73 protein-coding genes, 20 pseudogenes and 1 CRISPR repeat array (1 of these 94 cut by a window edge) are annotated in these 115,343 nt (G+C 39.5%); of the genes and pseudogenes, 60 read left to right on the plus strand and 33 right to left on the minus strand.

Features of this window, described 5'->3' with window-relative positions; all coding sequences use genetic code 11:
* Positions 1-255 precede the first annotated feature (255 nt).
* The 12 genes and pseudogenes from cas3 (at position 256) to lysS (ending at position 15,430) form a co-directional block, all read left to right on the plus strand.
* Positions 256-2,544, plus strand: a complete 2,289-nt coding sequence (cas3, locus tag NYR89_RS02850) for a CRISPR-associated helicase Cas3' (protein WP_279446251.1) — start codon at positions 256-258, stop codon at positions 2,542-2,544.
* Positions 2,545-2,823: 279 nt separating this feature from the next.
* Positions 2,824-4,011, plus strand: a complete 1,188-nt coding sequence (locus NYR89_RS02855; RefSeq protein ID WP_279446252.1) for a hypothetical protein — start codon at positions 2,824-2,826, stop codon at positions 4,009-4,011.
* Between the two features lie 149 nt (positions 4,012-4,160).
* Entirely contained in the window at positions 4,161-4,838 is a 678-nt protein-coding gene (gene cas5c, locus NYR89_RS02860; protein WP_279446253.1) for a type I-C CRISPR-associated protein Cas5c, read from the plus strand.
* Positions 4,835-6,614: pseudogene (gene cas8c, locus NYR89_RS02865) on the plus strand (type I-C CRISPR-associated protein Cas8c/Csd1). Before cas5c ends, cas8c begins: the two are co-directional and overlap by 4 nt.
* Before the next feature lie 9 nt (positions 6,615-6,623).
* Positions 6,624-7,487, plus strand: coding sequence for a type I-C CRISPR-associated protein Cas7/Csd2 (gene cas7c, locus NYR89_RS02870; RefSeq protein ID WP_279446255.1), 864 nt, complete (start codon positions 6,624-6,626; stop codon positions 7,485-7,487).
* Positions 7,487-8,164, plus strand: a complete 678-nt coding sequence (gene cas4 / locus NYR89_RS02875) for a CRISPR-associated protein Cas4 (protein ID WP_279446256.1) — start codon at positions 7,487-7,489, stop codon at positions 8,162-8,164. Before cas7c ends, cas4 begins: the two co-directional genes overlap by 1 nt.
* 12 nt (positions 8,165-8,176) lie before the next feature.
* Positions 8,177-8,353 (plus strand): hypothetical protein, encoded by a 177-nt coding sequence (locus tag NYR89_RS02880; protein WP_279446257.1) that lies wholly within the window; start codon positions 8,177-8,179, stop codon positions 8,351-8,353.
* 86 nt (positions 8,354-8,439) lie between these two features.
* On the plus strand, positions 8,440-8,931 hold the full coding sequence (locus NYR89_RS02885) for a hypothetical protein (protein WP_279446258.1): 492 nt from the start codon (positions 8,440-8,442) through the stop codon (positions 8,929-8,931).
* A gap of 121 nt (positions 8,932-9,052) precedes the next feature.
* On the plus strand, positions 9,053-10,066 hold the full coding sequence (gene cas1c / locus NYR89_RS02890; protein ID WP_279446259.1) for a type I-C CRISPR-associated endonuclease Cas1c: 1,014 nt from the start codon (positions 9,053-9,055) through the stop codon (positions 10,064-10,066).
* A 66-nt stretch (positions 10,067-10,132) separates the two neighbouring features.
* Entirely contained in the window at positions 10,133-10,426 is a 294-nt protein-coding gene (gene cas2, locus NYR89_RS02895; protein ID WP_279446260.1) for a CRISPR-associated endonuclease Cas2, read from the plus strand.
* A gap of 191 nt (positions 10,427-10,617) precedes the next feature.
* Positions 10,618-12,183: a CRISPR direct-repeat array (repeat unit 32 nt; unit sequence GCGACCACCTACGCGTGGCTGTGAATTGAAAC).
* Positions 12,184-12,318: 135 nt separating this feature from the next.
* Positions 12,319-13,794, plus strand: coding sequence for a ribonuclease G (rng, locus tag NYR89_RS02900; RefSeq protein ID WP_279446261.1), 1,476 nt, complete (start codon positions 12,319-12,321; stop codon positions 13,792-13,794).
* 134 nt (positions 13,795-13,928) lie between these two features.
* Positions 13,929-15,430: pseudogene (gene lysS / locus NYR89_RS02905) on the plus strand (lysine--tRNA ligase).
* 56 nt (positions 15,431-15,486) lie between these two features.
* On the opposite strand, the pseudogene NYR89_RS02910 reads toward lysS, so the two are convergent.
* Both NYR89_RS02910 and lpcA read right to left on the minus strand, forming a co-directional pair.
* Positions 15,487-16,058: pseudogene (locus NYR89_RS02910) on the minus strand (IS3 family transposase); the annotation flags it as partial.
* 96 nt (positions 16,059-16,154) lie between these two features.
* On the minus strand, positions 16,155-16,739 hold the full coding sequence (lpcA, locus tag NYR89_RS02915) for a D-sedoheptulose 7-phosphate isomerase (protein ID WP_279446262.1): 585 nt from the start codon (positions 16,737-16,739) through the stop codon (positions 16,155-16,157).
* Between the two features lie 208 nt (positions 16,740-16,947).
* Between lpcA and NYR89_RS02920 the strand changes: the two genes are divergently transcribed.
* The 6 genes from NYR89_RS02920 to NYR89_RS02945 all read left to right on the plus strand — a co-directional run bounded on the left by NYR89_RS02920 (position 16,948) and on the right by NYR89_RS02945 (position 23,547).
* Positions 16,948-18,099 carry a sigma 54-interacting transcriptional regulator gene (locus tag NYR89_RS02920; RefSeq protein ID WP_279446628.1) on the plus strand — a complete coding sequence of 384 codons (1,152 nt, stop codon included), beginning with the start codon at positions 16,948-16,950 and terminating at the stop codon, positions 18,097-18,099.
* 8 nt (positions 18,100-18,107) lie between these two features.
* Complete coding sequence (locus NYR89_RS02925) at positions 18,108-19,805, plus strand: ABC transporter substrate-binding protein (protein ID WP_279446263.1); 1,698 nt, start codon at positions 18,108-18,110, stop codon at positions 19,803-19,805.
* On the plus strand, positions 19,805-20,767 hold the full coding sequence (locus NYR89_RS02930; protein WP_279446264.1) for an ABC transporter permease: 963 nt from the start codon (positions 19,805-19,807) through the stop codon (positions 20,765-20,767). The genes NYR89_RS02925 and NYR89_RS02930 overlap by 1 nt, the downstream gene beginning before the upstream one ends.
* The gene (locus NYR89_RS02935) at positions 20,757-21,644 is read left to right on the plus strand and encodes an ABC transporter permease subunit (RefSeq protein WP_279446265.1); all 888 of its coding nucleotides are present in this window, start codon (positions 20,757-20,759) and stop codon (positions 21,642-21,644) included. The genes NYR89_RS02930 and NYR89_RS02935 overlap by 11 nt, the downstream gene beginning before the upstream one ends.
* Positions 21,645-21,657: 13 nt before the next feature.
* A complete protein-coding gene (locus NYR89_RS02940) occupies positions 21,658-22,695 on the plus strand; it encodes a peptide ABC transporter ATP-binding protein (RefSeq protein ID WP_279446266.1) in 1,038 nt (345 codons plus the stop codon).
* Between the two features lie 84 nt (positions 22,696-22,779).
* Entirely contained in the window at positions 22,780-23,547 is a 768-nt protein-coding gene (locus tag NYR89_RS02945) for an MmcQ/YjbR family DNA-binding protein (RefSeq protein WP_279446268.1), read from the plus strand.
* A 56-nt stretch (positions 23,548-23,603) separates the two neighbouring features.
* On the opposite strand, the gene NYR89_RS02950 is transcribed toward NYR89_RS02945, so the two are convergent.
* Positions 23,604-24,578: an NAD(P)H-dependent flavin oxidoreductase gene (locus tag NYR89_RS02950; protein ID WP_279446269.1), complete on the minus strand. Its 975-nt coding sequence runs from the start codon at positions 24,576-24,578 to the stop codon at positions 23,604-23,606.
* 105 nt (positions 24,579-24,683) lie between these two features.
* Here NYR89_RS02950 and NYR89_RS02955 point away from each other — a divergent pair, with 105 nt between their 5' ends.
* Positions 24,684-25,571 (plus strand): LysR family transcriptional regulator, encoded by an 888-nt coding sequence (locus NYR89_RS02955; RefSeq protein WP_279446270.1) that lies wholly within the window; start codon positions 24,684-24,686, stop codon positions 25,569-25,571.
* Between the two features lie 295 nt (positions 25,572-25,866).
* On the plus strand, positions 25,867-27,162 hold the full coding sequence (locus NYR89_RS02960; RefSeq protein WP_279446271.1) for an ATP-binding protein: 1,296 nt from the start codon (positions 25,867-25,869) through the stop codon (positions 27,160-27,162).
* A gap of 40 nt (positions 27,163-27,202) precedes the next feature.
* On the opposite strand, the gene NYR89_RS02965 is transcribed toward NYR89_RS02960, so the two are convergent.
* Together NYR89_RS02965 and NYR89_RS02970 are read right to left on the minus strand one after the other, a co-directional pair.
* Positions 27,203-28,177 carry an adenine-specific methyltransferase EcoRI family protein gene (locus tag NYR89_RS02965; protein WP_279446272.1) on the minus strand — a complete coding sequence of 325 codons (975 nt, stop codon included), beginning with the start codon at positions 28,175-28,177 and terminating at the stop codon, positions 27,203-27,205.
* 3 nt (positions 28,178-28,180) lie between these two features.
* Positions 28,181-28,957, minus strand: a complete 777-nt coding sequence (locus NYR89_RS02970) for an EcoRI family type II restriction endonuclease (protein ID WP_341536367.1) — start codon at positions 28,955-28,957, stop codon at positions 28,181-28,183.
* A gap of 318 nt (positions 28,958-29,275) precedes the next feature.
* Here NYR89_RS02970 and NYR89_RS02975 point away from each other — a divergent pair, with 318 nt between their 5' ends.
* A complete protein-coding gene (locus NYR89_RS02975; RefSeq protein WP_279446273.1) occupies positions 29,276-30,094 on the plus strand; it encodes a GIY-YIG nuclease family protein in 819 nt (272 codons plus the stop codon).
* Positions 30,095-30,124: 30 nt separating this feature from the next.
* On the opposite strand, the gene NYR89_RS02980 is transcribed toward NYR89_RS02975, so the two are convergent.
* The gene (locus NYR89_RS02980) at positions 30,125-31,021 is read right to left on the minus strand and encodes a LysR family transcriptional regulator (protein WP_279446274.1); all 897 of its coding nucleotides are present in this window, start codon (positions 31,019-31,021) and stop codon (positions 30,125-30,127) included.
* Between the two features lie 110 nt (positions 31,022-31,131).
* Between NYR89_RS02980 and NYR89_RS02985 the strand changes: the two are divergent.
* The 4 genes and pseudogenes from NYR89_RS02985 to NYR89_RS03000 all read left to right on the plus strand — a co-directional run bounded on the left by NYR89_RS02985 (position 31,132) and on the right by NYR89_RS03000 (position 35,087).
* Positions 31,132-32,271, plus strand: a pseudogene (locus tag NYR89_RS02985) (alpha/beta hydrolase).
* 64 nt (positions 32,272-32,335) lie between these two features.
* Entirely contained in the window at positions 32,336-33,502 is a 1,167-nt protein-coding gene (locus NYR89_RS02990) for an MFS transporter (protein WP_279446275.1), read from the plus strand.
* 76 nt (positions 33,503-33,578) lie between these two features.
* The gene (locus NYR89_RS02995) at positions 33,579-34,007 is read left to right on the plus strand and encodes a cyclophilin-like fold protein (RefSeq protein ID WP_279446276.1); all 429 of its coding nucleotides are present in this window, start codon (positions 33,579-33,581) and stop codon (positions 34,005-34,007) included.
* Between the two features lie 45 nt (positions 34,008-34,052).
* Complete coding sequence (locus tag NYR89_RS03000) at positions 34,053-35,087, plus strand: alpha/beta hydrolase (RefSeq protein WP_279446277.1); 1,035 nt, start codon at positions 34,053-34,055, stop codon at positions 35,085-35,087.
* A 97-nt stretch (positions 35,088-35,184) separates the two neighbouring features.
* On the opposite strand, the gene ilvN is transcribed toward NYR89_RS03000, so the two are convergent.
* From ilvN to NYR89_RS03025, 5 genes and pseudogenes are all read right to left on the minus strand, one after another.
* On the minus strand, positions 35,185-35,676 hold the full coding sequence (ilvN, locus tag NYR89_RS03005) for an acetolactate synthase small subunit (protein ID WP_279446278.1): 492 nt from the start codon (positions 35,674-35,676) through the stop codon (positions 35,185-35,187).
* Positions 35,669-37,391 (minus strand): annotated as a pseudogene (locus NYR89_RS03010) (acetolactate synthase 3 large subunit). The gene ilvN and the pseudogene NYR89_RS03010 overlap by 8 nt, the downstream one beginning before the upstream one ends.
* Positions 37,392-37,705: 314 nt before the next feature.
* Positions 37,706-38,422, minus strand: a complete 717-nt coding sequence (can, locus tag NYR89_RS03015; protein ID WP_279446279.1) for a carbonate dehydratase — start codon at positions 38,420-38,422, stop codon at positions 37,706-37,708.
* A 131-nt stretch (positions 38,423-38,553) separates the two neighbouring features.
* Positions 38,554-38,760 carry a cold shock domain-containing protein CspD gene (cspD, locus tag NYR89_RS03020; RefSeq protein WP_279446280.1) on the minus strand — a complete coding sequence of 69 codons (207 nt, stop codon included), beginning with the start codon at positions 38,758-38,760 and terminating at the stop codon, positions 38,554-38,556.
* A 112-nt stretch (positions 38,761-38,872) separates the two neighbouring features.
* Positions 38,873-39,445: a YceB family lipoprotein gene (locus NYR89_RS03025; RefSeq protein ID WP_279446281.1), complete on the minus strand. Its 573-nt coding sequence runs from the start codon at positions 39,443-39,445 to the stop codon at positions 38,873-38,875.
* Positions 39,446-39,557: 112 nt separating this feature from the next.
* Here NYR89_RS03025 and NYR89_RS03030 point away from each other — a divergent pair, with 112 nt between their 5' ends.
* The 4 genes from NYR89_RS03030 (at position 39,558) to NYR89_RS03045 (ending at position 41,745) form a co-directional block, all read left to right on the plus strand.
* Positions 39,558-39,692: a hypothetical protein gene (locus tag NYR89_RS03030; RefSeq protein WP_279446282.1), complete on the plus strand. Its 135-nt coding sequence runs from the start codon at positions 39,558-39,560 to the stop codon at positions 39,690-39,692.
* Between the two features lie 72 nt (positions 39,693-39,764).
* Positions 39,765-40,913 carry a tRNA guanosine(34) transglycosylase Tgt gene (tgt, locus tag NYR89_RS03035; protein ID WP_279446283.1) on the plus strand — a complete coding sequence of 383 codons (1,149 nt, stop codon included), beginning with the start codon at positions 39,765-39,767 and terminating at the stop codon, positions 40,911-40,913.
* 70 nt (positions 40,914-40,983) lie between these two features.
* Positions 40,984-41,499 carry a hemerythrin domain-containing protein gene (locus NYR89_RS03040; RefSeq protein ID WP_279446284.1) on the plus strand — a complete coding sequence of 172 codons (516 nt, stop codon included), beginning with the start codon at positions 40,984-40,986 and terminating at the stop codon, positions 41,497-41,499.
* An 18-nt stretch (positions 41,500-41,517) separates the two neighbouring features.
* The gene (locus tag NYR89_RS03045) at positions 41,518-41,745 is read left to right on the plus strand and encodes a sulfurtransferase TusA family protein (RefSeq protein WP_279446285.1); all 228 of its coding nucleotides are present in this window, start codon (positions 41,518-41,520) and stop codon (positions 41,743-41,745) included.
* Positions 41,746-41,806: 61 nt separating this feature from the next.
* Here the strand turns inward: NYR89_RS03045 and NYR89_RS03050 are convergent, their stop codons facing one another.
* Positions 41,807-43,360, minus strand: coding sequence for a phosphoethanolamine transferase (locus NYR89_RS03050; protein ID WP_279446287.1), 1,554 nt, complete (start codon positions 43,358-43,360; stop codon positions 41,807-41,809).
* Positions 43,361-43,468: 108 nt separating this feature from the next.
* On the opposite strand from NYR89_RS03050, the gene pyrH reads away from it, so the two are divergent.
* Together pyrH and frr are read left to right on the plus strand one after the other, a co-directional pair.
* Positions 43,469-44,182, plus strand: coding sequence for a UMP kinase (gene pyrH, locus NYR89_RS03055; protein WP_279446288.1), 714 nt, complete (start codon positions 43,469-43,471; stop codon positions 44,180-44,182).
* A gap of 187 nt (positions 44,183-44,369) precedes the next feature.
* Complete coding sequence (gene frr / locus NYR89_RS03060; RefSeq protein ID WP_279446289.1) at positions 44,370-44,927, plus strand: ribosome recycling factor; 558 nt, start codon at positions 44,370-44,372, stop codon at positions 44,925-44,927.
* Positions 44,928-45,004: 77 nt separating this feature from the next.
* On the opposite strand, the gene pdxR is transcribed toward frr, so the two are convergent.
* Positions 45,005-46,393 (minus strand): MocR-like pyridoxine biosynthesis transcription factor PdxR, encoded by a 1,389-nt coding sequence (pdxR, locus tag NYR89_RS03065; protein WP_279446290.1) that lies wholly within the window; start codon positions 46,391-46,393, stop codon positions 45,005-45,007.
* A 99-nt stretch (positions 46,394-46,492) separates the two neighbouring features.
* Here pdxR and pdxS point away from each other — a divergent pair.
* A pseudogene (pdxS, locus tag NYR89_RS03070) lies at positions 46,493-47,381 on the plus strand (pyridoxal 5'-phosphate synthase lyase subunit PdxS).
* Complete coding sequence (pdxT, locus tag NYR89_RS03075) at positions 47,381-47,992, plus strand: pyridoxal 5'-phosphate synthase glutaminase subunit PdxT (RefSeq protein ID WP_279446291.1); 612 nt, start codon at positions 47,381-47,383, stop codon at positions 47,990-47,992. Before pdxS ends, pdxT begins: the two are co-directional and overlap by 1 nt.
* Before the next feature lie 31 nt (positions 47,993-48,023).
* On the opposite strand, the gene tadA is transcribed toward pdxT, so the two are convergent.
* The 4 genes and pseudogenes from tadA to pnp form a co-directional block, all read right to left on the minus strand.
* A complete protein-coding gene (gene tadA / locus NYR89_RS03080; protein ID WP_279446292.1) occupies positions 48,024-48,548 on the minus strand; it encodes a tRNA adenosine(34) deaminase TadA in 525 nt (174 codons plus the stop codon).
* Positions 48,549-48,631: 83 nt separating this feature from the next.
* Entirely contained in the window at positions 48,632-50,476 is a 1,845-nt protein-coding gene (locus tag NYR89_RS03085) for a DEAD/DEAH box helicase (RefSeq protein ID WP_279446293.1), read from the minus strand.
* Positions 50,477-50,691: 215 nt separating this feature from the next.
* Positions 50,692-51,633, minus strand: coding sequence for a lipoprotein NlpI (nlpI, locus tag NYR89_RS03090; RefSeq protein ID WP_341536365.1), 942 nt, complete (start codon positions 51,631-51,633; stop codon positions 50,692-50,694).
* Positions 51,634-51,690: 57 nt separating this feature from the next.
* Positions 51,691-53,843: pseudogene (pnp, locus tag NYR89_RS03095) on the minus strand (polyribonucleotide nucleotidyltransferase).
* 300 nt (positions 53,844-54,143) lie between these two features.
* Between pnp and parC the strand changes: the two are divergent.
* The 5 genes and pseudogenes from parC to NYR89_RS03120 all read left to right on the plus strand — a co-directional run bounded on the left by parC (position 54,144) and on the right by NYR89_RS03120 (position 64,416).
* Positions 54,144-56,389, plus strand: a pseudogene (gene parC / locus NYR89_RS03100) (DNA topoisomerase IV subunit A).
* A 138-nt stretch (positions 56,390-56,527) separates the two neighbouring features.
* A complete protein-coding gene (gene mukF, locus NYR89_RS03105) occupies positions 56,528-57,859 on the plus strand; it encodes a chromosome partition protein MukF (RefSeq protein WP_279446294.1) in 1,332 nt (443 codons plus the stop codon).
* Between the two features lie 79 nt (positions 57,860-57,938).
* Positions 57,939-58,652: a chromosome partition protein MukE gene (gene mukE, locus NYR89_RS03110; protein ID WP_279446295.1), complete on the plus strand. Its 714-nt coding sequence runs from the start codon at positions 57,939-57,941 to the stop codon at positions 58,650-58,652.
* 20 nt (positions 58,653-58,672) lie between these two features.
* Positions 58,673-63,165, plus strand: a pseudogene (mukB, locus tag NYR89_RS03115) (chromosome partition protein MukB).
* Between the two features lie 75 nt (positions 63,166-63,240).
* A complete protein-coding gene (locus NYR89_RS03120; RefSeq protein ID WP_279446296.1) occupies positions 63,241-64,416 on the plus strand; it encodes a sugar transporter in 1,176 nt (391 codons plus the stop codon).
* A gap of 53 nt (positions 64,417-64,469) precedes the next feature.
* Here NYR89_RS03120 and acnB read toward each other — a convergent pair.
* Positions 64,470-67,077: pseudogene (gene acnB, locus NYR89_RS03125) on the minus strand (bifunctional aconitate hydratase 2/2-methylisocitrate dehydratase).
* 128 nt (positions 67,078-67,205) lie between these two features.
* Between acnB and NYR89_RS03130 the strand changes: the two are divergent.
* The 3 genes and pseudogenes from NYR89_RS03130 to NYR89_RS03140 all read left to right on the plus strand — a co-directional run bounded on the left by NYR89_RS03130 (position 67,206) and on the right by NYR89_RS03140 (position 70,727).
* The gene (locus tag NYR89_RS03130; protein WP_279446297.1) at positions 67,206-67,949 is read left to right on the plus strand and encodes a GntR family transcriptional regulator; all 744 of its coding nucleotides are present in this window, start codon (positions 67,206-67,208) and stop codon (positions 67,947-67,949) included.
* Between the two features lie 166 nt (positions 67,950-68,115).
* Positions 68,116-69,579: pseudogene (locus NYR89_RS03135) on the plus strand (DASS family sodium-coupled anion symporter).
* A gap of 80 nt (positions 69,580-69,659) precedes the next feature.
* On the plus strand, positions 69,660-70,727 hold the full coding sequence (locus tag NYR89_RS03140) for a 4-oxalomesaconate tautomerase (protein WP_279446298.1): 1,068 nt from the start codon (positions 69,660-69,662) through the stop codon (positions 70,725-70,727).
* A gap of 116 nt (positions 70,728-70,843) precedes the next feature.
* Here the strand turns inward: NYR89_RS03140 and NYR89_RS03145 are convergent.
* Positions 70,844-72,584: pseudogene (locus NYR89_RS03145) on the minus strand (DUF3413 domain-containing protein).
* A 2-nt stretch (positions 72,585-72,586) separates the two neighbouring features.
* A complete protein-coding gene (locus tag NYR89_RS03150) occupies positions 72,587-72,808 on the minus strand; it encodes a YejL family protein (protein ID WP_279446299.1) in 222 nt (73 codons plus the stop codon).
* Between the two features lie 204 nt (positions 72,809-73,012).
* On the opposite strand from NYR89_RS03150, the gene NYR89_RS03155 reads away from it, so the two are divergent.
* The 4 genes and pseudogenes from NYR89_RS03155 (at position 73,013) to glmU (ending at position 79,492) form a co-directional block, all read left to right on the plus strand.
* Positions 73,013-73,591 carry a TetR/AcrR family transcriptional regulator gene (locus NYR89_RS03155; protein ID WP_279446301.1) on the plus strand — a complete coding sequence of 193 codons (579 nt, stop codon included), beginning with the start codon at positions 73,013-73,015 and terminating at the stop codon, positions 73,589-73,591.
* Positions 73,592-73,627: 36 nt separating this feature from the next.
* On the plus strand, positions 73,628-74,833 hold the full coding sequence (locus NYR89_RS03160) for an efflux RND transporter periplasmic adaptor subunit (RefSeq protein WP_279446302.1): 1,206 nt from the start codon (positions 73,628-73,630) through the stop codon (positions 74,831-74,833).
* Between the two features lie 12 nt (positions 74,834-74,845).
* Positions 74,846-77,949 (plus strand): annotated as a pseudogene (locus tag NYR89_RS03165) (efflux RND transporter permease subunit).
* 178 nt (positions 77,950-78,127) lie between these two features.
* Positions 78,128-79,492 carry a bifunctional UDP-N-acetylglucosamine diphosphorylase/glucosamine-1-phosphate N-acetyltransferase GlmU gene (gene glmU, locus NYR89_RS03170; protein WP_279446303.1) on the plus strand — a complete coding sequence of 455 codons (1,365 nt, stop codon included), beginning with the start codon at positions 78,128-78,130 and terminating at the stop codon, positions 79,490-79,492.
* 119 nt (positions 79,493-79,611) lie between these two features.
* On the opposite strand, the gene NYR89_RS03175 is transcribed toward glmU, so the two are convergent.
* Both NYR89_RS03175 and NYR89_RS03180 read right to left on the minus strand, forming a co-directional pair.
* On the minus strand, positions 79,612-79,926 hold the full coding sequence (locus NYR89_RS03175; RefSeq protein ID WP_279446304.1) for a CHY zinc finger protein: 315 nt from the start codon (positions 79,924-79,926) through the stop codon (positions 79,612-79,614).
* Positions 79,927-79,929: 3 nt separating this feature from the next.
* Positions 79,930-80,550, minus strand: a complete 621-nt coding sequence (locus NYR89_RS03180) for a DUF1919 domain-containing protein (protein WP_279446632.1) — start codon at positions 80,548-80,550, stop codon at positions 79,930-79,932.
* A gap of 296 nt (positions 80,551-80,846) precedes the next feature.
* Between NYR89_RS03180 and NYR89_RS03185 the strand changes: the two genes are divergently transcribed.
* Positions 80,847-82,505: a phospho-sugar mutase gene (locus NYR89_RS03185; protein ID WP_279446305.1), complete on the plus strand. Its 1,659-nt coding sequence runs from the start codon at positions 80,847-80,849 to the stop codon at positions 82,503-82,505.
* Between the two features lie 84 nt (positions 82,506-82,589).
* Here NYR89_RS03185 and NYR89_RS03190 read toward each other — a convergent pair whose 3' ends face one another.
* The 5 genes from NYR89_RS03190 to yjgA all read right to left on the minus strand — a co-directional run bounded on the left by NYR89_RS03190 (position 82,590) and on the right by yjgA (position 85,334).
* On the minus strand, positions 82,590-83,018 hold the full coding sequence (locus NYR89_RS03190; protein WP_279446306.1) for a hypothetical protein: 429 nt from the start codon (positions 83,016-83,018) through the stop codon (positions 82,590-82,592).
* 20 nt (positions 83,019-83,038) lie between these two features.
* On the minus strand, positions 83,039-83,752 hold the full coding sequence (locus tag NYR89_RS03195) for a DUF554 domain-containing protein (RefSeq protein WP_279446307.1): 714 nt from the start codon (positions 83,750-83,752) through the stop codon (positions 83,039-83,041).
* Between the two features lie 2 nt (positions 83,753-83,754).
* Positions 83,755-84,327 (minus strand): UbiX family flavin prenyltransferase, encoded by a 573-nt coding sequence (locus NYR89_RS03200; protein WP_279446308.1) that lies wholly within the window; start codon positions 84,325-84,327, stop codon positions 83,755-83,757.
* A 61-nt stretch (positions 84,328-84,388) separates the two neighbouring features.
* The gene (locus NYR89_RS03205) at positions 84,389-84,760 is read right to left on the minus strand and encodes a SirB2 family protein (RefSeq protein WP_039196726.1); all 372 of its coding nucleotides are present in this window, start codon (positions 84,758-84,760) and stop codon (positions 84,389-84,391) included.
* Positions 84,761-84,806: 46 nt separating this feature from the next.
* Positions 84,807-85,334: a ribosome biogenesis factor YjgA gene (gene yjgA / locus NYR89_RS03210; RefSeq protein ID WP_279446310.1), complete on the minus strand. Its 528-nt coding sequence runs from the start codon at positions 85,332-85,334 to the stop codon at positions 84,807-84,809.
* Positions 85,335-85,437: 103 nt separating this feature from the next.
* Here yjgA and pmbA point away from each other — a divergent pair.
* Positions 85,438-86,786, plus strand: a pseudogene (gene pmbA / locus NYR89_RS03215) (metalloprotease PmbA).
* Between the two features lie 256 nt (positions 86,787-87,042).
* Here the strand turns inward: pmbA and NYR89_RS03220 are convergent.
* The 3 genes and pseudogenes from NYR89_RS03220 to NYR89_RS03230 all read right to left on the minus strand — a co-directional run bounded on the left by NYR89_RS03220 (position 87,043) and on the right by NYR89_RS03230 (position 89,560).
* Positions 87,043-87,834, minus strand: a pseudogene (locus NYR89_RS03220) (enoyl-ACP reductase FabI).
* A 206-nt stretch (positions 87,835-88,040) separates the two neighbouring features.
* A pseudogene (cmoA, locus tag NYR89_RS03225) lies at positions 88,041-88,767 on the minus strand (carboxy-S-adenosyl-L-methionine synthase CmoA).
* 7 nt (positions 88,768-88,774) lie between these two features.
* Positions 88,775-89,560: an alpha/beta fold hydrolase gene (locus tag NYR89_RS03230; protein WP_279446311.1), complete on the minus strand. Its 786-nt coding sequence runs from the start codon at positions 89,558-89,560 to the stop codon at positions 88,775-88,777.
* A gap of 121 nt (positions 89,561-89,681) precedes the next feature.
* On the opposite strand from NYR89_RS03230, the gene seqA reads away from it, so the two are divergent.
* The 9 genes and pseudogenes from seqA to mepA all read left to right on the plus strand — a co-directional run bounded on the left by seqA (position 89,682) and on the right by mepA (position 104,971).
* On the plus strand, positions 89,682-90,242 hold the full coding sequence (gene seqA, locus NYR89_RS03235; protein WP_279446312.1) for a replication initiation negative regulator SeqA: 561 nt from the start codon (positions 89,682-89,684) through the stop codon (positions 90,240-90,242).
* A gap of 9 nt (positions 90,243-90,251) precedes the next feature.
* Positions 90,252-91,667: an o-succinylbenzoate--CoA ligase gene (gene menE, locus NYR89_RS03240; RefSeq protein ID WP_279446313.1), complete on the plus strand. Its 1,416-nt coding sequence runs from the start codon at positions 90,252-90,254 to the stop codon at positions 91,665-91,667.
* Complete coding sequence (gene mscK / locus NYR89_RS03245) at positions 91,660-95,010, plus strand: mechanosensitive channel MscK (protein ID WP_279446314.1); 3,351 nt, start codon at positions 91,660-91,662, stop codon at positions 95,008-95,010. Before menE ends, mscK (NYR89_RS03245) begins: the two co-directional genes overlap by 8 nt.
* Before the next feature lie 17 nt (positions 95,011-95,027).
* The gene (gene mscK / locus NYR89_RS03250) at positions 95,028-98,336 is read left to right on the plus strand and encodes a mechanosensitive channel MscK (protein ID WP_279446316.1); all 3,309 of its coding nucleotides are present in this window, start codon (positions 95,028-95,030) and stop codon (positions 98,334-98,336) included.
* A gap of 12 nt (positions 98,337-98,348) precedes the next feature.
* Positions 98,349-99,431, plus strand: coding sequence for a chorismate synthase (gene aroC, locus NYR89_RS03255; protein WP_279446317.1), 1,083 nt, complete (start codon positions 98,349-98,351; stop codon positions 99,429-99,431).
* A gap of 167 nt (positions 99,432-99,598) precedes the next feature.
* Positions 99,599-100,829, plus strand: a pseudogene (locus NYR89_RS03260) (ShlB/FhaC/HecB family hemolysin secretion/activation protein); the annotation flags it as partial.
* A gap of 220 nt (positions 100,830-101,049) precedes the next feature.
* Positions 101,050-101,523 carry a VENN motif pre-toxin domain-containing protein gene (locus NYR89_RS03265; protein WP_279446318.1) on the plus strand — a complete coding sequence of 158 codons (474 nt, stop codon included), beginning with the start codon at positions 101,050-101,052 and terminating at the stop codon, positions 101,521-101,523.
* A gap of 317 nt (positions 101,524-101,840) precedes the next feature.
* Positions 101,841-103,445 carry a DUF4153 domain-containing protein gene (locus tag NYR89_RS03270; protein WP_341536368.1) on the plus strand — a complete coding sequence of 535 codons (1,605 nt, stop codon included), beginning with the start codon at positions 101,841-101,843 and terminating at the stop codon, positions 103,443-103,445.
* Between the two features lie 695 nt (positions 103,446-104,140).
* Positions 104,141-104,971, plus strand: a complete 831-nt coding sequence (gene mepA, locus NYR89_RS03275) for a penicillin-insensitive murein endopeptidase (protein WP_279446321.1) — start codon at positions 104,141-104,143, stop codon at positions 104,969-104,971.
* A gap of 45 nt (positions 104,972-105,016) precedes the next feature.
* On the opposite strand, the gene NYR89_RS03280 is transcribed toward mepA, so the two are convergent.
* The 3 genes and pseudogenes from NYR89_RS03280 to guaB form a co-directional block, all read right to left on the minus strand.
* The gene (locus NYR89_RS03280; protein WP_279446322.1) at positions 105,017-106,462 is read right to left on the minus strand and encodes an alkaline phosphatase; all 1,446 of its coding nucleotides are present in this window, start codon (positions 106,460-106,462) and stop codon (positions 105,017-105,019) included.
* A gap of 168 nt (positions 106,463-106,630) precedes the next feature.
* Positions 106,631-108,204, minus strand: a pseudogene (gene guaA / locus NYR89_RS10920) (glutamine-hydrolyzing GMP synthase).
* Between the two features lie 167 nt (positions 108,205-108,371).
* Complete coding sequence (gene guaB / locus NYR89_RS03300) at positions 108,372-109,835, minus strand: IMP dehydrogenase (RefSeq protein ID WP_279446325.1); 1,464 nt, start codon at positions 109,833-109,835, stop codon at positions 108,372-108,374.
* A gap of 262 nt (positions 109,836-110,097) precedes the next feature.
* Between guaB and rlmE the strand changes: the two are divergent.
* The 4 genes and pseudogenes from rlmE to NYR89_RS03320 all read left to right on the plus strand — a co-directional run.
* Positions 110,098-110,722 (plus strand): annotated as a pseudogene (gene rlmE / locus NYR89_RS03305) (23S rRNA (uridine(2552)-2'-O)-methyltransferase RlmE).
* Positions 110,723-110,826: 104 nt separating this feature from the next.
* Positions 110,827-112,752: an ATP-dependent zinc metalloprotease FtsH gene (gene ftsH, locus NYR89_RS03310; RefSeq protein WP_279446634.1), complete on the plus strand. Its 1,926-nt coding sequence runs from the start codon at positions 110,827-110,829 to the stop codon at positions 112,750-112,752.
* Positions 112,753-112,975: 223 nt separating this feature from the next.
* Positions 112,976-114,190 (plus strand): aromatic amino acid transport family protein, encoded by a 1,215-nt coding sequence (locus NYR89_RS03315; protein WP_279446326.1) that lies wholly within the window; start codon positions 112,976-112,978, stop codon positions 114,188-114,190.
* Between the two features lie 214 nt (positions 114,191-114,404).
* Positions 114,405-115,343, plus strand: a pseudogene (locus NYR89_RS03320) (aromatic amino acid transport family protein) (it continues 280 nt past the right edge of the window).

Consider the following 115,343-nt stretch of genomic DNA (forward strand, 5'->3'; position numbering starts at 1 on the left):
CTTTGACTTGTCGTAAAAAATCGCAACATTCTAGCAAAAATCCCCACAGATAAGTAAATTTTTTGTGAAATTTCTGCATAAAGACCAGTATTCATAACTCGGAAACAGTGATTACAAGCGGTCGAATTTTCTTTGAATTTTGCAAGTAAAATTTATGTTTGATTTAAGCTAAGAAAATATAATCTAGGATGTATACAAGTAAACTGGTTGGAAGTAGTATTACTTATATTAGGAAAGAAATATTGAAGGTATAAAATGGAAGACTATACTGTTCACCCTTTTTACGCCCATTCGGGGTTACTTGAGGATTATTCAGATTGGCAAACCTTACTCAGTCACGCCAATAATGTCGGGCTACTTGTCGCTGAATTTGTCGCACCGTTCGCTTCACAAGAAATTGCTCGCCGCACGGGGCTATTGCACGATTTGGGCAAATATAGTGCACGCTATCAAAAGCGTTTACATGGCGGAGAGCGGGTAAATCATTCCACTGCTGGTGCCAAAATTGCAGTGGAGCGTTGGGGACCTTTGGGCAAAATGATGGCGTTTTGTATTGCCGGTCACCATGCAGGTTTGGCTAATGGTTCTGGAGAAGGGAAAAATCGTTCTACACTCACACAACGTCTGCAAGAACAATTTGGTCATGGTCATAAAGATCTTCCGTTGCTTGATCCTATTTGGCGCGAAGAACTTAATTTGCCGGACAAATTGTCTCCTCCTCCTTTGAAATCCTCTAAATACGATCCCTTCTTTTCTTACGCCTTTTTTATTCGAATGCTTTATTCTTGCCTTGTGGATGCCGACTTTCTTGATACGGAAGCCTTTTATGCTAATCTCGAAAAAAGACCGCTTGAACGAGGAAATTACCCAAATTTAACCACACTTCATCAGCAATTTAATCAATTTATTGCACAGTTTAGAGAGCAGATAGCCTCTCAAACGCCTAATACACAGGAAGCACAACGCAAAGCGGAAGTAAACCGCTTGCGGAGCGAAATTCTGGATTATGCAGTTACCCAAGCAAAACAAGAAACAGGCTTGTTTTCTTTAACTGTGCCGACTGGTGGTGGTAAAACTTTTACCTCTATGGCATTCGCCCTTGAACACGCCAAACAGCACGGTTTACGCCGTATTATCTATGTTATTCCATTTACCAGCATTATTGAGCAAAATGTTGCGGAATTTCGTAAAGCTTTTGGCGAATTGGGAACAGAAGCGGTATTGGAACATCACAGCACTTTTGATCACGATAACCTGTCTGATAAATCAAGCCGAGATAAGCTGAAACGAGCATCGGAAAATTGGGATGCACCGATTGTCGTCACCACAGCAGTGCAATTCTTTGAAAGTTTATTTGCCGACCGATCTTCACGCTGTCGCAAGTTGCATAACATCGCCGGTAGCGTGATTATTTTGGATGAGGCCCAAATGCTACCGCTGAATTTATTACGTCCAATTATGGCGGCGATTGATGAATTGGCTCGCAATTATCAATGCTCTGTTGTGTTATGTACCGCTACACAACCGGCAATTCACCAAGCAAATGGTTTCTATAAAGGGTTTGAGAATGTGCGAGAAATTGCACCAAATCCAACCGCACTTTTTGAAAAGTTAAAACGTACTACGGTAAAGCATATCGGTATTCAAACAGATGCGGAGCCGCAAACCAAACTCGCAGATAACCCACAAATGCTGATAATCGTTAATAACCGCCGCCATGCCCGAGCCTTGTATGATTCAACGAAACATTTAGATGGGACTTATCATCTCACTACATTAATGTGCGCTAAACATCGCTCACAAGCGCTGGCTGAAATTCGTCTTCGTTTAAAACAAAATCTACCTTGCAGAGTGATTGCGACTTCTTTAATTGAGGCTGGTGTCGATGTGGATTTTCCACTGGTTATGCGAGCGGAGGCAGGACTAGATTCAGTGGCTCAAGCGGCGGGGCGTTGCAACCGAGAGGGAAAACGCTTGGCGGAGGAAAGTAATGTTTGGGTTTTCCAACCTGAAGAACAATGGAAAGCACCACTAGAGTTAGGCTTACTTTCTGCCTGTATGCGTTCAACGGTTTATGCTCACGCAGAAGATCTACTTACTCCACAAGCAATCAATCATTATTTCCAAGCGGTGTATGATGCTAAGGGAGAAGAACTGGATAAAAAAGGGATTTTAGATGCTTGCTATAAAGCAGGGCAAAGCCTTAATTTCCCATTCCAAAAAATAGCAGATGATTTCCAAATGATCACAAGCCACTTAATTCCGGTGATTATCCCTTTCGACCAAGAAGCCGAAAACCTTATTGACCGTTTACGCTATGCGGATCAAGTAGGTGGTATTTTAAGAAAACTCCAACCTTACACTGTGCAAGTGCCAGAGAAAGCATTAGCCGAACTTTATCAGGCAGGCAGAGTTGAAGCGATTAATGAAACCAACTTCGGCAAACAGTTTTACTGCTTAATTGGAATGGATTTGTATGATGAAGTAGCGGGGTTAAGTTGGGAGAATGTGGAGTTTTTGAAAGCTGAGAATAGCATATTCTGAAAGTTACAATAATAGAACTTAAATTTCATACTAAATTGAAATTAAACATTGCAAAGCATAAAAAGCCTTGATAAGTTATAGGCTACTTATATTTTATATCCAAATTACAATAACAGCTTTTAAATTGAGGTATCCTATGACAAATAAAATTACTGTTCTAGTTACAGGTGCAGGTGTTGATAAGACATCAGGAATCAATTTCCCATTAGCCGCAGAGCTCTTACCTGCAATTAGTTACTATCTTAATAATACAGAGGAGGGGCGCGTATAGATGCTCTGTTGCGTGATAAAATTAGCGGGCTAAGATTTCGCTTTGATCGTCTAATTAACAGTGCTATTACAGATATAACCCAAAGAGATCCTATACAACTTCGAGGAGTTATTCAGCGTATTCAAGAGACGATTGTTAAGCTTCCTGATGATGAAGAAATGCGTATTCAAAAAAAGCAAGGTGAGCTTATTGTTAGACTTTTTGATCAATTACAAAAAATTGCTTCTGCAAATGTTATAGATGATAAGACACGTGAATTAATAGATGAAGTTTTTGGAGAGAATGCAAAGGATTTTGATTTGGATGATTCTATCGTTGATATTCGAAGCCTTAATGTCTCAGATACATTCAAATCTATTTTACGTTATACCTTGCGACAAGGCCTAGACTCTACTCCAAACCGTATAGCTAGTATTCTTGTAGGTGATCTCCTTGATATAGAAAAGCTTTTGATAGAAAAATTTCTTGGATTTTATAACAATAAACTTCCTGATATTAAAAATTATATCTATATTGCTTGGTGTTTTTGGGCATTTTTGCTTTATAAAGATAAAGGGGTTAGAGCTACTCAAGAAAATATCCCTTTTTATGAAAATATACCGAAAAATTGGAAAGGAATTACCCTGAACTATACTTCATTTTTAGAATATTATCTCGGTGAGAAAAATACTATCTATTTTCATGGGGGGCTTTCTACCTATGTGCGAATGGATAATCGTGAGCTTTTGACATTTGATGATTTTGAAAGCAAGTCTCCATTAGAGCTTTTAGAATCACATATTTGTGATAATTGGTCATTTGATGAAGATGATCCTGCTAATTCTTGTTGTTTAATTCCATCACTAGTTCCACCATTACGATTAAAACCTATTCTTTCTAAAAAATATATTGACCTTTGGTTTCAGAGTGGTCAATGGCTAAAAGATGCTGATCATATTATTATCATTGGTTATTCACTTAACACTGCAGATGAACATTTTAATGATTTACTAAGAGCACTGAGTGGAAAGAAAATTACAGTAATTGGTCCGAATGTTTTGAGTGAGGCGTATATGAAACGAATAGAATCTGTTTGGGGAATTAGCCCACAGCAGTTTACTCACAAAAAATCACAAAATAAAAAATCAGCTCAGTGTAGAGAAATAACTCTAATTGAAGCTTATGCAAATGATATAAACCTAAGTGAATTATCCTGAATTTATATAAAGTGAGCAGTTTATATAACTGCCAGTGCTAGTAATTAAAGCTCTGTGTATTGAAACAATTTAGTATGAAAATACTGTAAAAATTCGCCCACTCGTAAAATAAAGAGTGGGCGTGTATTAAATAACTAAAGGGAGCATATATGCCAAACAAAATCAAACTCCATATTTGGGGTGATTATGCTTGTTTTTCCCGTCCTGAAATGAAGGTGGAGCGGGTGTCTTATGATGTGATTACGCCGTCTGCGGCACGGGGGATTTTGGCGGCGGTGCATTGGAAGCCGGCAATTCGCTGGGTGATTGATAAAATTTATGTCTTAAAACCGATTCAGTTTGAGTCAGTTCGCCGTAATGAGTTGGGCAGTAAAATTTCCGCTAGTAAAATCAGTGGGGCGATGAAGCGTAAAACAGCGGCGGATTTATATACCGTGATTGAGGATGACCGCCAACAGCGTCTTGCCACTGTGCTGAAAAATGTCGGTTATGTGATCGAAGCTCACGCTGTGTTAACCAAAATGGCAGGCGAAGCAGAAACTGTTACCAAGCATATTGAAATGTTTAAACGCCGTGCGAAAAAGGGGCAATGTTTCCAACAGCCTTGTATGGGCGTGCGTGAATTTGCCGCAAATTTTGCCTTAATTGATGATGACGATCCGTTGCCTGAATGTTTTTTGGCAGAAAATGAGCGAGATCGTGATTTAGGTTGGATGTTGCACGATATTGATTTTGAACACGGTAATCAGCCTCGCTTTTTCCGTGCAGAAATGAAAAATAGTGTAATTGATGTGCCACCATTTTATGCCGAGGAGGTCAAATCATGATTCTCTCCGCTTTAACCCGCTATTATTACCGTCTTGCAAACACAAGAAGATCGTTCAACAGGCGAAGCCAAAGTACCTTCCTATGGTTTTAGTGAAGAAAAAATCGGTTGGGTACTAGAATTGGATTCAAAGGGAAATTTGGTCAATGTCATTCCCAATTTAACCGCTGACAAGAAACCGAAATTGATGAGAGTGCCTCGCCCTGAAAAACGCACATCAGGCATTAAACCTAATTTTTTATGGGATAAAACTGCTTATGTGCTAGGCGTGGAAAGCAATCAAGACAAAGCCACCGCCAAAGATCAGCCCATCAAATTCGCCGAGAAAACCTTTGAGGCATTTAAACAGTACCATTTAGATTTGCTTGCGGATTCTAGCGATGAAGGCTTAGTGGCGATAAAAAATTTCTTGCAACAATGGCAACCTGCACACTTTGCTGAATCAATCTGCCCAACCGAAATGCTTGACGCAAATGTCGTGTTCAAATTAGTCGGCACAAGCAGTTATATTCATCAGCGAGAAGTCGCACAAACTCTTTGGACAAGTTTGTTGATAAATCAAAGTGATAATGCTGAAAAAGGTTTATGCTTAATTTCAGGCAAATTATCGCCAATTCAACAAACTCATCCTCTTATTAAAGGAGTATTTGGTGGGCAAAGTTCTGGTGGTTCAATTATTTCTTTTAATAACAAATCTTTCACCTCATTTGGCAAGGAAAAAGGCAGTAATGCCCCTGTTTCTGAGCAAGTCGCCTTTGCTTACACCACTGCTTTAAATTATTTACTACGTACAGAGGATCATCGTTTAACGATTGGTGATGCCAGTACTGTCTTTTGGGCGGAAGCAGACAATAATGCACAAGCCGAAGCCGCCGAAGGCTTTTTCTCCGCCTTAATGACTCCACCTGATGATGAGCAGGAAAACGATAAAATCTTTAAAAAATTGCAAGAAGTTAGCAAAGGACGACCGCTTGCAGAAATTTCCCCCGAATTATCTGAAAATACCCGTTTTTATGTGTTGGGGCTTGCCCCGAATGCGGCTCGCATTTCGGTGCGTTTTTGGCTAGATACTACCTTTGGGCAACTGGCGAAAAATCTCAGCGAACATTGGCAAGATCTTGCTCTTGATCCTTGCCCATGGAAAACCCCGCCTTCAATTTGGAGACTGTTATTACAAACCGCTTCATTAGGCAAAAGTGAGAATATTTCTCCTGTCTTGGCGGGTGAAATGGCTCGGGCGGTTATTAGCGGTCGTTTATATCCAATGAGTTTGCTTTCTCAGTTGGTCACTCGAATCCGAGCAGATGGCGATATTAACGGCTTGCGAGTAGCGTTAATGAAAGCGGTTTTACAACGAAAATTTAGAAAAGGTCTTATTAAACAAGGAGTTCCTATGAGCTTGAATAAAGAAAGCGATAACTACGCTTACTTGCTTGGCAGGTTATTTGCGGTATTAGAAAGAATCCAAACCCAAGCGTTAGGCGAATTAAATGCTGGCATTGCCGACCGCTATTATGGTTCTGCGTCTGCCGTGCCGTTTTCGGTATTCCCTCGCTTATTAAGCGGTGCAAAACATCATTTATCTCGCTTGAGAAAAGATAAGAGCGGTATGGCGGTCAATCTGGATAAGGATTTAGGCGAGATTATTGCCAACTTGCCAGAAAATTTCCCTCGCCATTTAAGTATTGATGAGCAAGGACGTTTTGCGATTGGCTATTACCACCAAAAACAAAGTTATTTTGCAAAAAAAGAAACCACTGAATCTATTGAGAACTAAGGAAACACTATGTCTATTCAAAATCGCTATGAATTTGTCTTTTTCTTTGATGTAACCAACGGCAACCCAAACGGTGACCCTGACGCGGGTAATATGCCACGCCTTGATCCAGATAGTAGTAAAGGCTTAGTAACCGATGTTTGTCTAAAACGCAAAATTCGTAATTTTATTGAAATGAGTTATGAAAACGAGGCGGGTTACGAAATCTATGTTAAAGAAAAAAGTGTTCTGAACTTACAAAACAAACGTGCTTATGAAGCATTAGGGATTGAATCGGAAGCGAAAAAATTACCAAAAGATGAAGCTAAAGCCCGAGAAATTACCGCTTGGATGTGTAAAAACTTCTTTGATATTCGCACCTTTGGGGCGGTAATGACTACCGAAGTAAACAGCGGACAGGTGCGAGGCCCTGTACAACTAGCATTTGCCCAGTCTATCGATCCGATTATTCCGCTAGAAGTGTCGATTACTCGAATGGCAGTAACCAACGAAAAAGATCTTGAAAAAGAACGCACTATGGGGCGTAAATATATTGTACCTTATGCACTTTATCGTGTTCACGGCTTTATCTCAGCTAAACTCGCTGAAAAAACGGGCTTTTCTGATGAAGACGTACAAAAACTTTGGCAAGCATTACAACTTATGTTTGAACACGATCGTTCCGCGACTCGTGGCGAAATGGCGGCTCGCAAACTGATCGTATTTAAACACGACAGCGAATTAGGTAATCAACCTGCTCATAAACTGTTTGAAACGGTAAAAGTTGAACGTATCAATGGTGAAAAAGACACACCAGCGAAAGGCTATGATGACTACCGTATCACCGTGCAAGCTGAAGGTTTAAACGGCGTAACCGTTGAAGAATTATTGTAATGGGCGATTTGCAACATTCTGCCGAAATATCACCGCTTGTTCCGACCGCACTTGGCGATGACAAGCGGTTGATTTCACTTTCTGCGTTGCAACATTACGCTTTTTGTCCTCGTCAATGTGCGTTGATTCACAACGAACAAGCGTGGGCGGAGAATTTTCTTACCGCACAAGGCAAGGCATTGCACGAGCGAGTGGATTCAAGCGAGCCAGAAGTTCGCAAAGGGATTCGCTTTGAGCGAACAGTTCACGTCGCGACAGAAAAATTAGGCATAAGTGGCATTTTGGATTTGGTCGAGCGAGATCTGAAAACAGGCGAGCTAAAACCCGTGGAATATAAGCGTGGCAAGCCCAAACTTGAACCGATTGATGAAATCCAACTTTGTGCCCAAGCCTTATGTTTGGAAGAAATGACCGAGCAAACCATTAACGAGGGAGCATTGTGGTATATGCAACCCCGCCACCGTTTGCCGATCATTTTTTCCACCGAACTACGCACCAAAACGCTCGCCACCATTGCCGAAGTGCGGTCACTTTTAAACAGCGGAACAACCCCGCTCCCCGAATACAGCAAACGCCGCAAAGCCTGCTCGCTCATCGACCTCTGCCAACCACAGTTGTTGGAAAAGGATAGATCTAAGGGGTATGTGGTAGGGTTGTTTGCGAATAATGAAATTTAATGGAGTTAAAAGATGAAGTTATTACCAATAGTAAATGTATTTGAAAAATCGTATGAATTTTGGGAATACAGAGATGCTACTCAAGAGGAAAGATTGAAAAATTATCAGGAATATGGATTTTTTAATATGCACGTTCCTGATAATTTGGTAAGGATAATTTCAAATGCATATGACGCACTGTCCACATAGCTTTGACTCGGACAGATAACGCTTTAGAAAGGCATATTGATAATGCATTAGATGTAAATGAGAGTTTTCATGCTTGGAGGAAATTTATGCCTAGTAAAACTCCTGCTCAGTTAACTAATTATCAGAGAAGACACATTTTAGATAATAGTGTTTCACAAGTAATAAATGAAATAGGATGTGTTTTAACTGAAGGCCAGTTTTTGTTTCATGGCGGTAGTTGGTGGGGAAATAATGAAATTGGATCTGAATGTATAACAACACGACCATTCTCCACATCGTTTAGCCCGCAAATTGCTTTGCTTAATGCAGAGTGGACTGGTAAGGCTTATGACGCAGGAATAATTGATTTGCTGGTGTTAAAGGTAGTTCAGCCATACACTAAAGTTTTTTCTTATAAGATAAAAGGAACAGATAAAGGACATGAGAAAGAAGTTTTGTTTGCTAGTGGGGCAAAATTGCGATTAGTTAAAACAGAACTGATCAGATCTGACTATAAAGTTTATAAAGCTATTCCCAATAGCATAGAGTGTATTGATAAGGAAGTTTGTTTTAATGTGAGGTTGGTAGAAATATCTTAGCATACATAGACTATCTGCTTTTTATTTTTATCCTAGAACATCTGAAAGTACGATTTTTAGACGGACTAACAACAAGCCGTTCTAAAACAAAACTGCGGTCAAATCCAAAGGAATTTTCCAAATGCGCAAACTCCAAAACACTCTCTACATCACCACCCAAGGTAGCTATTTGCATAAAGAGCGAGAAACCTTGGTGGTGGAGCAAGATCGGAAGAAAGTGGTACAGTTGCCGATTCATTCCATTGGGCATATTTTTTGTTTTGGGAATGTTTTGGTGTCGCCGTTTTTAATGGGATTTTGCGGTGAAAATAACGTAAATTTGGCATTTTTTACCGAAAATGGGCGTTATCTTGGGCGGTTACAAGGGCGACAAAGTGGTAATGTATTGTTACGCCGAGCCCAGTATAAAAAGTCGGAGACCAACCCTGTTCCTGTGGCTCGCAACATCATTGCGGCCAAAATTCAAGCATCTAAGCGGGTGTTACAACGGCAAATTCGTAATCACGGCGAAAATGCTGACCTTCAATCGGCAATTACCGCATTAAATTACAGCCTGCAACAGTTGAAAACTGCGGATAATTTGGATTTGATTCGAGGTATTGAGGGTGATGCGACTTCCCGTTATTTTGGAGTGTTTTCTCATCTTCTTAAAGAAAATAGTGGTTTCCACTTTGACGGACGTAATCGCCGCCCACCTCGTGACGGTGTGAATGCGTTGCTTTCATTTCTTTATAGCATTGTAGGGAAAGATATTAGCGGGGCATTGCAAGGCGTTGGGCTTGATCCGCAGATTGGCTTTCTGCACGCAGATCGGCCGGGGCGAGATAGCTTAGCTCAAGATATTTTGGAGGAATTTCGTGCGTGGTGGGTGGATAGAATGGTGCTGTCGCTGATCAATCGAGGGCAGATTAAGCCTGATGATTTTATAACAGAGGCTAGCGGTGCGGTAACACTCAAGCCTGAAGCAAGAAAATTACTATTTCAAACGTTGCAAGCGAAAAAACAAGAAAAAATCATCCACCCATTTTTAGAGGAAGAAGTAGAAATCGGTTTGTTACCTTATATCCAAGCGATGTTATTGGCTCGTCATTTGCGAGGCGATTTGGCAGAATATCCACCATTTTTAATACGTTAAAATCTGCAAAAATTTGTTGAAATCTGACCGCTTGTTTCTGTTTTATTTATTGAGGAATTGGCAACTATGCTGATGTTGATTACCTACGACATTTCATTTGATGACCCAGAAGGGCAGGTTCGCCTACGCCGTATTGCTAAGCATTGTTTGGATTATGGTGTACGGGCTCAGTATTCTGTGTTTGAGTGTGATGTTACACCCGACCAGTGGGTCGCACTCAAAAATAAATTATTGGCAACTTACAACCCTGATTGTGATAGTTTGCGTTTTTACCATTTAGGCAGTAAATGGCGTAATAAGGTCGAACATCACGGTGCAAAACCTGCAGTGGATATTTTTAAAGATACGTTAATTTTATAGATCGCTAACCGGTAGTTCTCATGAAAATGCTAGGAGGTTAGCGAATCTACATTGTTCTTTAATAATCAAGGAATTAGAAAAAATAAGGTACAGTATATTGGCGATATGCTATACTTTTTCCCACTCTCTACAAAGCGTTAGCGAATAAAGGGCTAAAAAGCCTGATGTTTCAATGCGTTATCTTGTAGGGAGCGACCACCTACGCGTGGCTGTGAATTGAAACATTATTGAAAAGTTACGCTACGCGACTGATGCTAGCGACCACCTACGCGTGGCTGTGAATTGAAACGAATTGAGAAAAATGCAAGACTTTAACTACAACACGCGACCACCTACGCGTGGCTGTGAATTGAAACAAGAGTAGATGCTAGTGGTTTATCTCAAAAAGTTGCGACCACCTACGCGTGGCTGTGAATTGAAACTCGTTTACCGTCCGCAGGTTCGGCTGATAATCAGGCGACCACCTACGCGTGGCTGTGAATTGAAACACGATGAAGTCATCACTTGTTGTGATGAAGATATGCGACCACCTACGCGTGGCTGTGAATTGAAACAAGATCGTCCAATAAGGCTAGGCGACCTGTGATGGCGACCACCTACGCGTGGCTGTGAATTGAAACAAATTGAGAAAAATGCAAGACTTTAACTACAACAGCGACCACCTACGCGTGGCTGTGAATTGAAACAACTAAATATAATTAAATCCCCCACTCATTGAAGCGACCACCTACGCGTGGCTGTGAATTGAAACAATGATGACACACGAGAAGAAACAGGTGCGAACGCTGGCGACCACCTACGCGTGGCTGTGAATTGAAACACTCGTTGAAAGTCGTGCGGTCGCCCACATATTCGCGACCACCTACGCGTGGCTGTGAATTGAAACAACATTACCAATTTTGCCTAGAGATGAAAAAAAGCGACCACCTACGCGTGGCTGTGAATTGAAACCAGTATATCGAGCTTCAAGGAAAAGCGTTCTACAAGCGACCACCTACGCGTGGCTGTGAATTGAAACTTCTTAGTGCAACAAAAAAAGAACCGTGAATTTTTGGCGACCACCTACGCGTGGCTGTGAATTGAAACAAGTAAAACTTTTTGATTTGCCAAACGAGCTTCCGGCGACCACCTACGCGTGGCTGTGAATTGAAACATTGCAGGTCAAGCTACTGTTGTGTTAACCGGTGCGCGACCACCTACGCGTGGCTGTGAATTGAAACGCTAGCTACAAGGCAGTTGTAGATCTATTAGTAGAAGCGACCACCTACGCGTGGCTGTGAATTGAAACAACAACAGGGGGCGAAACAGCCCCTTAAATTAGGGGCGACCACCTACGCGTGGCTGTGAATTGAAACATCGTTATGAATTTGAGCGTGAAGTAAATTATTTGCGACCACCTACGCGTGGCTGTGAATTGAAACAAAAGAAACAGCGAAAATTAATGGTAAATATGATTTGCGACCACCTACGCGTGGCTGTGAATTGAAACAATTACGTCATACGGCAAGTGCATTAAGCCCTCTTGCGACCACCTACGCGTGGCTGTGAATTGAAACCACGCCTCGAATAACAAAGACCTCTTCGTCATACTTGCGACCACCTACGCGTGGCTGTGAATTGAAACAAGTAGCATTGTGGGTTACGGGCTATGAAACTTGGGGCGACCACCTACGCGTGGCTGTGAATTGAAACCTGAATAAGAGAGCGTCTCAATACTTTCCGTTGGCGACCACCTACGCGTGGCTGTTTTTTAATAATCAGTATTGCTGATTTTGTAATCGGTAACCTTTTGTCGCTAAAATTCTCCACTTATTTGATCTCGATTTTTGTTTTCTTAGTTCGTCAATGTTAAACTTTAGTGAATATTATTTAACGACTTAGAGAAAGAGAAAATGAGCGGTGCAGAATTATTAGTAAATGTCACACCGAGTGAAACTCGGGTGGCGTTAGTTGAGAATGGATTATTAAAAGAGCTTCATATTGAGCGTGAGGCGAAGCGAGGGATTGTCGGTAATATTTATAAAGGGCGTGTGACACGAGTGTTGCCGGGAATGCAGTCGGCATTTGTCGATATCGGTTTGGAAAAAGCGGCATTTTTGCACGCTTCCGATATTGTTTCGCACACGGAATGTGTCGATGAAAACGAGAAGAAACAGTTTGTTGTAAAAGATATTGCAGAACTGGTACGTGAAGGGCAGGATATTATCGTACAAGTAGTAAAAGATCCAATTAGTACCAAAGGTGCACGTTTAACCACCGATATTACTTTGCCTTCTCGCTATTTGGTATTTATGCCGGAAAATAGCCATGTGGGCGTTTCGCAACGTATCGAAAGTGAGGAAGAACGTAATCGCTTAAAGGCATTGGTTGAGCCTTACTGTGATGAACTCGGCGGCTTTATTGTACGCACGGCGGCGGAAGAAGTTTCGGAAGAAAGTTTGCAACAAGATACGATTTTCTTAAAACGTTTGTGGCGTAAAATTTTAGAACGCAAGGCAAAATATCCGGTTAAATCAATGTTATATGGCGAACTGGCTTTAGCACAGCGTGTTTTACGTGATTTTGTCGGCACGCATATCAGTTCGATTCGCATTGACTCGAAAATGACCTATGAACAGGTTAAAGAGTTTTTAGCCGAGTTTATGCCGGAATTGACTGAAAACGTGAGTTTATATAGCGGTAGCCAAACGTTATTTGATGCTTACGGTGTGGAAGAAGCGATTCAAAAAGCGTTGGATAAACGAGTGGATTTAAAATCGGGCGGTTATTTAATTATCGAACAGACAGAAGCGATGACCACGATTGATATTAATACCGGTGCGTTTGTCGGTCATCGTAATTTAGCGCATACGATTTTTAATACTAATATTGAAGCAACACAAGCGATTGCACATCAGTTACAACTGCGTAATTTAGGTGGCATTATCATTATTGATTTTATTGATATGCAAGAAGAAGAGCATCGTGAGCGTGTGTTGCAGTCATTACAAGAAGCGTTGAAAGGCGACCGAGTGAAGACCAATGTGAACGGCTTTACCCAACTTGGCTTAGTCGAAATGACCCGTAAACGTACTCGTGAAAGTTTAGAGCGAGTGCTTTGTCGCGATTGTCCAGCGTGTAAAGGGCGAGGCACAATTAAAACGGTTGAAACCGTGTGTTATGAAATTCTGCGTGAGATTGTGCGTGTTCATCACCTGTTTAAAACCGAAAAAGTGCGAGTCTATGCCTCAAAAGATGTGGCGGAATATTTAATTAACGAAGAAACACACGCTTCGATTGCTGAATTAGAAGCCTTTATCGGTAAAACCATCGAAATCAAATTAGAACCTTACTATCATCAAGATCAATTTGATGTTGTTGTTATGTAATGGGTAAGCGGTCGAATTCTACGAAAGTTTTGTCACTTTTTGCGAAAATCCGACCGCTTGCTTCCTACCCAAAATCTGCAAAATCGCTTATAATTACTTTTATTTCTCGAATTTATCAAGCAAAAGGTTAAAAAATGTCTGAAGTTGAACATCAAGAATTAGATCTTAACGGTGAAATGTTAGCTCGCCGTGAGAAATTAGCAAAATTACGTGAACAAGGAAATCCGTTCCCAAATACTTTCCGTCGTGATGCTTACGCAGAAAAATTACACGCACAATACGATGAAGTAGAAGGCGAAGCGCTAAAAGAACAAGATATTCAAGTAAAAGTTGCCGGCCGTATTATGCTTAAACGTGTAATGGGTAAAGCGTCTTTCTTTACCATTCAAGATGTAAGCGGTCAAATCCAGCTTTATGTTGCACGTGATAACCTTGCTGAAGGTGTGTATGCGGATAAAGTAAGCATGTGGGATTTAGGTGATATCGTTGGTGTTGCTGGTACGCTTTTCAAAACGAAAACAGGCGAATTAACCGTTCGTTGTTCAGAAGTGGAATTATTAACTAAATCACTTCGTCCGTTACCAAACAAAGTACAAGGTTTAACCGACCAAGAAACACGTTATCGTCAACGTTATTTAGATTTAATTTCTAACGAAGAATCTCGCCGTACATTTATGATTCGTTCAAAAGTGGTTTCAGGCATTCGTCAATTCTTCTTAGAGAAAGACTTTATTGAAGTTGAAACACCAATGTTACAAGTGATTCCGGGTGGTGCGGCAGAAAAACCGTTTATTACTCACCACAATGCGTTAGACGTGGATATGTATTTACGTATTGCGCCTGAGCTTTACTTAAAACGTTTAGTGGTTGGTGGTTTTGAGCGTGTATTCGAATTAAACCGTAACTTCCGTAACGAAGGTGTTTCAGTGCGTCATAACCCTGAATTCACCATGATCGAATACTATCAAGCGTATGCGGATTACCACGATTTAATGGATAACACCGAAGAATTATTACGTAAATTAGCGATTGATATTCTCGGCACAACGACAGTTCCTTACGGTGAGTACGTGTTCGATTTCGGTAAACCGTTTGAACGTATCACGATGCACGATGCAATCGTGAAATACGGTAACGGCATTACACGTGAAGATTTAGATAGCTTTGAAAAATCAGTGGAAATTGCGAAAGGTTTAGGCATTGAAATCCAAAAATCTTGGGGCTTAGGCTCAGTAGTAAATGCGATTTTTGAAGAAGTTGCGGAACATCAATTAATTCAACCAACTTTCTTAATGGCACATCCGGCAGAAATTTCACCGCTTGCACGCCGTAATGATGAGAACCCTGAAGTAACTGATCGTTTCGAATTATTTATCGGTGGTCGTGAAATCGGTAACGGTTTCTCAGAATTAAATGATGCGGAAGACCAAGCTGAACGCTTTGATGCTCAGGTTGCGCAAAAGATGCGGGCGATGATGAAGCAATGTTTAAAGACGAAGATTTCGTTGTTGCGTTAGAACACGGTTTACCACCGACAGCCGGCGAAGGTTTAGGCATCGACCGTTTAGCAATGATTTTTGCAAATGCACCGTCAATTCGTGATGTGATCTTATTCCCTGCAATGCGTCAGAAATAAGTTAAATTGAGACGAAGAAAGCACACTTTTGATCTGACCCCCAAAAGTTAGACGGTTTAATTTAAGGACTGAGTTCTGTATTGTACAGGGCTGAGTCCTTTTAATTTCACTTGAATACGTTCATTGTTGTAATAATGAATGTACGCATGAATCACTTTCTCAAGCTGTTCGAACGTCTCAAATCGCTTACCAAAGTAACATTCCGTTTTCAATCGTCCAAAGAAACTTTCCATTGCCCCATTATCCAAGCAATTCCCTTTTCTCGACATACTTTGTCTAATATGATGTTTTCTCAGCATTACTTGATAGCCTGCCATCTGATATTGCCAGCCTTGGTCGGAATGTAAAATCGGTTTAGCGTCCTGAGGCAGTTTTGCGACCGCTTGCTTTAGCATCCGCATCACTTGCTCAAAATTCGGACTTCTTGATAAATCATGGGCAATAATTTCACCATTAAACAAGTCCTTAAGCGATATTTCTTCTGCTTAATCACTGCATTTTTATCGATTTTAAGCGGTAAGTGATAAAAGAAAGTACTGCGTTTTAAGCCAGTCAAAGGGAGGAGAATTTCTAAGGGGAAATCCACTCGCAACGTTTTTACGATGGTCGCTTTTGCCACATTTTTTGTTTGTTATATTTGGTCATAAAAAATCTGCACCTTAATCTGTTGGTTGTTTAGTCCAACTTTTGGGGTGCAGATCACGAATGCCCTTTAATTTTTTAATTAGTTTTGTTTTGCCATTTCAAATTCAATTAACATCATTAAAATATGAATAACCTTAATATGAATTTCTTGAGTACGGTCTGCATAACGGAAGTGTGGTACACGAATTTCAACATCAGCTAATCCTGCCATTTGACCCCCGTCTTTGCCGGTCATTGCAATGACTTTCATCCCTTTTTCTTTAGCGACTTTAATGGCATTCAGTACATTTTTAGAATTACCGGAAGTTGATAAACCGAATAATACATCGCCTTTTTGTCCTACGGCTTCAAGATAACGTGAGAACACATATTCATAACCAAAATCGTTACTGACACAGCTCAAATGGCTAACATCTGAAATAGCAATTGCAGGATAGCCCGGGCGGTTTTCACGGTAACGTCCGGTTAATTCTTCAGCAAAGTGCATTGCATCACAATGTGAACCGCCGTTACCGCACGAAAGCACCTTTCCGCCTTGTTTAAAACTATTGGAAATCAGTAATGTTGCTTCTTGGATTAATTGGATATTTTTCTCGTCGGACATAAATTTATCTAATACATCGGCGACTTCTTGAAGTTCAGCCTTAATTTGTTCTAAGTACATACAAGATCCTTTAATTCATTGTAAAAATAACGTATTCCGACCGCTTACTGCTTGCGGAAGTTCGCCAAAGTTTAGGGGATTGTGAGCGTAAAGTAAACTATGAAAAGTGGAATTTTTATAGAATACTTGTAAACAAAAGTTTCCAAAATGATTTTTTCAGAGTATGATTAAATGACTATTTTTCTACACAAATTGAGGTAAAAATATGATGAAGTTACGGATTGAATGTTCAGACAAACTTACCGTTGCAGAGAAGTGCCTACACCTTTTGGCAATGCAAAAACAATCTATTCTTCAAATTGAATTTACCGAATTTGGTGTACATATCGAATTTTCTTCACTGACAGCAGAGCTACAGACGCAAATATTAGCTCAAATTAGACCGCTTGAAGGCGTATTACAGGCAGAATTTATGGAAGCTGAATATCATGGGTTTGAGAATATGATTGCACAAAGCCCAAAAATGCAGGCTGTCATTGAGCAAGCAAAGAAATTTGCAATGCTTAAAGCACCACTATTGATTCAAGGAGAAACCGGTACGGGGAAAGATGTATTTGCTAAGGCTTGTCATGAATTAAGCTCACGTAGAGCTCATAAATTTATTGCAGTAAATTGTGCCGGTTTGCCTGCCGATGAAGCGGAAACAGAGATGTTCGGTCATCGAGGCAATGGTAAAGAAAACATCGGTTTTTTTGAATATGCTAATGGCGGTACGGTCTTATTAGATTCTATTGCTGAATTATCACTTGAGATGCAGGCAAAATTATTACGTTTTTTAAATGACGGATGTTTTCGTCGTGTGGGTGAAGATCAAGAAATTCAAGTGGATGTCAGAGTGATTTGTACGTCGCAAAAACCATTAAATCTTTTAGTAGAAGAAGGTAAAGTTAGAGAAGATCTCTATCATCGACTTAATGTGTTAACGTTAGATTTACCGCCGTTGCGAGATCGCCAAGAGGATTTGCCGTTATTAGCGGATCACTTTATTGCTCAAATCAGCCAACAGCTTGGTATAAGTAAATTAGAGTATGATAATGATTTTGTTACAGCACTACAGAGCTATCGTTGGCCGGGTAATTTGCGAGAATTATATAATGCTATTTATCGTGCCTGTACGCTTTCACACAGTTATCGTCTAGCGGTAAAAGATCTCAATTTACCGCATCAGCAACATAAAGTTGATACATTACCAGTGTTAGATGAAGGGGCTACATTAGAAGAATTAGTTAATAATTTTGAGGTCGCATTATTACGTAAATTCTATGCAGAATTTCCAAGTACCCGAAAATTAGCTCAACGTTTAGGCATTTCTCATACCGCAGTTGCGAATAAATTACGTGCATACGGCATCGGTAAATAAGGATAACAATGTTTTCATTTATTCAGCAAGCGGTTAAATTTTCCCTATTTCTTGCAAGTTTCGGCATAAATATGACCGCTTATGCCGCACCTAGTATCCCCAAAGAACTACTAGATAACAGTTTAATTTACTGTACGAGTGTTTCCGGATTCAGTTTTAATCCGCAAAAAGCGGATGTGGGAACGAATATGAACGTGGTTACGGAGCAAATTTACGATAAATTATTTGAATTTGATGCAAAAACCAACTCGCTCAAGCCTGCATTAGTAGAAAAATATAGTGTTAGTAATGACGGTAAAACGATTACTTTGTATTTACGTCATAAAGTATCTTTTCATACAACCGCATGGTTTACGCCAACACGTCCGTTTAATGCGGAAGATGTTGTGTTTTCACTTAATCGTATGATTGGAAATGTCGAGGAATTACCCGCTTTAGATTTTAGCGAAGATGCAAATAAAGCACTTTTCCAGCAAAATCAATATTATGCTTATCAATTTAAAGCGAATTTAGCACATTATCCTTATTTCGAAAGTGTGGCATTAAAAAATAAAATTGAAAAAATTTCTGCATTAAATGATTATACCGTCCAAATCCATTTAGTTTCGCCAGACAGTTCTATTTTGGCTCATTTAGCCAGTCAATATGCGGTGATTTTATCGAAAGAATACGCCTTACAATTAAATGCGGATGAAAATTTAGCTCAGTTAGATTTATTGCCGATCGGAACCGGGGTATATCAATTAAACGATTATGTACAAAACGAATATGTTCGCTTAAAACCACATCCGAAATATTGGGGTAAAAAAGCACAAATTGAAAACGTTGTGGTGGATGTGTCCAGTAACGATACGGGGAGAATGGCAAAATATTTGAATCACGAATGTGATGTTGTTGCTTTTCCTGAGCCGAGCCAAAGAAGTATTATTCATCCGAGTGAAGTAATTGAAAGTTCAGGGGCTAATTTAGCTTTTCTCGCGTTCAATATGAATAAACCGCAGATGCAAGATCTTGCATTTCGTCATCGCATTGCTCGTGCGATTAACCGCCAACGGATTGCCAAAGCATTATTTTACGGTTCAGCAGATGTTGCAGACAATGTTTTACCGACTGTATTGTTTACACGACCGAATCTGCGTAGTTATCCTTATGAAATAGCGGTTGAAAATGGCAGACAAATTACAAAAACAGACCGTTTGAAGTTTTGGGTACTTGATGAAAAAAGGGTCTATAATTTACATCCGTTGAAAATGGCAGAGTTGATCCGTATCGATTTGGAAAAAATTGGCATTGAAGTGGATATTAGAACGGTCAGTCGGAATGATGTAGTACAAATGACGGAAAAAGGTCAAGCAGATTATGATTTGATTTTAACCGGTTGGTTGGCGAATAATCTTGACCCGAATGCATTTTTATCGCCAATCTTATCTTGCCGTTCCCGTTATGAAGTAACGAATTTAGCTAATTGGTGTAACCAAGAATTTGATCATTGGTTAGAATTAGCAAAATTAGCCGAACAACCTTATACAAAAATAATGATATATAAGTTGTTACAAAACTTATTGGAACAAGAATTGCCGATTTTACCATTAGTTAATGCTAATCGAGTGCTACTAGCTCATTCCAAAATTGAAAATGTCCAAGTTAGCCCGTTTGGTCAAGTTCGTTTATCAGAACTGAAATTAAAACATAAAGAGAAAAAATAATGTTATTCGCTTTTATTCGCAAATTATTGTTGATGGTCATTACACTATTTGCCTTAACATTGATTAGCTATAACATTTTGTTGCGTGATGCTTTAAATCGTTTTGTTGATTTAAAAGGCGTAGATGCCTATTTAAGTTATGTGCAAGGGCTTATGCAAGGGGATTTTGGTATTAGTTATACCAATGGTGAGCCGTTAGCTAATCAAATCTTGAACGTTTTTCCTGCAACGATTTCTTTATGTTTAGCCGCATTGTTACTTTCCCTGATTATCGGTTTGCCATTAGGTTTTATTTCGGCAACATTTCGAGAGAATATGTTGGGTAAAACATTAGCAATTCTTGGTTCATTCAGTTTAGCAATCCCTGTATTTTGGCTGGCAATTGTTGTTTTGTATTATGCTTCTGTAAGTGGTTGGGCCATTTCTGCCGTTGGAGAATTACATCCTATTTATGAAATTTCTTCAGTGACTGGCTTCCGTTTATTAGATATTTTTTTAGCAGATTCTCCATATAAATTAAAAATGATGCAGAGTGTATTACATCATTTAGTATTGCCAACGTTGATCCTTTCTGTACCGGCAACACTTGAAGTCATTCGATTTACTCGTCAACGGGCGGAATATGTTATGACACAAAATTACATTCGAGTTGCACAAACGAGAGGTTGGAGTCCTTATAAAATTTGGACGCGTCATATTTTACATAATACGTTACCTGCATTATTGCCTATGATTGCACGCAACCTTACCTTAATCTTTGCCTTTTCAATGTTGGTCGAAAATGTATTTAACTGGGGGGGAATCGGTTTGTGGCTGATTAATGCGTTATCTGTGCAGGACTATAACGCTATTTCTGCTGGTGTAGTAGCTATCGGTTTATTTGTTTTGCTCATTGATTTATTTGTCAGTTTAATCACAACATTGTTAGATCCGTATCAGAAAAAGGATTGGTATGTTAAGTAGAGAAGAACCGGAACAATTCAGAGAATCCGATTATGTTAAACAATTTTTCCGCCAGTTACGTCAAGATAAAGTAACGCTAGCTAGTTTATACCTATTTATACTTTTATTATTATTAGTGTTTTTAGGTGATGTTATTGCACCTTATCAAGCTGACACACAATTTATTGGCAAAGAGTTAATGCCTCCTTCTTGGGATGATAAAGGACAAATTGGTTTTTTCTTTGGTACGGATGACTTAGGACGAGATATTTTAAGTCGGATACTGTCTGGTTTTTATTATACGGTCGGTTCAGCTCTATGTATTAGTATAGCAATAGCTGTTATCGGAAGTATTATAGGTATCATAGCTGGCACGAGTCGAAAATCTTTTTCATTTTTAGGACATCTATTTGATACATTTTTATTTATCCCGATTTTAATTATTGCCATTATCATTGCGACTTTAATGGAAGCGAGTTTGATCAATGCCATGTTGGCGATATTTCTCGCAATGTTACCGCATTTTATTCATAAAATTTACCAAGCAACCCAACAGGAATTAAAACGAGAATATGTTGTGACATTAAGGTTAGATGGTGCATCACGCTGGGATCTCATTAAAGAAGTTGTTTTACCAAATCTTGCTCCTGTGGCGACCAAAGAATTGGCTCATATTTTTATTATTGCCGTATTGGATATTAATGCCTTAAGTTTTATTGAATTAGGTGCTAAAAGTCCAACCCCAGAATGGGGAACAATGATAAAAGATTCCGTTGAATTAATTTATATCGCTCCATGGACTGTGATTTTACCGGGAATGGCAACGATTTTTGTGATTCTGTTGAGCAGTATGTTAGGCAACGGTATTAGCCGAGTATTAGAAAAATATCGTTATTAAGATGGAATAAGTTATGGCTCTATTAGATATTCGCCATTTGAGTATTGAAATTGATACGCCGAATGGCAGAATTAAAATGGTAGATAATATTGATTTGACCCTCGATGAGGGGGAAATTTGTGGACTTGTCGGCGAATCCGGTTCAGGAAAGAGTTTGATTGCTAAAGTAATTTGCGGTTTGACTAAAGATGAATGGATTATTACCGCAGATCGTTTTCGTTTTAATGATATTGAATTACTTAAGTTATCGCCTGCTCAACGAAGAAAATTAGTCGGCGAACAAATCTCGATGATTTTCCAAAATCCGCTTTCTAGCCTAGATCCCAGTAAAACGATTGGTAAGCGACTTATGCAAACGATTAATTTTAAAGGGAAATGGTGGCAATGGTTCGGCTGGAAAAGGAAAAAAGCGATTGAGCTATTACATCGTGTAGGGATTCGTGATCATAAAACAATGATGCAAAGTTATCCTTTTGATATTACCGAAGGCGAAGCACAAAAAGTCATTATTGCTATGGCGGTTGCTAATCAACCTCGCTTACTGGTCGCAGATGAACCGACTTACACATTAGAAGCAACAACGCAATTACAGATTTATCGTTTGTTATCGAGTATGAATAAAAACTTGGGGACATCTATCTTATTAGTCGCAAATGATATTCGCAGTATTCATAAATGGGTGGATTCGTTTAATGTATTGTATTGTGGGCAAACGGTAGAAATTGCGAGTAAAGAAACCATTATGGAGGAGCCTTTCCATCCCTACACTTCGGTTTTATTAAATAGTATTCCCGATTTCTCACAGCCATTAGCCTTTAAAAGTCGTTTAAATACCTTAAAAGGATCGGTACCAATGTTACAAAATATGCCGATTGGTTGTCGTTTAGGGCCTCGTTGCCCATTTGCACAGAAAAAATGCGTACAAAAACCGCCTTTGCGTAAATTTAAACAGCACGAATTTGCTTGTCATTATCCGATTAACTTTAGAGAGAAAAACTTCCTTAAACGTGCCGATTTTGAACCGGTTGTAGTTACGGATAAATCGGAATAATTTGCTCAGGTGGTCATATTTTTTCGTTTTTTTGCAAATATCGGAGAAAATAGACCGCTAATTGATGATAGAGGGGGCAGAAAAGTGAAGCATAAAATCATAGATCTTCGAGAAGATCTTTTATTATATGTATTGCAACAATATGGCACGGAACCTGAATATTTATGGAAATCTTATCCGGATTATGCCATTTTAAGGCAGGTGGATAATCGCAAATGGTATGCAGTTTTGATGCAAGTACCATATGCGACACTAGGGCTTTCAGGAAATGGCAAAGTGAGTGTAATGAATGTGAAATGTTCTCCGGAAATGATTAGCTTGTTTCAACCACAAAAAGGCTTTTTACCCGCTTATCATATGAATAAAACCCATTGGATAACGATTTTGCTTGATGGGAGCGTAGATAAAGAAACCGTTGTATTCCTACTTAACCAAAGTTTTGATCTTACTGCCACTCGCTTACGTAAACAAAAATTAGGTTTAACAAGTCATACGGAATGGATTGTACCGGCAAATCCTAAATATTATGACGTAGAAAGTGAGTTGAAAGAAGGTAAGGAAATTCTGTGGAAGCAAAGCAATAATATTGCGGTTGGTGATATTGTTTATCTTTATGTTACAGAACCGACTGCGGAGATTCGTTATCAATGCGAAGCATTAGAAGTAAATATACCTTATCAAACAAAATACGCAGATTTACGTATAGATAAAGTGATGCGAATAAAATGTTTAAAAGAATTTGATAAAAAATTGCTTTCCCGAGAAAAACTTCGAGAGTTTGGTGTAACAGCCGTGAGAGGTCCCCGAAAAATGCCATTGGCATTGAGTGAAGAAGTTAAATTGATGCGTTAATATGTAGAAAAACCTAGCCGAGAAGCTAGGTTTTTTGTTATTAGATGTCAGTTCATTTACACAAAATCCTGCATCAAATCTTCCACCACGTCTTTGACAGAACGGATCGATTTAATATAAGTAATACCGTTACCTACCGAAATATAACCTTTCTCAAAATCGCCAAGTAACATACCTTGACGCATTCCGTAGCCACCTGTTTGCGCTTCGGCGAGTTCATCTCGCGTTGCACCGTCTTCATCCATTTTCACCAATTTATGTGCTAATTGAGTGGGTAGCGAGCGGTAATACGCTGGTTGGGTTCGGAATAATAATAAATCTTGAGCTGTGCTATCGACAACGAGTTGCTTAACGCTTTCATGCATACGATTTTCTTCGGTTACTAACAACACAGAACCGACAAATACGCCTTCTGCACCGAGTGCAAAACTTGCTCGTACGCCTCGTACATCAGCAATACCACCAGCCGCCATCACAGGAATACTTACCGCATCGACCATTTGAGGCACGATAGAGAAGGTTCCGATCACTTGACTTGGCACTGTACCACCTTCATCAAAACCAGTTGCTACCAAAATATCCGCCCCGATTTCTTCCGCATAGCGTGCGTTTTCTACTGTCGGCGTATGCGGACGGAAAATGGTTTTTGTGCCTGCCGCTTTAAATTTTTTCATCATCGGCTTGTAATCATAGCCATCAATACCGTTGATTAACGCCACCGGCACTTGTTCTTCAATTAATAAATCCACTAACAAATCAATGGTGCTGAAATCATACGACAAAATCACCGGTGCACCGAACGGCTTATCGGTTAATGCTTTGGTTTTACGGATTTCTTCACGGAAAGTGCGGAGCAAATCTTCCGTCGTTTTCGGTGCTTTCTGCAAGCCGGCATTCGGGCCTAAGATCCCTAAACCTCCGGCATTGCTTACAGCGGCAACAAATTTTGCGTCCGTCAGCCAGCTCATCGGGCCTTGCACAAGGGGAAATTTAATACCTAAGATGTCAGTAATACGGTTACAAGCGGTCATTTTTTTATCCTTTTTTGCAAATTGAATAGTAACTATTATATTTTTTCAAATTTGGTTTTGAAGATGTTAAACTAAGAATAAGATTTTCAAAAATGAGAAGATAAAATGGATTTAAACAATCTAAGACTGTTTGTGGCCGTTTATCAAGCAGAGAGTTTTTCTAAAGCGGCGGAACAACTTGCAATACCGGTTGCGACGGTTAGTCGCCGTATTGCAGAATTTGAAAAATCGCTTTCCACCCAACTTTTCGACCGCTACAAAACTGGGGTGAAACCGACCGCACTTGGTTTGCAATTGTATGAAAAGGTTTATTTGAGCTTAGACAATTTAACGCAAGCAACACAAGATTTTATTGGTGAACAGCAGGAGTTGAGCGGTTATCTGCGTATTTCCACCGTTTCCGCCTGTGAGCCGATTTGGGCGGCAATTGCTGAATTTCAGGCGGAATATCCGCAGGTGAAAGTGCATTGTCAGGCGACCGATCGCGTATTGGATTTGGTGGAAGACGGCATTGATATCGCGTTTCGAATGGGGGATTTACATACGGAAAACGTAATTGCTCGCAAAATGATGGATTTAAACGCTGTGCTGGCGGCTCATCCTGATTTTCTTGCTCGACACGGCACGCCGAAAACACCGCAAGATTTGACCGCACTACCATTTGCTTGCTGGGCAAGAACAGGGCAGAAAAGCGTAACATTACAACTGGGCGAACAAGCGGTCAAAATTGAACCGATTTTTACCTCTAATGACGTGTATGCCATCGCCCACCAAGCCAAAAATGCGCATGCCATCTGCCAATTACCGGACTATATGGCTCAAGAACTCACCGAGAAATTCGGCTTAGTCGAACTGATGTCCGACTATCCGACACCAATTTATCCTATCCATGCTATCTATCCAGCCCACCGCCACCCCTCAGCAATCATGAAAACCTTTTTGGGGTTTTGTGAGAAGTTTTTAACAGAAAGAGAGAAATGCTGTAAAGATTAACTATTTCACGTTTACGGGAAACAGATAACAGAAGGATTGTTCCAGAATCCATAGGAAGAGGGGAGAGATATTCTCCTTTCTATATGTACTTGCTCTTTCAAAAGCAAATGGCAAACGTAAATTTCTGATTTATCTGGTGCATTAGATTTTTAATATTTTCAATTTTTCCTTTGAAAAAGTGTGATCAAGTAACATTTTTTCATTGGAAAAAATGTGTTTTTATTGCGAATTTTCCTTTGAAAAAATGTTGAATTGTCCTTAGAATAGTTTCCAAAGAATAGAAAATGAGCAAATTATGCAAAGAAAAATAATTCAATCCTTAGAAAAATGGAAACAGAAACCTAACCGCAAGCCTTTAATTATTCAAGGGGCAAGACAAGTGGGTAAAACGTGGGCGATGAAGCGTTTTGGTAAGCAATCTTTTGAAAAGGTGGCGTACATTAACTTCGATAATAATCCACGAATGAAAACGCTATTTTCGGGAGATTATGATATTAACCGCTTGATTCTTGGTTTAAAAATTGAAAGTGGTGTAGATATTCAAGCTGAAAATACACTGATTATTTTTGATGAAGTACAAGAAGTACCACAGGCACTCTCTTCGCTCAAATATTTTTATGAAAATGCACCGCAATTTTATATTGTAGCGGCAGGATCATTACTTGGTGTGTCATTGCATCATCAGATTTCTTTTCCTGTGGGCAAAGTGGATTTTCTACCGCTTTACCCGATGGATTTTCACGAGTTTTTGATCGCACTTGGCAAGCAAGATTTAGTGCAGTTACTGGAACTCAAAGATTGGTCGCTTATTTCTGCGATGAAAACAAGTTATATTGATTTGCTACGCCAATATTATTTTGTGGGTGGAATGCCTGAAGCCGTGAAAGTCTTTGTAGAAACACAAAACTTTGATGAAGTCCGCCAAGTGCAACGTAATTTATTGATGGCGTACGAACAGGATTTTTCTAAGCATATTCGAGATGGACAGACAGTACAAAAAGTGCGGTCAATTTGGGCTTCAATTCCTGAACAACTTGCCAAAGAAAACAAAAAGTTCATCTACTCACACCTGCAAAAAGGGGCGAGAAGTAAAGATTACGAAATCGCATTGCAATGGCTGAAAGACAGCGGTTTAGCGCATTCCGTGCCACGTGTGAAAAAGCCTCATTTACCACTTTCTGCCTATCAAGACGGCGCATTTAAACTTTATGCATTGGATGTGGGATTGCTTGCCGCTCAAAGCCATTTAGATGTTAGCGTTCTGCTTGAAGGTAGCCGTATTTTTACCGAATTTAAAGGCGCTTTAACCGAGCAATATGTGCTACAACAGCTTATTGCTACCCAAGAAAATCCTGTGTTCTACTGGGCAACCGAAAAAGGCACAGCGGAAGTAGATTTTGTCTTACAACGCAAACAAGCCGTGATTCCGATTGAAGTGAAAGCGGAAGAAAATCTCAAAGCTAAAAGTTTAAAAGTATATGTGGAACAGTTCCAACCTGAACAAGCAGTTAGGTTTTCAATAGCGGATTTTAGGGAACAGGATTGGCTGGTGAATGTGCCGTTGTATGGGGTTACTATTCGATTTAAATAGAAAAATACCATCTGAAATTTAGATTTCAGACGGCATTGTTTTATCTTGGATTTTTATGTTTAATCAAAATTCTAAAATAGGGTGTCTTACCATTAATAGATAAATCCTTACCATCATCACCTTTTCTAAATTTAATAATCTCAAATTGCTCAGGATTAAATTTATGTAAAAAAGTAATAGGAACTCCTATTGCACCCTCATAATCTATCGGAATATCTTTGGTTTTATTAACATTTATTCCATTGTAATTGTCATATCTAGGATAATATGATTCATTTCCAATATACGTTTTCGTAAGCGGTATATCTTCATGGCGTTTTTCATTATCTAAATTCGTTAACCAAAGACAATTGTTAGGAGACACTATTCTATTACCCAAGTGATCAATTTTTGTTTCGGTACCATATAATGCATAATGTTCAGGAACTAAAAAACCTGAAATCCCACGCCCCAAATTAATACCTAACCAAGCACTATTATTTTGAATTAAATCGAAAATTTCTTTATAAGTAATAGCATTTATATTACCAATAATAAGGAATTGTTTATTATATTTTACTAATTGAGCAACAAATTCTCTAAATAATGAAAATGGTGGGTTTGTTACCACAATATCTGATTGTTTAAGTAATTCAATGCTTTCTGTACTTCTAAAATCACCATCTCCTTTGAAAAAATGAACATCATCTAAAGTTGGAGTTAATGATTCTTTACCTGTATATTCATAATAAAAAGCTTGCTTATTTTTTTCATCATCTATAAAAAGGTCATTACTTACTGGTTTATAACATGCTGTTATTACTTTTTTTATTCCTAATGTTTCAAAATTAGTTGCAAAATAAGTATAAAATTGACTAAGGGTTACATCATCACAATTACAGAAAATTGTTTTTCCTTTAAAGTGCTTAGTGTAATGTTGTAATTCTCTTTCAATATCAGATAGTTGAGTATAAAACTCGTCATTCTTATTTAATTTTGCTTTTCTTAATAAAGAATGTTGTACTTCTCTAGCCATAATTTAATTATTTTTAGTAAGTTGATTAAATAAATCGCTACCCAATACTTTTAATGATGTACGAGCAGTATCAAGCATGACTGAAAACATATTATCTATATCCCAATGTTGGCCATTGCCCTGTGTATAAATAGAAGTCGCTTGTAACATTATTGTTTTATCATTATGTTTAATAAATCTATTCTGACACAGATTGGTGTTGATCGGCATTCCATAATTAGCGGCAGTTAGCCTATCTAATCTATTTAGCATTCCTGAATTATATTCTAGAACAACTATTCTGCCATCTGGTCTTGTTATTGAAAGTGTTTCAGTTAGAAAATTAGACCCTTCTAAGAATAAAACATAAGGAAAATGTGATTCTCGCAACATAAAATTAGCAATTTCCGCAATGTTTTTATGAGAACGCTCAATAGCATTACCTGTCGCCATTAAATCCTGATCACTATTTTTTCCAACTAATTTTCCTTGCTTAATGTTTTCAATATCCTTACCTTGATGCTTGGCTTCGGAAACTAAGATTACTCTCCATTCACCATTATCATCTAATACTTCAATAATACCGCCATCAGGCTTAATGCTAGAATTTGAAACGAAGAGTGTTTGTCCTAATTCGCTATCAAGCTTTTTCAAAGACTGATTAATTTCTTCTTTACTAACACTGGTACGATAACGAAAAGATAGCTTTGGAAACTCTGTCTTAAGATAAACTTGAACCTGTTTGGAAACATTAGAAACAACATTATCGTGAGATTTAGCTTCCTCTCCAAAAATACCAATAACACCTTTAGCATCTTTATGCTTGCGATGTTAAACGAGTTGATTGATTTTTCTTTGCCATTAGCAATTCCTACCTTATATTTACATATATCATTACTTATTATAACAGATTTATCTACGATCATTACTTTAATGAAGCAATTAAAAACGCCGTCTGAAACTTTCCAGACAGCATACTTTCTTAAAACCTCACCAAAATCTTCCCAATTTGCTGATTGCTAAGCCGCCAAATATAAATTTTTTCGCTTATGCGAGTTTTTCTTGGAATAGTTAGGCTAATATAACTGATATAAACTTTATAAGATAAAAGGAAGATTTATGGTTACCCATACCGTTATTATTAGTGATCGAGCAAAAGACAATATCACGGTTTATACAAAAGAACCTGTGTTTTTAGCGATTGCGGATCGTGAAGATTTAAAAGCATTAAAACATTTAGAAGAAGCGAATAGAGCAGGAATTTATATTTTATTAGGTGAGAATCAGCGTTATGTTGGGCAGGCGAGCGGAAAAATTTATGATCGCCTAATTACGCATAATGACAATAAAGAGTGGTGGAGTAAGATTATTTTCTTTGGGCGTGAAGATGGGCATTTAGATAAATCACAAACTGATTATCTTGAGAAGAAATTAATTGAGGCTTTTCAGAAAACCGATTTAACGTTAGATAATGCTACTTCGGGTAATACGTCTTTTATTGAAAAAACAAGTAAGATCAAGGCAGATAATGTTTGGAATATCGCTCAAGAAATCTTAGATGAAGTTGCGCATATTAATATATTTGAAAGCTATGCGACAGAGGAAGAAGAAAACCAAATTGCTCAGATCTATATTGAACTGGATAAACATAAAATCTCAGGCAAAAGTTACCGAGACAATCAGAAAAATTTCTTTTTATTTTTATTGAAACAGCCTAAATATCGTTCTTTAGTGGAAGATTTTTGTTTAAATGGAAAGCCAACAGCTTCCTATTGTATTGGAAGCGAACCGAGTCTTAGACCAAATGGGATGAAATATACTACTCAGCTTGAAGAGGATATTTATCTTTATTCACATTTATCTACCAAAGAACGCCGACGAGCGATTCAAAATTTTACAGACGCAACAGGTTTAAAAGTGGTGTTTCATTGGGATTAAAAAAAGTCTGAGGAATATCCTCAGACTTTTTTATGGCTTCGTAAACATTTTTCGGCAAATGTCTGTGAGTAAATCAAATACTTTTAGCACGCGTGCTGGGGTTATGGTTTGATAAGGGCGATAGAGATAGAGTCGCCAGTGGTCAATGGAAATATCAGGGAAAAGCTGGACTAATTGACCATTTGCCAGATAAGGCTTTGCCATAAAATCGCTAATCAGTCCAGCACATTGCCCCATTAAAATAGCTTGTAAGGCACTGTAATTGTCTACGGAATAAAAGGCAATATTGCGAGGTACAAGCGTAATTTTTTCGTTGAGCGGTAAATTCCACGAACGCCCCGTACTAGCGTTGATAGGTTGGTAAATCGGGAAATGGCGTTGAAAATCGTCAAAATCTTTAGGGGTCCCATACTTGGCGAGTAATTCGGGAGAGCAGACTAACATATCGCCCACTGTTGCAATTTTACGTACGATAAAATTAGGATCAGGCTCTAATCCAATACGTAGACCAATATCAATACGGTCTTCAATCATATCCAGCTTACCCATATCTTCTCGCCAATCAATAATAATGCCGGGGTAGGGTAAAAGTGCGGTCAATAACTCACGAATTATGACATCGTTTTCCCGCCACGCAGGCACAGTGATTCGCACAATTCCTTGCATTTCATCCGCTTGTTCTTTGCCCATTTTCAATAAGGCTTCGCTATCGGTAAGTAGTCGCTGTGCTTTAGGGAGAAATTTTTCGCCAAAGCTGGTTAGCTTGACATTACGCGTGCTACGTTTAAATAGCGGTTCTCCCAATTCAGCTTCCAGTTCATTGATAACACGGGTCACGACCGATGGGGAAATATTCAAGCGATTGGCGGTTTCTCTGAAATTTAAGGTTTCAGCGACAAGGCAAAAATGTTTGAGTTTAGTGAGCATATTGTTCTCTTTTTAAGAATATTTTGTTCTTATTTTATTGATATTTTTCTCACAATTCCAGCTCTATAATATGCTCATCAAAACGAAACGTATATTTAAAAGGAAACACAATGAAATTCAAACTCAAAACCTTAACTTCAGCATTGGTTTTAGGTACATCATTCTTAGGAGCATCAGCAATGGCAAGCATTACCCCAAAACGCAACGGCAGTTGAAGTACCTGCACAACACATTCAATTAACCCAAGAATGGGATAAAACTTTCCCGAAATCAGACAAAGTAGAACATCGCAAAGTGACCTTCAAAAACCGTTACGGCATTACCTTGGTCGGTGATTTATATGTGCCAAAAGGTGCAACAGGCAAATTAGCGGCGATTGCGGTAAGCGGTCCGTTTGGAGCTGTGAAAGAGCAATCATCGGGCTTATACGCACAACATATGGCGGAACGTGGTTTTGTCACACTGGCGTTTGACGGTTCATATACAGGCGAAAGCTCAGGTTTGCCACGCAACACCGCTTCGCCTGAAATTAACACTGACGACTTTATTTCTGCCGTAGATTTTTTAGGCTCGTTAGATAATGTGGATCGTGAAAAAATCGGGATTTTAGGTATTTGCGGTTGGGGTGGTTTTGCTTTGAATGCGCTGTGAGCGACCCTCGCATTAAAGCGGTTGCCGTCAGTACAATGTATGATATGACACGAGTGATGGCAGAAGGTTATGCAATCAAGATGGATCCTGCGCCGAAAGGACAATATGAACGTGTGCCAGCGATGACAACGGAAGTACGTTATAAAATGAAACAAGATTTAGCCAATGCACGTTGGGAAGTCGCTGTCAATGGTTATGCGTTAAATGGCAAAGCAGAAGACCACCTAATACCGCAAGATAAAATCACTGCTGAAACGCCGAGATTTGTGCGTGAATATTCAAACTATTATAAAACGCCACGTGGCTTCCACCCACGCAGTGTAAACTCAACCGCAGGTTGGAACACTGCGATGGCGACATCATTTGTCAATATGCCGATTTTACAACGTGCAAATGAGCTAAAAGCCCCTGCTTTAGTGGTTCATGGTGAAATCGCTCACTCACGTTACTTTGGTGAAGATGCGTTTAAATCCTTGGGTAGCAAAGATAAAGAATTAGTCATCGTGCCAAACGCAACCCACACCGATTTATACGACGATGTGGCGAACAAAATCCCCTACGATAAATTTGAAGCGTTTTTTAAAGCGAACTTGAAATAATCTTAAAAAAGGACAGGAGATGGAAGTTTCCTGTCTTTTGTCTTCAATAAACGAGAGAAAACGGATGCAAAACAATAAATTCCTGATTGCCATTCTTGCCTTAGGGGTTTTTGGTATTTTAAATACGGAAATGGGGATCGTCGGCATTATTCCGATTATTGCCGAACATTTCCAAATCAGTGTGCCGGATGCGGGTTGGCTGGTCAGCCTGTTTGCCCTTGTGGTCGCCTTTTCCGCTCCTGTTACACCGATATTGTTTTCTAAAATGAACCGTAAAAGTGTGATGGTTTTAGCCTTGTGTGTGTTTGTGGTAAGCAATGTGATTGCCGCTGTTTCCGACAGCTATAGCGTACAACTGATTGCCCGTGCCGTACCTGCCTTTTTCCACCCAGTGTATGTGACTATCGCTTTCACGGCGGCATTGTCAGTGCCGAAAGAGGAGTCCCCGAAAGCTGTGGCAAAAGTCTTTGTGGGGGTATCGGCTGGTATGGTGCTTGGCGTGCCGATCACGAGTTTTATTGCCGATAATCTGAATTATCAGGTCGCGATGATTTTCTTTGGTGTCGTTAATTTAATTGTGCTACTGGCAACTATTAAATTTGTGCCATCTATGCCTGTACGTGAAACGCTCAGTTATGGCGAACAGCTTAGCGTCTTAAGAAAGCCTGTTTTGTGGTTTTCCATTGGTGCAGGGATTTTAATGAATGCGGTTTTGTTCGGTTTTTACAGTTATCTTTCCGATTATCTGCAATCTGTTACGCAAATTTCATTTAAAATCATCAGTTTGTTACTCTTTGTTTATGGTATGGCAAATATTATCGGCAACGTGTTGGCAGGTAAATTCTTGGCAAAATCGCCATTCACGACCTTGCAAACTATGCCGCTCATTCTGTTGGCTTTATACAGTTTATTGTTTGCGACCGGAGAAACGCTTTGGGCAGTAACGGGCATTTTGTTATTGCTCGGTATTTCGGTTGGACTCGCCAACAACGGTATTCAATATATGGTCAGCACTGCCGCCCCCGAGGCACCTGAATTTGCCAATGGTTTATTTTTGACCGTCGCTAATCTCGGCACAACACTCGGCACCTTTGTGTGTGGCTTATTTATTTCAGGCTGGGGGCCGAGAGCTTCCGTATTGGGGGCAATATTATTCGTTATATTAGGCTTTATAGGTATTCTCTTTCGTAACCGAGTGTATCGGAACACTGCTAAAATTACCGTATTGTAATCATCACAAGCGGCTAAATTTTTCTTGCTTTTTGCAAAAGTAGGATAAAATTCAACCGCATAGATTTGGAAAAAATATGAAAAAAACACTCTTATTTTTAACCGCACTTTTCACCACAATGAACGTTTTAGGACAGCCTATGCAGATCGAAATTCAACTTGCAAATTCTCAGGAAAAAATTACCGCTTCCCTTGCTGATAACCAAACGGCACGTGATTTTTATGCCCAATTACCGCTTACCATGAAACTGGAAGATTATGCCAGTAGCGAAAAAATCGGTAGTGATATTCCCAAAAGCCTTGCCATCGCAGACAGCCCGAAAGGTTATGCAGGCAAGCAAGGCGATTTAACCTACTATGCACCGTGGGGTAATCTTGCGATTTTCTATACTGATTCCCACGTCGGCTACGCTAACGGCTTGGTTTATTTCGGCAAGCTGACTTCAGGACTGGATGTATTGCGTAAGATTGATGGCGAGGTGGTCACGATAAAAAAAGTGGAATAGACTAAATAATCTTATTTTATTTCACAATTTCACAGGAGAAATTTAATGAAACTCAAACACTTAGTCGCGACTTTTACGTTGGCGTTATCATTTACCGTAACGGCTACCGAACAGCATCGCACTGTGCATTTACTTGCTCCTGAATATCAGGATTTAAGCACTCTTTCCGCAGTCAAAATCGATCCGCAAATGATGCGAAGCAAAGAAGGTTTGGCACAAATTAACGCAATCTTTTTGAAAAATGCCAATGAAGATAAAGTTCAGCCCGATGCCAAATTCACCGCCCCAGCACAAGGCAATCAGCCTGCAGTGGATTTATATGTTTATCGCCCCGACAACGGCAAAAATGCTAAACTGCCAGTAGTCTATTTTATTCACGGTGGCGGTTATTTAATCGGCAATGCCCGTCAAAACAATGCCTCTTTATTTGAACTGGCGAATTTGAATAATGTGGCGGTAGTAAGCGTAGAATACCGTTTAGCCACGCAAGCTGTGTTCCCTGCGGATATTAATGACGTTTATCACGGCTTGGCTTATGTGCTGAATAATGCAGATAAATTTAATATTGATCCAAGTAAAGCGATCATAATGGGTGAAAGTGCCGGTGGTGGTTTAGCGGCTCGTTTAGGTTTGAAAGTACGGGATCAAGGCGAGTTCAAACTCAAAGGACAGGTATTGATTTACCCGATGTTAGATTATCGCACTGGTTCGGAAAGTTCCTTATATCACAGCCCGAATACCGGTGAATTTGTTTGGACAGCTGAGTTCAACCGTATTGGTTGGCAAACCTTAAAAGGTACGCAAAAGATCAGTGAACAACAGTCGCCATATTATTCTGCCGCCACTGCTAAAAATTTGGCAGGTTTACCACATACTTATATGATGGTCGGCGATATGGATTTATTTGTGAATGAAGATCTCGATTATGCGAATCGTCTTGTACAAGCTGGCGTAAAAACCGATTTGCAAGTGATTTCTGGTGTATATCACGCATTTGAATTGTTCAATCCAGCTAGCCCACAAACTAAGGCTTATAAAGCTGGACGAACCGAAGCGATTAGCAGAATGTTGAGAGAGTAATATGCCGAAAAATTTGAAATTTACTCTATCGGGCAAATTGATCTTGATTGGTATTATAATAAAAAGGCGAACGGATTGTTCGCCTAAATAGGGTGAATTATAAACAGTTTTTATCGCCACGAGAGAGGCTGATTACTCCAGAGCGGACGATTTCCACAATAGTGGTTTCTTGTTTGACCGCTTCAATAAACGCATTGAGTTTTTCGCTCGTACCGGATAACTGAACCGTATACAGTTTTGGCGTAATATCGACAATCTGTCCACGGAAAATATCAACCATACGCTTTAACTCGTCACGAGTTGAACCGGTTGCTCTTACTTTGAGTAATAGCACTTCACGTTCAATATGCTCGGTCGGACTTAGATTCGATACTTTAAAAACATCAATCAATTTATGTAACTGTTTTTCGATTTGTTCTAAAACGTTTTCATCGCCCTTTGCTACAATCGTCATACGTGAAAGCGTTGCATCGTCAGTCGGAGCAACGGTTAAACTTTCGATATTGAAACCACGTTGGGAGAAAAGACCAACCACACGAGATAATGCACCCGATTCATTTTCGAGTAATACTGATAATGTTCTACGCATCTGTTCTCTCCGTTTTACTTAACATCATTTCATTCATTGCACCGCCACGAATTTGCATTGGATAGACGTGTTCGGTTTCATCTACTTTTACATCAACAAAGACTAATTTGTTCTTAATAGCAAATGCTTGTGTAAGTTTTTCTTCTAATTCACTTGGGTGATCAATCGTGATACCGATATGGCCGTAAGCCTCAGCTAATTTAGCAAAGTCAGGTAGTGAATTCATATATACCTGAGAATGGCGACCGGAATAGATGAGATCCTGCCATTGTTTTACCATCCCTAAGAAACGGTTGTTTAAGCTAACGATTACGATTGGCGTGTCATATTGCTTCACGGTAGATAGTTCTTGAATATTCATTTGAATCGAGCCGTCACCGGTAACGCATACTACCGTTGCTTCCGGATGAGCGAATTTTACGCCAATAGGCGCTGGCAAGCCGTATCCCATTGTTCCTGCACCGCCTGAATTGATCCAACGACGAGGTTTTTCAAACGGGTAGTGGAGAGCGGCAAACATTTGATGCTGACCAACATCTGAAGCAACATAGGCATCACCTTTAGTAATTTTATGAATGAGTTGAATAACTTGTCGCGGTTTAATTACTTCTTTGCTTGCTTCAAATTTTAAACATTGACGAGCTTTCCATTCATCAATCTGTTTCCACCAAGCGGTTAAATCCGCCTGACTTTTTGCAAGATTTTCTTCTTCTAATAAACTGAGAAACTCGTCTAATACATTGCTAGCACTACCTACAATTGGAATATATGCCGGTACAGTTTTTGAGATAGACGCTGGATCGATATCAACGTGAATTACTTTTGCATTCGGGCAATATTTCGCGAGATTATTGGTGGTACGGTCATCAAAACGCACACCGATACCGAGAATAAGGTCACTTTCGTGCATTGCATTATTCGCTTCATAAGTGCCGTGCATACCGAGCATACCTAAGAATTGTTTATTTGAAGCTGGGAAGCCACCTAAGCCCATTAATGAGCTAGTTACTGGTAGATTTAACTTGATAGCGAAATCAGTCAGTTGTGTTGCACATTCAGCAGAAATTATACCGCCACCGATATATAACACCGGTTTTTTCGCCACTAATAACGCTTTTAATGCTTTTTTAATTTGACCTTTATGACCTTGTACGGTCGGGTTATATGAGCGTAATGAAACCTCTTTCGGGTATTCATAGGTAAATTTATTTGCCGGATTAACCATATCTTTTGGAATATCAATTAATACCGGACCCGGTACCAGTTGACGCAATATAAAAGGCTTTTTTGATCGTTGAGGGAATGTCTTCCGGATTTTTGATCATGAAGCTGTGCTTAACAACCGGGCGAGAAATACCCAGCATATCGCATTCTTGGAACGCATCCGTACCGATTAAAGCGGAAGGTACCTGACCGGTTAAGATAACAAGTGGAACAGAGTCTGCGTAAGCGGTAGCAATACCGGTAATTGCATTGGTTGCTCCGGGGCCGGAAGTGACTAACACACAACCGACTTTACCGGTTGAGCGAGCGTAACCATCTGCCATATGTACCGCGACTTGCTCATGGCGTACAAGCACGTGATTGATATTATCAAGCGTATGAATTGCATCATAAATATCTAATACCGAGCCACCCGGATAGCCGAAAACGTATTCTACGCCTTCATCTTTCAAGGATTGAACAACCATTTCTGCACCAGAAAGTTTTTTCATTGAATCCTCCAACGATTTGAATGAATATTGTGTTTACTTTATATGTGCAGTTGATTCTGCTAAAAAATAAAATATTTGTCTAGTACGAAAAAATAGTTGTGGTAATGTTTTTGTGATATTAAATGCTGTTTATTTTATTAAAATGGATTTTTATAAAATGAAATGAGCTATTTTTCTGTTTTAAAATATTTTTGACCAAATTTTATAAATTAAGAAGCATTTAATCTTTTTTGTGAAAAAAAGTAAAATACATGGAAATAGGTAGGAATAAGGGCAGAATAGTGTGAGGTTTATCACACTATTTTTACATAGCATTAATCAATATTAGCAGTATCTTTGGAAAATGGTGTTTCAGGCGATTTATTTGCGATCAGGTCTTCCACTTCGGTTGCGAGTTTAGCAATGGCCTTTCGGTAAGTAATTTCTAACGTTTCGGTACTGGTTGCAATTACACCTTGATCAATTAAGAAACCGTCATTCACGTCATAAACCCAACCGTGAATAGAGAGCTTTTTGCCTCGTTTCCATGCGGCTGTCACAATAGAGCTACGTCCTAAGTTATAAACCTGTTCTGCAACATTTAAACGAGTCAGCATATTGGCACGCTGTTCAGAAGGGAGATTGCCCAGTAAATAACTATGTTTAAACCAAAGATCACGAATATGTAATAACCAGTTACTGATAAGACCATTATCTTCTACTGTTCCTATCGCGACCTGAATACCACCACAGTTAGTATGTCCACAGATAATAATATGTTCTATCTCTAATACATCTACTGCATATTGCACGACAGAAAGACAATTTAGATCAGTATGAATAACTAAATTTGCTACATTTCGATGAACAAACAGTTCTCCGGGACCTAGTCCGGTTAATTTTTCAGCAGGTACACGGCTGTCTGAACAACCAATCCACAAATAAGTCGGTTTCTGATGCTCAGCAAGTTGTTTAAAGTAATCCGATTGCTCGTCTTTCATACGTGTTGCCCAAGCATGATTGTTGGCAAACAATCTTTCTATCTGTTTCATCTATCTAACCTTGTTAAAATTTTGTTAATAAAATTGGTTGTATTCTAGCATAAAATAGAAAAGCGGTCGAATTTGCTAATATTTTCACAAATTCGACCGCTTAAATAACTTTATCTATGAATAGCTATAAATTATTCAACTAACGAAATTTTCGTTGCTGATGCACCGCGTTCTCCGTTAACAAGTTCAAATTGTACTTTTTGTCCGACTTTGAGGGAACGATAACCCTCACTTTGAATTTCAGAAAAATGGGCAAAAATATCGCCTTCAACAGCTTCACAGGTAATAAAACCGAAACCTTTTACATTATTGAACCATTTCACGGTGCCAATTTCCATAATCATCACTCTCCTACATAGTAACTATTTATATTACATGATGGATTTTAGTCATAAATAGAATAAGAACAATCGGAAATATTTAAAAATTGGAGCAAGATCACAAAATTTTTTAGAAAACGGAAGTTTCTAAACGCAGTTCGCCTTTTTCTACCACAATGGCTTTACCAAATTTTTTTACTAATGCTTCTTTCGCTTTATTCTCATCTAAAGTATAGACTGGGGTATGGTTGAGCAGATTAGTTAAACCATCCATTAAAACGGGTAAGAACACCTGTAATTCATCTTGATATTTAGCTGGTGTTGCAGTGTAACTTAATAAACGAATGTCTTTCAGATATAACGTACCTTTTTCTGCATCATAATAGGGCATTGTATCCATATTAAGTGCAATTCTAGCATCATATTTTTTGCCTTTTGCTTGCAATATACCTTCAATTACGCCGGAAACTGCGACTTTTTTCTTATCAGTTTGCCCAATTTCAGTAGAGAGATTATAGAGGTGATAATCTAGCTGAAATAGACCTGGAATACCGACTTTATCTTTTAATGGAATTTTTTCTGCTAAACGTGTTTCAAGATATTGGTTAATTTCTTGTTGGCTAATACTAAATGCGTGTACGTTAGTAATAAGTGAGCAGAGTAGGATTGCACCACTGATAAGAAATCTAAACACAGTTTTCATAATATCCTCATATTATTAGCTTATTCTAGTTTTATGGCTCTAAAAAGAGTAGAATACTCTCCTTTTAATTTTATTCGGGACTATATCAATTCCGTTTAACGAAGGAAACAAAATGATTAAAAAATTTATCATTTGCCTCGGTGTTTTGGCTCTTGCCGGTTGTACTTTTGGCGGTAGTGCAAGTGTTGGCGGTGGCTCAAATGGTGTAGGTGCGGGATTTGGCTTAGGGACCGGAATCCGCTTTTAATTTGCAGAAAATAAGTGAAATTTGATCGCTTATTGATGTGTTTATAGACTGTTTATCTATAAGGAATTTTGAATGAAGTATGAATTAAAAATAACCAGTGGTAATGCTCGTCGTGGTCGTTTGACATTTTCTCGTCCGAAAGGCGAATATGTGGTTGAAACACCGGCATTTATGCCAGTCGGTACATACGGTACGGTAAAAGGAATGACACCGGAAGAAGTAGCGGCAACCGGTGCGCAAATTTTATTAGGCAATACTTTCCATCTATGGTTACGTCCGGGGCAAGAAGTAATGAAATCACACGGTGATTTGCACGATTTTATGCAATGGCACGGTCCGATTTTAACTGACTCAGGCGGTTTCCAAGTATTTAGCTTAGGCAAATTACGTAAAATCAAAGAAGAGGGCGTAACCTTCCAAAACCCGATTAGCGGTGAGAAAATTTTCCTTTCGCCGGAAAAATCGATGGAAATTCAATACGATCTCGGCTCGGATATCGTGATGATCTTTGATGAATGTACGCCATATCCGGCTACTTTTGATTATGCAAAAAACTCAATGGAAATGTCATTGCGTTGGGCAAAACGTAGTCGTGATCGTTTCGATGAATTACAAAATCCACGTGCGTTATTTGGTATCGTACAAGGCGGTACCTACGAAGAACTGCGTAAGATTTCGGTTGAAGGCTTAGTTAATATCGGCTTTGACGGTTATGCGGTTGGTGGTTTAGCGGTAGGCGAACCAAAAGAAGAAATGCACCGTATCCTTGAATTTACCACGCCGTTATTACCGCAAGATAAACCCCGTTACTTAATGGGCGTGGGTAAACCAGAAGATTTGGTTGAAGGTGTACGTCGCGGTATTGATATGTTCGACTGCGTAATGCCGACACGTAACGCACGTAACGGGCATTTATTTGTGAGTAATGGTATTGTGAAAATTCGTAATGCGAAATACAAAACCGATACCACACCATTAGATCCGGAATGTGATTGCTACACTTGCAAAAATTATACAAAAGCGTATTTATATCACTTAGATAAATGCGGTGAGATTTTAGGCGCACGTTTAAATACGATCCATAATTTACGCTATTATCAACGCTTAATGGCACAGATTCGCCAAGCGATTGAAGAAGATCGTTTTGATGATTTTGTGGTGGAATTTTATGCCAAAATTGGCAAAGACGTTCCACCATTACAATCAGAAGTGAATAAGTAATTTAATTTTATCATGGCACAAGTACAGGCTTGTGCCTTTTTCTAATCATTTATTGCATAGAGAGGTTTTTATGCAACAACTTGAACCACAACAATTCGCCAGTTGGGCAGAGCCAATTGATATGTTGTACGCTTGCCACAGTAAGGTAAAACGTTTTTGTAAACAGTTACAAATATTGCCTGACTATCTGGCTAAAAATGGCGTTAACCAAGCGGTTAAAAATGATGTGCAACAAATTCTTAATTACTTTAACCTTTCCGCTCCGTTACACCATGAAGATGAAGAATGTGATTTCTTTCCTGCATTAATTCAAGTTCAGCCTCAGGCTCAGGCGGATATAGACGAATTAGAAAGCCAACACGAAGTGCTACACCAAAATTGGGCATTACTTGCCGAACAATTAGAAGCATTAGTGGCGGGCGAACGTAATGACATAGATCCGGAACTGATTGCACGCTTTGTGGCGGGATATGATGTACACATTGCGATTGAAGAACCGTTGTTTGAGCTTGGTCGAAAACATCTGGCACAATCAGAATTGGACAGTATGGGGAAAATTATGGCGAATCGCCGTAAAGCCGCATAAGTATGATTGATAGACATAATGCCTAAAAGTTATCAATTAGATTTACGTCAATACCGCTGTCCGCTACCGCTATTGATGACAAAAAAAGCATTGAATCAATTAGCACTAAACGAACAGCTGGTTCTATTGCTTGATTTGACGAGCAGTGTACAAGATTTTGAATTGTTCTGTGAGGAATGTGGTTATGATTTGGTCGTAGATGATCTGCATAGCCAATATCATTCGCTAACTATTCTCAAAAAGTAAGCGGTCAAATTTGTCGATACTTTTGTAAAAGTTATCTCAAAAATGGCCGCTTATTTATGACTTATTTCATCGGAATCACAATTGCCGGATCGGCTTTTGCTGGAATCTTTTCAATTACTTGCTTCAAGCCGTAATCATCTTTGTCGCTTTGATTACTAAATAAATCCGCTTGCGGATTAAGTTTTTCATTAGTAATGCCTATCCATTTTCCAATGCCGTCCGTAAAGTTTAAACCGGATTTAAACACTTTATAAACATGGCGTTCGGTATCATCGCTTGAAATTTTAAATAACGGCACGTCAAAGTGTAGTTTGCCTTGTGCGGTATTTAAAATATGAATCCCTTTTTCGTCTTCACTATGAATTAAACCATGATCCGAAAAATAAACCATGGAAAAACTTCTGCCGGTTTTCGCTTTATTTTGGTTTAACTCGTTATACAATTTTTCCAGTAATTCATCGGTTTTCTTCATCGAAGAAAGATAACAGTTCACGTTATGATATTTTTGTGCAATTTTGGTATCGTCAAAGATTTTCGGGTAATCGGTTAGGCGATCACAGGTAATCGGATGTGAGCCATATAAGTGTACCGCAATAAAACGCTTACCTTGTGCCGCTTGTGAAATGATCTGGCTGAATTTCGGCAGTAATGCGAAGTCACTGATATTTTGGCTAAATGAATCGCCTGACTTGAGGAAGATCTTCTCATCGCTTTTGTTTGCCAATGAAGAAATCGGCGTATCAAAACGCCCTAAATAGCCTTGGTTGGAAATCCAGTAAGTTTTAATGCCGGCAGATTTCACCAATTCAACTAAATTTAAGCGGTAATTACCTTCCCAAGTTTGTGTATTCGGTTTAGTGAGTAGCAATTTAAGTGAAGCGATAGTATTTGTCCCACCAGCAGTAAATCCGTCAATTAGCGTACCTTTTGCCTTACTCATAAACGGTGTATTTTCAACCGGATAGCCGTAAGCGTGATGATAATCTTTACGGGCACTTTCACCGATAACTAACACGTAATCATCATATTTTGAATCGCTAGAAAGTATGGATCTGCCCCATTCGGAAGGAATGGCAGTACTGTTATTTAGCGCTTCTAATTCCTGTTTCACCTTCATACTTTCACTAAAAAATTCGTGAAAGAATTTGAAGGGTGCAAGGCTAAATAGTGAAACCACTAATGAGCTAATAATAAATGCACGATTGTTCAAGAAATTAATCTGATGCTGTTTGGTAATTTTTCTGAAAAAAATGACCGCAAGTAAGATTCCGATAGCAATCAAATAATTGCTAATCGGTAACTGAGTGAGAAATTCTCGTCCTTCTAATAAATCGGTTGCAAATAAGGAAGCAATATACTGATAAGACGGCGCACCGAAAGATAAGCCGATTGGCGTATATAGCATATAGCCGATAGTAATCGGTAATAAGAGGGCATAGTACGAGAGCTTAGAACTACCAAGTGCGATAATTAGAATCACGGCGCATAGTATTTCAATAAGATTAGGTGTAGGGAAGAAACCGGAACCTTTTAACATAAAGTAGCCGGCAAAGGTCGCTAGGCACAGCGAAATAAAAGTATAAATGACTTGTTGTTTTGTTAATTTATGTGTCATTGGAGATTCCAAACGTAATTATAAGAATGACTATTTCTTGTTTAAATAGGATAGTCTATAATAGCGTAATTTTGTTTTTAGTCCATACAGCATTAAGAGGCAATTAAAATGAGCAATCCTATCTATAAACGTATTTTATTAAAATTAAGTGGCGAAGCATTACAAGGTGATGAAGGCTTCGGTATTGATCCGTCAATTTTGGATCGTATGGCATTAGAAATTAAAGAATTAATTGAAATGGGTGTAGAAGTTGGTGTTGTACTTGGTGGTGGTAACTTGTTCCGTGGTGCAAAATTAGCGAAAGCGGGTATGAACCGTGTTGTGGGCGACCATATGGGTATGCTTGCAACGGTAATGAACGGTTTAGCAATGCGTGATGCGTTACACCGTGCGGATGTAAATGCAAAACTTATGTCAGCATTCCAATTAAACGGGATTTGCGATACGTATAACTGGTCTGAAGCGATCAAAATGTTACGTGAAAAACGTGTGGTGATTTTCTCTGCCGGTACAGGTAGCCCGTTCTTTACCACAGATTCAGCAGCGTGTTTACGTGGTATCGAAATTGAAGCGGATGTAGTATTAAAAGCAACGAAAGTTGACGGTGTATACGATAAAGATCCAGCTAAATTTGCTGATGCGAAACTTTATAACCAATTAAGCTATGCGGAAGTTATCGACCAAGAGTTGCAAGTAATGGATTTAGCCGCATTTACATTGGCTCGTGACCACGGTATGCCGATTCGTGTATTTAATATGGTTAAACCGGGTGCATTAAAACAAGTAGTCACCGGTACAACTGAAGGTACGCTGATTTCTTAATCATGTTTTAATCATGGTAAGCGGTCTGTTTTCTTTAAGGATTTACAAATTAAAGAAAACAGGCCGTTTTTTTATTGTTTTTTAATTAATGAGTAAGACGATAAATTTAAGGTTAGGACTATGAAAATGAAAGGGATTTAGGTAGAATTGACTAGTTTATTGACTCAAATATTGAAAGGAACAACAAATGATCAACGAAATTAAAAAAGATACGCAAGATCGTATGGAGAAGAGCTTAGAAGCGTTAAAAAGCCATATTTCTAAAATTCGTACCGGTCGTGCGCAACCAAGCCTTTTAGACGGTATCCAAGTAGAATATTACGGTTCTGCGACACCACTCCGTCAAGTAGCTAACGTGGTTGCGGAAGATGCACGTACATTAGCGGTAAACGTGTTTGACCGTTCTTTAATTAGTGCAGTAGAAAAAGCAATTTTAACCTCTGATTTAGGTTTAAACCCTTCATCAGCCGGTGCAACAATCCGTGTTCCACTTCCACCATTAACAGAAGAACGTCGTCGTGATTTAATTAAAATCGTAAAAGGCGAAGGCGAACAAGGTAAAATTGCAATCCGTAACGTACGTCGTGATGCAAATGACCAAATCAAAGCGTTATTAAAAGACAAAGAAATCAGTGAAGACGAAGAGCGTAAAGCACAAGATGAAATCCAAAAAATCACTGATGGCTATGTGAAAAAAGTCGATGAAGTATTAGCGGCAAAAGAAAAAGAATTATTAGATTTCTAATCTTTGTTGAATGAAGCAAAAGGCACGTGTTGACGTGCCTTTATTTTTGCAAAAAAATCGTCAAATTTGACCGCTTGTTAGCGAGCAATATCCCAACAATGCAACAACTTATCCAATCCTTTCCGAAGCTGTTCTTCCGACAAATGCCCGAAACCTAAACTAAATAATCTGCGTTGCTGGTGATGAATCGGATAAACCTTAATTTTTTGTGCTTTTGCCAGTTCAACTAATTGATCTAATGATTTTGTTTCATCTAATAATTCGATCAGCAAATAGAAGCCGGAATGTTCGCCATAATATTTAACTTGTTTGGTATAAGGTGAGAGTAGTTCACACAATAATTCCATTTTGTGCCGGTAGATTTTTCTCATTCGATTAATATGTTTTTCAAATTCTCCGGATTGAATAAATTTGGCTAAACGTTGCTGTTCTAAGCGAGAAACCGAGGCGTTAAAAAATGCACAATATTGTTGATATTCTCTCAATAAATTGTGAGGTAACACTAAAAACGTAATTCGCGACGAGGGCATCAATAGCTTAGAAAATGATCCTAAATAGATCACTTTATCTTGTCGGTCTAAACTTTGTAACGAGGGAATCGGTTTGCCGGTGTAACGGAATTCACTATCGTAGTCATCCTCAATAATATAACGTCCGTCTTGTGTCGCCGCCCATTCGAGTAATTGCTGGCGTTGTCCAATCGTTAAAATATGACCAAACGGATATAAATGCGAAGGAGTCAGATATGCCACGTTAATTTGGTTTTGTTCCAAAAAAGGAATATCTAGCTGATAATTTTCCGAGCTGAACGGCATTTTAAAAATTGGCTTTTGATAGAGATTCAATAATTTTTCTACCGTAGGATAACCGTAAGATTCCATCGCCCAATTCATAGTAGGGTTGAGCTGTTGAAATAATAAAATCAATTGCTGTAAGCGACTTTCTACGCCCGCCCCGATCACGATTTGCTCCGGCTCGCAGTTTACCCCGCGTGAAGCCAATAAATATTGAGAGATTTGCTGACGTAAATTGAGATCGCCTTGCTTGTCACCCATATTTAAAAAATCTTTATTTGCCCAATTCGCACATTTTTTCCAACGGTTAAACGGAAAAGATTGGCTATCGATTTTATTTGGGTTGAAATCGATCTCATAGTCGGTAGAAGCGGTCGAATTGACAAAATTTTTTACGACATTAACACTCGGATAAGCCAATTCCGCCTGAAAGCAGACAAAAAAACCGTCGCGAGGTTTGGATTCAATATAACCTTCCGCTAACAATTGTGCATAGGCACTTTCCACCGTGTTTTGACTAATTTGCAAATGTTCGCAGAGGTGACGTTTAGATGGCAATTTATCGCCAAGTTGCAATTCTTGGCTATAAATAGACCGCTTGATTTGCTGATAAAGTTGTAAATAGAGCGGTGTACTATGCTGTTTATTGAGTAGATAGCTTAATTTTTTCACTTCTGACCTCATTAATATTTGTTAAATTGATGCTTTTAATCATATCTGTTTGAAATAAAAATAGCCATCGTTTTTCATATCAATCAGAAGGAAATTAATATGACTAAAATTGTAGGTTCGAATCTGGTTAAACGCGGAATGGCACAAATGCAAAAAGGCGGAGTCATTATGGATGTAGTGAATGCGGAACAAGCTCGTATCGCAGAAGCCGCCGGTGCGGTTGCCGTGATGGCATTAGAGCGAGTGCCTTCCGATATTCGTGCGAGCAGGCGGCGTAGCAAGAATGGCAAATCCGACGATTGTGCATGAAGTGATGGAAGCGGTATCCATTCCGGTCATGGCAAAAGCACGTATTGGGCATATTGTTGAAGCGAGAGTGCTGGAAGCAATAGGTGTAGATTATATCGACGAAAGTGAGGTATTAACGCCGGCAGATGAAGAGTTTCACTTGTTAAAAAGTGACTATACAGTGCCTTTCGTGTGTGGTTGCCGAGATTTAGGCGAAGCACTACGCCGTATTGGAGAAGGCGCTTCGATGTTGCGTACTAAAGGCGAACCGGGAACGGGCAATGTAGTGGAAGCGGTACGTCATTTGCGTAAGGTTAATTCTCAATTGCGTAAAGTGATCAATATGAATCATGATGAACTGATGACTGAAGCGAGCCTATTAGGTGCACCGTTTGAATTATTGCTACAAATCAAAACATTAGGCAAATTACCGGTGGTGAATTTTGCGGCAGGCGGAATTGCTACACCGGCAGATGCCGCTTTGATGATGGAACTCGGTGCAGACGGCGTATTTGTCGGATCAGGTATTTTTAAATCCGAAAATCCGGAAAAGTTTGCCAAAGCGATTGTAGAAGCTACCACTCATTATCAAGATTATGATTTAATTGCACGTCTTTCAGCAGATTTAGGTGAGCCGATGAAAGGCCTAGAGATCAGCAAACTAGCAACACAAGATCGTATGCAAGAGCGTGGTTGGTAATGAAAGATTATACGAAATATACTGTAGGCGTTTTAGCGTTGCAGGGGGCGGTTACTGAGCATATCGCCCAAATTCAAGCCTTAGGTGCAAAAGCGATTGCAGTAAAAACGTTAGTCGAATTGCAGCAAGTTGATGCACTTGTATTGCCCGGTGGTGAAAGCACCGCCATTGGACGATTACTTCATTCAAGCGGTTTATTTCAGGCACTGCAATCATTTGATAAGCCGATCTTAGGCACTTGTGCCGGATTAATTTTATTAGCCAATAAGCTTGAAGGCGGTGAGCAACCTCATTTGGCGAAAATGGATATTCAAGTGCAACGTAATGCTTTCGGTAGACAGATTAATAGCTTCCAAACAGAGTTAAAGGTAAAAGGACTTGCCGAACCGTTTCCGGTGGTGTTTATTCGTGCACCTTATATCAGCACTATTGGAAATGAGGTAGAGGTATTGGCGGTATGGCAAGGAAATGTTGTATTTGCCAAGCAAGGTAATTTACTGGCGTGTGCATTTCATCCGGAGCTAACCACAGATAATAGAATTATGGAATTATTGTTGCAAAGAGATATAAATGCCATATTATTTAGGGACGCCAATGGCGTCCTTATTTAAGTTGCTTAATATTTGTAAAACATGCAGAAAATTAGACCGCTTGTTTCTGTTGCTTTTGTTCTTGACGACGACGTTGAAAGAATCGGCTGATTTTTTGGTCGCAATCGTCCGCAAGTACGCCACCTCTGATTTCGAGAAAATGATTCATCTTGTAATCTTCAAACAGGTGAAATCTGGAACCGATAGCACCGGTTTTATAATCGCTTGCACCAAACACTAAACGATGTAGACGACTATGTAAAATTGCTCCGGCACACATGGTACAAGGCTCTAACGTGACATAAAGCGTACAGTCTAATAAACGATAGTTATTTTGGTTTTTACCGGCTTGGCGAATCGCAAGCATTTCTGCGTGTGCTGTCGGGTCAGCAAGTTGAATGACTTGATTCCAGCCCTTGCCGATAATCTTACCTGCTTGATTGACCAGTACCGCACCAACTGGAATTTCACCGATTGCTTCCGCTTGATCAGCTAATTCTAAGGCATATCGCATAAAATGGATGTCTTGCTCTGAAAGTGTAAGCGAACATAGTGTTGTTTGGGGTTTGATAAACATAGTTGCAAAAAAATAGAAAAATTTAACCGCTTAATTAGATAGCAAAATGCCCCAAAATTGGGGCATTTAGTTAATAATGTGAATTAGTCACGGCGAGTGCGACCTTTATCATTAAAGCGTTTTTCTTTAAAACCGCCTTTTTTACGGTCGTTAAAACCACCTTCACGACGGTCAGAATGACCACCACGATCTCCACGACGGTCATTTCTATCGTTACGACCACCACCACGACGCTCTTCAAACGGTTGGCTGTTGACACCGCCTGCAGGGCCTAATAAAGACATTTGCATTTGTTTATTTAGCACACGTGCTTTTTGAGCAAAGTGTTGCACGATGTGGTTCGGCATACCTTGCGGTAACTCAATGGTAGAGTAAGTATCGTGTAATTTAATGTGACCGATGTAACGACTACTAATATCGCCTTCGTTAGCAATAGCACCGACGATATGACGCACTTCCACACCATCTTCACGACCTAATTCGATGCGATATAAATCCATTGCAACACCGCTATTTTCACGATGTTCACGACCACCACGACGTTCTTCACGTCCACTACGGTGATCATCTCGATCTCTGCGACCACGTTCACCGCGTCTTGCACGAACTTCCGGATCAGGCGGAAGAATTAATTTTTGTTTCTCTTGAAGCATCATCATCATTGCCGCCAATTCTTCGTGGTCTTGGTCTGCGGTGAATAAATCTTCAAGTAATTCACGATATTTTTCTAAATCGTGATGTTCTAATTGTTTAGAAACACGTGCTTTAAATTTCTCACGACGTTTTTCCATTAAAATTTCGTGATTTGGAATTGCCACTTCATCGATCGGTTTTTTCATTAAATGTTCGATATTACGCAGTAAACGGCGTTCACGCGGTTCTACGAATAATAACGCACGACCAGAACGACCAGCACGACCAGTACGACCGATGCGATGTACATAAGATTCCGCATCTAATGGAATATCAAAGTTTACGACAAGGCTGATACGTTCAATATCGATACCACGAGTCGCTACGTCGGTTGCTACTAAGATATCTAAACGACCTGATTTTAATTTATCTAACGTTTGCTCACGCGCTTGCTGAGTCATATCACCGTTTAATGTTGCTGTACGATAACCGTTACGTTCACATAATTCGGTAATATCAATCGTGCCGGTTTTGGTACGAGTAAAGATGATTGTCGCATCAAATTCTTCTACTTCTAAGAAACGTAATAACGCATCATTTTTACGGAAGCCATTTACTAACCAGTAACTTTGAGTGATATCCGGTGCAGAACGTTGAGTCGCTTGGATTTTCACTTCTTGCGGATCTTTCATAAAGCGACGAGTAATACGGCGAATTGGTTCTGGCATCGTTGCAGAGAAGAGAGCAGTTTGGTGATTTTCCGGTAATTCAGCCATCACGGTTTCAACATCATCAATAAAGCCCATACGTAACATTTCGTCTGCTTCGTCTAATACGATGGCTTGTAATGCAGATAAATCTAATGTGCCACGACGAATATGGTCAAGAATACGGCCTGGTGTACCCACAACCACTTGTGAGCCTTGTTTTAAAGCACGCAATTGAATGTCGTAACGTTGACCACCGTAAACGGTTACCACATTAATCCCTTTCATATTTTTCGTAAATTGTTCGCAGGCATCAGCAACTTGGATTGCTAATTCACGAGTAGGTGCCATCACTAACATTTGTGGATGACGTTTAGATGGATCGATTTGTGCTAATAAAGGTAAAGCGAATGCGACTGTTTTGCCGCTACCGGTTTGTGCCATACCGAGTACATCACGACCCGCCAATAAATGCGGAATGGTTTCTTGCTGAATTGGTGATGGGGTCACGAATCCCATATCGTTTACAGCGTTAAGAATAGATTGAGGAAGACCAAGGTCTGCGAAAGTTAAAGAATGAGTTGTCATAAAAAACCATAAAATAGTAATAGATGATAACAGTTATGAATAAGAAACTTTATAAGTATTTATTCATTGCTATCATCAATGTCATAAAAATTGTTGAGTATTTAGGCAAGAAAAAAGAAGTAAAGAAGCAATATCAAATGCTTTTAACAATTTGTCCCAGAGTATAAGCGGTCTGATTTGTATAAACTTTACAAAATAAGACCGCTTTATTCGTCCTAATTATTCCCAACAACGGGATCATCTTGAACTGCTACATTACTACCACCACGTAGCTGTGAGAGTTCAAATAGGGCAAAACGATACTCAACAAAGTTAAACACTTGATTTGCAAGAGAAAGACGGAAAAGGCTGATTGCTTCATCCGTTTTATTTAATTTGAGCTTTTGTTTTGCTAAATAGAAATATGTTTCGGTTAAAATTTCTGCGTAAGAAGCTGTATTTGGTTGTGCTTCTTTTTCTATTCTATCACGAAGTTGGCTAAGAGTTAACTCCCCTAAGAAATAATGTACCACATTTGTTCCCCAAAAATCCGGAGAAAGTGATTTAGCTCGAGCAATTAAATTTGCTTTTGCTTCATTGGGCTTAAGTTCTAACTCGTTAAAGTATAACCATAATGTACGATATGGATCTTGTTTTTCTGCTTCGTAGAAATGTAATAGATCTCGCTCCGCTTCAGAATAACGTCCGCTATAATAAAAGGCTAATCCACGATTGAGATAGGTATAATTATAATTCGGATCTAATTCCAATACCGCATTAAAGGCATCAATTGCACTATCGTAATCATCTTCCAGTAATAGATATAGCCCCATATAGTTATATGCGACAACCATTTTCTGATTTAATCCGATAGCTTGAGTAAAATCATAGCGAGCAAGTGACCATAACCCTAAACTGTCGTAAAGTACGCCTCGTTCAAAGTGAAGATCGGCACGCTCATTAGGCGTTAATTTTGCTTCTTGTAGAACTTGCGTTAAACGAACAACCATCACTTCTTGTTCAAAGCGTAATTGAGGGTTTAACTCGGCTAATGCTAAACGATTGGTTGAAATCATTTCTGAGGCATTGCGACTGATACAACCAGTTAACAACAATAAAGCCAATAAGTTAAGCATTAAGAAGCGAAGATGAAACACTTTAAAAATCAGTGAAAACATTAGGTAAATAACCTTTGAGAAATATATCTGCCCTTATAAAAGGGCAGATTTTAATGATTAAATCTCAGTTTGTTGCTCTGATACCATTTCCGCTGTTTCTGTCACTTCAGCAGATGTAGACTGTGTGTCGTTATTGATGTCTTTCATCGTTAAACGAATACGGTTTTGACGATCGATTTCAACCACTTTCACAGTGACTTCTTGACCTACGCTTAAGTAATCTGCAACACGTTCAACACGCTCATTGGTAATTTGTGAAATATGAACTAAGCCTTCTTTACCACCTAAGATAGATACAAATGCACCGAAATCAACTACACGAGTCACTTTACCTTTGTAAATCGCATTTACTTCAACCTCTGCCACGATATCTTCGATACGTGCCATAACAGTTTTCGCCGCATTGTTATCGGTTGCGGCAATTTTTACCGTACCGTCATCATCAATATCAATAGAAGTACCGGTTTCTTCCGTTAAAGCACGGATTACCGCACCGCCTTTACCGATAACATCTTTGATTTTCTTCGGATCAATTTTCATCGTATGAATACGAGGTGCAAAGTCAGAAATATCAGAACGAGGTGCAGGAATTGCTTGTTCCATCACGCTTAAAATGTGCATACGTGCACCTTTTGCTTGATTTAATGCGATTTGCATAATTTCAGGTGTAATACCTTCGATTTTAATGTCCATTTGAAGTGCAGTTACACCTTCACGTGTACCGGCTACTTTAAAGTCCATATCACCTAAATGGTCTTCATCACCTAAAATATCTGAAAGTACCACGAATTTTTCTTCTTCTTTTACTAAGCCCATTGCGATACCCGCAACTGCCGCTTTAATTGGTACACCTGCGTCCATTAACGCTAAAGATGCACCACAGACTGAAGCCATTGAAGAAGAACCGTTTGATTCTGTGATTTCAGATACGACACGTACTACATATGGAAACTCTTCCGCAGTTGGCATTACCGCTAATACACCACGTTTTGCTAAACGACCATGACCGATCTCACGACGTTTTGGTGAACCGATACGACCTGTTTCACCTACAGAATACGGAGGGAAGTTATAGTGGAATAAGAAGCGGTCTGATTTCTCACCGGTTAATTCATCGATAATTTGTGCATCACGCTCAGTACCTAAAGTTGCCACCGCTAACGCTTGTGTTTCACCACGGGTAAAGATAGCGGAACCGTGAGTGCGAGGTAACACGCCTGTGCAAATATCTAAGGCACGGATGGTATCTACAGTACGACCGTCAATACGTGGTTCGCCTGCAATAATTCGACCTCGTACGATTGAACTTTCTAATGCGGTAATAATATCGATAATTGCACCTTCTGATACTGTTTCGTCTTGTGCAGTTAATTGTGCGATAACATCCGCTTTAATTGCATCGATTTGTTCATAACGAGCTTGTTTTTCAGTAATACGATACGCATCGCCGATACGAGCTTCCGCTAATGCTTTAACTTGGTTGATTAATGCAGTATTTGGCTCTGGAGCAACCCAATCCCAACGTGGTTTGCCTGCTTCTTTTACAAACGCTTTAATATTTTCAATCACAACTTGTTGTTGCTGATGACCGAAGACAACCAGCGCTAACATTTGTTCTTCAGACAGAATATCTGCTTCAGATTCTACCATTAATACGGCTTTATCCGTACCAGCTACGACAAGGTCTAAACGGCTGATTTTTTGTTCTGATGTGGTTGGGTTTAATACGAATTGATCATTGATAAAGCCAACACGTCTTTGCACCGATAGGGCCATTAAATGGTACGCCTGATAATGAAAGTGCTTGCAGATGCACCAATCATTGCCACTAAATCCGGGCTGATTTGAGGGTTAACAGACACTACGGTTGCAATCACTTGAATTTCGTTAAAGAAACCTTCTGGGAAAAGTGGACGCACAGGACGGTCGATTAAACGAGCGATTAATGTTTCGCCTTCAGAAGGGCGACCTTCACGTTTGAAAAAACCGCCCGGAATACGACCGGTCGCATAAGTACGTTCTTGGTAATCAACGGTTAAAGGGAAGAAATCTTGACCTTCTTTCACGTCTTTTTTTGCTACAACGGTAACGAATACGGTTGTATCGTCCATACTTGCCATTACGGTCGCTGTTGCTTGGCGCGCGATTGCACCTGTTTCTAAGGTTACGGTATGTTGACCGTATTTAAATTGCTTAACAATTGGATTCATTTTGAAATTCCTATTTTTATTTATTTTATATCTATTTTTTGTTTTATTTCTTTAAATTGCGACTAGCAAAAACTCTCTTTGCAAGGGATTAAATCCATACTTAAAAAATTTTTGATAGCCGCCTCTCTAAAAGCAAGAAACAAAACGCACCTATTATATAGGAAAATTTATATAAAATCGCTGATTATTTTAGTATCCGCATAAATTTTCCGAAATCGACCGGTTTGACTTTTTAAAGGTGGACAGATATCCATAAATCATAGAAAATAAGCGGTCTTTTTTACTAAATTTTTTGCAAAAATGAGTACAGAAATCAATTACGAAGGCGTGGAACAAATGCCGATTAAGCGCTTTACTGAAGACGCTTACCTCAACTATTCAATGTACGTTATTATGGACCGTGCATTGCCGTTTATCGGTGATGGTTTAAAACCCGTACAACGCCGTATTATTTATGCGATGTCCGAATTAGGCTTAAATGCCTCGGCAAAATATAAAAAATCTGCGCGTACGGTCGGGGACGTATTAGGTAAATTCCATCCGCATGGTGACAGTGCTTGTTATGAAGCAATGGTGTTAATGGCTCAGCCGTTCTCTTATCGCTATCCGCTCATTGACGGGCAAGGAAATTGGGGGGCCCCTGACGATCCGAAATCTTTCGGCGCAATGCGTTATACCGAATCAAAACTGTCGAAAATGGCAGAGGTATTATTGGGCGAATTAGGACAAGGTACGGTTGATTATCAGCCGAATTTTGACGGCTCGCTTGAAGAGCCGAAATATTTACCGGCACGCTTACCGCATATTTTGCTGAACGGTACGATGGGGATTGCGGTCGGTATGGCAACCGATATTCCGCCGCACAATATCAATGAGTTAGCCGAAGCAAGTGTGATGTTATTGGAAAATCCGAAAGCAAGTCTTGCCGAGTTAATGACGGTGGTACAAGGCCCGGATTATCCGACCGAAGCGGAAATTATTACGCCTAAAGCTGATATAGCCAAAATGTATGAGCAAGGTAAAGGCTCAATCAAAATGCGTGCGGTATGGAAAAAAGAAGACGGGGAAATTGTGATTTCGGCATTACCTCATCAAGCCTCGCCTTCAAAAGTGATTGAACAAATCGCAACGCAAATGCGGAATAAAAAATTACCGATGGTGGATGATATTCGAGATGAATCGGATCACGAAAACCCAATTCGTATCGTGATTGTGCCTCGTTCAAACCGTATTGATTTCGATGCGTTAATGGATCATTTATTTGCCACAACTGATCTCGAGAAAAGCTATCGAGTCAATATGAATATGATTGGGCTGGACGGCAAACCGGCAGTAAAAAATCTGCAAACGATTTTAACCGAATGGTTGATGTTTCGCCGTACGACTGTAACGCGCCGTTTAAGTTACCGTTTAGATAAAATTTTAAACCGCTTGCATATTTTAGACGGTTTGATGATTGCTTTCCTCAATATTGATGAAGTAATCGAAATTATCCGCAATGAAGATGAACCGAAAACAGCATTAATGGCTCGTTTTAGTTTGAGCGAAGTACAAGCCGAAGCAATTTTAAATTTACGTTTACGTCATTTGGCAAAACTGGAAGAACATGAATTGCAGGCGGAAAAATCACAGCTTGAAAAAGAGCGTGATGAATTACAATTAACGCTTGGTTCGGAACGCCGTTTAAATACGTTGATCAAAAAAGAAATTCAGGCGGATGCAAAAGCGTTCGCCAGCCCACGCACTCACCACTTGTTGAACGAGCCGAAGCAAAAGCGATTTCTGAAAGCGATTTAACCCCGACTGAAGATGTGACGGTGATTCTATCGGAAAAAGGCTGGGTACGCTGTGCAAAAGGGCATGATATTGACGTACAAGGCTTAAGTTATCGTGCCGGTGATGGTTATCTTGCCCATGCACATGGCAGAAGTAATCAGCCAGTTGTGTTCCTTGATAGCACGGGGCGAGCTTACGCATTGGATCCGACTTCGCTACCATCGGCGCGTTCTCAAGGCGAACCGCTTACTGGTAAGATTACTTTGCCGGAAGGGGCAACTGTTCAGCAAGTATTAATGGCGAACCCAGAAACTAAAGTCCTGATGGCATCGGATTCCGGTTACGGTTTTATTTGTAGCTTTGAAGATTTGGTTTCTCGTAATAAAGCCGGTAAAGCGGTCATTTCTTTAACCGAAAATGCCAAGGTGTTACCACCGCAATTAATAGAGAATGACGCTGAACTTTCGCTTGTTGCAACGAGTAGCGTCGGACGAATGTTAGTATTCCCGATCACCGAATTGCCACAGCTTTCGAAAGGTAAAGGGAATAAGATTATCAATATTTCCGCACAGGCGGCAAAAGAAGGTAATGAATTACTTGCCCGTTTATTACTGGTTAAACCGACACAATCGTTAGTGTTTGTTTCCGGCAAACGCAAAATCACCCTTAAACCGAGTGATATTGATAATTATCGTGGTGAACGTGCAAGAAAAGGTTCTCAACTTGTAAGAGGCCTCAGCGCGACTTCGACAGTGGAAATTGTAGACTAATTATTTCCTCATCAGACAAGCGGTCAAATTTCGTAAAAACTTTGCGTAATTTGACCGCTTCTTTTTTGATTTCATTCCTATTTGATTCACATTCCTGTACAATAAAAGCCATTTTTCATCAACAAACGACAAATCTGTATGCAAAACGAATTGGCACAGACAATCCCAGAACTGATCAACTGGACGAAAGAGCGAGAATTTTCACTTTCGTTATCTTCTGATCGCCTTGCCTTTCTCTTGGCGATTTCCATTTATAATAACGAACAAACGGACGGAGAACTTTTAGAAAGCGATCTTGTTGATCTTTTCCGTTATGTTTCGGAAGCATTCGACCAATCGGAAGCCACCCTTACACAACGTGCCAATAATGCGATTAACGATTTAGTTAAACAACGTTTTCTTAACCGTTTCTCCAGCGAATTTACCGAAGGTTTAGCCATTTATCGTATCACTCCGTTAGGTGTCGGCGTGGCGGATTATTACGTGCGCCAGCGAGAGTTTTCCACCTTACGTTTATCCATTCAGCTTTCGATTGTAGCGGACGAGATTCAGCGTGCTTCATCGGCGGCGGAAGAGGGCGGTGATGAGCGTTTTTGGCGTAATAACGTGTTTGCACCGCTTAAATATTCGGTCGCGGAAATTTTCGACAGTATCGATCTTTCTCAGCGTATGATGGATGAAAATCAACATCAAATTCGTGAGCGAATTGCCGAGCTATTAAGTCAAAATTGGCATGAAGCGATTCTTAGTTGTGAACAGTTACTGGATGAAACCTCGGGTAATTTGCGTGAGTTACAAGACACGCTTAATGCGGCAGGTGACAAGTTACAGGCGCAATTACTGCGTATTCAAAGTCGCTTGATTGGGCGTGATGATTTGGATTTTGTCGATCAACTGATTGTTAATCTACAAAACAAATTAGACCGTATCATTAGTTGGGGGCAACAAGCGATTGACCTTTGGATCGGTTATGATCGCCACGTTCATAAATTTATTCGTACGGCGATTGATATGGATAAAAACCGTGTGTTTGGTCAGCGTTTACGCCAATCTATTCAAGATTATTTCAATGCACCTTGGTTACTTTATACTGCGAAAGCAGAATCACTATTAGATCTACGTGATGATGAAACGATGCTGAATGAGGCGGAAGCGGTCGGTGAGTTGCCGAGCGAATTGGAATACGAGTCGCTTTCAGATGTTCAAGAACAGATTATCAGTGTAATGCAAGCGCATTTAGCACCATTTAGGGCAGAAGACAAACCAATCGATCTCGGTGCGGTATTACGTGAGCAACTGGCACTTTATCCGCAATCTCGCCATTTTGATGTCGCACGAATTATTGTCGATCAAGCGGTAAAACTCGGTATGGCAAGTCTAGATAGCCAAGCGGTTTATCCGGAGTGGCAAGCAATTAATGATAAGGGTGCGGAAGTTCAGGCGAACGTGATCGACCAATATAATAAATAGTAGGGTGGACGTTTTCTCCACCATTGGAAAAATAAAAAATTTGATGGTAGGCAAAATGCCTACCCTACGAGAGTAAAATATGACAGAGCAAATTCAAGACATTATTTCCCCAAAATTGGCAGAAGCAATTGCTAATCCGATTTTTCCTGAACTAGACAGCCAACTTCGCACCGGTCGTCACATTAATACGGAACAGTTGGACGAACACGCATTCTTAATGGACTTCCAAGCCGAGTTAGAAAGTTTTTATCGCCGTTATCACGTGGAATTAATTCGTGCGCCGGAAGGCTTTTTCTACTTACGTCCGAAAGCATCGACCTTGATTGCACGTTCGGCAATGTCGGAAATGGAAATGTTAGTGGGTAAAGTGCTTTGCTATCTTTACCTCAGTCCGGAGCGTTTGGCACAACAAGGTATTTTCAGCCAAGACGATGTATATGAAGAGCTGATGAATCTCGCTGATGAAAGCAAATTACTTAAGGCAGTGAACCCTCGTTCGACCGGTTCTGACTTAGATAAAGCAAAATTAGCTGAGAAAGTTGCTGGTGCGTTACGCCGTTTGGCACGTATCGGTATCATTACCCGTATCGGAGAGCAAAACAGCAAAAAATTTGTCATCTCGGAATCAGTGTTCCGTTTCGGTGCGGATGTCCGAGTGGGCGATGATCCGCGAGAAGCGCAATTACGCTTAATTCGTGATGGTGAAGCAACAACGCCGGCAATCTTGGCGGAACAAGCGGTCGAATTTGCAGAAAATTCTGCAACTGACGAATTAGAAGATGAAACAGAATAACGGTTAACGAGATAAAGCAAATGACAGATACAAACGAATTATTTGAAGATCAAACCACTGCGTTGCAAAATTCTGCACCAATCGCACCGCTTGCAAATCCTCAACATACAGTGAGCCGTGGTAAATTCCGTTCGCTTACGTTAATTAACTGGAACGGTTTTTTTGCGCGCACCTTCGATTTAGACGAGTTGGTGACCACGCTTTCGGGCGGTAATGGTGCGGGTAAATCCACCACAATGGCGGGTTTTGTAACTGCTTTGATCCCCGATCTTACCCTATTAAACTTCCGTAATACGACAGAAGCCGGTTCAACCTCAAGCTCTCGTGATAAAGGTTTATACGGGAAATTAAAAGCTGGTGTGTGTTATGCGGTGTTAGAGTCGTTGAACTCTCGTGGACAACGTGTAATTACGGGTGTGCGTTTACAACAAGTAGCAGGGCGTGACAAAAAAGTCGATATTCGCTCGTTCTCGTTACAAAACGTGCCGATGAGTGATTCAATTATTAGTGTACTGACTGAACAAGTTGGCGAAAAAGCACGCGTGTTACCGTTAGCGGATCTAAAAGATAAATTTGATGGTTCGGAAGTGGTATTTAAACAATATCACTCGATTACTGATTACCATAGCTTTATGTTCGATTTAGGCGTGATTCCTAAACGTTTACGTTCTTCGGCGGATCGCGACAAATTCTATAAATTAATCGAAGCGTCACTTTACGGTGGTATTTCAAGCGTGATCACCAAATCATTGCGTGATTACTTACTACCAGAAAATACCGGCGTTCGCCAAGCATTCCAAGATATGGAATCGGCATTACGTGAAAACCGTATGACGTTAGAAGCGATTAAGGTTACGCAATCTGATCGTGATATGTTTAAACACTTGATCACCGAATCGACTAACTACGTTTCTGCCGACTATATGCGTCATGCAAATGAGCGTCGTGGCAACGTACAAATTGCACTAGAACAACGCCGTGCGTGGTATGAATCGAAATCGAAGCTTGAATTAGAACAGCAACGCTTAATCGAATTTAGCCGTGAAGTAGCGGATATTTCAGAAAACGAAAGTGGCTTAGAAGCGGAATACAATTCAGCGAACGATCACTTAAATTTAGTGATGAATGCGCTTCGTCACCAAGAAAAAATCGAACGTTATCAAGATGAAGTCGCGGAACTCAATGAAAAGTTAGAAGAGCAACAAATTGCGTTGGAAGAAATCTCCGAACAAGTGGAAACTGCACAAGCAAGAGCGGATGATGCTGACGATCAAGTGGAAGAATTACGCTCACAAATGGCGGATTATCAGCAAGCGTTGGATGCGCAGCAAACACGTGCGTTGCAATATCAACAGGCGATTGCCGCATTAGAAAAAGCAAAACAACTTTGTGGCTTACCGCATTTAGATCTCCATAATGTAGAAGATTATCATGCTGAGTTTGCCGCACAAGCGGACGATTTAACTGATCAAGTTTTTGAACTGGAACAGCGTTTATCCGTTTCAGATATGGCGAAAACACAGTTCGAAAAAGCTTATGAATTGGTTTGCAAAATTTCCGGTGAAATTGACCGCTCTGAAGCGTGGAATGAAGCGAGAAGTTTGCTAACAGCGTTTACCGATCAAAAAATGCAGGCTACACAAGCGGTCGCTTTGCGTCAAAAACTTGCAGATTTGGAACAGCGCTTACACCAGCAACAAAATGCGGAACGTCTATTAGCTGAATTTAATCAAAAAGCACAAACGCAATTTGAGACAGCGGAAGAATTAGAAGGCTACTTCGAACAGCAACAAGCTCGCCTTGAAGATGTGGAAGCGGAATTAGCGGAATTTGTTGAAGTGCGTTCGACTCAGCGTCAGCAACGTGAGCAAACTTAATCAGCAATATAACCAACTAGCGAAAACCGCACCGGCATGGCATACGGCGCAATCCGCATTAGCACGTTTAGAAGAGCAATGTGGTGAAAAATTTGAAGCCAGCCAGTCAGTAATGCAGTTTATGCAAAATATGCTGACTAAAGAGCGTGAAGCAACCTTAGCTCGTGATGAATTGGCTCGCAGAGAAGCAGAGTTAGACGCACAGATTACTCGTTTAAGTCAGCCGGACGGTTCGGACGATGTTCGCTTAAATCAATTGGCGGAACGTTTTGGCGGCGTGTTGCTTTCTGAATTATATGATGATGTCTCGATTGATGATGCACCGTATTTCTCTGCACTTTACGGTGAAGCTCGTCATGCAATCGTGGTACGTGATTTAGAAAGCGTTAAAGCACAGTTAGAAAAATTAGACGATTGCCCAACCGATCTTTATTTGATCGAAGGTGACCCGTCAGCCTTTGATGATGCGGTATTTACCGCAGAAGAATTAGCCGAAGGTGTGGTGGTCAAAGTATCTGATCGCCAATGGCGTTATTCTAAGTTCCCGGAAGTGCCGTTATTCGGTCGTGCGCGACGCGAGAAACATTTAGAAACGTTAAAAGCGGAACGTGATGAAGTTAGCGAACAACATGCGGAACGTGCATTTGACGTACAAAAATGTCAGCGTTTACATCAGCATTTAAGTCAGTTTGTCGGTACGCATTTAAATTTAGCCTTCCAGCCGAATCCGGAAGAGCAAATGCAAGAAATTGCGGCGGAACGTACTGAAATCGAACGTGAACTTAACCAAGCCGCAGGCAACGAACAGCAATTGCGTACTCAATTAGATTCAGCAAAAGCGAAATTGCAAATGTTGAATAAAATTCTACCGCTTGTCAGCTTGTTAGAAGATGAAACGCTCGCTGATCGTGCCGAAGAATGTCGTGCACAGTTAGATGAAGCGGAAGAAGATGAACAGTTTGTTCGCCAATTCGGTAATTACTTAACTCAATTAGAACCGATTGTCGCGAGCTTGAAGAGCGATCCGGCGAAGTTTGAGCAGTTGGAGCAAGATTACCAACAAGCTAAAGCGGAGCAAAAACAAGTTCAACAAAAAGTTTTTGCACTGTCTGATGTGATTCAACGTCGTGTGCATTTTAGCTATGAAGAAGCGATCGGTTCGGAAGGATCTGCATTAACCGAACAATTACGAGCTCGTTTAGAGAGAGCACAACGTGAACGTGAGCAAGCTCGTGATCAATTACGTCAAGCACAAGCGCAATTTACTCAATACAACCAAGTTTTAACCGGTTTACGCAGTTCGTGTGATGCGAAAACACAGATGTTGCAAGAGCTGATTCGTGAAATTGATGACTTAGGTGTACGTGGTGATATCGGTGCGGAAGAGCGTGCAAGAGCCCGCCGTGACGAATTACAACAACGTTTAAGCCAACAGCGTTCTCGTAAAGGTTATTTAGATAAACAATTAGGTACGATTGAAGCGGAAATTGATAATTTAACTCGTACGCTACGTAAAGCGGAACGTGATTACCACACACAACGTGAATTAGTGGTACAAGCGAAAGTCAGTTGGTGCTTGGTACTTAAACTTTCGCGTAACAGCGATGTGGAAAAACGTCTGAATCGTCGTGAGTTAGCTTATCAATCGGCGGAAGAATTACGTTCGATTTCCGATAAAGCGTTAGGTGCTTTACGTACCGCTGTGGCGGATAACGAATATCTCCGTGACAGCCTACGAGCTTCGGAAGATAGCCGTAAGCCGGAAAATAAAGTAGCGTTCTTTATTGCGGTTTATCAGCACTTACGTGAGCGTATTCGTCAGGATATTATCAAAACCGATGATCCGATTGATGCGATTGAACAAATGGAAATCGAGTTATCTCGTTTAACCAACGAATTAACCAGCCGTGAGAAAAAATTAGCAATCAGTGCGGAATCTGTGGCAAATATCTTACGTAAAACGATTCAACGTGAGCAAAACCGTATCTTGCGGCTTAACCAAGGGTTACAAAATATTGCCTTCGGTCAGGTGAAAGGCGTTCGCTTAGTCGTGAATATTCGTGATACGCACGCAATCCTACTGAACGCATTGAGCAATGGTAGAGAAGAGCATAAAGACTTATTCGACAGCCAAAAACTCAGTTTCTCAGAAGCGTTGGCAATGTTGTATAAACGTGTGAATCCGCATATTGAAATGGGGCAACGTACGCCACAAACGATTGGTGAAGAGTTATTGGATTACCGTAACTATTTAGATCTTGAAGTAGAAACCTTCCGTGGCGCAGACGGTTGGATGCGTGCGGAAAGTAGTGCACTTTCAACCGGTGAGGCGATCGGTACCGGTATGTCAATCCTGTTAATGGTGGTACAAAGCTGGGAAGAAGAGTCTCGCCGTATGCGTGCGAAAGATATTTTACCTAGCCGCTTATTATTCCTTGATGAAGTAGGCACGTTTGGATGCAACTTCAATCAATACCTTGTTTGAATTGTGCGAACGTTTAGATATGCAGTTATTGATTGCCGCACCGGAAAATATCAGCCCGGAACGTGGTACGACTTATAAATTGGTGCGTAAAATTACCAATAACCAAGAGTATGTACATGTGGTCGGATTGAAAGGGTTTGGGCAACACTAAAGCGTAAATTTACAAGCGGTCAGAAATTGCAAAAAAATTGCAAAATCTGACCGCTTAATTTTTTAGGAAGATAAAATGATAACAAGAAAAGAACAGCGCAGACTTTCATTTTTACGGGTATTTGCATTTTCACTGTCCGCATTTATTTTTAATACCACGGAATTTATTCCAGTAGCCTTACTTTCGGACATCGCGGCGAGTTTTAGTATGGAAACGGCAACAACCGGCTTAATGATCACTGCTTATGCATGGGTGGTGTTTCTTGCTTCTTTACCTTTTATCTTGCTTACCGCAAAAGTAGAACGAAAGCGTTTGTTGCTTGTGTTGTTTGCGGTATTTATTGTGTGTCATGCGATTTCTTATTTCGCCACCAGCTTTGCTATGTTGTTGGTGTCTCGAATTGGGATCGCACTTACTCACGCTATTTTCTGGTCAATAACTGCTTCGCTAGTGATTCGAGTTGCACCGAAAGATAAGAAACAACAGGCACTAGGGCTATTAGCGTTAGGTAGCTCATTGGCGATGATTCTCGGCTTGCCGTTAGGGCGAATGATTGGACAAGCATTCGGTTGGCGTGAAACTTTTGCTCTGATTGGTATTATCGCTTTAGGCATTATGTTAGTAATGTGGAAGTTATTACCGCATTTACCAAGTAAAAACTCGGGCTCATTAGCCAGTTTGCCGATTTTAATCAAGCGTCCGATGTTAATCGGTATCTATTTGCTCACGGTAGTCGTGATCTCTGGGCATTTTACCGGCTATAGTTATATCGAACCATTTATGGTGAAGATCAGCCAAACGAGTGAGCAAACCGGTACGGCAATTTTATTAGTGTTCGGCTTAGCCGGTGTGGTGGCAAGTTTCTTATTCGGGCGTTTGTATCCGAAAGCACCGAAGAAATTTATTATCGTGAATATGGCACTCATTATGCTAATGCAACTCTGTTTATTACCATTTAGCGATCATCTTGTAGCGATGTTCGGTATCGTGTTTATTTGGGGAATTGGCATTACTGCGATGAGTATCGCATTGCAAATGCAAGTGTTGGATCTCGCACCGGATGCGACCGATGTAGCAACGGCAATTTATTCAGGTATTTATAATGTTGGGATTGGTGGCGGAGCATTAATCGGTAGTCAAGTGATTCAGCATATCGGCTTACCTTATATCGGATTAATTGGTAGCGGATTAGCAGGGATTGCGATCTTGTGGTTTGTATTTATTTCGCTACGCTATCGAGTGATCAAATAATCGTTTAGAAGGCAAATAAAAAGTGGGCTAATCGCCCACTTTTTTGTTTTCGCTTAGAGAGCGGTTTGGAAAATTACACTTTCCGCTTTTTGTACATAATTTGGTAGCTGATCAAAATTGAGGTAACGATAAACTTCATTGTGTTGTTCATCGAGCGTTGCAACTGCTTCCAAATATTCTTGCGGTGATGGTAAACGCCCTAAAATCGGCGCGACAGACGCAAGTTCTGCGGAAGCGAGATAGACGTTTGCACCTTGTCCTAAACGGTTAGGGAAGTTACGAGTTGAGGTTGAAACCACTGAAGAGTTTGGACGTACACGAGCTTGGTTACCCATACAGAGCGAACAACCTGGCATTTCGGTGCGTGCGCCGGAACGTCCGTAGATATTGTAGTAACCTTCTTCGGATAAGCGAGCCGCATCCATTTTGGTTGGCGGTGCAAGCCATAAACGTGTATTGATTTCACCATTCACTTGGCTGAGTAATTTACCCGCGACACGGAAGTGCCCAATATTGGTCATACAAGAACCGATAAACACTTCATCAATTTTATTGCCTTGTACTTCAGATAATAAACGTGCATCATCAGGATCATTCGGTACACATAAAATCGGCTCTTTGATCTCATCTAAGTTGATCTCGATAATTTCAGCATATTCTGCATCACTATCCGCTTCTAGCATTTCCGGGTTTGCGAGCCATGTTTCCATTGCTTTAATACGATTTTCAAGTGCTTGTGCATCTTTATAGCCGTCAGCAATCATTGTTTTCAGTAATACTACGTTTGAACGTAAATATTCTTCAATTGATGCTTGACTTAACTTAATTGTACAAGCGTACGCCGAACGCTCTGCAGTCGCATCGGAAAGTTCAAATGCTTGTTCTGCGGTGAGGTGTTCTAATCCTTCAATCTCAAGGATTCTGCCGGAGAAAACATTTTTCTTATTCGCTTTTTCTACGGTGAGTAAGCCTTTTTGGATAGCGTAATAAGGAATCGCATGAACTAAATCGCGTAAGGTAATGCCTTTCTGTATCGTACCAGTAAAGCGAACTAACACGGATTCCGGCATATCAAGTGGCATCATACCTGTCGTCGCAGACAAACGCCACTAAACCGGAACCAGCAGGGAAAGAGATCCCGATCGGGAAACGGGTATGCGAGTCACCGCCGGTACCAACCGTAAACGGCATTAACATACGGTTTAACCAAGAGTGAATAACACCGTCCCCCGGACGTAATGCAACGCCTCCACGGCTGGTAATAAATTCCGGTAATGTTTGATGCGTTACCACATCACTTGGTTTCGGATATGGTGCGGTATGGCAGAAAGATTGCATCACAAGTGGGGCGGAGAATTTTAAGCACGCAAGATCTTTCAATTCATCACGTGTCATTGTGCCGGTGGTATCTTGCGAGCCAACAGAGGTCATTGCCGGTTCACAATATTGTCCTGCACGGACTCCTTTTACACCACAAGCTTTACCTACCATTTTTTGTGCTAATGTATAACCTTTACCGGAGTCAGCAACTTCAGCAAGTTTAGCAAATACATCACTTTCGGGTAAGCCAAGTTCTGCTCGTGCTTTAGTGGTTAAGCTACGACCAATAATTAATGGGATTCGACCGCCTGCACGCACTTCATCTAGTAACACATTCGTTTTATATGAGAAGGTAGTAATGACTTCCTCTGAATTATGTTTGCATACTTTGCCTGTGTATGGATAAAGATCAATGACATCACCCATATTCAGTTTAGTCACATCTAATTCAATCGGTAATGCACCGGAGTCTTCTGCCGTATTAAAGAAAATCGGTGCAATTTTGCCACCAAACACAAAGCCGCCGGTGCGTTTATTCGGGATATATGGAATATCAGTACCCATATGCCATAATACAGAGTTTGTCGCCGATTTACGTGATGAACCAGTACCAACCACATCGCCGACATACACTAATGGGAAACCTTTTTCTTTTAACGTTGCTAATTGTTTTAATGGGCCAACAACACCTTCTTGATCAGGCTCAATACCTTCACGTTTCATTTTTAACATTGCATTGGCATGCAATGGAATATCGGAACGACACCAAGCCTCTTGTGCCGGAGAAAGATCATCGGTATTAGTTTCGCCTAATACTTTGAACACGGTTAGTGTGATTTTTTCTGCAAGAGGTGGGCGAGAAGTAAACCATTCGGCATTTGCCCAAGATTGGATAACTTGTTTAGCGTAAGCATTGCCTTGTTGTGCTTTAGTAGCGATATCTTTGAAACTATCAAAAATGAGGAGTGTATGAGAGAGGGCTTGTCTTGCAAGCGGTGCTAATTTCGTGTTTTCTAGCAAATCAATCAAAGGGGCTACATTATAACCACCGCTCATTGTGCCAAGTAATTTTACTGCATATTCAGGAGAAATTAATGGGCTAAGTATGCTACCATTAGCAACTTTTGTAAGAAATTCGGCTTTAACTTTTGCTGCATCATCTACGCCGGCAGGTACTCGATTCTCAAATAATTCAATTAATTCTTGCTCTTTACCGCTAATTGGTGCTTTGAGTAGCTCAATTAATTGTGCAGTTTGTTCGACATCTAATGGTTTTGGTACAATACCTAGCGTAGCCCGTTCTGCAACATGTTGATAATATGTTTGAAGAAAGTTAGACATAGTCATCACTCCATTTATAAAGAATAAAAAAATAAGAATTGCTTTTAATGATATAGTCATATATATGAATTATAGGTTTAAATTAATACCTTTTAAGAGGTAAGTCAATATATTTTTAAGGATGAATAATGATACAAAACAAAAATATCTATTATATAGATGCGGATAAAATTCCTCGCTATATGCAGATTAAGTATGATTTACAGCAATATTTAGCTCAGCATCAATGGCAGTTTGATGTGCCAATTCCGAGTGAACAGGAATTGGCGACTAAGTATGACGCTTCCGTTGGGACTATCCGTAAAGCGGTGGAGTGTTTAGTTGAGGAAGGCGTATTGATTAAGCATCAGGGAAAAGGGACATTCTTGAAACACCCTGCGTTTGTTGAATCTTCGATTGTACGTTTTTATCTACGTAATGCCAAAGAGGGTAAACCGGAAACCCCAATCGGGGAAGTTAAATGTGTTAAATTGGTGAAAGCAAGCCCTAAAATTAATGAATTACTGGGGGAACCACTAGACAAAGAACTGATTTATATTGAACGTATTCGCTCAGTGGATAATAAAGTGATTGTGAGTGATAAGATTTGGTTATCGCAAGAAAGATTTAGTGATTTACTCACAGTGAAATTAGACCAATTTGAGAACTTGCTTTACCCCTATTACTTTAAAAAATGTGGACAACTGGTTGTTTCGGCGAAAGAACAAATGTCAATTTTACTAAATCACAGCGATACTTATTTGACAGATGGTCAAGAAAAAGTAGTAATTAAGGTATGTAGGTCAGCAAAAGGATTAGATGGGCGTATTATTGAATATCGAGAGTCTTATGGTCTAGCGGAAGATTTCTATTACGAAACAATTATTACCTAACCATTAAATATTTTTCGTGAGAAAGGCAACTTTTTTAAGTTGCCTTTCTTTTTTTATGATTTATATCAAATTTCCACTAATTAAGGTTATAAAATACTTGAGCATAAAAATACAACTAGTTATATATATGAGTATATGAATTTGTACTTATAATGAGGTATTTCTTATGAACCTGAAAAAACTTCTGAACTATGCAATTATTCTTGCATGTCCAATAGCTACTTATATTTTTCCTACACCTGACGGTTTATCGGTGCTTGGCTGGCACATTTTAGGTGTTTATATCGGTACTATTCTTGCTCTCATTCTCAAACCTTTCCCTGCTCCCCCTCTTCTGTTAGTCGCCGTTGCGATTTCCGCCATTATCATTGGTAATACACCAGCTGAAGTTTTAGCTGATGGTACTAAAATCGCAGTAAAACAAGGTGCGGTATTAGACGGTTATAAATCAGGTACAACTTGGCTGGTATTTGCGGCATTCTCCATGAGTGCGGCATTTGTACAAACCGGTTTAGGTCGTCGAATCGCTTATAAAATGATTGGTGCATTCGGTAGTACAACATTACGTTTGGGCTATGTAAATGCCATGTTAGATTTATTAATTTCGCCGGCAATGCCATCAACGACGGCACGTGGTGGCGGTATTCTTGCTCCAATTATGCAATCTATCGCGGTTTCTTTAGGTTCAGAACCTGAAACTTCACCTCGCAAGGCCGGACATTATTTGTTGCTTAATACTTATATGGTGGTTAAAACTACAGGTTTTATTTTCTTAACGGCAATGGCACCAAATGCGGTTGCACTTGAGTTAATGCGTCCGATTTTAAATATTGATGTTAGCTGGACGCAATGGTTTATAGCCGCATCTGTTCCTGGTTTACTAACGTTATTACTTTTACCTTTTGTCACTTATGTACTTTACAAACCAGAGCTTAAAAATGTTGATAACAAAACAATCGCTCGTGAAGGTTTAGAAGCAATGGGACCAATGACAGTAAAAGAAAAAGTCTTAGCTGGCGTATTTATCAGTGCAGTTTTAGGCTGGGTATTCTCCAAACAATTAAACTTATCTGAATTTACTGTAGCGATTGCGGCAATGGCGGCGATTGTAATTAGTTCAGTGTTGTCTTGGGATGATGTACTTAAAAACAAAGGCGGTTGGACAACGTTAACTTGGTACGGCGGTTTATTAGGTATTGCGGCGGTACTTACCAAGCTAAATTCTTTGTTTGGTTATCAGTCGCAATGAGTAATTTAGTACCGGCTGATTTAGGTAGTCCAATGTTTATTACGATCTTACTTCTTATACTAAGTGTATTAGTCCGTTATGTATTTGCATCAGGTGCTTGCTTATGTAGCTTCAATGGTACCTGTGTTCTGTGCGGTAGGTATGGCGGCGGGAGCTGATCCGGTATTTTTAGCATTCGGCTTATTATTTTCTAATAGCTATGGCAGTATGGTAACTCACTATGCGTCAGCACCTGCCGCAGTTATTTACGGTTTGGGCTATCACGATGTGAAATCATTCTGGATTGCCGGAGGGGTATGTGCATTAGTGACATTACTTATCCAAGTAACAGTCGGTTTCGGTTGGTGGTCAATGCTCCAAAGTATGGGGATTTTGGGTTAGTAAAATAATTCAAAAATTTGACCGCTTCTTCTTTGTAGCTAGCGGTCAAATTTCATAACTTTTTTACAAAGGTGGATAAAATGAAAAAAGTTCCTTGTATGATTATTCGTGGTGGTACATCAAAAGGTGTGTATTTCTTAAAAGATGATTTACCGGAAGATATCGCTGAACGTGATAAATTCTTAATGGCAATTATGGGATCGGGTGATCCGACCCAAATCAACGGTTTAGGCGGTGCGACAAGTGTCACCAGTAAAGTAGCGATCGTTTCAAAATCTGAAAAAGAAGGGGTTGATTTAGATTACTTATTTGCTCAAGTTGGTATTGGACAAAAAGTGGTGGATACGGCACCTTCGTGCGGTAATATTTTATCCGGTATCATTTGTTTTGCGAGTGAAAAAGGCTTAATTGAATTACAAGATGGCATCACGAGCGTAGTAGTAAATAACGTTAATACCAACAGTATTATCGAAGTTTCCGCCGAGTCGCCAAATAAACAATTGAAATATACGGGTAATGCGGAAGTATCCGGTGTACCGGGAACAGGTTCGCCGGTGAATTTGAATTTTAGCCAAATTGAAGGGGCAAAAACCGGTAAAGTTTTCCCGACCGGTAATAAACAAGATAATATCAACGGCTATAATGTGACTTGTATTGATGTAGCGATGCCGATGGTATTGTTTAATGCGCAAGATCTTGGCTTAACCGGTAAAGAAACCAAGGCAGAATTAGATGAAAACCGTGCGTTATTCGAGATTATTGAGCCTATTCGCCGTAAAGCAGGTGAGATGATGGGATTAGGTGATGTATCTGAAAAAGTGATTCCCAAAATGGGGATTTTATCAACGCCGGCCGGCAAAGGTAATATTACCTCTCGCTACTTCGTGCCGGACAAATGCCATGCAAGCCATGCGGTAACTGGTTCAATTTGTGTTTCTGCGGCGTGTAATATTGAAGGTACGGTAGCCTATCCGCTTTATAAAGATACCGGCAGTGTCGTAACGATTGAGCATCCGTCTGGTTTTATCAGCGTTGATATGATTTGTGAGAATGTAGATGGTGATTACAAATTTACTCGCGCAGCGTTAGTACGTACTGCTAAACCGTTAATGATGGGTGAAGTGTATTACGATGAAACAGCAGAATAGTGCGTTAAGTTTTTATATACTTAAAACATAAATGCTATAGATAAAACAAGCGGTCAAATTTAGCAAAAAATTTGTAAGAAATTCGCTAAATTGGACCGCTTGTTTTGATCTCATTTTTATTTTTCCACAAATTGATTACTCTGTTTAATCATCTGTAGAAATAAAGCGAGTGGCGGACGTTCGCTTTTAATTTTTTCACCTTGTGCGTCAAAATTTTCAAAATGGCCTTGTTTATCAATATGATATTGTTCGCCGTCAGGCATAATTGCAATATCCCATTTATGATTCGATGCTAATAACCATAACCGTTTGTTTTGGCTAGAAAGATCAATCCCTTGAGCATAGTCGCTAATAGGATTTTTTACGCCGAAGAATTGGTGCAATAACGTCGGCAAGAGATCTACGTGGCTAGACAAGAGGTCATATCGTTGGCTTTCGCCTTGCCAATACATCATCATTGGCACTTGAATATGCTGTTTAGCAAAACTATTTTCCGTTTGTTTATCCGATGTAAGTGCTTGGTCGGCAGTGATAATCACTAGCGTATTCGCTAACAAAGCATTATTTTCGAGTTGTGTCCAAATTTCTTTAACTTGCCAATCAAATAGCTTAGTCTGTTGAGCATAATCATTCGCACTTGGCATCGTTAAATCTAAATAGCTAAAAAACGGTTGATTTAAGGTACGCTGTGTCAGCCATTGTTTCCATTGTGCGATAGCCTCTAAATTATTTTTTGATTCAGGTAATAAAATACCGGCAAATGCACCTTGATGATAAATAGGTTCGGCAAAGCCATTATGTGAAAATAATCCTAATTGATAATCTGCATTTCTAAACGCCAACAACAGCGGCGATGTTTCTTTGTTCCCTAATACGGAATCTAAATATTTGCCACTTAAACTATAAAATATCCCTAAAACACCACTAGATGCTGAATCTCCACTTGAATAGTGCTTGCATAAAACGATGTGATTTTTGACTGATAGTAGTCAATGTCGGCATATTTTCAGGCAAGATTGCCTCATTACTTAAGCCGGATAAATTGATCATTAAAATATTCGTTTCAGGTTTTTTACTGAATACTAACGGATGTTTTGGATAATTGAGATAAAAGCTGTCCAAACGTCCATTTTCTTCAATTTCTTGCTGTAATTCGGCACGATCAATCAGTCCATGCTTTTGTAAGAAGGTACGAGCAGTCATTGGATGCGATAATGGATAGTTTGCCTTTTGTGCGGTAATCGGACGATATAACGTCATATCCGCCCAAGCGTAAATTAAATGTGTCGCGGTAAAACAGCTTAAGAAAAAATAAGCAACATATTTCCCCCATTTTTGGCGGTTAAAACTACGTAACTTTTGCCAACACCAACGTGAATAGAGCATTTCTGCTAATAAAATAAGTGGCATCGGTACAAAGAGCAGTTGCCATTGTCGGGTTAGTTCTGCCTGATCAGGATTCACCAGTAGATCCCAAACCAGTGGTGATAGGTGTAGATAAAATTGTTTAAAAACTTCTGTATCGAGTAATAGAACCGTCTGTCCGATAGTTGCTAAGATCACGGAAGAACCACGAAATACACGGTCATTTTTAATCAGAAAACTGAGAGGAAAAAGTAATAATAAATAGACGGCAAAAACAATAAAACTGAAATGCCCGAATAAACTGGTAAAAAAGTAGAGTTTACCGGATAGCGTATTCGGCCAATCTGCATTAAAGGCGTATCGGGAGGCGACCAATAACGCCAAGACTACATTAAAAAGTGCAAACCAGTGTCCCCAAGTAATACGTTGTGATGTTTCTTCACGATATTGGAGAGAGTTTGACGGTAGCAGTTGGCGTAATTGATTTAACATTGTTATTTGGTTTTTAGTGAATTTTTAAGTGCGTTTGAAAAAACCTCGGCTAAGGCAAGACGTTGTGTTTCGGTTTGCACATTTTCCAATAAGATATTGGTAACCATATTACCTAACGCCATAAGAGAAAGATCGACCGGTGCTTTATGTTTTTCAAGTGTTGCAATTAAATCGCTTGATAAGGCATCGAATTGTTTACTTTGATATTTTGATTGAGTAGCCATAGAAAAATTTAAGTGAAAAAATTTCATAAATATTAGCATACTTTTATTGGAAAGAGAGTAATAAGCGGTTCTATTTTTTAATAAATTCACAAAATTAATCGCTACTGATACGAACTTAGTTATTCTATGGTGTTTTTCCTTTGCTTATTAATGTGAAAAAATATAAAATGAACACTTGTTCATTTTGCTAGCCAAGGGAGATTTATGTCTAAAAAAGTGAAATCACACGATATGGCTGATCATATCTTGTCTGCGACGGAATTACTTCTTGCAAAAGAAGGGTTACAAAATTTATCAATGCGAAACATTGCTAAACAAGCAGGTATTGCGACCGGTACGCTTTATCTTTATTTTAAAACGAAAGATGAATTGCTTGATTATTTGGCAGAACAATTACATGAACGATATTATCGTTATGTGAATATTGATTTTGATCCTAAAGTCCCGTTATTTGAGCAATATCGCCAAATATGGCTCAATAAGAGGCATTTTTTGGAAGATAATCCGATGATGGCGGCAAACTTATACCAATATCAAGCAATGTTAGGTTTTAACAATATCGTAAACAGGATTATGAACGACCCAGAATTTATTTGGAATCGATTTGTAGCGGAAGGCAAAGCACAAAAGATAATTGTGGATTTACCTAATGATTTACTTTATTGCATGAGCATTGGTGTGGTTGCCGATATTGCTTATTTAGAGCAAGTGAAGCAAGAAAGCATATCAAAAGAATTTTTTGAGGAAAGCATTTTACGAACTTGGAAGGCAATTACCTTCTAAAATATTTTATTTACCTTCTTTATTTATGGAGAAATTATGACGACAGAAAACCAAAAGCCGGGGAAAGGCAGAAAGTTTTTAATTGCAATAACGCTGATTATTGTACTGGTTGCCTTTGTTGGTGTTGCCGGTATGCAGAAGTTTATTGCAGGGAAAAAAGCTGAAGCAAATGCAAATATGCCTGAAACGGTTAGTGAAATTACGGCTATGCAGGTGTCGACAAAAGAATGGACACCAAGTCTTTCGGCAGTAGGTTATATCCGACCTAATCAAGGTGCGATGTTAAGTGCAGAAGCATCAGGTACAGTGACTCGTGTTTATGTCCGTTCTGGTCAACGAGTAAATCGAGGCGATCTTTTAGTTGAATTTGATAGTGCAGTGGAAGAAGCAAATTTACGTGCAACGCAAGCACAATTACCAAATGCTAAAGCAAATTACGATCGTTATCGTAACCTCGTTGCATCAAACAGTGCTTCTAAAGCGGAATTGGATAATGCACAATCAACTTACAATCAATTACTTGCCAGCATTGAATCGTTAAAGGCTTCTATCGGTCGTCGTAAAGTCTATGCACCATTTAGCGGTATTGCCGGTATCGTAAATGTAAATGTCGGACAATATATTTCTACTGGTACTGAAATCGTCCGTGTTGAAGATCAAAGTTCAATGAAAGTGCGTTTTACATTGCCACAAACGGATGTGGAAAAAATTACTATCGGTCAAAAAGTCACAGCAGTAATTGATGCGTTACCGGGACAAACATTCCCTGCGAGTATTGCGGCGATTGATCCTGCGGTCGATCGTCAAACAGGTTTAATTAATGTTGAAGCAGTGATTACTGAAAATCAAAATAAATTATTATCGGGAATGTTTGCTCGTTTAAACGTAGCATTACCAACTGAAAAAGATCAAATTGTCGTACCACAAATTGCAGTAACCTACACAATGTATGGTGAAACGCTTTATGTGTTACAACCACTTTCTGATGCAGATAAACAGTTAGTTGCGAAAATGGCGGAAAAAAATCCGAAATTAGATGCAAATAAAATGTATCGTGTAAAACAGGTTGAAGTAAAAACATTAGACCGTAGTGGCATTTATGCACAATTGGCTAAAGGTGTGAAAGCCGGTGATTTAATTGTAACGGGCGGTTTCCAACGTTTAAGTAATAATGCACTTGTGATTATTTCTGAACAAGAAGCGGTAGGTGTAACGCAACCTGCTAAAGAAAGTAGACTTTAATTGAGGTAATCAATGAAATTTACTGATATTTTTATTAAACGTCCGGTACTTGCAGTTTGTATTAGTTTGTTGATTACTATTTTAGGTCTGCAATCTATTAACAAACTTCAGGTACGTGAATATCCTGAAATGACAATCTCCATTGTAACGGTGAAAGTTAACTATTCAGGTGCGGATGCAAGTTTGATGCAAGCACTTGTTACCTCGCAAATAGAGGAAGCGGTAGCACAAGCGGATAATATTGACTATGTAACCTCATCAAGTAGTCCGAGTACATCGACAACGACAATTAAGATGAAGTTAAATACGAATCCACAAATGGCGTTGGCGGATATTTCAGCAAAAGTAAATGCGATTCGTGCTAACTTACCAAGTGGGATTGATGATCCGTCTATCAGCGTTTCTTCAGGTTCGAATGACGCGTTAATGTATATTCGTTTTGTGTCGGATGAGCTTTCTACGCCACAAATTACTGACTATATTAACCGTGTCGTGAAACCGCAATTCTTTACGGTAAACGGGGTTTCAAGCGTAGATATTTTTGGTGCGGCGAACTTTGGTTTACGTATTTGGTTAGACCCTGACAAAATGGCGGGGAATAACCTTTCTGGTGCTGACTGTACTAGCGGCTTTAAGTGCGAATAACTTAAATACGGCGGCAGGTAATGCGAACGGTTATTATACGGTTTATAAAAACAAAGTAGAGTCCAGTACGCCATCGGTTGAAGAGTTAGAAAACGTAACGATTTCAACCACGTCTGACGGTCGTATTATTAAACTGAAAGATATTGCCAAAGTTGAATTAGATAAATATCAAGATTCTTCACGTGTTGTGGCGGACGGTAAGGAAGCGGTCGTTTTAGCGGTAAGTGCTTGCAACGACAGCAAACTCGCTAACAGTAGCAAAAGATATTTATCCAGTATTTGATATTATTACTAAGAACTTACCGTCCTCAATGAACGGTCAAATTCTTTATGATAAAACGATTGCAATTAATAGTTCGATCAATGAAGTAATTAAGACTATCGGTGAAGCGACCGTGATCGTATTAGTCGTAATTATCCTTTTCTTAGGGTCATTACGTGCAATGATCGTGCCGATCATTACGATCCCGATTTCATTAATCGGGGTGTTATTCTTCTTACAAATGTTCGGTTTCTCTATCAACTTATTGACCTTGCTGGCATTAGTATTGGCAATCGGTCTTGTGGTGGACGATGCGATTGTTGTATTGGAAAACGTTGAACGTCATGTAAAAGAAGGCAAATCGCCGTTTGATGCGGCAATTATCGGGACTCGAGAAATTGCATTGCCGGTAATCTCTATGACAATTACCTTGGCGGCAGTATATTCGCCAATGGCATTAATGGAAGGTGTGACAGGCTCTTTATTTAAAGAGTTTGCTTTAACGCTTGCCGGTGCGGTATTTATTTCGGGGATTGCGGCGTTAACCTTATCACCAATGATGTCGAGCCGAGTATTAAAAGAACATAATGAGGAACACGAAGGTCGTTTTGCAAAATGTATTAATGCGATGCTGGATAAAATGACTAGTTGTTACACCAATATGTTAAGAGGGGTAATGGCAGTTCGTTGGTTAGTGGTCATTTTTGCGATCAGTATTTTTGCAGTATTACCAACTTTATTAACTTCTCTTTCAAGTGAAGTCGCACCGACCGAAGACCGTGGTTTCGTGGTGGGTATCGGTAATGGTCCGTCAAATACTAACTTAGATTATACGCAAGAAGCTACTGCTAAATTTAACGATGAAGTGAGTAAAATTCCGGAAGTTGCGTCCATGATGACGGTATCCGGTTTTAATGGGGCAAACAGTGCGTTATCGATTATTTCACTAAAAGATTGGAATGAGCGTGAACGTGAACGTGCTCCGATTGCGGCAGATGTGTCTAAGATTGCAAAAAGCGTTGTGGGTATGGATATCAATGCGATTTCATTCCCTGAGATTTCAACGGGTGAAAATGGTTTACCGTTCTCATTGGTGATCACCACAGCAGATAACTATGCGAAGTTAGCGGATGTGGCGACGGATTTCTTGAAAAAAGCACAAGCATCAGGTCAATTCTTCTTCTCAAGTTTAGACTTAAAATTCGATACGGTTACCATGAAATGGAAGTTTGACCGTGAGAAAATGGGGACTTATGGCGTAACAATGCAACAAGTAAGTAATACATTAGGCGCTTATTTGTCAGGTGCAATTATTACTCGCGTGGACATTGATTCCCGTGCGTATCCAATTGTATCGCAGGCTGTTCGTCAAGACCGCTTAAATCCGCAAGATTTAGTTAATTACTATGTTACTACGGCAAATGGTAAAGCTGTTCCGTTAAGTTCGTTTGTATCGCTAGAATTATCAACTGAACCGTCAGCGTTACCACGTATGAACCAGTTAAACTCTGCAACGATTGCTGGCGTAGTTTCTAGTTCAATCGGTGATGCGGTAAATTGGGCAAAAGCGGAATTAGATCGTAGCTTACCGAAAGGTTATCAGTATGACTTTAAATCGGAAGCTCGTCAGTATGTACAAGAAGGGAATGCAATGGCAATGACTTTCGCTTTAGCGGTTGTGATTATCTACTTGGTACTTGCGATTCAATTTGAATCTTGGCGTGATCCGATGGTAATTCTGGTGTCTGTACCATTAGCACTAAGTGGTGCATTGGTTGTGATGAATGTACTCGGTATTGCAGGAAAAGCCGGTGCAACCTTAAATATCTATTCACAGGTAGGTCTAGTTACTTTAGTTGGTTTAATTACCAAACACGGTATCTTAATGTGTGAAGTAGCAAAAGAAGAGCAGTTAAATAACGGATTATCCCGTTTTGAAGCGATTGTTCACTCTGCAACGATTCGTTTACGTCCGATTATGATGACAACAGCGGCAATGGTTGCAGGTTTGATCCCGTTACTCTTTGCAATGGGGGCTGGTGCGATTGCTCGTTTTAGTATGGGTATGGTAATTGTTGCCGGTTTAAGTATTGGTACGTTATTTACCTTATTCGTATTACCAGTTATTTATACCTTCTTAGGCCAAGAGCATAAGCCACTTCGTGAATTTGACGAAGAGAAATATGCGAAAACTGATATTGAAGCATAATATAAATCGCAAAATATAAAGATAGCCTCTTAGTGTTTTAGCTAAGGGGCTATTTTTTTATATATCCTAAATTTATGCGAGCAAATTGCCAGGAATGAGAAAATTTACTCTATTTCCTATTCATTTTCTATTACAATAAGATTGTATTTTATTAGTTAATTAAGTAAGGAATTAAATAATGACAAAATTAAGCGTAGTAATTCTAGCGGCAGGTAAAGGAACTAGAATGTACTCTGATTTACCTAAGGTACTTCATACCGTAGCAGGTAAACCGATGGTAAAACACGTGATCGATACGGCAAAACAAATCGACGCACAACAAATTCATTTAATTTACGGTCACGGTGGCGAATTATTACAACAACGTTTAAAAGATGAACCGGTAAATTGGGTGTTACAAGCAGAGCAATTAGGTACTGGTCACGCAATGCAACAAGCGGCGCCTTTCTTTGCTGATGATGAGAATATCTTAATGCTTTACGGTGATGCACCGTTAATCACTAAAGAAACATTAGAGCGTTTAATTGAGGCAAAACCGGAAAACGGTATTGCATTATTGACCGTAGAATTAGAAAATCCGACCGGTTATGGACGTATTATTCGTGAAAATGGCTCAGTGGTTGCGATCGTAGAGCAAAAAGATGCGAATGCGGAGCAATTAAAAATCCGTGAAGTGAATACGGGTGTTATGGTCGCAAGCGGTGCAAGTTTCAAAAAATGGCTAGGTAATTTAAATAACAACAATGCACAAGGCGAATACTATATTACTGATGTGATCGCAATGGCAAACCAAGACGGCTATAAAGTTCAAGCGGTACAAGCAAGTGAATTTATGGAAGTGGAAGGGGCGAATAACCGTTTACAACTTGCGGCATTAGAGCGTTTCTACCAAAAAACACAAGCGGAAAAACTCTTATTAGCCGGTGTGCGTTTAATTGATCCGGCACGTTTTGATATTCGTGGCGACTTAACGCACGGTAAAGATGTTGAAATTGATGTAAACGTCATTATCGAAGGTGAAGTAAAACTGGGTCATCGTGTTCGTATCGGTGCAGGTTGTGTACTTAAAAACTGTGAAATTGGTGATGATGTAGAAATCAAACCATATTCTGTGCTTGAAGATGCAGTAGTGGGTAAAGCGGCACAAATCGGTCCGTTCTCTCGTTTACGTCCAGGGGCAAATCTTGCGGAAGAAACTCACGTTGGTAACTTCGTTGAGATTAAAAATGCTCAGGTAGGTAAAGGTTCAAAAGTAAACCATTTAACCTATGTCGGTGATGCGGAAGTAGGTAGCAATTGTAACATCGGTGCGGGTGTCATCACTTGTAACTACGATGGTGCAAACAAATTCAAAACGGTTATCGGCAACAATGTGTTTGTTGGCTCAGATAGCCAATTAGTTGCTCCGGTTACGATTGCCGATGGTGCAACTATTGGTGCGGGCGCAACTATTACTAAAGATGTGGCGGAAAACGAGTTAGTGATTAGTCGTGTACCACAACGCCATATTCAAGGCTGGCAACGCCCAACTAAGAAAAAATAGTTCTTAGTTACTCATATACATATGTAACAAGCGGTTGGATTTGCAAAATTTTCTGCAAATTCGACCGCTTGTTTTTTGTTTATATCCGTACTATTTTGAGTATTCTCTAGGATTTAGGCTTATACTTCAAAATAGATCGAATAATGCTTCTGACAGTTGCTATTGAATTGTGCTTGGCAATAGGGGCAATGTGTAACCTGCATATATTGCTGAATGGTCAAAGTTTGTTGGCAATGACCACATAAAATTGCTTGCTTATCAAATTCAGTTGCTTGCCAACGTTCAATAGCGTGTGTTTCACAGGCTTGATGGCATTGATAACACGGGTAAAACTTATCACAACATTTGAACTTAATGGCGATAATATCCAGCACGGAATGATAATGTTGACAGCGTGTCTGATTATCTACCGTTAAGCCGTAAACCTTAAACATAAACTAGATCCCTTTCCCATTAAACCAATTCACATAATTGAACTGATCATAGTATTTTTGACCGTTCCAACCGGAAAACTCAAATAAATCACCGACTTGTGTTTGATTTTCAAAGCCTTTGATATAAAACGCAGATTTTAACTCTGAATAGGGTTTATGGGTAAAGACTACTTTATTTTCAAACGGCAAGCGGTCAAATTCTTGCAAATCTTGGTAAGTACAACCGTCACGGTCGGTCATCATCACAAACAGGTTATCTAAATTGATGCGTTTGGTTCGCTCAACCCATTTACTGGTCGCTTCTTGTTCGGAATGATAGTGCATAAAATGAATAGTAAGATCCTCTAATTTACCCACTGGATAGGGCTTATCTGATGCCGTAAAGCTCAGCTCCGCTTGCATATAGTATGGCATATTCTTGAGATATTTCAGAAAGTCACTCGGTGAGAGATAGAGATTGACGAACGGTGAACGAAATTGTTCGTTTAAATCGTGGAGGATAAATGCCCCATTACAGTTAATCGATAATACTGACATGGTATGATTCTGTAATTGTTGGCGATTTTGGCTATTAATCGTATTACGTAGAAATTTATTTAATGCTTTTTTTACGAGTTTTAACATCATAAGTTCTCAGATTAGCAAAGGAGTATGGAATATTTTATAAGAAATTTAATTTCTAACAAATACGACATTTAAATGAGGATTAAATTCTGATTTAATTTTATGATTGTATAAAATATGATTCGCTTGAAAAAGGCTTATTTTTCATTTAGATAGCTCGCAACCGTTTGCTTGAGCGTTATTTGAGAAACAGATCACAAACTTACGAAAAAGATGAAAGAAATCATTTTTATTTATGTTATTTTCAGCTAGGCTATATATGTTTTTATTGGTTATTTTTAGTTTAAGGAATTGCTATGAGTACAATTTTTACTATCGCACAAAACTGGTTGGCACAAGATCCAGATCAAGAAACTCGTGCTGAACTAACTCAACTTATTGAAGCGGCACAAGCAAATGATGAAAAAGCATTAGCAGAGTTAACGGCACGTTTTGACGGACGTTTACAATTCGGTACGGCAGGTTTACGTGGTCGCCTACAAGCCGGTTCGATGGGGATGAACCGTGTATTAGTAGCACAAGTCGCTGGCGGTTTAGCGGATTACTTGAAAGGCTATGATAAAGAACCTTCAATCGTAATTGGTTATGACGGCCGTAAAAATTCAGATGTGTTTGCACGTGATACGGCAGAAATTATGGCAGGTGCAGGTATTAAAGCATATTTGTTACCACGTAAGTTACCTACGCCGGTGCTTGCGTATGCTATTCAATATTTTGATACGACAGCAGGTGTAATGGTAACTGCAAGCCATAACCCACCGGAAGATAACGGTTATAAGGTGTATTTAGGTAAAGCAAACGGCGGTGGTCAAATTGTGTCACCGGCAGATAAAGATATTGCGGCGTTAATTGATAAAGTTGCGGCAGGTAATATTGCAGATTTACCACGTAGCCAAGATTTCACCGTATTAGACGATGAAATTGTGAATGCGTATATTGCAAAAACCGCCGCATTAGCCAAAGAGCCAGCAAGAGAGATTAACTATGTTTATACCGCAATGCACGGTGTCGGTTATGAAGTGTTAAGCAAAACGTTGGAAAAAGCCGGTTTACCGCAACCGCATTTAGTTACAGAACAAATTCAACCGGACGGTTCTTTCCCAACCGTGAATTTCCCAAATCCGGAAGAAAAAGGTGCATTAGATTTAGCAATTAAATTAGCGAAAGAGAAAAATGCAGAATTTATTATTGCAAACGACCCTGATGCAGACCGTTTAGCAGTCGCAATGCCGGATGTACAAGGTAATTGGAAAGGCTTACACGGTAACGTTGTAGGTCGCTTATTAGGTTGGTATTTAGCTAAACAGTATCACGCACAAGGTAAACAAGGCGTATTAGCTTGTTCATTAGTGTCTTCACCAGCATTGGCTGAAATTGCGAAAAAATACGGTTTACAATCAGAAGAAACCTTAACTGGCTTTAAATATATCGGTAAAGTAGATGGCTTATTATTCGGTTTTGAAGAAGCGTTAGGTTACCTAGTTGATCCGGATAAAGTGCGTGATAAAGACGGTATTTCAGCGACCGTTGTGTTCTTAGACTTTATCCGTAACTTAAAAGCACAGGGCAAAACGTTACAGGATGTAATCAATGATTTCAACAATGAATTTGGGGCTTATGTAAGCGGTCAAATTTCAATTCGTGTTAGCGATTTATCTGAAATCGGTAAATTAATGACAGCATTACGTAACAATCCACCAAGTGAAATCGGTGGTTTCAGCGTAGCTCAATTAATTGACCATACGAAAACAGATCGTCAAAGTGACATTCTTGTATTCGTATTAGAAAACGGCGACCGTTTAATTACTCGTCCGTCAGGTACAGAACCGAAAATTAAGTTCTACTTAGATGCAAAAGGTAAAGATGCGGCAGATGCAGATAAAGTATTAAGCCAATTTGATGCAAGCGTACGTGAATTATTACGCCAAGAACAATACGGCAAACAAGATTGCTAATCGTCTAAAATAAGCTAAAAATCAGCACCTCAATGTTAGTTAAACGCTAATATTGAGGTGTTTTTTGTATTACGGAAAGTACGATTATTTTTCCCAAATTGTTTTCTGAGCAAACAAAACTTTATTAGAAGTATGTTTGATCATCTCAAAGCGGAGTACCCATACATCACTAGGCTTTAATCTGGCAATCGGATGACGCTGATAATAAATATGTAATGCCTTTTCCTTTTCTAGCTCGTTTTCTAAGCAATAGGCTTTTGCGGAAAACTGAATACCCTCAATATCACTTAACGTTTCGGTTTGCGTACTGATTGTACCGACAATATGGGGATTTTGTTGCATAAGTCGCGAATGACGAGTTTTCTTACTGGAGAGAATAATCAGTTGATTATTCGCAATATCAAACGCATAGAAGCAATTTGCCACCCAGAAATCTTCATGAGTATGGGTAGCAAAGCTGACAATATGATGTGATTGAATAAAATCAATAATATGTGACGGGATAGCAGACATAGTGTTACTCAATATGCAATTTAGGCAATAAACCTTTCCCAAAGATACGAGAATGGCATCACAAAAATGAGTGCTGGTAGCATGTTGGCAACAGCAAAATGTTTGATACCGCAGATACGTAAGCCGGTTGCAAGCATAATAAAGCCGCCGGCAGTTGAGAAGTCTGCTAACATATTGGGGGTAGTAAGCGGCATAATTAAGCTAGCCAATAGAGCTAAACTGACTTGTACTAGGATCAGCGGTACAGCAATGCTAGAAACGGCATAGCCTAAAGTCGCGGCAAAAATGCCGGCGGTAAAGAAGTCTAAAATTGCTTTAATAAATAATACGGATGGATCACCGGTCATCCCTTCTTTCATCGATCCAAATACGCCCATACCGCTAGCACAGAATAAGATTAAAATTGCGACAAATTGGTTTAAAAATTCTTGATGAGAAACACCAGAGGGTGGGAAAATTTTATCTACAGTATGACGCATTCTACCGGCAAGATTACCAATGCCTTTCTCCAAATAGATTAACTCGCCAATAATCGTGCCGACAATTAACGCTAATACCACGGCAGACATATTTTTTGCACCGATAATCAGCATAATTCCCAAACCCATTGAGCAAAGACCAAATAACGGTGGCAAATTACTTTTTACGCGTTCCGGCAATTTTGCACCTAAAAATGCACCAATAAACCCTCCGATTAATACGGCAGCACCATTGACATAAGGACCGACAAGCATTTTTACTCCTGATTATTTACTTCGCCCCAGCGAGGCATTGGAAAATCAAAATCAAATAGATCCAACGCTTTGGAAACACTATGCGTGACCATTTCATCTATCGTTGTTGGATTTTGATAAAATGCAGGTACGGGCGGAAAAATAATGCCGCCCATTTCTGTGACACGACGCATATTATCAATATGAGCTAAGTTAAACGGCGTTTCTCGTACCATTAGCACCAATTTACGGCGTTCTTTTAATACGACATCTGCCGCTCGAGTTAAAAGATTATCGCTAAAGCCAAGCGCAATCGCTGAAAGTGTACGAATAGAACAGGGTGCGACCAACATCCCAAGCGTTTTAAAAGATCCGCTGGCAATGCTTGCACCGACATTATGAATAGAGTGTACTTGTGAAGCTAAATCCAACAGCTGTTCTCGCTCAATCTTCGTTTCTAAAGAACGGGTCATTTCCGCCCCTTTAGTGAGGACTAAATGGGTTTCCACATCAAGCGATTTAAGTAATTCAAGTGCTTTATAGCCGTATTGAAAGCCACTTGCACCACTAATACCAATAATAATTCGTTGTTTCATAAGTAACTAAAAAAGCGGTCGAATTTTGCAAAAAAATTGCAAATTTTGACCGCTTATAAGATTAGCGCAAGGTCGCTACCAGCATGGTTAACATAAAACTTATCACGGCTAAGATAAAGTTCTTAAGCGAGAACGGTTGGGATTTTTTAAATGCTTTCGCACTGAATACGATATAAAGCACTAAAAACGCAATCTTAGGGATAAGCCACTGCATTTCATTTAGGGCATAGATACCGTTTGAAAGCAAAATCACGAGTAGAATGATGCCTGAAACAAGTAATAGCGTATCAATGAGGTGCGGAGCAATACGTAAAATTTTATATTGACGCCAGTCCACCATTTTTGACGCGAGTACGCCACGTGTCAGTAACAAGATCAAGCTGATATAGGCAAAGCCTACATGGGCTAACACTAATTGAGGAAAAAATTCCATAATCACTCCTAGATTAAATAAAAAAATAAGCGGTCAAAATTACCAATTATTCTGCAATTTCAGTTTTTAAATATTGGAAAATCTCACGATAGTTTTTAGCCGGTTTATTCGCTTCACGCTCTTTTTGTGCACCACGAATCAAGTTACGTAAATGCTGGCGATCTAATTGCGGATATTCATCCAGTAAATGATTTAAAGAGGCATCACCCATATTAACCAGCTGATCACGCACCAATTCTAATTTATGCAATAATGCTTGTTGCTGGTTGTGGCGATTTTTCACTTTATCCAATGCGTCTTGAATCGGCTCTGGGTCACGATTACGCAATAATTTACCGATAAACTGAATTTGACGGCGAGCTTCAAGTTTAAAACCTTGTGCTTGACGAATCGCGTCTTTTAAATCGTCATCAAGTGGAATTTTTTCGAGATTTTGTGGGGTTAATTCAATTAATTCTGCACCGAGTTTTTTTAAATGTTCTGAATCTCGTTTAATTTCACTTTTACTTACCCAGATGATTTCTTCTTCCTCATCTGTCCAATCAATTTCATTTTTGCTACGTTTTTTAGCCATTGTTATTCCTTCAATCGTAAAAATTGCCGTATTCTAACAGAAATTTAAGGTAGAATATACGCATCGTACTTCTAATTTCAGTTATCAATTTAAGTTAAAAATTATGTCACTAATAACAAAACAAGATCTTCAAAAACAAGAACAGGAACTTCGCCAAGCGGTGGAGTTTGCCCTTAATTTTGCAAAAAAAGCCGGTGCGGAAGCGGAAGTTGGCGTAACAAAAGTTGCTGGGCTTTCGGTTTCAACCCGTTTAGAGCAAACGGAAAATATTGAATTTAATAATGATGGTTCGCTTGGGATTTCGGTATATGTCGGCAAGCGTAAAGGTAATGCGTCAACCTCAGATTTACAACCGCAATCGATTCAACGTGCGGTCGAATCTGCACTGGCGATTGCCAAATATACCTCGGAAGATGAATGTGCCGGTTTAGCTGATAAAGAGATGATGGCATTTGATGTACCGGATTTAGAACTTTATCATCAAGCGGATATATCGGTAGAGCAAGCGGTTGAATTAGCCTTAGAAGCGGAACATCACGCGTTAAATGCAGATGAGAAAATCGTAAATAGTGAAGGGGCAACCTTTAATTCTCATAGCGGTGTACGTGTGTATGGTAATACACACGGTATGCTACAAAGCTATCTATCAAGCCGTTATTCGCTTTCTTGTAGTGTGATTTCTGCTTACGAAGATCAATTAGAGCGTGATTATGAATACACGATTTCACGTGAATTTGACAAATTACAATCGCCGGAATGGGTCGGTCGTCAGGCGCGTTTAAAGCGGCGGATCGCTTAAATCCACAAAAGATCAAAACCTGTGAAGTACCGGTGATTTTCTATAACGATGTGGCAACCGGTTTAATTGGACATTTAGCCGGTGCAATCAGCGGTGGGGCTTTATACCGTAAATCAAGTTTCTTGCTAGATAAGTTAGACACACAAGTTTTACCAAACTGGTTTGAAATTTCCGAACGCCCGCATTTATTGCGTCAATTAGCTTCATCTGCTTTTGATAGTGAAGGTGTGATTACCCAAGATAGAGAAATTATTACTGACGGCGTATTGCAAACGTATCTGATGACCAGCTATTCAGCACGTAAAATGGGCTTAAAAACGACAGGACACGCAGGTGGTATTCATAACTGGTTAGTTAAACCAAACCGAACAGGTGGTTTAGACACGCTGTTAAAAGAGATGGGAACCGGTTTATTAGTGACTGAATTTTTAGGTTCGGCAATTAATGCAGTGACCGGCGAGTATTCACGCGGTGCGACAGGTTTTTGGGTCGAAAACGGTGAGATTCAGTATCCTGTAGCGGAGATTACCATTGCTGGTCAGTTACAAGAAATGTATAAAAATCTGGTTGCGGTGGCTGACGATATTGAATATCGTTCAAATATTCAGACCGGCTCAATTTTATTGGATAAGATGAAAATTTCCGGTGAGTAAAAATTTATCTAATTGAGAGTGATTCTTATTGACATTAATTTGTGTGTTACTTAAAATGAACCACGTTACATTTTAGGGTAATGTAATGTTGCTAAAGAACTTTATCGTCATCTTAGGTAATTTAGCAATTAGGGTAAAAGTAAATTCGTTAGGTTATATAGCCGGTCTGAGAAGATCGGCTATTTTTTAGAGAATATACATGGAATATAAAAAAACGGACGCTATATCTGCGTCCCTTTTTTATAGATAGCGTGAATTATTCTTCGCCTAATTCACCCATTGCGGTAATGCTGAAACCTGCATCAACGTGTAATACTTCACCGGTTACACCTGAAGCTAAGTCTGAACATAAGAATGCTTTGCTGAGTTACCTACATCATCAATTGTTACGGTACGGCGTAACGTCGCAGTTTTCTCGAATGCAGAAAGCATTTTTTTGAAGTTTTTGATACCTGATCTTGCAAGTGTACGGATTGGACCTGCTGAGATTGCATTGACACGGATACCGTCTTTACCTAAATCCGCCGCCATAACACGTGTTGCCGCTTCTAATGATGCTTTTGCTAAACACATTACGTTGTAGTTAGGAATCGCACGTTCCGCACCTAGGTAGCTTAAGGTTAAAAGTGCTCGCATTTTCGTTTAAGTATGGACGCGCCGCTTGTGCCATTGCGACGAAGCTGTATGCACTAATATCGTGTGCGATACGGTAGCCTTCACGGGTTCTTGCGTTTACATAGTCACCGTCTAATTGATCGCCCGGTGCGAATGCGATTGCGTGTACGAAACCGTCAAATTTTTCCCATTTTTTGCTTAATTCGGTAAAGCAGTTTTGGATTGATTCGTCTGTTGCTACATCTAATGGTAATACGATGTCTGAACCAAATTCTTTTGCAAACTCTTCAACACGCGGTTGTAATTTATCATTTAAATAAGTGAATGCGAGTTCTGCACCCTGTGCTTTCATTGCTTTTGCAATGCCGTATGCGATAGAACGGTTACTTGCAAGACCCGTTACTAAAATGCGTTTACCTGTTAAAAAGCTCATGCTGGATTCCTTTTGAACATTATTGAAGCGTGGATTACGCTTACTTCATATAAAATAAAGGGCGTATGCGATACGCCCCTACGAGATTTTGCAAATTATACCGAAAAAACGACCGCTTACGCAAATTTCCCTAAGTGATCAGGCTTGGCAAGCGGTCTGATCCGAGCAGTTTCTTGTAAAAATTTTCACAAATTTGACCGCTTCACTTATTTTATTGCCACCATTGAACCGAAGTTGAAACATTGAAACCAAAGTTCGATTTGTGAAAAACCGGCTTGTTTTAAGCGATCTTTATGGGTTTCAATACTGTCGGTTAACATCACGTTTTCAAGAGCGGTACGTTTTTGGCTGACTTCAAGTTCGCTGTAACCGTTGGCACGTTTAAAGGTGTGATGTAGGTCAATGAGTAATTCATTCATGGTTTCATTGGCAAAAGTAAATTTTTCAGATAACACTAAAATCCCGTTGGGGTTTAAGCCTTGATAAATTTTAGTCAGCAATTCAAGACGATCCGCACGCGGTAAGAATTGCAAGGTGAAGTTTAGTACCACCATCGAAGCGTTTTTGATCTCAATATGGCGAATATCGTCACAAAGGATCTCCACAGGTACATCAGAGTGATAAGCATTGATATGCGAGCGGCAGCTGTTCCACCATTGGTTGCGAATTATCCACGCCGATAATTTTCACTTGATTGGTTTGCAGATTACGGCGAATCGATAAAATCCCCGCACCACGGGAACAACCTAAATCATAAACTTGTGATCCTTCGGTCACGAAACGTTGAGCTAACATACCAATTGCCGTAATAATATTCGAATAGCCCGGTACAGAACGTTGGATCATATCGGGAAACACTTCGGCAACTGATTCATCAAAGGTAAAATCACCAAGTTTTTCAATTGGTGCGGAAAAAATCGTATCTTTACTCATAATCTTATTATTCCTTGTCTAAAAATTTTTGAATGGCACGAGCAACTGTTTCCGGTTTTTCGGCGTGTACCCAATGTTGTGCATTGGCAACGACAAATGATTTTGCTTGTGGAAATTGCTTCAGAATCGTGTCGGTATCTTTTGCTTGAATATAATCGGAGGCACCGCCTTTAATAAATAAAGTCGGTTTATCGAAAAGGACTTCGTGCCAGCCCATCAAATTTTCATAGTTGGCTTTAATTGCCGTTAAATTAAAGCGGAAATAATCCGGTTTTTGCGGATCGAACGCTTTTAACATAAATTGTTGTTCGCCTTCGTCCTTCACATATTGTGCCAATACAGTTTTTGCTTGTTGGCGTGTTGCAGGTTGAGCCGCTTTCACAGCAAATAAACCAGCAAAATTATTGTCATGACGGTGGGTTGGATTGGCGGTCGGTGCAATATCAATCACGACTAATTTATCGATCAGAGCAGGTGCGATATCGGCCAAAGTCATTGCAGTTTTGCCGCCCATTGAATGACCGATCACAATATTGTTCTCTAAACCTAAATGCTGTAACAATACTTGTAGGTCTTGTGCCATTAAGCGGTAATTCATTTCATCGGCATGAAAAGATTGACCATGATTGCGTAAATCCACACGTAAGATATTAAATTGCTCGCTAAACTGACGGGCGATAATGCCGAGATTATTCATATCACCGAATAAGCCGTGTAAAAAAACCATGGTTTGTGCATTGGCATTTTCGGTCGCTGGCTGGAATTGATAATTAAGATAAGTATTTTCTGTCATAAGTTGTTATTTTTTATTCAGTTATTTAATGAAGATCCTATAAAAAGATCTTGAATCTGTATTATAATGCCTAGAATTTTTTTCTAACAAGCAAATCAAAGTAAAAAAACAAGAGGATAGGATGAAAACGATTGAAATCGATGATGAATTATATCATTACATTGCAAGTAGAACCCAAGCAATTGGCGAAAGTGCGTCAGATATTTTACGTCGTCTGTTGCGTTTACCTTCATCGCCACAACCTTTTGTGTTGGTGCAACAAAACACGATTGATGAATTGAAAGAATTGGCACAAACAAAGGCAAAAGTTAAGAAAGAAGATTTAACCGTAAACACCGTACATAAACTGGAAAAAACGCTAAAATCAGATTCATTTATTAATGAAAGTAAAAATGTTATGCGTTTTTTAATGTTGCTTTCTGTTTTACATCAGGCTGATTCCAAGGGATTTGCTCAAGCCACTGAAATTGTTACCGGTACGGAGCGTACTTATTTTGCAACCAGTGAAGCGGCATTATTAAGTCACGGAAGTAGTGTAAAAGCAAAACAAATTCCTGACTCGCCGTTTTGGGTCGTCACGAATAATAATACGGCACGTAAAGGTCTGATTCTGACCGCGGTGATGGAATCCATGTCATTACCTAAACACCTTATTGAACGTGTTCGTGCTTTATTCGCTTAATTGACTACTATGACAGACTTTTCCCTTTTTCCAATCGTTTATTGGGCGAAACATTCTCAAACGCGTCAAGCTATTATATGGGAAAAGGGAAATACAGCTTATTTTCCTTTTCTCTCTCACTCTCTCACTTGGGGCGAACTACATCAGTTAGTCGCCCAAACAGCACAATTATTAATTTCACTTGATACAAAATCAGATGGCATAATAGCTTACTCAGGTTCTCATCGTTTAATCGGTTTGTTGTACTATTGTGCAACTATTGCAATGGGAAAACGGATTTTAATGTTGAATCCTGCACTCAGCGATAGTCAACGCCAAACTATTCTGGCAACTTATCAAATTGAGATTTTGATTACCGATCAGCATTTTGTAAATTTTCAACAAAATCAGACCGCTTATCCGCTCTCAAATTGGGATATGACTTGTCCGGCAACGTTCACCTTAACTTCCGGTTCGTCCGGTATACCGAAAGCGGTAGTGCATTCCGCACAAAATCATTTAGAAAATGCGGAAGGCGTATGTGAATTAATGCAATTTAGTCAAACTGATTCTTGGTTACTCAGTTTGCCGTTATTTCATGTGTCCGGTCAGGGAATCGTATGGCGATGGTTGCTCCAAGGTGCAACGTTAGTCATTAATGAACAGAAAGATCAATTATTTAGGTGTTTGGATCAAGTTTCACACGCTTCGTTAGTGCCAACCCAATTACAGCGTTATCTACAAAATAAAACCGAGAAAATCACTAAGACTAAAAAATTTTTATTAGGCGGTACGGCGATTCCTAAAGCATTAGTCGCACAGGCACAACAGCAAGGCATTATTTGTTACTCCGGTTATGGGATGACGGAAATGGCATCAACCATTTGTGCCGTAGAAAATGAATTGGATAATGTTGGTTATCCGCTAAAAGGGCGAGAAGTTAAAATAGTTCACGATGAAATTTGGGTTCAAGGGAGTGGACTCGCACTCGGTTATTTGCAAAATAATGGTGAAATTCGACCGCTAGTAAATGCTGAAGGCTGGCTTCCAACCAAAGATCGTGGCGAATGGAACGCCGCTGGTAAATTAGTCGTGAAAGGTCGGTTGGATAATATGTTTATTTCCGGCGGAGAAAATATTCAGCCGGAGGATGTTGAAAAGGTTATCTATCAATCTGGATTAGTGAATCAAGTATTTGTTTTACCGGTAGAAGATCAAGAATTTGGGCAAAGACCGGTTGCAATCATACAGTTTACCCAACAGGATTTTGTAAAAAATTGTGAAAAGTTAACCGCTTGGCTTAGCGATAAGCTCGAAAAATTTAAACAACCTATCGCTTATTATCCGTTAGAGTTGGTTCAGCCTCCGCAACAGGGCGGAATAAAAATTTCACGTGTACAACTGAAAAACGCATTAATGCAATTATTAGGAAAAAATCATGCTTAAACATCTGCTTAGTCCCTTATTCTTCAGCTTAACACTAATGTTAAGTAGCCATACTATTTGGGCGGTGGAATTACCAACGGAAAAAACGATCCAAACCCAAATTGATGAAGCAAAAAAACTCGAACAGAATGATACAACGAAGACACTTATTCAGCACCTTGAGAATACGCAAGCCTTACTGATGCAAATTAGTAAGCAAAAAGCGGATAATGCTGAGTTAGAAAAAACCATTCAAAGTTCTCAGCATGATCTGAAAGTGAGCCAAGCAAATGTAGAGAAACTTAAAAGTAGTGAGATAAGTGTTCCTTCATTAGATGTACTGGTAAAACGCTCTATGAGTGACTTACAGAAGGATCTTGCAACAGTACAAGCAGGAAATGAAACGATTCAGCAAGATTTGACTGCAATTAATGCTAAGTTAGTCACGCAAAGCTCGGCACCGGATAAAGCTCAAACCACGTTGACGGCAAATGCGACTCGTAAGCAAGAAATTAATACGCTTTTAGGTAATGCTAATATTTCCGATGCAGAAAAAACTAAATTAGAAACGGAATTAGCATTACTGGATTTACAAAATGACTATAACCAATCTTTACTGCATGGTAGTGATGATTTAACAGCACTCTATAATAGTCAATTAGAAGAGAAAAAATTAGCACAGCAAAATTTACAGACTGAGCTGAGCAACTTACAAAATGCAATTAATACGAAATTAGTTGAAGAGTCAAAAAATAAAGTTGCCCAAGCAAGACAATCCCAGCAAAAAAATTCAAATGTAGATACGAATCCGTTGATTGTAAAACAATTAGATCTAAACACGCGTATTAGTGAGGAATTGTTGAAACAAACAACAGAACTTACACAATTATCCCAAGATAATTTGCGGATTAAAGGCGTATTAGATAATTTGCAACAAACGCAACGTAATATTGAAGAACAGATCAGTTCTTTACAAGGTACATTGGTACTTTCTCGTATTATTAATAAGCAAAGACAATCATTACCGCAAGATCAGATGGTAAAAGGTCTGTCTAAGCAAATTGCAGATTTACGGGTAAAAGTCTTTGATATTACTGAATTTAAAGACAGTATTTCTGATCCGAATACGTATATCGCAAAATTGGAAAAAGATGAGAAAACCAGTTTTACAGAGAAGGAAAAACAGCAGTTAACCAATATTGTTACCGAACGTTCTAAAATCTTAGCGGAGATGATTAAGTTATTGAATAATCAACTTAATTTATCCATTAATATCGAGTTAAATCAACAACAGGTTCAGACTATTAGCGATACGCTACAGAAAAAATTAGAACAACAAAGTTTCTGGGTAAAAAGTAATAGCTCGATAGATGAAGATTGGTTTAAGAATTTTCTGCCGTTAGCTGGTTTTCAGTTAAGCAATTTAGCCAAAAAATTCGATTTCTCAAATTGGAAAGATAATATCGTGCCGGCAAGTATTTTAGAGATTTTGCTCGCACTCGGTATTTTCATTATTTCTCGCCAGAAAGAAAAAATTAAACAACGCTTAACTAAAATTAATAATAGTATGAAGACCGTTGCAACGGATAGTCAATGGAATACGCCGTTTGCAATTTTTTGGACATTAGTTTTGTGTTTACCAAGCACCTTTACTTTCTTAATGGTTTTCATCTTGGTGACTTATATTTGTTTCCAAGATCCGACGGAAGTCTGGCCTTGGGGATTAAAAATGTCCGGATATTGGCTTTATTTTGCGTTTATGGTCGCAATGTTGCGTCCGAACGGTATTGGTTACCGCCACTTTAATATGCCACAAAAAAGTAATGCGGTTTTCCATGGGATTTTAAAGCGTTCAGTATGGGTAATCGGTTTAATGCTGAATACCGCAGTATTTAGTAATGTAACGGAAATGGGGATTGCTTATGATGTGATAGGGCAAGTCTTTACGATCGTAGTGTTGATCAGTATTATTTTTATTGTCGCACCGGGATTTAGACAGGCAATTTCAACCTATCAAAATGTAACAAATAAAGATGCAGAAAGTCCTCGCAACTTCTTACTGAATATCGCTCGTTTAGTGTTATTACTTGCTCCGATTGCGTTAGTGACACTGATCGCATTAGGTTATTACTATACTTCTTTAATTATTATTGAACATTTAGTATCAACTTATTTTGCTGTTATCACTTGGATTATTTTACGTAATGTCTTTTATCGCACATTTAATATCGCTTCCCGACGTTTAGCCTTCCGCCGCTTACAAGAAAAACGCGAACAGGCATTAGCTAAGGTAACGCACTCTGAGCAAGTTGCGACTCAATCGGAAGACGATATTCCGTTTGATTTGCGTGATGATACTTTGGCGGTTAGTGAGATTAAAGATCAGATGTTAAAACTGATTGACCTTTCGCTTTGGGCAGTATTATTCGCTCTGTTATATTGGGTATGGTCAGATTTAATCACAGTTGCTTATTATCTGAATGGTGTAACGCTTTGGCAACAAGCGACCGAAACTGCACAGGGTGTCGTGATGGAATCCATCACCTTGCTGAATTTATTGGTTGCATTCGGGATTATCTTTGTTACGTATGTGTTAATTCGTAACTTAAGTGGTTTATTAGAAGCATTAGTGTTTTCTAATTTAAAACTCTCTCAAGGCACACCATATACGGTGACAACATTATTGACTTATTTGTTAGTCGTATTAGGAGCAACTTTTGCTTTTGCGACCTTGGGAATGTCTTGGTCTAAATTACAGTGGTTATTTACTGCATTATCGGTCGGTTTAGGCTTTGGTATGCAGGAGATTTTTGCGAACTTTGTTTCCGGTATCATTATCTTATTTGAACGTCCGGTACGTATTGGCGATATGATTACTATCGGCACGTTTAATGGTACAGTTTCAAAAATTCGTATTCGTGCGACTACATTAATTGATAATGATAAGAAAGAAGTAATTGTGCCGAATAAAGCCTTTATTACTGAGCGAATCGTTAACTGGGCATTGACATCTTCAATGACTCGCTTAGTGGTGAGTGTTGGTGTTGCTTACGGTTCGGATCTTGAATTAGTAAAACGCCTCTTACTACAAGCGGCAGAAGAGAATACCAGCGTATTGAAAGATCCGGCTCCGGTCGTATATTTTCTGACCTTTGGTGCGAGTACGTTAGATCATGAATTACGTGTACACGTAGGGCAGATTTTAGACAGAACACGAACGATTGATGAGTTAAATAGACGTATTAATCAATTGTTCACCGAACATAATATAGAAATAGCCTTTAACCAGTTAGATGTCTTTATTAAAAATCAGGCAACTAATGAAGAGGTTAAATGGTCAACGGAAAAGTTTAACGAAAAATAAGGATAATAGGTTTGCCTATGATGTTAAAAAAAGCGTGGCAGTTAATATTATTTTTTGCATTCTTCTCGAATATCGGTTGGGCGGAAACCTCACAGGAACAAGTAGTCGGAGAAAGTGTACGTAATCAAATCAGTGCATTTAAATCCGGTACGCTTGATAGTGGCAGTAATATTGATTCGCAAACGCCTAGCCTAACATTGCAATTTATCGAGCAAACGCAAAAACAGAAAAACGATATCGAAGCATTGGAGCGTCAGCTTCAATTGCTTCCTCAAGCATTATCTGAGATTGAAAGCCATATCAAAGATTATAAAGAGGCAACCGATTCGCTTAAGCATAGTGAATTTAATGCGTTTTCTTTGGATGAATTAGCTCAAAAACAAACTGAATTTCAGACTCAGCTACAATCCGTACAGGTCACATTAAGTGAATTGGACAGTAAAGTTGCTAATAACCGTAATGTACTGGTTAATCACCAAAAAATTACCGATCAAAATGTGGACCGAGTACAAGAGATCTCTCGTCTGAAATCGAATAATCAACTCAGCCAAGCGATGCTGGAGAGATTGAATGCTGAGCTTGATTATATTGATGCGAATAATAAATTTAATGCATTATTAGTGAGTAGTGCAGAAAAACTAATTGAGCTAGATGAAAGCAAGAGAAGTGAAGCGACGGCTAAACAACAGCTATTACAAAAGCAACTGGCAGTCTTGCAGGAAGTCTTAAATGCAAAGCGTTTGAAACTGTCTGAGCAAAAAGCACAACAGGTTGAGAACCAGCAAGTTACGAATGAGATTCAAAATTTCTTAATTCAAGATGAGTTGGAGCATAATCGTGAATTAAGTCAATTTTTAGTGCAACAAACACAATCTTTAAATACGCTCTCGCAAGATGATCTACGAACTAAAAATGTGTTGGAAGGCTTAACGCAAGCACAGCGTAATATTGAAGAACAGATCAGTGTTCTGCAAGGTACGCTTGTGCTTTCTAAAGTCATTAATCAGCAGATGCAAGCATTGCCAACCGCAAAATTAAATAAAGATCTGGCAACCTCTATTGCTAATGTGCGTGTGCATATTTTTGAATATTCTCAACAACGTGATCAGCTATATACACTGGATGAGTATGTCAAAAATCTTACCCACTCTTTGGAAGAACCGCTTACTCAGGAAGAAAATCAAGCATTAAATAAATTATTGAAAGAGCGTCAAAAACTGTTAGACGATATTATTAAATCGCTTAATAGTCAGCTCAATGTATCGATTAATATTGAAAATAATCAGAAACAAATTGATGCTATCAGTAGCACGTTACAACGCCAACTACAGCAACAAAGTTTTTGGGTTAATAGTAATAATCCAATGGGCTTTGATTGGGTTAAAGCATTTCCAAAACTGGCGTTTTCTGAAATCGCAGAATTAACGAAATATGTCAGTTTTAGTAATGTCAGCAAAAATCTTCTACCGACTGCATTATTTACCGGTTTCTTTTTATTGATTTCCTTATTATTAAATTGGAAAAAACAAGCGATAAAAGACCGCTTGTCTAAGATTGCAAGCCAAGTAAATACTTTAAAGAATGATAGCCATTGGTATTCGCCGGAAGCGATGTTTTGGACGCTATTATTAGCCTTACCAAGTACATTAATGTTTTTTACCGCCTATAACTTAGTCGCATTCTTATTCTTTAATAACCCGATTGCCGCGTGGCAATGGGGGGTAAAATTAACGATCTACTGGTGGTTTTTTGCTACGGTACTTTCTTTGTTACGTCCGAACGGTCTGGCTTATCGTCACTTTGGCATGCCACAGGAAAGTAATCGGATTTTCCAGCGTATTATTAAACAATCGATCTGGATTATCGGCTTGCTCTTAATTTCGTCAATCCCATCACAGATTGAAACTATCGGTTATCCGAATGATGTTATCGGACAAGTGATGTCGATTGTTGCACTTGCTTTATGTCTTTTGGTAGTACGTCCGTTATTGGATCGAGGCATTACTGAATATCAGAATGCGAAAACTGAAGACGGCACAATTCGCAATGTCAGTTTATTTAAGTTATTGCGTTTAGTGCTGATTGTTGTACCAATCTCATTAATTGTATTAATTATATTCGGCTATTACTATACGGCGATTTATTTGATTACCCATTTATTGAATAGCTACTTTGTGATTCTTATCTGGGTATTTGGTCGTTATTTTGCTTATCGAGCGGTGACGATTTCGGCTCGCCGTTTAGCCTATCGCCGTTTGCAGGAAAAACGCCAGAAAATTCGGGAACAAGCTACGGATCATTCGCATAAAGAGGATCATAAGAAAGAAGAGGAATCGATAAAACTTTCTGTCGTTAACCAACAAATTTTCCGTATTACAGATTTAATCGGCTGGGTGGTGTTATTTGGCTTACTTTATGTCGTGTGGTCCGATTTAATCAGTATTGCTTATTACTTGGACGGTGTGATTTTATTTGAGAGTAATGACGGCGAGAAGGTTGAAGCGATTACCTTATTGAATCTGATGAGAGCCTTTTTATATGTGGTCGTGACCTATGCTTTGGTCAAAAATATTGCCGGTATTTTAGAGGTTGTTCTCTTTTCACGTATAAAATTCTCGAAAGGGACACCGCAAACGCTGATTACAATGTTTATTTATATCATTGTGGTAATCGGCGGAGTATCTGCCTTTTCTGCATTGGGGATTTCTTGGACGAAAATTCAATGGATTTTCACTGCATTATCTGTGGGTCTAGGTTTCGGGGTACGTGAAATTTTCGGCAGTGTGGTTTCCGGATCGATATTATTATTTGAACGCCCAATTCGTGTTGGGGACAAAGTAACGGTCGGACAGCATACCGGTTTTATTACTAAAATCCGTTTACGTTCAACGACATTACTTAATTCGGATAATATGGAAGTGGTATTACCGAACCAAGCATTTGTCACCGATCGTTTTATTAACTGGACATTAAATAATACGATTACCCGTTTGCAGTTCTTTTTGAATGTACACTTAGACGACAATCTGCAAAAAGCAAGGGAATTGATCTTGCAAGCAATTGCAGAAGCCCCTAAAGTAGTAGCGGAGCCGAAACCGGCAATCAATATTTTACGGTTTCATGATAATGCACTAGAGCATGAAATTGAAGTGTTTGTCGGCGAATTAGGCGATCGTTCGGAAACATTAACTTTCTTACATTATCGGATTACCGAATTATTAAAACAACATCACATTCGATTCGCTTTCAAACAGTTAGATGTCAATATGCATACAGCAATAGAAGCACAACAAGCGGTCAAATTGAGTGAAAATTTAGCAAAATAAGAAGGAAGCATTATGGCAGGCAACAGCATTGGACAATTATTTAAAGTAACCACATTCGGCGAATCGCACGGTATTGCATTAGGCTGTATCGTGGATGGCGTTCCACCGAATATGGAACTGTCGGAGGCGGATATTCAGCCCGACCTAGATCGCCGTAAACCGGGGACTTCACGTTATACCACACCTCGTAGAGAAGATGATGAAGTCCAAATTCTGTCCGGTGTATTTGAAGGTAAAACAACCGGTACTAGCATTGGTTTAATCATTAAAAACGGTGATCAACGCTCAAAAGATTACGGTGATATTGCGGATAAATTCCGTCCGGGACATGCGGATTATACCTATCAACAAAAATACGGCATTCGTGATTATCGTGGCGGTGGACGTTCTTCAGCACGTGAAACGGCAATGCGTGTTGCGACCGGTGCGATTGCAAAAAAATATTTACGAGAGCAATTCGGCATTGAAGTGCGAGGTTATTTATCCCAAATTGGAAATGTAAAAATCAATCCGGAAAGCGTGGCGGATATCAGTAAAATCGACTGGCAACAAGTGGCAAGTAATCCGTTTTTCTGCCCAGATCCGGTTGCTGTAGAAGGTTTTGATGCGTTAATTCGTGAATTGAAAAAAGAGGGTGATTCTATCGGGGCAAAATTGACTGTTGTGGCAGAAAATGTACCAGTCGGATTAGGTGAACCGGTGTTTGATCGTTTAGATGCGGATCTCGCTCATGCACTGATGTCAATTAATGCAGTAAAAGCGGTTGAAATTGGTGACGGTTTTGCAGTCGTAGAGCGGCGAGGTAGCGAGCATCGAGATGAAATGACACCGCAAGGCTTCTTATCAAATCATGCTGGTGGCATTTTAGGTGGAATTAGTTCCGGTCAACCGATTATTGCCCATATTGCCTTAAAACCAACATCTAGCATTATGGTGCCGGGACGTTCGGTAAATTTGAATAATGAACCGGTAGAATTAGTCACGAAAGGACGCCATGATCCTTGTGTTGGTATCCGTGCGGTGCCGATTGCTGAGGCAATGACCGCAATTATTTTGTTGGATCATTTACTAAGATTTAAGGCGCAATGCCGTTAAGTCGGGTTAATATACATCAATCCCCTTGAACATAAGTTCTAGGGGTTTTTTATCTATGAGATTTGCAAAAGAGGATAACATTATATAAACTGAAATAAATAACATACCCTTTATTTTATTATGATAAAAAATTACAGAACGTTTACTTTGGCATAATTTCGTTTGGTATTTCTCTTTCTATTCGTGCAGAAAGTGTAGATCCGATGTTGTTGAAACTGGATGCAACACAACAACAAAGGCAACAACAATATCAACAATCCAAAGATAAATCATTACGGACACAAGCAGAGGTAAGGTTGGATACTTCCACCCATCAAGTTATTTCTTTACCTCATAACGAATCCCCTTGCTACCCCATTCACCAAATTTCATTAACCGATTACAGTTCAACTTCCTCAACAAGCCAATTTCAATGGGCGTTAGATAAAGCCGCACAGGATTTAAAACTCACTTTGCCACATTGTTTTGGAGGCGAAGGTTTAGGCATTTTAATGAAACAGGTGCAAAATAATATTATTGAACAAGGTTATGTAACGACCTGAGTGGTGACGGAAGAGCAAAATTTGCGTGGCGGTAAGTTAAATTTAACCGTCATTTTGGGGAAAGTGCGTAATACGATTGTGGCGGATAGCGGTGTTGTGCCTCGTTTTACCAAATTACACGCATTAACCGCCTTTACCTTTGAAAAAGGCGATTTGCTCAATGTTCGTGATATTGAGCAGTCTTTAGAAAATTTAAAACGTGTGCCAACGGCAGAAGCGAATATTGAGATTTTACCGAGTGAAGATGAATTAGCTTTAGTGGGCCAGTGATTTAAAAATTAGCTATGCACAAGCATTTCCTTTTCGCTTAAACCTTGGTTTAGATGATGCTGGTTCGACTTCAACCGGCAAATTTCAAGCCAATGGAACACTATCTTTTGATAACATTTTTTCCGCAAACGACCTTTTCTATACTTCCTTCACACATAGTTTAAATACACATAATGATGACGAGGGAAAACAAGCCAGCAAAAGCTTTACTTTCTATTATTCTATTCCTTTCGGTTATTGGACATTATCTGCTTCGCAGAGCTATAACCGCTATCACCAAGAAGTCTTTGGGGCATTTGATAATAATTACATTTACTCAGGCAAAAGTAATACCACTAAAGCCACCCTTTCTTATTTACTTTATCGAGATAGTAAACGTAAGACATCGGTATCAGGCAGTTTTTGGTCTCGTCAATCACAAAACTATATTGATGGTGCGGAAGTTGATGTTCAAAAACGTCGTATGGCAGGTTGGGAAGCCGGCATTTCACATAAAGAATACCTAGGCTATGCGACTTTAGAATTATCAGGAGGTTATAAGCGAGGGACGGGTGCAAGAGGGGCATTATCCGCACCGGAAGAGCTTTAGAATGAAGGGACTTCACGTCCGCAAATTAGTGTTTTTCGTGAGTTTTATTTAACAGGTAAAGTAGAATCTATGGTTTAATTTAAAAAATAATTTACCTTCGTGAAATATGATTTCGATAGAGTATCTAAATGTTCAAGAAGAGGATACTTTTGCAGTAGATTTGTAAAAGAATAACCTTACAAGTGGTCAAATTTCGCCGAAATTTGACCGCTTGTTTTTGTATTGGCTTTGGACACTCGCAGGAGTCGAGTGCCGGCGTGGTGCAGTAGATAGCTATTCCGAACGGAAGCAGAAAGCGGCATCAGGTGTGGCAGGCGAAGCGAGTACAATGTTATTATCGGAAGTGGTTTTTAACAAAGAAGCAAGCCAATTAAGTGAAGAAGAGCGAGAGTTACTGAGTGTTGCAGGTCAATTATCGGGTGCTTTAGTTGGTAATGGAGTGGGCGGTAATACGGCAGGAACATTACAAGGGATAGAAACGGCAAAAAGGGCGGTGGAGAATAACTATCTCTCAGCTCAAGAAGCGGCAAGAAAATTAGAATTAGAGGATAAACTACATCGAGGGGTTATTACATCAGAAGAAATTACGGAACTTAGTGAAATTAAGAATAAGGATAGAGAAAGCGATTTAGCTTTAATTTCAGCTTGCGAAGGAAATTCGCTTTCTTGGAAGTCTAATAAAAGTAAATAATCCATATACGTATGTATGTTAAGTGGTTAAATTTCCAAAAAAATCGCACGCTAAAATAAGGAAATCTTGAATTACTAAAATGATCAAGAAATTGGAATTGGCAAATTTCTTATCAAATTCCGACCGATCTTTCTTTAAAAAGCCCTCGCATGCGACCTTTAATTAATATAATCTAGTAATTATTTTTAATTTTAAAGGTAAATTTATGACACTTTCACAACGCTTTCATCGTTTGGCTCAACAAACAAAAACGGCGATTTCGCAAAGACCCACTTGAAATCCTGCTAATTACCCTATTCGCTTTTCCGTTTTGGTGGATAGATCTTTCTTATCATCATTTTGCCTATTGGCTTTTTGCTTCGGTTTTCTTTGTGGTGATTTATCTCACTCGCTCAACACGTTGGTATAAATTTTCGTGGCTCGTGCCTGTGTTAGGTTGCGTGGCATTATGGGCGGTGAATGATAATGCAAAGTTTTACTTTGAAAGCCCTAAATATTGGGCATTGCTGTGGATCACGGCGATTATGCTTTGTAGCGTGCCGTTTCAGCGTGAAAATCAGCCTTATATGTTTCACAAATTCAGCACGGCGTTTAATATTATCGTCGCTGAACTCACGGGCTGTTTGATTCTTGGTATTTTATTTGCCGTAATGCTAAGTGTTAAAATTCTTTTTGGCATCGCATTTTCAGAGAATTTTTATCTACGTAGTTCGTTCTTTGTTCATTTCTTTTTTGTTCCGCTCTTTTTCTTAGTTTTTCAGCAACGTCAAACCGAGAAAATGACGCTGAACCGCTGGCTTGATATTTTGCTTAATTTTATCGCAATACCTGCGTTGATGATTTTTACCGCATTACTTTATGCGTATGTCGGGAAGATTTTGCTGGCGACCGATTTACCAAAAGGAATGGTCTCAAACATTGTATTGCCTTATTTAATCGCAGGTTTAGCAATTTATTGCCTACGTGTAATTAGTGCCAAACCTCGTTGGAATGGCTTTTTCCGTTTTTATCCTTATTTAGCCATTGTACCATTTGTATTGCTTTATCTGGCGATTGAACGCCGTATTTCAGATTACGGCTGGACAGAACATCGAATTTATTTAGTGGCGATGGCTACCGCACTTTTGCTCTGTTATGCCACATTATTTGTGCAAAAAACACGCCAATATCGTTATTCTGCGATCATTGTAATTGCGGCGGTTTTCTCTATGACTTACATTCTCAACCCGCAAGAGATAGAGTTTAATAGCCAAATCAAACGGTTTGAAATGTTAGCGGAGAAATTGGACTTATTTGATGAAAATCGACAAATTAAACAGATTGATTTTGATAAACTTACTCATATTGATGGGGAAAAGGCTGAGCAATATCAGGCATTATCGGATATTACGTGGTATTTATTGTACGGTAATAAGGAAGATATTAAAAAACTGGAAGCGAAGTATGGTCAGAATATTTCAAACCTTAGTGGGTTTGATGGAAAGATGTCTGAAATAAAAATAATCAAAGATAACGCCTTGAATGAAATGCTATTTAATCTAGAACAAGAACACATCGACTGGGATATTTCAGACTATAAACGGTTAATTCGTTGGGAATCTGGTTTTGTGAATACGGAATACGAAACAACGCCATATCAATCTACAAGATATTGTTTGACCATCGAACAAAATGGAGAAGAAGAATCTTTTGGTTGTTTAGATTTAGATGAAGTTGTTCGCACAGTGTTTAAAAAACATGGTCTTGATGTAAAGACAAAACAATCTTATGAAACATTAAAAAAACTGAATAATGATTTTCTCACGATTGAAGATAAAGCCAAAGAGCAAGTAGTGCAATTTGATTCATTTCACATAACATTTCACAAAACGGAAGGCTATATTTTTAGTTATTTACGTAGTGCAACATTATTAATAAAATAGCCACTAATGGTGCTCGTTTCCTGACGAGTGTCAATTCTTATCTGTTGTAAACTGTTAATTATGTTGAGTATTTTATAAATTTTAGCGGTAAATCAAGCACTTGTTTTGGCACGAGTGAAACACTCGTGCTATCGGGGGGAAAGTAATATTTATCCTAAAGAAAAATAATAAGAAAAAGATATGAAAATAGTGATGAAATTTCATTACTCGTAATCTTACGATATGATAGAAGAGTAAAATTAAATTCATCTGTAAACGGTCAAATATCCCTAAATTTTTTTGCAATCTGCAAGAATTTAGCGAAATTTGACCGTTTGTTTTTGTGTCGGTTTGGCACTCTAGATAGGAGTAGAGTAGCATATTGGAGAATACCCAAGTACCTGAATTTCCTCGGAATATTTCCATTCTCTCTTTACTTTTTAAGCACAACGGATTGTATCTGTTGAAGTATGTTATTAGTTAAAAATAAATGATTTAAATTAGATAGGCTTTTAGAGTAAACTAAATAGTAATGAGGGAAACCTCACGGTTATTTTCCAAGAAAACCGAAGACAGTTAAATAGCGAATTAATCACCATATCAAGGTCGTTGAATTCCTTAATGGCTATTAATTTGTTGATTTTAAATAAATGTTTTGGGATTTGTTTTGTGAAAATAAGAAGACTTACTCTTTTTTATCCGTTTAGAAAGCATTTATGAAAAAATTTAAAACTATTTTGTTATCAGGTTTCCTTAGTTTAGCTACTTCAACTCAAGCAACACTTTGGGAACAAATTCGTACCCCTGTTACCGGGCAAGCACAGCCTATCGGTGGTTATAGTAACGGTTGCATTATCGGTGCGCGACCATTAGCTTTAAAAGGCGAAGGTTATCAAGTGATTCGTTCTGCACGTAATCGTTTTTACGGCCATCCCGATTTATTATCCTTTTTACAACGTTTAGCTCAAAATACGAAAAATGCGGGTTTACCGCCAATTTTAATTGGTGATATGGGAATGCCGGCAGGCGGTCGTTTTTCTTCTGGTCACGCCAGTCATCAAACTGGCTTAGATGCGGATATTTGGTTTAAATTCGGTCCAATGGACGAAGAAACCGCAAAAAATCCGGCAGGTTTGGCGACATTAATGGTGAATCGAGATGCCCAAGTGGTTGATGAACGAGTATGGACACCACAGCATGCTACAATGGTAAAATTAGCCGCACAAGATGTTCGTGTAGATAGAATTTTCGTGAATCCGGCGATTAAAGTGAAATTATGTAATACCGCTGGTTCAGATAGAAATTGGTTACGTAAAGTACGTCCTTGGTACGGACACGATTCGCATATGCACGTTCGTTTAAGTTGTCCGCAAAATGCACCAAATTGTGAAAACCAAGCCCCGATCCCAGCAGGTGATGGTTGTGGTTCGGAGCTTTATTCATGGTTTGAACCGGCTCCGGCAGGATCAACTGCATCAAAACCGAAAGTATTACCAATGCCCCCGGTTCAATGCCAGATGATTCTATCGTCACAAGGGCTTAATTAATAAAAAAACGCACCTGTAATTAGGTGCGTTTTTCTAGGTTAATGATTATTCTGCTTTAATCGCAAATGCTTTGAGCATAGTGCGGAAAATATCTGTGTTATCAACATAGAATTGGCTTTCCGGTGTGGCTTTATAGTAAGTGCCTAAGTTGGTCTCTGGTTTTGCGATTTCAAGGAAATGTTTTGCTCCAAAACCTTTCGCAAATATGGGTACTAATTCTCTGGTATGGTTGTCCGAATACCAACGAACAAGCGGTAGTGTGCCTGCACCTTGGTTAACGATTTCTGAATAGAATTTGTCGTTAGAGTCAGGACCTTGCAAGAAGCCGTTGCCATGATCAGTCGTTACAATGAGTAATGTTTCATCCCATGAACTATTCTTTTCAACCCAGTTTACTGTTGCTTCGACTGCAAGGTTAAAATCAATTTGTTCTTCGACTAAACGAGGTAAATTATTAGCGTGAGTCGCCCAATCCACCGCACCGCCTTCAACCATTAAGAAAAAGCCTTTATCATTCTTACTGACCACGTTTAATGCACCTAACGTCATTGTGGCTAAATCTGGTTGGTTCTCAAGCCGATTACCTGCCGTTACACCATCTCGATTAAATTGTAAGGTCGCATTATTCGGAGCAGTACCAAGTATTTTTTGTTTACCGTGAAAATCTAATTTACCTTCAGCCAGTGCAATAAAATCTGCTTTACTATCAATTAGCTTATAATCGGTTTTCCCTGCAACTAAGTTTTCCCACGTTTCTTTACCACCAACAAAACGGAAATCTTTTTCATTTTTTGGCTGAGTAGCTTTACCGTTTTTGTCAAAATACGGATGACCACTTCCCATAATAACGGATGCACGTCCGGATTTTACCGCTTCTTGAGCAATTTCAGCATAATTATTACGGCTTATATTATGTGATAAAAAACCTGCCGGCGTAGCATGACTCCATTGTACGCTACTAATTACCCCTAAAGAACGACCAGATTCCACCACATATTCACCAATATTTTTGATACGAGTGTCATTATTCGACCAGTTAATTGCATTGTTATAGGTTTTTTGACCGCTAGCTAAGGCTGTTGCAGCAATGGCACTATCAGTAAAATCAGTTTGAGCATATTCATATCCGCTGAAATAGCTAGGATAGCTTGTAAGATTGCCTTTGTGCTGATAATTAGATTTATCTTTATTCCAAAGATTTTTAGGATCAAATTTAATTGAGTTTTCAAGTGAATTGGTTGGTTTATTCGAGGTATTAAGCGGATAGGTTGAAGCAAATAATTTTACATCAAATTTATCATAAACTTCTTTACTCAATGCTCCGTGACGGAAATAGCTTGCGGCTTTCCAAGTATTAATACCAGCACCATCACTAATTAATAGGATAACATTTTTAGCTTTAGGACTTTCAGTTGCGGTTGACTTTGCGATAGCCGTTTGATGAATAGTTGCACCTACACATAAGAATAATGCAATTTTTGATAATTTCATAATTACTCCTTAGATTGACTATTTAGTCGAGGTGTATTTTATGGATTAATTATGACATTTATATGACAGTAAGCTAAAGTTTTAGATAGATGGTAAGTAAAAGCCCTGTAATCACAGGGCTTTGAGCTATTCTTGAAATGAATTGTAATCAACCGAAAAGCGGGTTTCTTATTCCCACTCAATCGTTGCAGGCGGTTTGCCTGAAACGTCATATACCACGCGGGAAATGCCGTTTACTTCATTGATAATACGGTTTGAGATTTTACCGAGTAAATCGTATGGTAAATGCGCCCAATGTGCGGTCATAAAGTCGATGGTTTCAACTGCACGGAGTGAAACAACCCAGTCGTATTTACGACCGTCACCCATCACGCCCACTGATTTCACCGGAAGGAATACGGTGAACGCTTGGCTTACTTTGTAATACCAATCCGCTTTATAAAGTTCCTCGATAAAGATTGCATCCGCTTTACGCAGTAAATCGCAGTATTCTTTCTTGATTTCACCTAATACACGCACACCTAAGCCTGGGCCTGGGAATGGGTGGCGATTAAGCATTTCTGCCGGTAAACCAAGGGCTAAACCGATTTTACGCACTTCATCTTTAAATAATTCACGTAACGGCTCAACTAAACCGAGTTTCATATAATCTGGTAAGCCACCTACGTTGTGGTGAGATTTAATTACGTGTGCTTTACCAGTTTTGCTTGTCTGCTGATTCGATCACGTCAGGGTAGATAGTACCTTGTGCTAACCATTTTACTGAGGTCAGCTTTTTAGATTCATCATCGAATACATCGACAAACACTTTACCGATGGTTTTACGTTTTGCTTCTGGCTCATCAATACCTTTTAACGCATCTAAGAAACGGTCTTCGGCATTTACTCGAATGATGTTTAAACCGAATTTATCGCCAAACATTTCCATCACTTGATCGCCTTCATTTAAACGAAGTAAACCGTTATCCACAAATACGCAGTGTAAGTTTTTGCCGATAGCACGGTGTAATAGCAATGCAGTAACTGATGAATCTACACCGCCTGATAAGCCTAAAATTACTTCGTCGTCGCCTACTTGCTCTTTAATACGAGCGACAGCATCTTCGATAATATTTTCTGCTGTCCATTTACATTCGCAACCACAAATGCCTACTACGAAGTTAGTTAATAGCTCTAAACCGCTTTTCGTGTGAGTTACTTCCGGGTGGAATTGTACACCGTAGAAACGGCGGCTTTCGTCCGACATTGCTCGCAATCGGGCAAGTTGGTGTGACACCAATGATTTGGAAACCTTGTGGTAAACGAGTTACTTTATCACCGTGGCTCATCCAAACGTCTAATTTCGGCTCAGAAGCGGTCAAATTATCGTTTAATTTTGCAAATAACGCATCAGTTGCTTGTAAATCAACGGAAGCATAGCCGAATTCACGATGATCAGAAGTTTCAGTTAAACCGCCTAATTGCATCGCCATGGTTTGCATACCATAGCAAATACCTAATACCGGTACGCCTGCATTGAATACATATTCCGGTGCACGAGGGCTGTTTTCTTCGGTGGTACTTTCAGGACCACCTGAAAGAATAATCCCGGTCGGGTTAAATTCACGGATTTGTTCTTCGGTAACGTCCCACGCCCAAAGCTCGCAGTAAACCCCAATCTCACGCACACGACGTGCGATTAATTGCGTATATTGTGAACCGAAGTCCAAAATTAAAATTTTATGATTGTGAATGTTGTTCATTTAAGTTCTCTTTTTTATAAAAACCTAGGGCGATTCGCCCTAGGTTACGCATAGTTGAGCTACTCTGTAGCTCTTGTTTATTTGTAATGCCCAGCTCCAGCGGAGCTGAATTATGCATAACCCACGGCATAAGCCGTGGGTACTGTGCTACACAAGATAGCCTAAGATTAACCCATACGATAATTCGGTGCTTCTTTAGTAATAGTCACATCGTGAACGTGAGATTCTTTGATACCTGCACCGCTGATACGTACGAATTGTGCTTTAGTACGAAGATCTTCAATGGTTGCTGAACCTGTTAAGCCCATGCAAGAACGTAAACCGCCCATTTGTTGGTGGATAATTTCTTTTAAGAAACCTTTGTATGGGATGCGTCCTTCAATACCTTCCGGTACTAATTTATCCGCCGCGTTATCTGATTGGAAATAACGGTCTGAAGAACCTTTGCTCATTGCACCTAATGACCCCATACCACGGTAAGACTTAAATGCACGTCCTTGGTAAAGTTCGATTTCACCTGGTGCTTCTTCCGTGCCGGCAAACATAGAACCCACCATTACACAGCTTGCGCCCGCCGCGATTGCTTTTGAAATATCGCCAGAGTAGCGGATACCACCGTCTGCAATTACAGGAATACCACGACCTTCTAATGCCGCTGCTGCTTCTGCAATCGCAGTGATTTGTGGTACGCCTACGCCGGTTACGATACGTGTAGTACAGATTGAACCCGGGCCGATACCCACTTTTACCGCACTTGCACCGGCATCTGCTAATGCGATTGCGCCTTCAGCGGTTGCGATGTTACCGGCAACGATTGGTAAGTTAGGGTATTTTGCACGGGTTTCACGGACACGTTGTAATACGCCTTCAGAGTGGCCGTGTGAAGAGTCGATTAATAATACGTCCACGCCAGCTTTCACTAATGCATCAATACGTTCTTCATTACCAGGGCCCGCACCAACAGCCGCACCAACACGTAAACGACCGAATTCATCTTTACACGCATTCGGTTTTTGTTCCGCTTTTTGGAAGTCTTTAACGGTGATCATGCCTTTTAATTTGAAGTTGTCATCAACCATTAATACTTTTTCAACACGGTGTTCGTGCATCAATTCTAAGATTGCTTCACGCGTTGCACCTTCTTTTACAGTGACGAGGCGTTCTTTCGGTGTCATTACTTTTGCAACAGTTTTGGTTAAATCTTTAACGAAACGAGTGTCTCGGCCGGTAATGATACCGACTAAATTATTTTCACTATCAACAACAGGATAACCGGCAAAACCGTTTTTCTTCACAAGTTCAGCAAGAGAAGCAAGCGTTAAATCCGGCGACACAGTAACAGGTTCCGAAACAATACCACTTTCAAATTTTTTCACTTTACGTACGCGATCCGCTTGACGTTCGATAGACATATTTTTATGAATAAAACCGATACCGCCTTCTTGTGCTAAAGAAATCGCTAATTTAGTTTCTGTGACAGTATCCATTGCGGCGGAAAGCATTGGGATATTTAAACGAATTTCTTTAGTAAGTTGAGTAGAAAGATCAGCAGTATTTGGAAGCACAGTGGAGTGTGCAGGGACGAGAAGAACATCATCAAATGTGAGGGCTTCTTGTTTGATACGTAGCATCGCAATAGTTCCTTTAAAAATTATTGAAAATAAAAATAGGTATGGGAAAAATTGCGAGCGGATTATACAGAGGTTTCTTTTTTTTGTAAATTTGAATTTTGGGCAAACGTTTGCTTTTGTTTAAAATTTAACTGTTATTTTTAATTTATTTAGCTTATTACAAAAATTTAACTTTCCAATCGCTTTTCTCTCTTGAATTGAGATAAATTGCCCTTATTATGGTAAACTGTATTTTTAAATTATAGATAAGAGATTATAAAGGATGGGCAGAAAAAGAAGTGCCAGTTCATCTCGTTGGTTGGCGGAGCATTTTAAAGATCAGTTCGTGCAAAAAGCACATAAACAAAAATTACGTTCACGAGCTTATTTTAAATTAGATGAAATTCAGCAGACTGATCGTTTATTTAAACCGGGAATGACAGTCGTTGACTTAGGGCCGCACCGGCGGCTGGTCGCAATATGCGGTCACGCAAATTGGTAGTAAAGGGCGTATTATCGCTTGCGATATCTTAGATATGAATCCAATTGTTGGTGTGGATTTTTTGCAAGGCGATTTCCGAGAAGAGTCGGTGTTAAATGCTTTATTAGAGCGTGTCGGCGATGATATGGTCGATGTGGTTATGTCGGATATGGCACCGAATTTCAGCGGTATGCCGTCAGTTGATATTCCACGAGCAATGTATTTAGTAGAATTAGCCTTAGATATGTGCCGTCAGGTACTTGCACCTAAAGGCAGTTTTGTGGTCAAAGTGTTCCAAGGTGAAGGCTTTGATGATTATTTAAGAGATATTCGTGCAATGTTTAGCACAGTAAAAGTGCGTAAACCTGAAGCTTCTCGAGATCGTTCAAGAGAAGTTTATATTGTAGCAACGGGTTATAAAGGCTAATAAGCGGTTAAAAATTGCAAAGCGTTTGCAAAAATCTGACCGCTTGTTATCGAGTGATATAACAAGTTTTTTTATTCTAAAAGAGGAAATTAACCTTGAGCGATATGGTTAAAAATATTGTCCTTTGGGTAGTGGTTGCAGTTGTTTTAATGACTGCCTTTGAGGGCTTTAACTCAAATTTTGGTAACAACAATACGGTTGCTTATTCGACTTTTTTAAATGATATTAAATCAAATAATTTGAAAGAAGTGGATTTCAAACGTAATGATGAAACCATCTCCGTTACTAAAAACGATGGTACGCAATACCAAACCGTAATGCCGATGTATGACGAATACTTATTGGCTGATCTTGCGAAAACAAATGCAACGGTCACCGGTCAACCGGAAGAACGCCGTGGTTTGTTATCTCAAATCTTGATTTCTTGGTTCCCGATGTTAATGCTAATCGGCTTTTGGTTGTTTTATATGCGTCAAATGCAAGGCGGTGGCGGTCGTGGTGCGATGAGTTTTGGTAAGAGCAAAGCGAAAATGCTGACTGCTGAGCAAGTTAAAACACGCTTTACCGATGTAGCTGGTTGTGATGAAGCTAAAGAAGAAGTCGGCGAAGTGGTGGATTTCTTAAAAGATCCGAGTAAATTCCAAAAACTGGGTGGACGTATCCCAAAAGGTATTTTAATGGTTGGTCCTCCTGGTACAGGTAAAACCTTATTAGCGAAAGCGATTGCCGGTGAAGCTGGCGTGCCATTCTTTACGATGGCGGGTTCTGATTTCGTAGAAATGTTTGTTGGTGTTGGTGCTTCTCGTGTACGTGATCTTTTTGAGCAAGCGAAGAAAAATGCACCTTGTATCATTTTTATCGATGAAATTGATGCGGTCGGTCGTAAACGTGGTGGTGCAGGTTTTAGCGGTGGCCATGATGAGCGTGAACAAACCCTTAACCAGATGTTAGTTGAGATGGACGGTTTTGAAGGTTCAGAAGGCGTGATTATTATCGGCGCAACGAACCGTGCGGATGTGCTTGATGACGCATTAACCCGTCCGGGACGTTTTGACCGTCAAGTCACGGTAGATTTACCGAATGTGAAAGGTCGTGAGCAAATCTTAAAAGTGCATATGAAAAAAGTGCCGCTTGCACCGGATGTTGATCCTATGATTGTAGCTCGTGGTACACCGGGCTATTCAGGTGCGCAATTAGCAAACTTAGTTAATGAAGTCGCTTTATTTGCCGCACGTAAAAATCAACGTGTTGTAACCATGGATGACTTTGAAAAAGCTCGTGACAAAATCAATATGGGGCCGGAGCGTCGTTCAAATACGATGACCGAAAAAGAATTGATGAATACCGCTTATCACGAAGCCGGTCACGTGATTGTCGGTTATTTAATGCCTGAACATGATCCGCTCAATAAAGTAACCATTGTGCCTCGTGGCCAAGCACTTGGTTTTGCACAATTTTTACCGGAAGGTGACCGTGTAAGTGAAACCTTTACCAAATTGGAAAGCCAGCTTTCAACCTTATTTGCAGGACGAATTGCCGAAGGACTTATTTTTGGTGAAGATAAAATTACTACTGGTGCGTCTTCGGATATTCATCGTGCAACGCAAATTGCTCGTGCAATGGTAACCCAATGGGGCTTCTCTAAAGAGTTAGGTCCGCTGTTCTATCAAAATGAAGACGGTATGGGGGCAATCAAAGGCGTATCGGAAGAGTCGCAAAAATTGATTGACCAAGAGATGCGTAAAATCATTGATCGTAACTACGAGCGTGCGAAGAAAACCTTAGAAGACAATATGGATATTTTACATGCGATGAAAGACGCATTGTTAAAATATGAAACCTTAGATCGTAAGCAAATTGATGATTTAATGAATCGTCGTCCAGTTGGTGAGCCGGCAGGTTGGAATGATAAGGGGGATAACAGTTCATCTAATGATTCTAATACTGTACAAAAGACGGATACGGACTCAAAACCGACAGAAACGAGCCATTCTGATGCAGAAGTTGCGGATAAACAAGCAGATGCTTAGTGATTAATAAAGAGCCGAGAAATAAAAATTTCTCGGTTTTTTTATGCCTGAAATTTGTTGATTTTACAAGCGGTTGAATTTTTTGGAAACTTGTAATCCCATAAATGAAGCTAACTTGTTGATTTTCAATGGTGTAAAATTTAGTTTACGGTGAAATTTTTTCGTTACATTTTTGTTTTGTTCTTGTAGAATGGCTTCATTCATAACAATTTAGAGGTTAGATATGCAAAACAAAACGCTTGGAAGTACATTAATTGTTGCAGGGACGACAATTGGTGCAGGAATGTTGGCGATGCCGCTGACTTCTGCTGGGATCGGTTTCGGATGGACATTAGTATTGCTTATTGCACTTTGGTTATTACTTTGTTTTAGTGCATTGTTATTCGTTGAACTGTATCAAAATGCGGAAAGTGATGCAGGGATTGGGACCTTAGCTGAAAAATATTACGGTAATTTGGGGAGAATTGTTTCTACTGCGGTATTAGTGATTTTTTTATATGCGATTCTTTCCGCTTATGTTTCTGGCGGTAGTTCATTATTGGCAAGTATCTTGCCAACGATTAATGATGCAGAAACCACAAAAAGAATTGCTGGTGTGATTTTTACACTTGTATTTGGCGCTTTTGTGGTAATCGGAACGACGAGTGTGGATATTATCAATCGTATCCTATTTTTAACTAAAATCGGTGCGTTTTTATTAGTATTAGCCTTGTTATTACCGAATATTTCAGTAAGTAATTTACTTGAAACACCGATTGATAATGCGTTATTAATTTCTGCAACCCCGGTTTTCTTTACCGCTTTCGGCTTCCATGGTTCAATTCCGAGTTTAAATAAATATTTAGACGGAAATGTCAAAGCGTTGCGTATCTCGATTTTAGTCGGTACGGCGATTCCGCTAATTGCGTATGTATTATGGCAACTTGCGACACATGGATTATTAAATCAAACCGCATTTTTACAATTAATTGAAAAGGATCCGACGTTAAACGGCTTAGCGGAAGCAATTCAGCAAATGACTGGTAGTTCATTAATTGGTGGAACGGTTAAATTATTCTCGGCATTGGCTCTTATTACTTCATTTTTAGGTGTTGCGTTAGGTTTATTTGAATGTTTAGAAGACTTGTTTAAACGCGTGCATATCAATACGCCTCGTATTTCTTTGGGGGCATTAACCTTTATTCCGCCAATGTTATTTGCCTTTTTCTATCCGGAAGGTTTTATTGCCGCACTGGGTTACGCAGGACAAATGTTTGCTTTCTATGCGTTAGTTTTACCGATTGCGATGGTGTGGAAGTTCCGTAAATTGCATCCGGAGGCAAAATATAGAGTATTTGGCGGCAATGTGGCATTATTAATTGCATTATTATTAGCAATATTTATCATTAACGTGCCATTTATTATTGAAGCCGGTTATTTACCGAGAGTAATTGGATAATAATGTAGAGAAAGTGGTCGAATTTGGCTAAAAAATCGAAATTATGTAGCAAATGCACAAAGAGGCTAATCTGTTTCAATTATATAGGGGCGAACACGGTTCGCCCCTACAAATAAACTTTTTTGCAACTGTTACATAATGCCGTAAAAAATTACAAATTTTGACCGCTTGTTTTAAGTTAACTGTAAATACAATCTTATTGGTTATTATATAAATGAAAAATAAAATTTTAGGCAGTGCTTTGATGATTGCAGGCACAACGATTGGTGCGGGAATGTTAGCGATGCCGCTCACTTCTGCTGGAATGGGTTTTGGTGCAACAGTAGTTTTACTGATTTGTTTATGGGCATTATTAGCTTATACCGGTTTATTGTTTATGGAAGTTTACCAAACTGCCCCAAAACAAGATATCGGGGTAGCGAGTTTAGCTGAACAGTATTTTGGTATCTCAGGACGAGTATTAACGACAACAAGTTTATTAATTCTACTTTATGCACTTTTAGTCGCTTATATTACTGGTGGTGGTTCATTATTATCAGGGTTGTTGCCGGAAATCGGTGATGCACAAATCACAAACCAAGTGGGAATTTTACTGTTTACCGTATTACTTGGTTCATTTGTCGTTATTGGTATCAAAGGGGTAGATGGTTTAACTCGTTTACTCTTTATTGGGAAAATCATCGCTTTTGTATTTGTGTTGCTAATGATGCTACCAAAAGCAAAATTGGAGAATTTAACTGCCGTTCCGCTTGATAATTTATTTGTAGTATCTGCCATTCCGATTTTCTTTACCTCATTTGGTTTCCACGTAATTATGGCGAGTATCAATACTTATTTAGATGCAGATATTCGTAAAATCCGTATTGCGATTTATATTGGTACAGCAATTCCATTAGTGGCGTATTTATTATGGCAACTCGCAACGCACGGTGTGTTAACCCAAGCGGAATTTGTAGAGATTTTAAAACAAGATCCAACGTTAAATGGTTTAGTGAAAGCCACTAGCCAAATTACCGGCAGTACAATTTTAGGTGAAATGGTGCGTTTATTCTCAGCACTTGCATTGATTACCTCGTTCTTAGGCGTAGCAATGGGGATTTTCGAGTGTGTGGGTGATTTATTAAAACGTGTGAACTTACCGGCAAATCGTTTA

The sequence above is a fragment of the Actinobacillus arthritidis genome, from assembly GCF_029774155.1.
GTDB classification, from domain to species: Bacteria; Pseudomonadota; Gammaproteobacteria; order Enterobacterales; family Pasteurellaceae; genus Actinobacillus; species Actinobacillus arthritidis.

Bases quoted from the DNA above. Each gene is read 5' to 3' on its own strand.
- cas3 (WP_279446251.1), top strand. From the start codon at position 256: ATGGAAGACTATACTGTTCACCCTTTTTACGCCCATTCGGGGTTACTT.
- cas5c (WP_279446253.1), top strand. From the start codon at position 4,161: ATGCCAAACAAAATCAAACTCCATATTTGGGGTGATTATGCTTGTTTT.
- cas7c (WP_279446255.1), top strand. From the start codon at position 6,624: ATGTCTATTCAAAATCGCTATGAATTTGTCTTTTTCTTTGATGTAACC.
- cas4 (WP_279446256.1), top strand. From the start codon at position 7,487: ATGGGCGATTTGCAACATTCTGCCGAAATATCACCGCTTGTTCCGACC.
- NYR89_RS02880 (WP_279446257.1), top strand. From the start codon at position 8,177: ATGAAGTTATTACCAATAGTAAATGTATTTGAAAAATCGTATGAATTT.
- NYR89_RS02885 (WP_279446258.1), top strand. From the start codon at position 8,440: ATGCCTAGTAAAACTCCTGCTCAGTTAACTAATTATCAGAGAAGACAC.
- cas1c (WP_279446259.1), top strand. From the start codon at position 9,053: ATGCGCAAACTCCAAAACACTCTCTACATCACCACCCAAGGTAGCTAT.
- cas2 (WP_279446260.1), top strand. From the start codon at position 10,133: ATGCTGATGTTGATTACCTACGACATTTCATTTGATGACCCAGAAGGG.
- rng (WP_279446261.1), top strand. From the start codon at position 12,319: ATGAGCGGTGCAGAATTATTAGTAAATGTCACACCGAGTGAAACTCGG.
- lpcA (WP_279446262.1), bottom strand. From the start codon at position 16,739: ATGTACTTAGAACAAATTAAGGCTGAACTTCAAGAAGTCGCCGATGTA.
- NYR89_RS02920 (WP_279446628.1), top strand. From the start codon at position 16,948: ATGAAGTTACGGATTGAATGTTCAGACAAACTTACCGTTGCAGAGAAG.
- NYR89_RS02925 (WP_279446263.1), top strand. From the start codon at position 18,108: ATGTTTTCATTTATTCAGCAAGCGGTTAAATTTTCCCTATTTCTTGCA.
- NYR89_RS02930 (WP_279446264.1), top strand. From the start codon at position 19,805: ATGTTATTCGCTTTTATTCGCAAATTATTGTTGATGGTCATTACACTA.
- NYR89_RS02935 (WP_279446265.1), top strand. From the start codon at position 20,757: ATGTTAAGTAGAGAAGAACCGGAACAATTCAGAGAATCCGATTATGTT.
- NYR89_RS02940 (WP_279446266.1), top strand. From the start codon at position 21,658: ATGGCTCTATTAGATATTCGCCATTTGAGTATTGAAATTGATACGCCG.
- NYR89_RS02950 (WP_279446269.1), bottom strand. From the start codon at position 24,578: ATGACCGCTTGTAACCGTATTACTGACATCTTAGGTATTAAATTTCCC.
- NYR89_RS02955 (WP_279446270.1), top strand. From the start codon at position 24,684: ATGGATTTAAACAATCTAAGACTGTTTGTGGCCGTTTATCAAGCAGAG.
- NYR89_RS02960 (WP_279446271.1), top strand. From the start codon at position 25,867: ATGCAAAGAAAAATAATTCAATCCTTAGAAAAATGGAAACAGAAACCT.
- NYR89_RS02965 (WP_279446272.1), bottom strand. From the start codon at position 28,177: ATGGCTAGAGAAGTACAACATTCTTTATTAAGAAAAGCAAAATTAAAT.
- NYR89_RS02975 (WP_279446273.1), top strand. From the start codon at position 29,276: ATGGTTACCCATACCGTTATTATTAGTGATCGAGCAAAAGACAATATC.
- NYR89_RS02980 (WP_279446274.1), bottom strand. From the start codon at position 31,021: ATGCTCACTAAACTCAAACATTTTTGCCTTGTCGCTGAAACCTTAAAT.
- NYR89_RS02990 (WP_279446275.1), top strand. From the start codon at position 32,336: ATGCAAAACAATAAATTCCTGATTGCCATTCTTGCCTTAGGGGTTTTT.
- NYR89_RS02995 (WP_279446276.1), top strand. From the start codon at position 33,579: ATGAAAAAAACACTCTTATTTTTAACCGCACTTTTCACCACAATGAAC.
- NYR89_RS03000 (WP_279446277.1), top strand. From the start codon at position 34,053: ATGAAACTCAAACACTTAGTCGCGACTTTTACGTTGGCGTTATCATTT.
- ilvN (WP_279446278.1), bottom strand. From the start codon at position 35,676: ATGCGTAGAACATTATCAGTATTACTCGAAAATGAATCGGGTGCATTA.
- can (WP_279446279.1), bottom strand. From the start codon at position 38,422: ATGAAACAGATAGAAAGATTGTTTGCCAACAATCATGCTTGGGCAACA.
- cspD (WP_279446280.1), bottom strand. From the start codon at position 38,760: ATGGAAATTGGCACCGTGAAATGGTTCAATAATGTAAAAGGTTTCGGT.
- NYR89_RS03025 (WP_279446281.1), bottom strand. From the start codon at position 39,445: ATGAAAACTGTGTTTAGATTTCTTATCAGTGGTGCAATCCTACTCTGC.
- NYR89_RS03030 (WP_279446282.1), top strand. From the start codon at position 39,558: ATGATTAAAAAATTTATCATTTGCCTCGGTGTTTTGGCTCTTGCCGGT.
- tgt (WP_279446283.1), top strand. From the start codon at position 39,765: ATGAAGTATGAATTAAAAATAACCAGTGGTAATGCTCGTCGTGGTCGT.
- NYR89_RS03040 (WP_279446284.1), top strand. From the start codon at position 40,984: ATGCAACAACTTGAACCACAACAATTCGCCAGTTGGGCAGAGCCAATT.
- NYR89_RS03045 (WP_279446285.1), top strand. From the start codon at position 41,518: ATGCCTAAAAGTTATCAATTAGATTTACGTCAATACCGCTGTCCGCTA.
- NYR89_RS03050 (WP_279446287.1), bottom strand. From the start codon at position 43,360: ATGACACATAAATTAACAAAACAACAAGTCATTTATACTTTTATTTCG.
- pyrH (WP_279446288.1), top strand. From the start codon at position 43,469: ATGAGCAATCCTATCTATAAACGTATTTTATTAAAATTAAGTGGCGAA.
- frr (WP_279446289.1), top strand. From the start codon at position 44,370: ATGATCAACGAAATTAAAAAAGATACGCAAGATCGTATGGAGAAGAGC.
- pdxT (WP_279446291.1), top strand. From the start codon at position 47,381: ATGAAAGATTATACGAAATATACTGTAGGCGTTTTAGCGTTGCAGGGG.
- tadA (WP_279446292.1), bottom strand. From the start codon at position 48,548: ATGTTTATCAAACCCCAAACAACACTATGTTCGCTTACACTTTCAGAG.
- NYR89_RS03085 (WP_279446293.1), bottom strand. From the start codon at position 50,476: ATGACAACTCATTCTTTAACTTTCGCAGACCTTGGTCTTCCTCAATCT.
- nlpI (WP_341536365.1), bottom strand. From the start codon at position 51,633: ATGTTTTCACTGATTTTTAAAGTGTTTCATCTTCGCTTCTTAATGCTT.
- mukF (WP_279446294.1), top strand. From the start codon at position 56,528: ATGCAAAACGAATTGGCACAGACAATCCCAGAACTGATCAACTGGACG.
- mukE (WP_279446295.1), top strand. From the start codon at position 57,939: ATGACAGAGCAAATTCAAGACATTATTTCCCCAAAATTGGCAGAAGCA.
- NYR89_RS03120 (WP_279446296.1), top strand. From the start codon at position 63,241: ATGATAACAAGAAAAGAACAGCGCAGACTTTCATTTTTACGGGTATTT.
- NYR89_RS03130 (WP_279446297.1), top strand. From the start codon at position 67,206: ATGATACAAAACAAAAATATCTATTATATAGATGCGGATAAAATTCCT.
- NYR89_RS03140 (WP_279446298.1), top strand. From the start codon at position 69,660: ATGAAAAAAGTTCCTTGTATGATTATTCGTGGTGGTACATCAAAAGGT.
- NYR89_RS03150 (WP_279446299.1), bottom strand. From the start codon at position 72,808: ATGGCTACTCAATCAAAATATCAAAGTAAACAATTCGATGCCTTATCA.
- NYR89_RS03155 (WP_279446301.1), top strand. From the start codon at position 73,013: ATGTCTAAAAAAGTGAAATCACACGATATGGCTGATCATATCTTGTCT.
- NYR89_RS03160 (WP_279446302.1), top strand. From the start codon at position 73,628: ATGACGACAGAAAACCAAAAGCCGGGGAAAGGCAGAAAGTTTTTAATT.
- glmU (WP_279446303.1), top strand. From the start codon at position 78,128: ATGACAAAATTAAGCGTAGTAATTCTAGCGGCAGGTAAAGGAACTAGA.
- NYR89_RS03175 (WP_279446304.1), bottom strand. From the start codon at position 79,926: ATGTTTAAGGTTTACGGCTTAACGGTAGATAATCAGACACGCTGTCAA.
- NYR89_RS03180 (WP_279446632.1), bottom strand. From the start codon at position 80,550: ATGTTAAAACTCGTAAAAAAAGCATTAAATAAATTTCTACGTAATACG.
- NYR89_RS03185 (WP_279446305.1), top strand. From the start codon at position 80,847: ATGAGTACAATTTTTACTATCGCACAAAACTGGTTGGCACAAGATCCA.
- NYR89_RS03190 (WP_279446306.1), bottom strand. From the start codon at position 83,018: ATGTCTGCTATCCCGTCACATATTATTGATTTTATTCAATCACATCAT.
- NYR89_RS03195 (WP_279446307.1), bottom strand. From the start codon at position 83,752: ATGCTTGTCGGTCCTTATGTCAATGGTGCTGCCGTATTAATCGGAGGG.
- NYR89_RS03200 (WP_279446308.1), bottom strand. From the start codon at position 84,327: ATGAAACAACGAATTATTATTGGTATTAGTGGTGCAAGTGGCTTTCAA.
- NYR89_RS03205 (WP_039196726.1), bottom strand. From the start codon at position 84,760: ATGGAATTTTTTCCTCAATTAGTGTTAGCCCATGTAGGCTTTGCCTAT.
- yjgA (WP_279446310.1), bottom strand. From the start codon at position 85,334: ATGGCTAAAAAACGTAGCAAAAATGAAATTGATTGGACAGATGAGGAA.
- NYR89_RS03230 (WP_279446311.1), bottom strand. From the start codon at position 89,560: ATGACAGAAAATACTTATCTTAATTATCAATTCCAGCCAGCGACCGAA.
- seqA (WP_279446312.1), top strand. From the start codon at position 89,682: ATGAAAACGATTGAAATCGATGATGAATTATATCATTACATTGCAAGT.
- menE (WP_279446313.1), top strand. From the start codon at position 90,252: ATGACAGACTTTTCCCTTTTTCCAATCGTTTATTGGGCGAAACATTCT.
- mscK (WP_279446314.1), top strand. From the start codon at position 91,660: ATGCTTAAACATCTGCTTAGTCCCTTATTCTTCAGCTTAACACTAATG.
- mscK (WP_279446316.1), top strand. From the start codon at position 95,028: ATGATGTTAAAAAAAGCGTGGCAGTTAATATTATTTTTTGCATTCTTC.
- aroC (WP_279446317.1), top strand. From the start codon at position 98,349: ATGGCAGGCAACAGCATTGGACAATTATTTAAAGTAACCACATTCGGC.
- mepA (WP_279446321.1), top strand. From the start codon at position 104,141: ATGAAAAAATTTAAAACTATTTTGTTATCAGGTTTCCTTAGTTTAGCT.
- NYR89_RS03280 (WP_279446322.1), bottom strand. From the start codon at position 106,462: ATGAAATTATCAAAAATTGCATTATTCTTATGTGTAGGTGCAACTATT.
- guaB (WP_279446325.1), bottom strand. From the start codon at position 109,835: ATGCTACGTATCAAACAAGAAGCCCTCACATTTGATGATGTTCTTCTC.
- ftsH (WP_279446634.1), top strand. From the start codon at position 110,827: ATGGTTAAAAATATTGTCCTTTGGGTAGTGGTTGCAGTTGTTTTAATG.
- NYR89_RS03315 (WP_279446326.1), top strand. From the start codon at position 112,976: ATGCAAAACAAAACGCTTGGAAGTACATTAATTGTTGCAGGGACGACA.